Below are 115,343 nucleotides of genomic sequence, written 5' to 3' on the forward strand. Positions count from 1 at the left end.
TTACTTATCAACTTATAGCCGTTGGAGTTAATCCACAAACTGCAGAAGTTGATGCAGTATATAGACTATATGCCAAGAAAGATTGCAAAACAAAATGACACATATTTTGAGGAAGAGGAAAACAGCCTGCTTGCCTGTATGCAGAAAGGAGAGAAGCATGGATAATAAACTGAAATTCCAACAACTGGAATGTTATAAGCTGGCTACCGATGAGCAAAAGGAAAAGCTGAATAAGGAACAATATTTTGATCTGGATAAACTGCCGGGAAACCAGCTTCAGACAGAATTTGTCGAATACATTTACTACCGTGGAACGCAGGTATCCATCCTGACCATAAAAAGGGAAAGGCATTATTTTAACAGCTTATGTGAATTTTTTCAGAAGTCATCCCATCAGGAGAACAGCCTGCTTGACAGAGAAAAAGACTTCTGGATAAAGCAGTTGAAAATGTGGATGATACAAAACGGTAGGGCTTTGACGAAGCATAAAGTGACGAACATTCAGACTGAATCGGTGGAAAAAGCTGCCCTGATCCGGTATTTTGAAAGCCTTCTGGAATTTACACTGGATCGATCAGAAACCAATGAGCTGGCAAAGGATATCTGGCATCTGGAAAGGCTTCCGCTTATCCTGCGGACAAATCCGATTGTCAACCATAAGACACTAAATTTCAGAGGAATCCGGCAACCAGATATTCGGGAAGAAGTAAAAAAAGCAATTTACCATCATCTGAAAACCGAAGCCCTTGGCAGTATAAAACGTGAACTGTCCGCAATGAATAAATTTTCAAAGTATTTGGATGAAAAGCATTCCAAGATCAGCACCTGCGAAGAGATTGACCGGGAGATCATAGAACAATTTTTAATCAACATCAAGGTAGAATCAAACGGAGGGAATGGCATCCGGGATGACCTGCTAAAGCTTCGAAATGTGCTGGAAACAATCGGAAAAATTTATGATTTTCCACATCTTACAAAACTGTTTTTAAAATCTGATTTTCCGCCAGAACGGAAAGCAGAATTCAAATCTTATTCGGACAGTGAGCTGAAAAGACTGAATGCCCAGATTGTAAAAATGGAAGAGCAGATAGCAAGGGCAATGATCATCCACCAGATGCTTGGAACCAGAATTTCCGACACGCTGACCTTGCGGAAAGACTGCCTTTATAAACATGACCGTCAGGATATGATTATCATATACCAGCCGAAAACAAGAAGATATGAAAAACCGATCAGCCGGGAGCTGGCACAGCTGATTGGAAAGGCAGTCAGTTATGCAAATGAGCATTATCCTGAAAGCATTTATATCTTTGCGGACGAGAACAAACCGGAGAGACCAATCAGTTACCAAACCTTGCAGGATAAAGTGCTTCGAATGATCTATGAAAAAGATATCCGGGATGACAGCGGAAACTTATTCGGATTTGGAACGCATATGTTCCGGCACTGCTATGGGGTAAAATTAACGGAACTCCATGTGGATGACTGGACGATAGCGAAGCTCCTGGGACATAAGGGAGTACGAAGTGTCCAATATTACCGAAAAATGAGCAATCAGCGGATGGCAGATGAAACAAGAGAAGTTAGAAATTTTATGTCACAGATTATACTGGCAAGTCTGGACGGATGGGGAGAAGAATATGAGCAAATACGACAAGATGCTGGAATTGAATAAAAGAAAGAGCGAAGAAAAAGTGGAACGGGCAGTCCTGACAATACGGACAATGGTGTTGGAGAGAGAAAAGGTGTCCGTACCAGCACTGATGCAAAAGACTGGTTTATCTAGAGGATTCTTTTACAAGAATCCGATTGTAAGAGGTGAGATTGATGCAGCAATGGAACAGCAGGCTGGTATGGTGGATCCAAGGAGAAACATTATCAGTCAGGCGATGGAAGCGGAAATGAATCTGCTCCGGCAACAGCTACAGAAACTGAAAAGCGAAAATGAGAATCTAATAAAGGAAAACCAGAAGTTAAAAAAAGCACTATCCAAGAAAGAGTTGAATCTTATCAAACAGATTTAAGCTATATCATAATGCAAAGTAGGTCTGCCAGAATACAGCAGATCTGTTTTGCATTGTGATATAGAAACAGATTATGCTTAAAAGGCATTAAGCAACCCATGATAATGGGTATTGGACATAGAAAGTAATATGGGTGTATGATGGAGCCGATAAGAAATAGAGCGTACCTGAAAAGCAAACTGCCACAGGAAAATTATGAACTTTATGTAAAAAGCTGCAAAGTCTATTGACCTGGAGTTTACTTCAGGTTGTACCATAAAAGAAAAAGAGCAAGGAGGAATTTTTTATGGATATTGAACAGATGAAAAAAGACTTAGGTGGAGGTAACGTATTTCCAATCGGTGAAGAAAATGTAGTATTTGCAAAATATTTTACAGGTGAGTGCTATCTGAATATGCTTACAACAGAGAGAGTACCAGTTGGTCTCGTTACTTTCGCTCCTGGAACCATCAATGCATATCACATCCATCATAAAGGTGGACAGATCCTTATGGTTACTGGTGGAAGAGGATGGTACCAGGAAGAAGGAAAGCCGGCTCGTGAGCTGAAAGCCGGAGATGTAGTAAATATTCCACCAGAAGTAAAACATTGGCATGGAGCAGCGAAAGACAGCTGGTTCCAGCATCTGGCTGTTGAAGTTCCGGCAGAGGGTGCTTCCAATGAATGGCTTGAGTTTTTACCGGAAGAAGAGTATAACAAATTACCATAAAGCAAGAAAGACGGAGGTTTAGTATCATGGCAAAGATCACACAGACAGCGGGAAGAAATGCTCTGGGAACATTTGCCCCGGAGTTTGCACATTTTAACGATGACGTTCTGTTCGGAGAGAACTGGAATAACGAAGATATTGATTTAAAAACAAGAAGTATCATCACAGTCGTAGCACTGATGGCACAGGGAATCACAGATTCCTCTTTGAAATTCCATTTACAGAATGCCAAGGATCATGGGGTAACGCAGAAAGAAATCGCAGCGATTATCACCCACGTAGCATTCTATGCAGGCTGGCCAAAAGGCTGGGCAGTGTTCAACCTTGCAAAAGAGGTTTGGAACGAGGACGAAACAGAGGAATAACCTGGCAAAACTGCTCGTCACGAAAAGTTCGCACAAAGCACAGACGTGTATGCCGTTAAAGCCAGTAACTACAAGGGATTGCGAATAGGGAGTCCAGTTTATTGCAGGAATAACTGGCATATTCATCATGCAAAAAGCGGAGGCGGACAGATTCTTATCTGCATTGCAGGACGTGGATACTATCAGGAAGAAGGAAAAGAAGCAGTAGAAATGAAACCTGGAGATTGTGTCAATATTCCGGCAGAAGTAAAACACTGGCATGGAGCAGCACCAGATGAATGGTTTTCACATCTGGCAATTGAAGTACCGGGAGAAAAAACATCATCCGAATGGTGTGAAACAGTAACGGATGAGATATATGGAAAATAAACTTGATGCAGTCCAGTACTATCAGGATCACAAAGATCTCGGAGTACGTGGATGTGCAGAAAATCTTGGCATCGGATACAGCACATTAACAAAATGGCTGAAAGACTTCCGGGAATCAGGTGATATTCCTGTTCGTGGTTCTGGTAATTATGCATCTGATGAGCAGAAGGAAATTGCCCGTCTCAGACGTGAATTACGTGATGCCCAAGATGCACTTGATGTGTTAAAAAAAGCAATCAACATTCTGGGAAAATGACGGAAGTCATTTATCTTGAAGTGTCTGAGAAGACGGAAGCTGCCAAAAAGGCTGGACGCCGGGTTTCCGTCTCCGGGATGTTGAAATTTTTAGGTGTCTCTCGCTCAGGATTACATGTAAGTATAGATGATGTTTGGGATGCAACATGATAGAAGAGCTGTAAGATTTTGAAAAGAAAATCTTATGGCTTTTTTTGCAAACAAATAGAAGAGGAAAATAGCGCTAAAATGTAAAAAAATATTTTACAATAATAAAAAAGAAAAATGCTGATGAGGTATCAATTACGATTTAATCTGAGCTAATATCATGGTATTACCCTGAAACAAAGACACTGACTATATATTCTCAAGAGGGTAATACATTGTACAAGATTCCAATATACTAAAAAAGTTATTGACATACACCACAAATATAGTTATAATTCCAAATGTTTGAATTATAACTATTTATATGATAAAAGAAGGAGCTAAATAATAAATGGATGATTCATTTCACTACCTGTCTATGATAAACCATATGACTGTCCAGAAAAAACTAATGGAACAGCTGGCAGACACAGGCCTTACCTTGGGACAGCCCAAAGTATTGGATTACCTGAAAGATCGCGATGGTGCCAGCCAGAAAGAGATTGCGGCAGGATGCCTCATCGAGGCAGGATCTTTAACGTCCATTTTGAACCGTATGGAAGAAAAAGGTCTGATCGAAAGAAAAATGCTCAATGGAAACCGTCGTACTTTTCATATTTTTATGACAGAATCCGGAAAGAAAAATCAGAAGCTTGTGGAGGAGGCTTTTAAGAAAATAGAAAAAACTGCATTAAATGGTATTTCCGAAGAAGAGCAGAAGTTGTTTATGGATATTTTTTGCCGGATCTATCGAAATCTTGCAGATATGAAATGAGGAGGAAATAAAAAATGGAGAAACTAAAACGATATTTAATATTTCTGGTGGGATTGTTTGTAAACTCCCTGGGAGTCAGTCTGATCACAAAGGCAAACCTAGGAACATCCCCGATTTCATCAATTCCTTACGTATTAAGTCTTAATTTTCCATTTACACTTGGAAATTTTACCATCTTTTTCAGTATCTTTCTGATCGTACTGCAGTTGATCATCCTGAGAAAGAACTTTAAATTGGAGCACATCCTTCAGATTCCGGTATCCATCATATTTGGATATTTTATTGATCTTACCATGATTCTTTTTTCCTGGGTCAATCCGGAAGCGTACATCATGAAGATTGTATATCTTCTCATCGGATGTCTGATTCTTGGCGTAGGTGTATATATGGAGGTCTTGGCAGACGTTGTCATGCTTCCGGGAGAATCTTTTGTCCGTGCTATTGTTCTTACATGGAAAACAAATTTCGGAACAACCAAGATCTGTTTTGATGTATCCATGTCAGTGATCGCTGCTGTACTTTCTTTCGTATTTGCAGGAAGACTGGCTGGTGTAAGAGAAGGTACCGTTATTGCTGCCCTTCTGGTAGGCTTTATCGCCAGACTCATCGGTAAGAAACTTGTATTCCTGAAAGATATGATTTTCCCGGAAAGCGTATCTGCAGAAAACGAGAACGAAGCAAAAGAACAGACAGCAGGAACCTATGGAAAAAATGTTATCGCCATTGGAAGACAGTTTGGAAGTGGCGGCCACGATATTGGCAAGATTCTTGCAGAAAAGTTGGGATATGATTTTTATGATGCGGAGATTATCCAGATGACAGCAGGAACCACCGGATACACACCGGAATTCATCAAGAAAAACGAAGAGATCATGACAAACAGTCTCATCTATGATCTGGTTAATCAGATGTATCTGAATGCGGATATGCAGGATGAAGCACCGAAGGATAAGATTTTCGAGGCAGAATGTCAGGTTGTCCGTGATCTTGCGAAAAAAGGCAACTGCGTGATAGTAGGCCGTTGTGCAGATTACGTTCTCAGAAATTCCGGAAACTGTCTGAAAGTATTTTTTTCAGCGCCTCTTGTGAGCAGAATTAGAAGAGTGGCACAGAGACAGAATATCTCGGAGGGAGAAGCCAAAGCTACGGTTCAGAAAAATGAAAAACTCCGTGCAGATAACTACCGTTATTACACCCGCCGCATGTGGGGTGCAGCCGGAAACTTTGATCTCAGCCTGAATACAGATTTGGGAGAAGAATATATTGAGAACTGCATCCGCAGTGCTATGAAACTGTAAAAATATATAAAGCCTTATAATATTTGTCGTAAATGATATAGCCCCTTAAGGAACAGTCAATCTAAAAATCATATTTGAGGGACATATCATTTGCAGTAATATTATAAGGCTTTTTCTTTTCTACTGTATACAGATAAGACACATATAGGACTTATAAAGTATTTCGGTATTCCGCTGGTGTCATATGGAACTTTTTCTCAAAAATTTTATAAAAATGCGTAATGTTGGAATAACCGATCTCTTCCATGACAGTAGTAATAGAACGATCAGGCTGCTTTAATATTTCCGCCGCTCTGGACAGACGGATATTCTGGATAAGAGAAGAAAAAGTCTGTCCCATATAATTTTTTAGGATAAAAAGCAGGAATCCTCGGCAATTCAATTACCGAGATGAAAGCGTAAACTGTGCATGTCTACACTCATAATAAATGAAAAGATTGCAGAAAAGTACAACACAACACCAGAAGAGGTACGCAGAGAAATGCAGATAGCCATAGATGCAGGATTTGATAATCCTGATCCGGCTGTGCAGGAAGTATTTATGGGAAACCTGAATCCGGTCATAAAGAAGGTGAACCGGATGTAGTAGGAATATTTTCCGTAAATCGGGATGAAAATTTAACCGTGATGGCTAACCGGGGAGATATTGAGGATTGATGTTCGCTGATAATAGGTATCTATGATATCCTGTAAAGTAATCATATTCATTTTTTCTTCAGCAGTTTTTTGGATTTCATTATAGAATTCCTGTAAAGATAACTGAATATTAATGCCAACGCCGCAATCAGGGTTGGTATGAGTATCTAAATGGAGCAGCGGCTTCTCACCTTCAACTGCTTTATAAATATCCAGCAATGTAATCTGATCTGCTGGTTTTGAAAGAGAAGGACGGGCATGTCCGGCTACACTGGTCATAAGTCCGGCTTTTTTTAGTTTTAACATAAGCTGGCGTACAAAGCCGGGATTTGTATGGACACTTTCTGCAATTGAGGCACTGGAGAGAGATTTTTCCTGGTTGATAGCAATCAGAACCATCACATGAACAGTATCGCTTAATTTTGTTGAATATTTCATGATAAGAAACTCCTTATAGTATGATATAATAATTTTTTCACATTTTTGAGACAAAAATATTTCTGGTTTGTCTAAAACATTTCAAGTTCTCAACAGTTCTTTTCAATGTGTTGAGAAACTGTGCATATTTATTATTTTGATGATTGTAAATAATATAATTACAACTATAATGAAATTTAAAGGAAAAGTCAACACAGTAATGAAACTTACGGCAAAGGAGAGCTTATGGAATACAAAAATCAAACAGAAAATCGTGCATTTCAGGAAATGTTGCAGGCAGCAGTAAAACGGTTGCAAAATCGTTCCGGAGAGGATCTTGCTGCAAAAAGTGGGGCTGTTTTTCATAGCAGTCGAAATGTGCTTGAAGTACTGAGTTTTTATGAAACGATTGAAATTCAACTCCCTGAGTTTCGTATTAACTCAAACATGGACGAATGGCATTATCTGACATTGCTGCATTATCTGGATATGGCCGATGGCACAGAAGGCTCACAGAAGCTCATTACTTTTGGTAACCTGAAAGATGGATTGATACGTGGAACCAAGTTTGACCGGACAGCAGAGCAGAAACTGGAAAAACTCTTACAGGGCAAAGATCCTGAAAAAATTAAAAAAGCATGTAAAAGCCTGGGTGCAGAATTCACAGAGACAACGGCGGATCTGTGTGCTGTTTTTCCAGTTCTGCCAAGATATCCGGTAACTTTAAAGATATGGTTTGCAGATGAAGAATTTCCTGCATCTGGCAAAATATTTCTTCAGGATCATGCCGATCATTATCTGAGTGTAGAAGATGCGGTAACAGTTGGAGAAATTTTGCTGCAAAAATTATCGGAAGCATTTTCTTCCCTCTGATCATGGATCAGAAAACTTTCCAGTCCGGCTTTGATAAATTTGTCAATTGTTGTCTGAATCTGTTTCCAGTCATTACAGTGATTGCGTAGCATCAGTCTGTTGATGGAAAGGCAGCCATTCATTTGAAAATAAAAAACCGATTCTGCCTGCTCAAAGGTCAGGAGGCTGTGTGACATAAGCCAGGTCACATAGCCTTCTTTTGTATTTTCTGCTAATTTTTCCAGAAGAATGGGGGCAATTGCATCATCCAGAAACAGTGCCCTGTATTGTGATTCCATCTGTATTTTCTGACAGAACGGATAGGAACAGCTTTTTTGATTTAGACAGAATAAATGATCTACAGTTGTTAACATATCCTGAGTCATATCATTAAAAATATCTGATAATACATCATGGATATCGTAGTAATGAAGATAAAAAGTGCCACGGTTGATTTCAGCATTTTTGCAGATCTCTGTAACTGTAATTTTCGTAAAACTCTTCTGCTTTAACAATTCTAAGAACGTATCTTTTATGGTTTGCCTGGTATAGCGGGTACGGCGATCTTGTTTTCTCGTTTTTTCTGACATTATATACTCCTGTATTATTTGGTATCATATGATTCCTCAACAATTTTTCTGATGTGTTGAGTAGCCATACAAATCTCACAGATTGATTATTGTAATTTATATAGTAACAACTATAATGAGATTTAAAGAAAAAGTCAACAGATTGTTCAGAATTTTAGGAGGAAAAACATGGGACATGTAATTGCCGTATCAGGAAAAGGCGGTGTAGGGAAAACAACCCTTTGTGGATTGTTGATTCAATATTTATGTGAAAATGGAAAACATCCGGTTTTAGCTGTAGATGCAGATGCAAATGCGAATTTGAATGAAGTGCTCGGTGTTGAACCGGAGATTACACTCGGAGAACTGAGAGAAGAGATTGAACGTGCAGGAGTTGATCCACGGTATCAGATTCCGACAGGAATAACAAAACAGGCTTATCTGGAAATGCGTCTCTCCGATGCAATTGCAGAAGAAGATGATTATGATTTGATGGTAATGGGGCGAACCCAGGGACAGGGCTGCTATTGTTTTGTAAATGGTCTTGTGCAGACCCAGGTTCAGAAACTGCAAAGCCATTATCCATATATTGTGGTTGATAACGAAGCAGGTATGGAACATATCAGCAGAGGAATCCTGCCAATGATGGAAGTTGCGATTCTTGTAAGTGACTGTTCCAGAAGAGGTGTTCAGGCGGCCGGACGTATTGCAAAGCTGATGAAGGAGTTAAACTTTAAACCACAGAAAACCGGATTGATCGTGAATCGTGTTCCAGATGGAAAACTGGATGCCGGAACTCTGGAAGAAATCCGAAATCAGGGACTGGAACTGTTAGGGGTTGTACCACATGATGACCAGGTATATCAGTATGACTGTGATGGAAAGCCGATCATACGGCTTCCGAAAGATTCTCCTGTAAGAAGTGCACTGGGAGAAATTGTAAAGAAGTTAGGATTGTGAGCTGGAGGATTGAAAGTTTGAAGATTGAGTAAACAGAAATATTATCTGATTTGGTATAACCAATTGCAAAGAAAGGAAAATCCTCATGAGAAATCATTGGACAGAAATAGAAAAATATTTAGAAGACCAGAAGATAGCGCAGGAACTGATTGGAGAACTGAGAGATTTTCACATGCGTTATGAGGTAAAGGATCAGATAAAGGAACGGGTAGAAAAACCGGATATCCTATTTTATGGGAAAAAGATTCTGGAAATGTCAATAGCAGCGCTTCTTCAGGGAGATAACCTGTTACTTTCCGGTGCGAAAGCTACAGGAAAAAATGTACTATGCGAGACACTGGCATGGATATTCGGAAGACCGGAATACGACATCTCTTTTCATGTAAATACAGACAGTGCCGATCTGATCGGAACGGATACCTTTATAAATAATGAGGTTCGCCTTCGGAAAGGCCCCATCTACCAATGCGCGGAATTTGGAGGATTTGGAATCCTGGACGAAATCAATATGGCAAAAAATGATGCGGTTTCTGTATTGCATGCCACACTGGATCATCGGCGCAGAATCGATATTCCAGGATATAACAGAATTTTACTTCATCCGGCAACACGATTTATCGGCACGATGAATTATGGTTACGTAGGTACCAGAGAGCTAAATGAAGCATTGGTTTCAAGGTTTATGGTAATTGATATGCCTGAAATGGATGAGGATAGTGTCCTTTTTGTATTAAGACAACATTTTCCAGATGGGAAAAAAAGTGCACTGAAAGCATTTGCAGGACTGTTTCTGGATTTGCAGATCAAAGCTTATCATGGAGAAATCTCAACAAAATCTCTTGACCTGAGAGGATTGGTTTCTGCTGTAAAAGCAACAAGAAGCGGACTTTCTCCAATTGATGCAATCCAGATGGGGATTATAAATAAAAGTTTTGATGTATTTGAAAAAGAGATCGTAGAAGATGTGGTTTCTACCAGAATCCCATCTTCCTGGACCGGAAAAGATATATGGGGGTAAGCTTGTATGGAGGATGTCAGATGGCCGGCGGAACAACTGGAAGAACATCGTCTGGAGATCAGTAATCGTATCAGAAATCTTTTTTGGACAGTCAGTGGTGATTATGATATGGAATTTGAACCGGATACAGAAAAATATGTTTATTCAAAACAAACGGTTCTGTATGAGGCAGTGAAGCAGGGTGCCTTTGCACGATATTTTGATCAGAAGAAACTTGGCATGTATTTGATGAAAAAATTACATTTTTCTGCTGGAGAAGATATGCTTTTGCCTCTTGCCGGATTATGCATGGATGCTGCAGTGAATCGTTTTATCATTCGAGAACGTTTGGGAACAAAGGAAATCAGAGAACAGGCGTTCAGAGAATTGGAAAAGGCCGAGGAAGAGCAGGTATCAGACAAAGCTGGAACAGACCTGATTCACAGGATTAGGCTTCTGTATATAAGGCATGTTCTGGAGAACACAAACGATGAGGGAATGGATCCACAGGCAGAGATTGCATTGTACAAGATTCTTTCTTTGAAGGATGCGGAAAATACGGAAGAGGTCATAAACGTGATAGATGAGATTTATAATCATGTTCTGGATCCCTCTTTTGAAAAAAGGAATGGAAATCTGGAGAAGATTCTGAATTTACCGGATATGGCATTGGCCAATGACGCGTGGCAGGAATGCATGACGGATGAACAGATGGAAGACATCATTCAAAAATATCTTTCTAATCTCAAAAAAAAGATGATGAGTCTGGATATCAGAAACAAAAAGAAAAAAAGATTTTATTTCTCGCCGGAAAATGAAGAAGTTCCGGAAAGCTCGGAGAATATAAATCCACAGGCAGTGCGACGGATACGGGAATATGTGGAACTGAATTACGGAAAATCGTATCTAAGTGAATCGGAGCAGGCCAGAGTCAACCGTAAATTTTGTACAGGAATCCACAAAAACTGTATCCTGTATCTTACAGATGGAATTTTACAGAACCCTGTGATAAAAAATAATCAATACCGTTTTTCACAGCTGCAGTTTGAAAAAAATAAAGCCTATTATGGAAATAATCACTGGATCATCAAAAGAAATATTTCTGAGTTGGCAGAGTCACTGAAACGGGCATTTATAATCCGAAAGGATGATTTTGTCAGCAGATCTGATGCAGGGCAGCTTGTTCCTGAAAGGTTATGGAAAATTGGAAGAACAGATGATGACAAGTTATTTAATAGAAAAAAGAGAGCAGAAGATTCTGAGTTTGTAATAGATGTCTTGATTGATTCCAGTGGTTCCCAAGCTGGCAGACAGGCTCAGGTAGCGGCGCAGGGATATATTATCAGTGAAGCATTAAGCCAGGCAGGAATTCCTCATCGGGTGACAGGATACTGTGCTTTCTGGGGATATACAGTACTTCAGAGATTTCGGGATTATGAAGATCCAAGGGAAACAAATGAAAGAATCTTTCAATTTCGGGCATATGCCAATAACAGAGATGGGCTTGCCCTGAAAACCGTTTGTTCCTCTCTCATGGAGCGACCGGAAAAAAATAAGATTTTAATCGTATTAAGTGATGGAAAACCCTGTGATATGAGCATACAACGACCAGGAACCCGCCAGCCCAAGATCTATGACGGAGAAGGAGCTGTGAAAGATACTGCATATGAGGTGCGTCGTGCCAGAAATCAGGGAATTTTCGTAATTGGTATTTTTGTAGGGAATGAAGAAGAGCTCTCCGTGGAAAAGAGAATCTATGGAAAAGACTTTGCCTATATTCGTAATATCAGCAATTTTTCCCGTATGGTAGGAACTTTTTTGCGAAGACAAATTGATATGGAATGAAAATGGAGGAATCACTATGGGTAAAATTGGATTTTCCAATTGCCAGGATGTAAGAAATCAGAAAAAGATACGGGAATTAGATTGTCCACGCTGTCATGAACCGGGAGGCATTGAAGCCTTTGTGAAAGACGGGATACTTGCAGAGGATGGAGTATGTGATAACTGCGGATATATTCTTCCAGAAGGAACAGAACTGGAGGAAGTGGAGTAAGAAGCATTTGAGGAGATAACAGATGAAAATTGCTGTAACTGGAAAAGGCGGAGTAGGGAAAACCACGATATCTGCAGTATTAGCACGGCTGTATGCAGAAGAAGGGAAAAAAGTATTTGCTGTAGAGGTGGATCCAGATGCAAATCTTGGACTTGCACTGGGTTTTTCAGAGGAAGAACTGGAGAGTATTACGCCTATCAGTAAAATGAGAAGGTTGATTGAGGAGAGAACAGGTGCAGATAAAAGTAATACTTTTTATAAAGTCAATCCAAAAGTGGATGATATTCCTGAAATTTACGGAAAAGAAAATAATGGTGTTCGACTTCTGGTTCTGGGAACTGGTCCTATGTCAAGATTTAGTACAAGTTAAAAAAACAAAATATCTGCTGTTGGAGCAAACTCATTATACATCAGAAAGCCCTGTACGATATTTTTTTATGAAAAAGTTGTAAAGTGGTGTAAAGATTAATGATCTTTGTATTGGCACCGAAAATATATTTATTTCTCCGCGGCTTTTCTTCCAGGATGTGAGAGTGCCGCGGAGAATTTTTTGCGAAGAAAGAATTGCTATAGCTTTTGTAATTCCGGGAAAACCTTTATCTAAGAAAAAAATACAATATTAACATGAATATCATGAATATAATATTGGAGGCTGTGAATATTCCCAAATACTTCCCTCTCAGATTCCTGTTTTCTTTTGCAATATATTTGAAACTTATCAGGCTTGCCATGGATGCAATCAGAGTGCCGAGACCTCCAATATTGGTTCCGACAATTAAAGCCCGGTAATTATCTGTAAAGCCGGATAAAAGAAGCGCAGCGGGAACATTGCTCATAATCTGACTGGCAAGAACAGCAGTAAGTGTTTCCCTTCCTGCCATGATTCTTTCCAGAAAACTGCTGAATTGCGGAATCCTTCCAAGATTGCCGATAAAAATAAATAATGCGATAAAGGTGGCAAGCAGGGAGTAATCCACCCTGCTTATATTTTCCCTGTTTCTTAGCAGCATATATATAAGAACCAATACAAGAGGAATCTGGTATGGAATGATACGTGCAACAGTGAGCAGGCAGATTGTAAATAAGATCAGGTAAGCGGCCAGGTATTCCATGTTAAGTTCTTTTCTGTCAGAGAATCCCAAAAGAGTTTTATCTTTTTCGGAACCGCATACGTGAGGTGCTTTGGCAGCGGCTACCTGTATCCATATCAGAAGAAGGATAAGTGCTGTGGCGGAATAGGGAAGCATCAGGGTTATTAATTCTGCCGCGGACATCCCTGCTCTGGCATATAGATAAAGGTTCTGCGGATTTCCGATTGGTGTGAGCATGCTTCCGAGATTAGCAGCGATTGTCTGCATGGCTACTATTTTAAGAAGCCAGTAATTGCCCAGTTCCTTTGGCAGTTTATGCACAATGATCAGTGCAAGAGGAACAAAAGTAATCAATGCCACATCATTGGTGATCACCATTGACAGGAAGAAACATAAGAGTACCAACAGCCTGATCACACCCACAGTTCCCGATGTTCCCATAAGCAATTTTTTGGCAAGTATATCAAAAACACCAACAGCCTTCAAACCAGCTACAATTGCCATCAAACAGAATAGGAGCCCGAGAGTCCTGAAATCGATATAAGTAAAATAAGCCTTATCCGGTCTGACCCAGAACATAGAAAGAAGCGCCAGGATCACTGCAATTGACAAAACGGTTTCTTTCCTGAAAAAAACATATAATTTTTGTAACATAATATTTCCTTTCCGGTCTGATACGATCGCGTATAAGTATATCACAGAAACATCCAGAAAAAAAGAATATCATTTTGTATTGTGGATTGTGTTTGCGATTACCGCCTCATTCCTGTATAATAAAAATGTTATCAATGGCGACATCATTTCAAAAGTTCAGAATATGAAAGGAAAACGTTTTGGAAGAACTATACAGAAAATATCAGGGAAAAACAATAAAAGATGACTATGGGAAAAAATTCCAAGGAATTTATAGATTTTGCAAATGACATGAAAAAGAGCATGAAAATTAATGCCGCAAAATATGGATTAAGGCTTATTACTTTTGAGACGGGGCATTACGATATGTGCGGATATTTTAAGGACAACGAAACAAAAAAAGTATGCATATTTTTCATTCCATGAATGCAGGAACCACCCCATAGATTTCGACATGATGAACTCTAAGGGATTTCTCGTCCGTTCTGCAAAAGGATTGAACGATTGCACTGGAGGATACAACAACTTGTTGCGTATCTGCGTCATCAGAATCTTTATGCGATAAAAGAAAAGTGCCAGTACGGATCCATTCAGGTTCCATACAGTTACTATGACTGCGGTATACCGGATTATTTTACGAGTGTACCGCTGCACTGGCACAGTGAAATGGAATTAAATTACATAAAATCTGGAAATGGTTTTTTCAAATACGAGGATCAGACCATCTCTGCCAAACCAGGAGACATCGTTCTGATCCAGCCCAACGTCCTTCATGCTATCATGTCGGATGAGCACAGCTCTTTTTTTTATGATACCATTGTTTTTCATCAGAATACGCTGGTGGGAAGTTACGATGACCGTTGTTATACAGATATTCTGCTGCCGATCTTTTCTTCCAGACGAAGAGTTCTGGTCCCTGTATCTCAGGCCCCCCCGGGGTATCATGAACTCCATGATTCGGTCCGGACTATTATGCAGTGTGCGCACAAAAATCTTGCAACGTCTGATCTGTTACTGAAAAGCGAATTGCTTCGCTTATTTTATCTGCTGGCATCGACACCGGGACTCTGCACCGAACACACGGTTTCGACAGAATCTCGGATGACCGAAACACTTCGGCCTGTTCTCACTTGTATACAGAAACATCATTCTGAATCTGTCACCATAGAGCAGCTGGCAAAGATCGCTCATATGAGCAGCAGTTACTTTATGAGCTGTTTCAAACAGAATTTCGGTCTCGGAGCCATTGAATATCTGAATCAGGTACGTATCCGATCAGCATGCGACCTTCTGCGCAATACGGATCGCAGTATCTCCGACATTGCTTTCGATACCGGATTTCATAACCTTTCAAATTTCAATCGACAGTTTCGCACCAAGGTAGGATGTTCTCCTCAGACTTACCGAAAAGAATCCGTTCTTTCCTGATAGATCCAGTAAGTGATCATCAACATGATCCAGGCGCCGATCCAGGCAGATACTTCTGCCAGAGCAACACCACGAAAAGCCAGATATGGAGTCAGCAGCTTTACCATGACCACTCGAAGAGACACTTCCAGGACTCCTGAAAGCATCGGAACAAACGTATGTCCCATGCCCTGACACCCGTTGCGGAACACAAACAGCCATCCCAGAGGAAACAGACAGATGCCTGTAACCGCCAGAAAATCTCTTGTGTAAGAAATAATCGACGCATCATTCAACATGAAAGAAGTCAGAAACTCAGGAATACACAGCAACATCAAAGCCAGTGGAATATTTATCAGGATCGTCAGGATAACTCCTTCCCGGATACCGGTACGTATCCGCTCCTTTTTTCCGGCACCATAATTCTGTCCCACAAAAGTAAGAAGTGCCAGGCCCACTGTATTTGCCGGCTGTTCAAAAAGACTGAGGATCTTGGTGCATGCCGCATAGGCAGCCACATAGCTTGTTCCCATATTGTTGACAAATGTCTGCAATACCATTCCACCCACTGCAGTGACAGAATTCATAACGGCAACAGGCAGACCTTTCAATGTCAGTCTTTTGATGATTACACTCTGTGGTTTCCAGTCCGTTTTTTTCGGGATCAGATTTTTTTCCCTTCCTATGTAGTAACAGCAGTAAAGCGCAGACAGAACCTGTGCCAGAACAGTGGCTAACGCTGCGCCAAAAACACCCATATGCAGCGGAAAAACGAATAACAGATCCATCAGAACATTAGCAATGGCGGAAATTATCATTGCAACCAGAGGCACCCGGCTGTTTCCGACGGAACGCAGAAGTGTCATGGCAAAATTATTAAAAATTGTAATGGTGGTTCCCGCAAGAATTGTTCCGAAATATTGCAGTGTTTCCGTCATCAGATCTTCCGGTGTATGGAGAAATGTAAATAATTGCCGCATGAAGGCCAGACTTACCACTGTGATCAAAATCCCAATAGCCAGACAGATCCAGACAGACATTGCCAGCTCCTTACGAAGTTTTTCATAATTGCCACTTCCAAAAGACTGAGAAATACAGATTCCCAATCCTCCTGTCAGCCCAATTGCGAAACCAATGATCAGAAAATGTACGGAACCGGTATTTCCGACTGCTGCAAGTGCCGTATCGCCAATTCCTTTTCCCACCACCATAGAGTCTGCAAAGCTGTATAACTGCTGAAACAGATTTCCTGCCAGGATCGGCAGAAAAAACTGTACCAGTAAACGCATGCAGTTTCCCTGCGTCATATCATTTGTCGTGTTCTTACCCATTATGTTACCTCCTGATGTCTAAACGGTACTCTCCAAATACTGTCTGCTTTTAGCCAGTATTTTACTACTGAAATGATACTTTTTCTATGACATTACTATGCTGAAATATTAGCAGAAAGTTTCTTGTTTAAATTTTTTATGATGTTTTCAGAGTTATCTTTTGAATAATATCTCATTTTTGCTGCCGATAAATAGTCCATAATAATACCTCCTCTTCAAAATTAATTCTATCATAAAATGACATATAAATCTAATAAAGATATGCTTAAAAGACAAGAGTTCATAATGATTAGTGAACATCATAATATTTTTAGAGTAGCATCCAAATATCACAAACCGATTTGATGAGGAGAAAATACCAGAGCAAGATCCACCCGTGTATTACAGTATTGTCATTTTGACAATTTTGTATTACTTACGAGTAGCAGACTTGATGGGGATTACGTCCCCATACCCACGTGAAAATATAATTGCTGGCAATTATATTTTAGCAGATACGCGAGCATATCTGAGTAAGCGTCACAGACAACAAAATAAGGAAATTTTGATAAGGCATTCACCTGGAATAGGTGAGTGTTTTTTTGTTTTTAAGTATTCAATTAACCGAAAAAATAAAAAAATTTCATCAGGGGGCTGTAAAGATGCCTCTCAGCGTTTCGTTTTATGTAAGGGTGTTTTTGACAGGAAAAAATAAAAATTTTTTCATCAAGAGGCTGTATTTATGCCCTTCATCTTTTGTATAAGTGTAAGAACATTTTTTAGCCGGCATAAAAATGATTTTTACAACAATTAGAAACAGAAATGAGGCGAGAAAAGAATGAAATATGAATACATGAAGGAGTCAGAGCAGATGCTTCAGTACTTCCAGTTTCCGAAGTTTTTGCTCAAACTGCGCATTTCCCAAACTGCAAAATTTCTTTATATGATTTTGTATGACCGGGCACGGATATCGAGAATGAATGAAAGAGCTAATCCCCCAGCTATGCTGGGGCGAATAGTGTAGTAGTGACGTTGTAGAATGTATAATAAAGCCTCCTATGATACAATAGTAAAGGTGTCTCAAGCCAATACTAAAGAGAATAGGAGGCGGTCCAACGTGGACAGTAGTAGTTTATCACATACGAGGTATAAATGCCAGTATCATATAGTGTTTATACCAAAGTATAGAAAACGAATTATGTACGGAAGATTAAAAGCAGATGTAAGAGAAATAATAAAAAAACTGTGCGATTACCGGAACATAGAAATAGTAGAAGGTGCAGTATGCGCAGATCATGTACATTTGTGTTTAAGCATTCCGCCAAGCGAAAAAGTGTCAGATGTGGTAGGGTACATAAAAGGAAAAAGTGCATTAATGATACACGATAAATATCCGGAAAGTGTAAATGGATGGTCAAAAGCTTTTTGGGCAGAGGATATTATGTCGCAACAGTAGGCAATATCACAGAAGATGCGGTAAAGGAATACATTCAGCAACAAAAAGAAGAATCGAAAAGAGAAGATACTAGAAGATAGCCTCTTTTAGAGGCCGGCCGGTATAAGTGCTTGAGGCATCCGCCTTTCAGGCGTTGCAGGCATAGGCCCCTTATAGGGGCATAATCAAACCACCAGTTGAACTGGTGGTTCATGACTTAGTTGGATAGACAAGTATGGAAATGTTTATCTGATTTTTCCGATAGAGGAATTGTCTGCTCAAATCGGCAAATGTAAATCTTCTGTAAAAACAGCATTGAAGGAATTAGATGATGTGGGACTATTGGTTCGCAGATCTGGTGGTTTTTCAAAACCCAATCATTTATATGTAAAAAATCCATCTGATGAGATAGGTTTACAGCCGGTTGACGATAAGGCGGTTGAAAAGATGGTTGCAACAGAGTCGGAAAAGCAACCTTCATCTGGTCGTAAAAATGGCTGTGCAGGAGTCGGAAATGTGGCACCTAGTAAAGTAACTGAGAAATATAAAAGTAATAAATATCATGAAGTAAATTATTGCTATGGGGAAGAAGAGAGTTTGTGATGAGAGAAGAAGATACCGTATGTGTAGGCAGTGATGGTTTGCAATACTGCAAAGTCTGTGGGGAAGCGAAAGAAGCTTTTTTCCCCGAGGGTGGCTTTATGGGGATGAAGAAACATTCCAGGCAATGTGCCTGTGACAGAAAAGCATATGAAGAAGAACAAAAATATTTTAAAGAGAAAGAACACCGGGAATTAGTCAGTAGAAATATGAGCATCTGTTTTGACGAGAGCAGGATGGAAGAGTGGACATTTGAGAATGCAGATATGTCAGATGCAGTAATGCATAAGGCAAAAAGCTATGTTGATAACTGGGAGGAAATGAAAAGAAATCATATAGGCTGTTTGTTCTGGGGACCGGTTGGCACTGGGAAAAGTTATATTGCCGGGTGTATTGCCAATGAACTTCTTAAGCGGGAAGTAACGGTAAAGATGACCAACTTCAATACCATTATCGATGATATATTTCCGTTGGCAGACAAAACGGAATATATCAATGCATTGGCTTCTTACCAGCTTTTGATTATTGATGATCTTGGAGTGGAACGAAATTCAGAATATGCGTTAGGAATTATTTTTAGTGTCATAGATCGCAGGATCCGTTCGGGACGACCTTTGATCATCACAACGAATCTTCCGCTGAAAGAAATAAAAAGCGAGACCATGTTGGATAAAAGGCGTATCTATGACCGTATTTTAGAAATGTGTACGCCTATGTATGTTGGAGGCACAAGCAAACGAGAAGTGATTGCAAGTATGAAAATGGAGAAAGCGAAAACGCTGTTGAACACAAACAGAGGGAAGGAGGAATGCGAATGAATCATACAGAAAAAACAATACCTGTTTGGAAGAAATATTCTTTAAATGTTTCCGAAGCAGCAGAATATTACGGAATTGGAGAAAAGAGATTGAGACAAATCGCAGGTGAAAATGAAGGAGCAGATTTTATTTTGGAAGTTGGTTCGCATATCCGGTTCAAAAGAAAATTATTTGAAGATTATCTGGACACAGCCAGTACAGTTTAAGTGACAGAATAGAAGAAATAGTAATGAAAATAATGTTCATTTTATCTTAGCGAAGAGAAGGTCTTGTGGTATAATGAATAAACCGAGACGGTCTTCCAAGTTAAATGAGCATTTAATGAAGGAGACGAAATATTATGAGTGAAAAAAGGAGAGATCATAGAGGACGTATATTACACAATGGAGAAATACAGTTATCTGATGGCAGATATCGATTTAAGTATGTCGATGAGATGGGAAAGGAGCGCTGCGTATATAGCTGGCGCTTAGACCATAACGATGCAACTCCGAAAGGAAAGCACCGTACTTTGTCGCTTCGAGAGATGGAGAAGAAAATTCAGGCGGATCATTTCGAGCAGATTGCAACAAATGGCGGAAATATGACAGTGCTGGAACTGGTTGAAAAATATATATCAACCAAAACCGGTGTCAGACCTACTACAGTTGCAGGATACGGAATAGTTATCAATATATTGAAGAAAGATCCATTTGGAAAAAGAAGGATTGATACGGTTCGGATTTCGGATGCAAAATGTTGGCTGATACATCTTCAGCAGGTAGAAAAGAAAAGCTATAGTTCCATCCATTCGATCCGAGGAGTCCTTCGTCCGGCATTTCAGTTGGCGGTGGACGATGACCTGATCAGGAAAAAACCATTTCAGTTTCAGCTAATGGAAGTGGTCGTGAATGACAGTGTGACAAGAGAGGCAATCAGCAGAGCGGAGGAGCGTAAGTTTTTACAATTTGTGAAGGAGGATCCTCATTTTTGCAGGTATTATGAGGGAATCTACATATTATTTAAAACCGGCCTTCGAATCTCGGAATTTTGTGGTTTAACGATTTCTGATATTGATTTTAAGGAGCATACGATCAACATCGATCATCAATTGCAGAAAAAATCAAAAATCGGATATTATATTCAAGAGACTAAAACAACCAGCGGAACGAGAAAGATACCTATGACTGCGGATGTAGAGGAATGCTTTCAGAAAATAATAGAAAAACGAAACCCGCCCAAAGCAGAGCCTATGGTAGATGGAAAAAGTGGATTTTTATACTTTGATAAAAATGAAAGTATCTGTTATTCCCTGCACTGGGAGCATTATTTTCAACACATCATTCAGAAGTATAATAATACTTATAAAGTACAGATGCCTGTCATTACACCGCATGTATGTCGGCATACCTATTGCTCAAATATGGCAAAAGCGGGAATGAATCCAAAGACATTACAGTACCTCATGGGGCATTCGGATATATCGGTCACAATGAATGTGTACACACATATCGGATTCGATGATGCAGAGGAAGAACTGAAACGAATGGAAGAGTTTAGGAAAGCGCAGGCGGAGATTGAACAGAAGAAAAAGAAACCAATGTCGCAGAAGATGTTCAAGGCAATTTAATATGGAAGATGGGTAACGCTCTGGCTTAGGGCGGAGCGTTATTTTGGTGGAAAAATGAGATGTTCTGAGATATAATTATTGTGTTAAGTATATTTATGAAACATTGTATAACACACATAAGATTTAATGCTGAGAAATTACAAATTTGTCATTGTTGAAAATAGATTTTCACATTAACGAGAAAGGGTGACGAAATGGAAAAAATACAAGTAGTGCTAGCTTCTCCATCGGATTTGGCTGATGAACGTCAAATGATTAAAGACTTAGTGAATTCATTAAATCCATTATATATGAAAAATGGAATATGTATTGATTTAAGAATGTGGGAAAACAGTACACCTGGAATGAATGCTGATGGACCGCAAGGTTTAATTGATATGGATTTAGAAATTACCAATGCAGATTTATTTATTTGTATGTATTGGAAAAAAATAGGTACAAAGTTAGCTAACGAAGATGTTGCAGGTACAGAGCATGAACTTAATTTGGCATTGGATAGTTATCATAAACGTAGAAAACCTGATATTAAAACTTTTTTTAAGGTGATTGATGAATCTGAAAAAAATGATGATACAAGGAAAATTTCTGCAATATCAAAGAAACTACAACCTTTAGGTTTATATACACCATTCAAAGATATAAGTGAACTAAAAGATAATGTAAGTAAAATCTTACAAGCTGAAGTAATGAATTTGATTCGTAAGCAAGGGCAAGTTATGCCTGAAATACATAAATATATTGAAATTTCAGACACAAATGAATTTATCAGTAATTTTTCATCTAATAATAAATTAGTTTTAAATAAAGGTTATTATGATATGTTGGATTTTGAAAGGGAAAATACAGATAATATTTTTAAAGAAGAAGTATTTGACGGAAATCAACTTGTGGTATCCAACATATCAAATGTTACTGTTGTGGGGGATAATTCGACATTGCTTGTTAATCCGAGATATGCAAATGTGATTTGTTTTCGTAAGTGCTCTAATATAAAATTGATTGGATTAACACTAGGCCATACGCCTCGAAAGGGAAGTTGTATGGGATCTGTCTTGCGGTTTGAGAATTGCAACAACATACAATTAGATTCGTTAGAATTATTTGGATGTGGAACATACGGAATTGAATTAGAAAACTGCACTAATATTCGAACCAATGGGATTAAAATTTTTGAGTGCTCTTATGGAGCATTAAGTATAATAAATTCAAATTTAGAATTTTCAAATAGCATGATATATGATTGCAATAAAACTGTAGGTTGTATTATTGAAGCTACAAATAGTCAATTAGATTTTAATAATGTATCGATTTTTAATAATTATATAGATAACTATCTGATTTCTTTGGAATCTTCTAGTTTGTTTTGCAGTGGTGTTTGTGTGTATTCTAATTCATTTGCTGGCTTATGTAATCAAGCGATTCCATTTGGATTATTTGAAGAAAATAATGTAATTCAAAGAGGGGAAGAGTTTAATATCACAATTTCTTCTTCAAAAAAAACTACAAGAGATGTATATGAAGAAATTAAAGAATTTGTTTGTATATATGGGAAAATAGAAGAATCTGTTTTTGATGATGGACAAATCTATATAAATGTTATAACGTCTAGATTTGAGAATATTTCCCAAATAGAAAGCTTTATAGAGGGGTATGATAATCTGGCAACGGCATGCGGTTAATTACGATTCCTTAGTAGTAACCCATTCCCTTTTACTACTAATTTTACTACTAACAAATAGTAACAACATGCTCAATTCTGCTCTGTTTTGCCACAATCTGTAATTTCAGAGCATTTTACCATACCCCCCATAACTCCTTGCAAAACAGGGCATTCCGGGGCAAAAGAAGGAGAAATAAAACTATGATTAAAGTGCTTTTCATCTGCCACGGCAATATCTGCAGATCAACCATGGCCGAGAGTGTTTTTACGCACAAGGTAAAAATGCTCGGCCTTTCAGATCAGTTTTTGATCGACAGTTTTGCAACAAGTACAGAGGAGATTGGGAATCCACCTCACAGAGGAACAGTGAACAAGCTGCGAGAAGTGGGAATACCACTGGTTCCGCACAGAGCGAAGCAGATTACGTGGGCGGATTATGAAAAATCCGATTATATTATTGGTATGGATTCTGCTAATATGCGTAATCTTAACAGGATGCTGAAGAATGACCCGGAAGAGAAGCTTTATAAGTTTCTGACTTTTGCCGGATCAGGACGGGATATTGCGGATCCTTGGTATACAGGAAATTTTGACAAAACTTATGAGGATATACAGGAAGGTTGTGAGGGATTTCTGGATTATCTGGAGAAACATGGAGAAATCCATTACTGATATTTCGGAATGAGACACAAATCTGAAACAATACAAAAGGTATGACAGCAAAAGGCAGCGGAAGCTGCTTTTTCTGTCGATGAAAACTTCTTTACAAATCTGAAAACTTCTATTATACTTGTCCATACAGCAGGCAACTCAAATTCAGCAGAGAAATCTGCTCTCTGCAATTCTACAGTGGAAGTTCTTTCCACAGAAATATCTAATCATGTTATCAGATCAGAATCATTTTGTGCGTCGTTGTGAGAGCGCACAGGATTTTGTCAGGACATTCGTCCGCTTTGTTTCACAGAAAGGAAATTAAATATGGAAAAAAGTTATGAAACTTTTGTCACGGACCTGAGAAAGCTTCTTCTTGCGGCTATGGACCTGAAGGAAGAAGAAATTTATTTTTCAAACGATGGAGAAAAATATGGCTGTTTGGGAGATAGGCTATTTGTAGAGAGTGGTCATATGGAAAAGGCAAAAACAGTCTGCGGGTTGCATACAGAAGAACTTTATAAAAGGTACTGTCAGGAACATTCTTTTGAAAATATCGTTCATGATTGTGTTAGGGAGATAAAAAAAGTCAGTGAAAATTGTGTGCTATGTGATTTGGACGATCTGAAAGATTATGAGAAGATAAAAAGCAGACTTTTTATTCGACTTCTGAATGCAGATAAAAACAGGACTATACTGAAGGAGTTGGTTCATCACAAAATCGGAGATATTGCTTTAGTGGTTTATTATCTTGCAGGAGAAAAAGAGGGATATGTTCTGAGTGCAAAGATCAAGAAAAGCTTTGTGGAGAAATGGGGAAAAGATGCGGATACTGTTTTCGAAGCTGCTCTAATAAATACATATTTTATCAGTCCACCAAGAATCTATCATTGGGAAAAAATGCTGTTTGATAAGACATATGAAGGAGATAATTTCATGGATATCCTTGGAACATACCATCCAAATAAAGGGATTGCCGGGAATTGCCTGAGTACAGAAAAGCGTACTAATGGAGCGGCAGCAATCTTTTTGCCCGGGGTAGCCAGACGTCTTTCTGAACTTCTGGGGACAGACCTGTATCTGGTTTTTACCAGTGTTCATGAAGTAATGGTCCATAATGCGGATGTGGTTTATCCGGAAGATTTGAAAGAAGTTCTAAGTGATACGCTCGAGAAAGCAACTCCGGAAGAGGATTATCTGACATCTTCCATTTATCGATACAGCAGAAGGAGTGGTGAATTCTCTGTGGAATTGAAATGAGCTAAAGAGAGGTGACATATGGAAGTGCTTTGAGTTTATCGTTATTTGGGCATTAGAACAGAAATTAAGGCCGGAATCCATCATAAAGAATGAAATTCCGGCCAGGTTCTTTCCATGTGTTATGCTGTTTGTCTAACTATTATAAGAGTTCTTTTTTTGTGGTTTAGCTGAGAAGTGCGGAATCGTTGGAAAATTCTTCACCGCTGGCTTCTTCGAATTTGTCCAGGAGATCTTTGACTGTAAGCTTTTTCTTTTCTTCGCCCTGGATATCCAGAATGATCTTTCCCTCCCACATCATGATCAGACGATTGCCGTGAGTGATTGCATCACGCATGTTATGGGTGATCATCATGGTTGTCAGATGATCGCGGTTTACGATCATGTCTGTGATCTCGAGAACCTTGGCTGCAGTCTTCGGATCAAGAGCAGCAGTGTGCTCATCCAGAAGAAGAAGCTGAGGCTTCTTTAAAGTTGCCATCAGAAGTGTCAATGCCTGACGCTGGCCACCGGAGAGGAGTCCGACTTTGGAAGTGAGCCGGTCCTCAAGACCAAGACCGAGAATCTTCAGGAGTTCGTGGTATTCTTCCCGTTCCTGGCGGGTAATGCCCGGACGGAGAAGGCGGGATTTTCCGCGGCGTTTGGCAAGAGCGAGATTTTCTTCAATTCCCATAGTTGCAGCAGTTCCGGTCATAGGATCCTGGAATACACGGCCAAGATACGCGGCTCTTTTATATTCGGAAAGTTTTGTGACATCGGTTTCACCGATAATGATCTTTCCGGAATCTACAGGCCAGGCACCTGCAACTGCATTCAGCATAGTGGATTTTCCGGCGCCGTTTCCTCCGATGACTGTAACAAAATCACCTTCGTTCAGATGAAGATCCACGCCGTTTAAAGCAACCTTTTCATTGATAGTGCCCGGATTAAATGTTTTATGTATATCGATCAGTTTCAGCATGATCATTTACCTCCCTGTTTGGCTTTTGTAAAGTATTTGCCCTTCCAGTATGGGAAAGCAAGGAACAATGCAACGACGAGTGCGGAAAGCATTTTCAGAAGGTCTGTATCAATTCCCATCCAGATAACAATCTGAAGTACCAGATAATAAAGAATAGAACCAAATACAACGCTTAACAGCTTCAGTGCAAAGTTGCGGAAAATACGGCTGAAGATCGCTTCACCGATAATTACTGCAGCAAGACCGATAACGATAGAACCACGTCCCATGTTGATATCTGCAAATCCCTGGTACTGTGTGAGAAGAGCGCCGGAAAGAGCAACAAGTCCGTTGGAAAGCATCAGTCCCAGAACCTTATTGCGGTCTGTGTTGATACCCTGTGCACGGGACATGCTTGGATTACATCCGGTCGCACGCAAGGAACATCCGAGTTCAGTTCCGAAGAACCAGTAAAGGACTGCAATCAGAATGATGATCATAATTGCTACGATAAAAAGCGTATTCTGTGTCAGAGCAACACCTTTGACACGTCGAAGGGATACCAGAAGATTAAATTTATCAACATTGATCGCCTGGTTTGCTTTTCCCATGATCTTCAGGTTGATAGAATAAAGGGAAAGCTGTGTCAGGATTCCGGCAAGGATAGCCGGGATGCCCATAAAGGTATGAAAAATACCGGTGGCAAGACCGGCCAGAAGTCCGGCTCCTGTTGCAACCAGCATGGACACCCATACATTGTGTCCGCTGAGCATCATCATGATACAAACAGCGCCGCCTGTACATAAAGTTCCGTCAACGGTAAGATCCGCAATATCAAGAATGCGGAATGTAATGTACACACCGATCGCCATGATTCCCCAGATAAGCCCCTGTGCGGCAGCTCCTGGAAGTGCGGTTATTAAACTCATAATCTGCATGTTAAATTATCCTCCTCTTTTTTATGCACGAACAGCGAGAAGGGGAACTCCCTTCTCGCTGTATCAGTGTATAATAGGTTTTTTACCGATTATTCAGCTGTTTTATCTGTTTCGATTGCTTCATATCCATCCGGAATTTTAATACCAAGCTCGTCACAGATGTCTTTGTTGTATTCTTTTGTGAATTTTGGTGCATATTCAATCGGCATTTTGGAGATATCTTTACCATCCTGAAGGATGCTGACTGCCATTTCGCCGGTTTTGTATCCAAGATCATAGTAGCTGATGGAAAGTGTTGCAACACCACATGCCTGGCAGATACCTTCTTCACCAGCGATTACCGGAACCTTTGCCGGAAGACAGATGTTGTTGATGATCTCAGTATTGGATGCTACAGTATTATCTGTAGGTGCATAGATCACATCACTGTCATTGGCAGCTGTGGTAACAACGGATGAAAGATCGTTGGAATCAGAGAATGCATAATCTTCACAGGTATAACCAAGCTTCTCAAGAGCATCTTTTACTGTATCTACCTGATACTGGGAGTTTGGCTCTGCTGAGCAGTAGAGAAGTCCGACATTTTTTGCATCCGGGAAAAGCTCATGGAGCATATCGGCCTGCTCATCAAGAGGAGCAAGATCAGAAGTACCGGAAATGTTCCCGCCTACTGTTCCGTCAAAGTCATCGATTCCGAGAGCGACACCATATTCGGTAACGGCTGTTCCAAGGATCGGGATATCGGAAGTTCCGGCAGCTGCAGCCTGAAGAGATGCGGTTGCGTTTGCAAGGATCAGGTCTGCCCCTTCTGAAACAAAGCTGTTGATAATGGTAGAACAGGTATTAGAATCACCCTGTGCATTTTGCTCGTCAAATTTTACGGAATCACCCATCTTTTCAGTGATGGCATCCTCAAAACCCTTAGTTGCGGCATCCAGTGCGTCATGCTGGACCAGCTGGCAGATACCTATTGTGTAAGTCTTTTCTTCTTTGGCGCTTACTGTGGCAGCACAGGTTCCTGTTACAAGAGCTGCTGCGAGTACAGCTGTTAAAATACGCTTTTTCATATTGTTTTCCTCCTCACGATGTTGCTGCATTTTTGGATTATTTAAAAATACAACACTGATTGTGTTAATATAACACTTTAACGCTTAAAAGTCAAGAAGAATTAACGTGAAAATATGTTGAGTAAACAGATCCGGAAAACAAAATAAAGCATGAAATGAAATGCAGGCACAGGAAAAAACATACAGTCATATCATATTGTGAATGAAATTCTCAAGGAGAAAGAACATGGCATATAAAATCGTTCTGGATGCCGGACATGGTGGAGAAGATCCGGGTGCTGTTTATAAAGATCGCAAGGAAAAGGATGACAATCTGAAACTGACCCTTGCAGTAGGAAAGATCCTGGAAGAGAATGGCGTGGATGTGGTTTATACCAGGACTACAGATATTTATCAGACTCCTTTTGAAAAAGCGAAAGCTGCAAATGAAGCTGGAGCAGATTTTTTTATTTCTTTTCATCGCAACAGCAGTTCCAAGCCGGAACAATACAATGGAGTTGAAGTACTGATCTATGATAAGAAAGGCATTAAATATCAGATGGCACAGAATATCCTGGGAGCATTGGGAGAACTGGGGTTTCGGGAACTGGGCGTAAAAGAACGTCCGGGGCTGGTAGTGCTCCGGCGCACAAAAATGCCGGCACTTTTGATCGAGACCGGATTTATAAACTCGGAAAAGGATAATCAGCTTTTTGAAAAAAAATTCGAAGAGATTGCCAGAAGCATCGCAGATGCCATTCTGGGAACATTGAATGAGGAAACGGTGGAAGAGCCATTGTATTATCGGGTACAGACAGGAGCATTTCGAAATCGGGAAAATGCAGACAGGATGTTGTATCAGCTGACAGATCAGGGATTTCCGGCGTTTATCCTGAGAGAGAATGATCTTTACAAAGTTCAGGTAGGAGCATATATGCAGCTTGGAAATGCGGTCAATATGGAACAAAGGCTGAGGGACAGTGGATATAGCACAGTGATCGTTACAAAATAGAAAACAGATGATCTGTTAGTGCATCTGCCACGAAAGAGTGATATGATTAGGCAATACAGAAAGCTGGATAAGGGATACCTGTCAGATAAATATCTTTTGATCCGGGATTTAGCTGCAGATGGTAAAGAAAGGACATAGAAAATAATGTACGAAGAGTTTCTGAAACAGATAGAAGATTTCATGTTTATAGAAGATAAGCCGGAAAAAGCGGATGTGATCTTTGTTCCGGGAAACGGATATCCTCAAATGGCGGAAAAAGCAGCGGAGCTTTACAGGAATGGGTTTGCACCAAAGATCCTGCCCAGTGGAAGATACAGTATCACAGCAGGGAGATTTACAGGAGTTCTTGACAAGAAAGAATGTTATTGTGGGACATACAAAACGGAATGGGATTTTTTGAAAGATGTTCTGATGCAGAATGGTGTACCGGAAGAAGCAATTCTGAAAGAAGATCAGGCAACCTACACTTATGAGAACGCAATTTATTCCCGGCAGGTAACAGACAGAGAATACCTGGATATCAAAAAGGCGATTCTCTGCTGTAAAACCTGTCATGCAAGACGTGCGTTGATGTATTACAAGTTGCTTTATCCGGATACGGAATTCTTTGTGAGTTCCTGTTGTGTGGATTCTATAGATAAAAATACGTGGATTATGACAAATGATGGAATTGATGAGGTAATGGGGGAAATAACTAGAATAATTAAACAATTTTCATTGATGCTCAAAAAAAATTAATTTAGGGGTGTCGTAAAAAAAAGAATTGTGTTATAATGCATTTGACGAAAAAAAGAAATATCTGTTACGAAAGATTAACAAGATATTAATTTTTGGAGAAATATTGGTTCGAGCGCATGTTACATGCGTTCGATATTTTATATAACTGAATTTTTTGACAAAAGGCAAATATGAATCTTAGATTTTGAATATAGAGGTGCAGATTATTATGAAAAAGAACACAAAGATTACATTTAGCAGAAGCTTTTCAATACTGGCAGCAGCGGCATTGTCCATGACACTGATCGGAGGACAGACCTTTCCGGCATATGCGGAGAACTCTTCAGGTATAGAATCCGGTGCTGTGATCCCGGATAATATAACTATTGACAGCCCTACAGCTCTTGCTAACATTGCGCTCCCATCTAATGTGTATGGAACTCTTTCCTGGGCAGATAGTTCTTATGTTCCGGACAAACGTGTGCAATCCTGTGGGGTAGTGTTCAAACCTGCTGCAGGTGCTGACCTTTCAGGCCTTCCGGGGTGGGACAGTAATTCAGGAACACTTACAGGTTCCGTGACAGTTGTGGTCAGCAGCATTGACAGTACAGAGGAAAATTCCGGAAGTGAGGAAAGCTCCGATTCTTCTGATTCAGATTCAGGAGAATCCTATGGAACCGATGATAAAGAGGAAAATGGAACCGACGTCAATGAGAATGATGCAGATACTTCTGTAAAAGAAACAGAGGACAGCACTGCAGAGAATGAGGAGAAGAACGAAGGTCTGCAGGATGACAGTGCTCAGGAAAATAAAGAAGATCCGGAGACAACAGGAAAAACGGAGCAGTCTTCTTCAGATTCTTCAGATACAACAGATGCAGCAGATGCCAGTGGAGAGGAAAAAAGGGATCCGGAGATAACAGAAGCTCCGGAGGTAACAGCTGCACCATCTGAGGATAATAAAACTCAGGATGGGGAAGAAGCAGAAGCTGTGGAAACTCCTGCTGTAACGATAACTCCGGCGGCAGAAGATGGTATGGATCTTGATGCAGCATCTGAGAATAGAGACGATGAGAATCATGAAAAAAATAACGATGCTGAAATTACCGCGATCCCGGAAATTACGGAGACTCCTGATACTGAAGAAAACAAGGATAATATTTTTGACAGGAAAGATGATACAGAGGATAAACGCCCTCAGAATGCAGCTACCGATCTGACAGAAACAGAAAAAGAGGAAATTGCGTCTCAAAATCATACTTGTGATGGAATAACTGTATCAGGAATCGATCTTCCGTGGTATGTACAGTTTCGTGTTTCTGGTGGTGAGGACTATCAGTTTACCAATGAAGAAGATGCAACAATCTTTAAATCCTATGAGTTTGAACTCTGGGATACACAGAATAATACAGAGTATAAAATTCCGGATGGGGAGTATATCAGTGTGACTGTACCTGTAAAGGCCGGCTATACATATTCGATTGAACACCTTCTTGATAATGGCGCAATGGAGACCATCATTCCAAGCATGGATGGTGATACAATGACTTTCAGTACACATTCATTCAGCCCATTTGGCATCGCTGGAAGTAAATCTCTGGTAGGGCCAGATGCTGAAAGCAATACAGGTGCAACGGTTACACCTGCAGCTGATGCTTCATCTTCGGATACTGCATCTTCAGGTACTGCAGATTCTGCAGAAACAGACAGTACAGACACCAATACGGCAGAGACATCTCAGAATCTGACTTCAGATAGCACAGATCAGGAACAGTCTTCTTCTCAGAACAGTGATACGGCGGAGAATGAGGCTGAAGAACAGTCTTCTGCAACAACATCTAAGAAACAGGTAAATACCGGAGATAACACTCAGATCCTTCCGTTTGTGATCTTGTTTGTGGCAGCGGCAGTTGTAGCTGGTGTAGCAGTGTTTTTTAAGAAAAGAAAGAAGTAATGAATACGAATAAGAGAAAAAGCTCTCCCATATAATGACTGTGGGAGGGCTTTTTTATGAAGGGAAAAGCAATATTACGATCATTGCTGCTAGCCTATGGAGTGACAGGACTTTTTCTTCTGATACTGGCGTTTCTGCTCTTTCAGTTTGAATTTGGAGGAGGAACGGCGGCGGTGGGGATCATTATTATTTATGTAGTATCCTGCCTGGTCGGAGGTTTTATGGCGGGAAAGATCATACGGAAAGACCGATATATATGGGGGATCGTTACCGGGCTTTCCTATTATGTTCTGCTGCTTCTGGTATCTTTTCTGGCACAGGGGAAATGGGATATGACCTTTGCCCATGCGTTGACTACTTTTTTCATGTGTCTTGGTGGCGGAGCCATTGGTGGGATGCTGTCGTAAAAGCTTACAAAAAAATGCTTTGAAAATCGATGATTTTATGCTATACTAGGCGAAGAATAGAATACATAAAGGAGGATATATCATGGAACATATCAAGACATTAAATACAAAGAACCTTCAGAACACGGTTAAGAAGGGTGGATGTGGCGAATGTCAGACATCCTGTCAGTCTGCTTGCAAGACTTCCTGTACAGTAGGAAACCAGAGCTGCGAGCATAAATAAGAAGCAGCCGTTGAATGAGTGGAAAGCAGCGGGAGATCCGCTGCTTCACTTGTTTTATCTGAAAGTAACAGGTATCCAGCAAAACGCGCCGGAGGGCGCGTTTTGTCGGGTTATAAAAGAATTTTAGAAAGGATTGCGGGAAGATGAGTCTGATTCACCGTTATCAAAGTAATGGATATAATATTGTGCTGGATATCAACAGCGGCTGTATCCACCTAGTAGATGAAGTAACCTATGAGGTGCTGCCGTATCTTGAAGAAGGCATGGAAACGGCTGCCATTGCTGAGAAGCTTAGCGACCGTTTTAAGAAAGAGGATGTGGAAACCTCTGTAACTGAATGTAAGAAGCTTCAGGAACAGGGAATGCTTTTTACAAAAGATATTTATGAGAATATCATTGATGAATTTACCAAAAACCGCCAGACCGTTGTAAAGGCTCTTTGCCTTCATATTGCTCATGACTGTAATCTGGCATGCAGATATTGTTTTGCAGAAGAAGGAGAGTATCACGGAAGACGTGCGCTGATGTCTTTTGAGGTAGGAAAAAAAGCGTTGGATTTCCTGATCGCTAATTCCGGCTCCAGAAAGAATCTGGAAGTGGATTTCTTTGGCGGCGAGCCTCTTATGAACTGGCAGGTTGTAAAGGATCTTGTGAAATATGGAAGAGAACAGGAGAAACTTCATAACAAAAAATTCCGCTTCACACTGACAACCAACGGCGTTCTTTTAAATGATGAGGTGATGGAATTCTGCAATAAGGAAATGGGAAATGTTGTCTTAAGCGTGGACGGTAGAAAAGAAGTTCATGACTACATGCGCCCGTTCCGTAAGGGTGCAGGAAGCTATGATCTGATCATGCCGAAATTTGAGAAATTTGCGGAATCCAGAAATCAGGACAAGTATTATGTAAGAGGAACCTTTACTCATCATAATCTTGATTTCTCTCAGGATGTTCTGCATCTGGCAGATCTTGGCTTCAAGCAGATTTCTGTTGAGCCGGTCGTGGCAGCAGATACAGAAGAGTATGCGATCCGTGAGGAGGATATCCCACAGATCCTGGAACAGTATGATATTCTTGCAAAAGAAATGATCAAAAGAGAAAAAGAGGGAAAAGGATTCAACTTCTTCCACTTTATGATAGACCTTACCGGTGGTCCGTGTGTATACAAACGACTTTCCGGATGCGGCTCAGGAACCGAGTACCTGGCTGTTACTCCGTGGGGAGATTTTTATCCATGTCACCAGTTTGTGGGTGAGGAACAGTACCTTATGGGTAATGTAGACGAGGGAATCACAAAGCCTGAAATCGTAAAAGACTTTGGAAGATGTAACGTCTATACGAAACCGGACTGTAAAGACTGTTTTGCCAGATTCTACTGCAGCGGCGGCTGTGCGGCAAATGGTTACCATTTCGGCGGGGATATCCGGGGGAATTATAAGATCGGATGCGAACTCCAGAGGAAGCGTGTGGAGTGCGCTATCATGATAAAAGCCGCTTTGGCGGAATAAGAGAGGAAAAAGAAAATGAAGAAAAGTAGAGGAATTGCAGTGCTGCTTCTGACAGCAATTGTCACAGTATTCTTCTGCTATGTGGCTGCGGTAGGCATTGGTCCTACAGGAACAGGTTCGGCTAAGAATATCAACACCGGACTTGATCTTGCCGGCGGTGTCAGCATCACATACCAGGCTAAGGACAGCAATCCGAGCAAGGAAGACATGTCCGATACTGTTTACAAGATGCAGCAGCGTGTTTCTCAGTACAGTACTGAGGCACAGGCATATCAGGAAGGTTCCAACCGTATCACCATTGAGATTCCAGGAGTATCAGATGCAAATGCGATCCTAGAAGAACTTGGAAAGCCAGGTTCTCTGTATTTTATCGATCAGACAGATGCAGATGGAAACCAGAATTTTACAACAGGAAACAGTGAGAGTGGATATGTTCTTGCAAGAAGTATTGAGGATATCCAGAAAGCCGGATCTGTTGTACTGGAAGGTACAGACGTTGCAGATGCTGAGGGAGGTGCTTATCAGGATTCATCCACAAGCTCCCAGAAATATGCAGTCAGTCTGACTCTTACAAAGAATGGAAAAACCAAATTTGCGGAAGCTACCAAGGCAAATGTTGGAAAGCAGATCGCAATCGTATATGACAATCAGGTTTTAAGCGCTCCGAATGTAAATGAGGAGATTTCCGGCGGAAAAGCTCAGATCACCGGAATGGCAAGTACAGAAGAGGCACAGAATCTTGCTTCTTACATAAGAATCGGTTCCTTAAGTCTTGAGCTTACCGAGCTTCGTTCCAGCGTAGTTGCTGCACAGCTTGGTGAAGAAGCCATCGCAACAAGTGTAAAAGCCGGAGCGATCGGTCTTGTGATCGTTATGCTGATCATGATCATCGCATACCGTATCCCAGGTCTGGTTGCATCTGTTGCACTGGTTCTTTATACAACCTTAATGCTGATCACACTGAATGCCTTTGATATCACCCTTACGCTTCCGGGTATTGCAGGTATCATCCTGGGCATTGGTATGGCAGTGGATGCCAATGTTATCATCTACGCCAGAATCCGTGAGGAGATCGCGGCAGGCCTTTCTGTCCATGCAGCGATCAAAAGTGGATTCGGCAAAGCGTTTTCCGCTATTTTTGATGGAAACATCACAACACTGATCGCGGCTTGTGTGCTGATGTGGCTTGGCTCCGGTTCTGTTAAGGGGTTTGCCTACACGCTGGCAATGGGTATCGTGATCTCCATGTTTACAGCACTGGTTATATCCAGGCTTGTTATTAATGCGGTATACGCAATTGGTGTTCGTGACCCGAAATTCTATGGCATTGCCAAGGAACGTAAGGTTGTGGATTTCGTTGGAAAGAGAAAAATCTTCTTTGCTGTTTCCATTATCCTGATCCTTTGCGGACCTGTAGGAATGCTGGTCCACAGTAATGTGATCGGTGACAAAGCCATGAATTACAGTCTGGAGTTTTCCGGCGGTACTTCTACTAATGTAACCTTCAATAAAGAGATGGATATCAAGGAGATCGATTCCGAGGTAACACCGGTTGTTGAGGCAGTGACAGGTGATAAGAATGTACAGCCGACCAAGGTGCAGGGAACCAATCAGGTAGTGATCAAAACACGTTCTCTGGATCTTAAGGAACGAGAAGCACTGAATAAGGCATTAGAGGAAAATTTTGATGTAGATACAAGTCTGATCACATCGGAGAATATTTCCGCTACTGTCAGCAATGAGATGAGAAGAGACGCTATCGTAGCGGTTATCGTAGCTGCGATCTTCATGCTTCTTTACATCTGGTTCCGTTTCAAGGATATCCGCTTTGCAAGCAGTGCAGTACTTGCACTTCTTCATGATGTCCTGGTCGTACTTGCGTTTTATGTTATTTCCAGAACATCTGTGGGAAATACATTTATTGCGTGTATGCTGACGATCGTAGGTTATTCCATCAATGCTACTATTGTCATCTTCGACCGTATCCGTGAGAATATGAGAGGCAGAAAGAAAGTTGAGGATGAGAAACTGAAAGAGATCGTAAATACCAGTGTTACAGAAACTCTGACACGAAGCATTTACACATCCCTGACAACATTTGTAATGGTTGCAATTCTTTATGTAATGGGTGTTTCCTCAATTAAAGAATTTGCAGCACCGCTGATGGTAGGTATCATCGGTGGAGCATATTCTTCTGTATGCATCACTGGTGCTCTGTGGTACACCATGAAAACATTCAGAAAAAATCGTGTTGCAGCACCGGCAGCTGCAGCAGCTTCCGCAAAGATTTCTTCCGAGAAATCTGAGAAAAAGGTAAAACAGCCATCCGGACAGCAGACAGCTCAGCAGCAGCCGAAGAAGAAAAACCGTAAAAGAGTTGCCGAGCGCCTTGCAGCGCAGGAGGCAGCAACGCAGCAGAATGATGAGGAGAAATCTGAATAAAATTGCTGAATAACAGAAACGTTCCGTACCGGGAAAGAATATTTCCTGGCGGAACGTTTTTTTTGTGTGGCATAAAAAACTTGCAGCTATGCAGGAGTATGAGTTACAATACGGTTATTGTGTTGCTTTGAAGAAAGAAAGCGGCAAAGCATCAAGGAGGAAACAACATGGAACGATGGGTTGTTGCTGCAAAACGGGCGGACTTTGCGGCAATTGGAAAAGAGTTCGGAATTGATCCGGTGATCGCCAGACTGATCCGAAACCGGGATGTACAGGACAGGGATGAAATTCGCAGATATCTTTATGGAAAGGTGGACGAACTGGCTTCTCCACATTTGATGAAAGATGTGGATAAGGCAGTGGAGATCCTGCGGAATAAAATAAAGGAAAAAAAACGCATCCGTATTATAGGCGATTATGACATTGATGGGGTAGTATCGACCTTCATTCTGATCAAAGGACTGAAGCGTGCAGGAGCTCTGGCAGATACATATATTCCGGACCGTGTGGCGGACGGATATGGAATCCATGAGCACCTGATCGAAAGAGCAGTGAATGATGGGATTGACGTAATTGTTACCTGTGATAATGGAATTGCGGCGTACAATGAAATCACTATGGCTAAAGAGAAGGGAATGACGGTGATAATAACCGATCATCATGAAATTCCCTATAAAGAAACGGAAGATGGAAGAGAACTGATCCTTCCGCCGGCTGATGCCATTGTAAATCCAAAACAGCCGGACTGTAATTATCCGGAGAAAAGATTGTGCGGAGCAGTTGTTGCGTTGAAACTGGTGACAGCTCTCTATGAGGCATGCGGGATTCCGGAAAAAGAGCTGGAAGATTTTCTGGAATTAGGAGCCATTGCCACGGTGGGAGACGTGATGGATCTTCAGGGTGAAAACCGCATCCTTGTAAAGGAAGGCCTGAAACGACTTTCCCACACTTCTAACAAAGGTCTCCGTGAACTGATCCGTGCCAATGGCCTGGAGGATGGGCCGATCACTGCCTATCATGTAGGGTTTGTGCTGGGACCATGTATCAATGCCAGTGGAAGACTGGATACCGCTGCACGTTCCCTGAAACTGCTCTGTGCGGAGACGGAAGATGAAGCAGCAAAACTTGCCGGTGATCTGACTGCGTTGAATCAAAGCAGAAAAGCTCTCACAGAAGAGGGAAAGGAAGCAGCGATCCGTATTGTGGAAGAGACAGAAATCGGACAGGACAGGGTTCTTGTGATCTATTTACCGGACTGTCACGAAAGCCTGGCCGGAATTATTGCGGGACGCATCCGGGAAAAGTACAATAAACCGGTCTTTGTACTGACAAAAGGTGAAACAATGGTGAAAGGTAGCGGACGTTCCATAGAAAGCTATTCCATGTTTGAGGAACTGGTAAAATGCGGAGATCTGATGGAACAGTATGGTGGTCATCCCATGGCGGCAGGATTATCCATTAAAGAAGAAAATGTGGAAGAGTTCCGCAGACGGTTAAACGAAAACTGTACTCTGACAGAAAAGGATCTGGCTCCAAAGATCCTGATCGATGTGCCAATGCCGGTTTCCTATATAAATAAGGAACTTGTGGAAGAGATATCCCTGCTGGAGCCTTTTGGAAAGGGAAATACCAAACCGATTTTTGCACAGAAGGGACTTCGGGTTTTAAGCAGCCGTATTCTTGGCAAAAATAGGAATGTGGCAAAGCTTCAGCTGTCAGACAGTACCGGCTGTGTAGTGGAAGCAGTATATTTTGGAGAAGCAGATGAATTTGTTGATAGAATAAAAAACTGTGGAAGTATTGCGGTCACATATTATCCTGAGATCAACCGTTATCAGGGAAGAGAGACCTTACAGATCGTAATCCGAAATTATATTACAGAATAACAGGAGAAGGTATCACTAAAATGCAGATCCTGACAGCGAGTAATTGACTGTAAAACAGGAAAGAAGGCTCTATACTGGGCAATATGCAGTCCAGGGCCTGTCGTAATTCCGCGAGTTCTGTCGGGTTGCACATTGATTCCCTACAGAAAAAGTGCTATACTATCTAACATCTGATTGACAAATTAAACCATTGGAGGTTATTATGAAAAAAATAGAAGAATATGTAAGAAGTATCCCGGACTTTCCAGAGCCAGGGATTATTTTCCGTGACGTTACCAGCGTCCTTCAGGATGCGGATGGATTACAGCTTGCCATTGATTCTATGCAGGATTGTCTGGAGGGTGAGGAGTTCGATGTGATCACAGGTCTTGAATCCAGAGGCTTTATCTTTGGTATGCCGATCGCATATAATCTTCACAAACCCTTTGTTCTGGTCCGCAAAGCAGGAAAACTTCCATGTGAGACCGTTTCCAGAACCTATGATCTGGAGTATGGAAGTGCAACTATCGAGATGCATAAGGATTCCATCAAGCCGGGACAGAAGGTTGTTATTGTGGATGACCTGATCGCTACGGGCGGAAGTGTGGAAGCAGCCATCAAGCTTGTGGAGGAGCTTGGCGGCGAGGTTGTCAAGGTGGTTTTCCTTATGGAGCTTGCAGGTCTGAAGGGACGTGAGCGTCTCAAAGGTTATAATGTGGCATCTGTGATCTGTTACGACGGAAAATAATTTTTTGTCGGTGGAAGGGGATGTGAACTGTTGTAGTCATACGGCAGTATGAAATTGTGCACAGGCAGGTGGGATTTAATGGCAGAGACAAAAAATACGGAAAAACAAAACATTGAGATACAGAAGGAAGAAGAAAAAAGAGAGTCTGTCCGGAAGGCAGATGCGGCGGTGAAATCCATGCATGATTTTACAAGCCCTGAGGTTCTTTATCAGGAGCTGATAAAAAGTGTGAAGAAATATCATCCGTCTACAGATATTTCCATGATCGAAAAGGCCTATAAAGTGGCCAGTGAGGCACATAAGGATCAGAAACGTAAATCCGGTGAACCTTATATCATTCATCCTCTCTGTGTTGCGATCATCCTTGCGGATCTTGAGCTGGATAAGGAAACCATAGTGGCAGGCCTTCTTCATGATGCGGTAGAAGATACTTGGATGACGTATGAAGAAGTAGAAAAGGAATTTGGTTCTGAAGTAGCGCTTCTGGTAGATGGTGTTACCAAGCTGGGACAGCTGTCCTATTCCAAGGACAAGGTAGAGGTTCAGGCTGAGAATTTAAGAAAGATGTTCCTTGCAATGGCTAAGGATATCCGCGTCATCCTGATCAAGCTTGCGGACCGTCTTCATAATATGCGTACCCTGCAGTATATGAGACCGGAGAAACAGCAGGAGAAAGCAAGAGAAACCATGGATATCTATGCTCCCATCGCGATGCGGCTTGGTATTTCCAAGATCAAGGTGGAACTGGATGATCTTTCTCTTAAGTATCTGAAGCCGGATGTTTACTATGATCTGGTAGAAAAGGTTGCTCTTCGCAAAAGCGCCCGTGAGGAATTTGTTAATTCTATCGTGAAACAGGTAAAGCAGCATATGGAGGATGCCAATATCAGGGCACAGGTGGATGGCCGCGTGAAGCATTTCTTCAGCATCTATAAGAAGATGGTCAATCAGGATAAAACCATTGATCAGATTTATGACCTGTTTGCCGTACGTATCATTGTAGATACTGTGAAGGACTGTTATGCAGCTCTTGGTGTTATCCATGAGATGTATAAGCCGATCCCCGGCAGATTTAAAGATTATATCGCAATGCCGAAGGCCAATATGTATCAGTCTCTGCATACAACGCTTATTGGTCCTAACGGACAGCCTTTCGAAATCCAGATCCGTACATTTGAAATGCATAAAACCGCAGAATACGGTATTGCAGCTCATTGGAAATATAAGGAAACTTCCGATGGTAAGAAACCTGGAAAGAGTGAGGAAGAGAAGCTGAACTGGCTGCGCCAGATCCTGGAGTGGCAGCGCGACATGTCCGATAACCGGGAGTTCATGAGTCTTCTGAAAAATGATCTGGATCTTTTTGCGGACAGTGTTTACTGTTTCACTCCCCAGGGAGATGTAAAAACACTTCCCAATGGTTCTACACCTATTGATTTTGCATACAGCGTGCACAGTGCAGTAGGAAACAAGATGGTAGGTGCCAGGGTCAATGGCAAACTTGTTCCTATTGAATATAAGATCAAAAACGGTGATCGTATTGAGATCATAACATCCCAGAATTCTCAGGGCCCCAGCCGTGACTGGCTGAAGATCGTAAAGAGCACACAGGCTAAGAATAAGATCAACCAGTGGTTTAAGAAAGAACTGAAGGAAGATAATATCCTGAAGGGTAAGGACATGCTGAATCAGTATGCCAAGACCAAGGGCTTTAAACCAGGCATATATACCAAGCCACAGTATATGGAATCGGTAATGCATAAATATGGTTTCCGAGACTGGGATTCTGTGTTGGCAGCGATCGGACATGGCGGCCTGAAAGAAGGTCAGGTGTTTAACAAGCTGGTAGAAGCCTATGAGAGGGAGCATAAGAAGAATCTTACAGATGAACAGGTCCTGGAGGCAGCTTCCGAATCACAGGAGAAGCTTCACATTGCCAAGAGTAAGAGTGGCATTGTAGTAAAAGGCATTCATGATGTGGCAGTTCGTTTTTCCAAATGCTGTAGTCCGATCCCGGGAGATGAGATCGTAGGCTTTGTAACAAGAGGAAGAGGGATCACCATTCATCGTACAGACTGTGTGAATGTGCTCAACATGCCTGAGATTGACCGGAAACGTCTCATTGAAGCAGAGTGGCAGATGCCGGACAGAGCGGATTCCGAGAAATACGAAGCGGAGATCCAGGTTTATGCAAATAACCGTACCGGACTTCTGGTGGATATTTCCAAGATCTTTACAGAGAGGAAGATCGATCTTCGTTCCATTAACAGCCGTACCAACAAGCAGGAACGCGCCACGATTTCCATGTCCTTTAATGTATGCAGCAAACAGGAACTGAATTCTCTGATCGAAAAGATCCGTCAGGTTGAAAGTGTTCTTGATGTAGAGCGAACGACGGGATGACCCGATAAACGGAGGAATTTTTATGAGTAAACTTGAAATGCAGCAGTGTGTGCTGGGCCAGGTGTTTACCAACTGCTATTTTCTGAAAAATAAAGAAACCGGAGAACTGCTGATCGTAGACCCGGGAGACTATGCAGAAAAAGTTTTTCAGAAAGTATCTCTTATGCAGGGAAAACCGGTGGGGATCCTTCTGACACATGGTCATTTTGATCACATCATGGCTGTAAAGGAAGTGAAGGAAAAATATCAGATCCCGGTTTATGCATGCATGCAGGAAGAAGTGATGCTGGCAGAGCCCACGATAAATATGACTGCTGTTTATGGAAGTGCCTGTTCAATTAAGCCGGATGTTCTTCTGGATGACGGGCAGATTTTCGAAGCGGCAGGATTTTCCATCCAGATGTTCCACACACCGGGACATACCAAAGGAAGCTGCTGCTATTATATCAAAGACGAAGGTGTGCTTTTCAGCGGAGATACATTGTTTTGCGGCTCTGTGGGAAGAACCGATTTTCCTGGAGGAAGTTCTGCTGAGATCGTAAGAAGTCTTCACAAGCTTGTGGATACTTTGCCGGAGGATACAGAAGTATTTCCGGGGCATGACGCATCCACAACCATTGGTTATGAAAAGAGGTATAATCCATTTGTATAAGATTGGTATTTTGTTTCAGAACACAGATTTTGAGCATGATGTGTATGAACTGATCAAAGCGTTTTATCCCGGAAATGAGATCGTTTCTCTTTATGAAGAGGATGATGCGGATTATGATATCCGCTTCCGGGTCTCACGTGATGAAGAAGGTTATACCATCAGTTACAACAACGGAATAGAGAAAAAAACAGCTCATGGGGCTGTGATAGAAGGGCAATCCAGTGGAGAAGCTTCGGATGCCCTTATTTCTTGCAATGATGCCCATGATATCCGCAGAAAAAATAAAGACGCGATCAAATACGCTCTGTATCAGATGCTTTCCAAAGCTACAGGAAAGACACTTCCCTGGGGAAATCTTACAGGCATCCGTCCTGTGAAAATGGCTATGGGAATGCTGGAGTCCGGAATGAAAAATACGGAGATTGCCAGATATATGAGAGATCAGTATCTGGTAAGTCCGGAGAAAACAGCTCTTGCAGTTACCATCGCAAATCGTGAGCGGGATATCCTGAAAAACATTGATTATGAAAACGGTTACAGCCTTTATGTTGGCATTCCTTTCTGTCCGAGTATCTGTCTGTACTGTTCATTCAGTTCCTATCCGCTGGAGAGATGGCGTAAATATGTGGAGGCGTATCTGGATGCGCTGGTAAAGGAGATCCGGGCTGTTTCCGGGATGATGAAAAAACGAAAGCTGGATACGGTTTATATCGGTGGGGGAACACCTACCACACTGGAGCCGGATCAGCTTCGGAGACTTCTTGGCGCGATCACGGAATATTTTCCCTGTGAGGAGCTGGAAGAATTTACGGTTGAGGCAGGAAGACCGGACAGTATAACCTTGGAAAAGCTTCAGGCGATCCGGGAGTTTCCGGTTACCAGGATTTCTGTAAATCCACAGACCATGAATCAGGAAACCCTGGATATCATTGGCAGACGTCATACAGTAGAACAGACAAAGAATGCGTTTCATCTGGCAAGAAAAGCCGGATTCGACAATATCAATATGGATCTGATCGTGGGTCTTCCCGGCGAAGATATCACAAAAGTGCAGCATACACTGGACGAGGTAAAAGCTCTCGGGCCGGACAGCCTGACCGTACATTCTCTTGCTGTAAAGCGTGCGGCAAGACTGAATATTTTCCGTGATAAATACCAGGAGATGACCTTTGAAAACAATCAGGAGATCATGGATCTGACTATGAAAACGGCCTACGAGATGGGAATGGGCCCTTATTATCTGTACAGACAGAAGAATATGAAGGGGAATTTTGAGAACGTCGGGTATTCTGAGGTTGACAAAGCAGGGATTTACAATATACTGATTATGGAGGAAAAGCAGCCGATCATCGCACTGGGTACAGGTGGTTCCTCCAAGCTTGTGTTTGATCACGGACAGCGCATTGAGCGTGTGGAGAATGTGAAGGATGTTGTCAATTATATCACACGTATCGATGAAATGATCGAGAGAAAACGCAAGGGCATTGCAAAATGGCTGTAGACGGAAAGGAGAGACGGATCCTTGAAAAGCGTACAGAAGATAAGTGAAACTACGCAGGACCGGATCCTGGAAATGGATCTTTCCGCAGAGCTGAAACATGGGGTTGTTGTCAGTAACCTTGCCTATGATGTGGCAAAGGAGCTTGGTCTTGGTGAGAAAGAATGTTATCAGCTGGCTATTGCCGGAATGCTCCATGATATAGGCAAGCTGAAACTGGAAGGATACATTAATGGCCAAGAGCAGAATCCGATGGTCATTGAAGAACTGAAATATGTTCGCATGCACTCCACATTAGGTTATGAGATCCTAAAAGACCAGGGATATTCCGATTATGTTCTGGAAAGTATTCTTTATCATCATGAGAATTTTGACGGCAGCGGTTATCCCAGCAACAGAAGCGGAAAGGATATCCCTATGGGTGCAAGGATCCTGAGAGTATGTGATGTATATGCGGCTTTGAGTATGGACAGACCATATCGGAAAGCTCTGGAAAATGATGAAGTTTTAAGACTGATGATCGATGAGATTAAAAACTTTGACATGCAGGTGTTTCTTGCATTTCAGAGGGTGATTCATAAAGGAGGAAACTATGGCATTAAAAAAGAAACCAGTTACAGGAATGAAGGACATTTTACCGAAGGAAATGGCAATCCGTAACTATGTGATGAATATGATCAGAGAGACGTACGGAACCTTTGGTTTTTCCGCAATTGAAACTCCCTGTGTAGAACATATTGAGAATCTCTGCAGCAAGCAGGGCGGTGAAAATGAAAAGCTGATCTTCAAGATCATGAAGAGAGGCGAGAAACTGAAACTGGATACTGCAAAAACAGAGAATGATCTGACAGATTCCGGACTTCGCTATGACCTGACCGTACCGCTTTCCAGATATTACTCCAATAATGCAAACGAGCTTCCGGCTCCGTTTAAGGCACTTCAGATGGGAAATGTATGGAGAGCTGACCGTCCGCAGAGAGGTCGTTTCCGTCAGTTTATGCAGTGTGATATCGATATCCTGGGTGAGCCGACCTATCTTGCTGAGATCGAGCTTGTACTTGCAACTACAACACTTCTTGGAAAACTGGATTTCCAGAACTTTACGATCCGTATCAATGACAGAAGGATCCTGAAGGCAATGGCTCAGTACAGCGGATTCCCGGCAGAGAGCTTTGATACTGTCTTTATCATTCTTGACAAGATGGATAAGATCGGCATCGAGGGAGTTGCAGAGGAGCTTGAGAAAGAGGGCTTTGAGAAAGAGAGCATTGACACTTATCTTGGACTTTTCCGTGAGATCACCAACGATGTTGAGGGTGTCCGTTATATTAAAGAAAAACTTTCTGATGTTCTGGAAGCAGGTATTGCAGAGGATCTTGAAACAATCATCAACACTGTAGAATCTGTAAAAACAGCAGACTTCAAAATGTCCTTTGACCCTACACTGGTACGTGGAATGTCCTATTACACAGGTCCGATCTTTGAGATTTCCATGGATGAGTTCGGCGGAAGCGTCGGTGGAGGCGGACGTTACGATGAGATGATCGGTAAATTTACAGGAAATAATACCTGTGCTTGTGGTTTCTCCATTGGATTTGAGAGAATCGTTATGCTGCTTCTTGAGAGAGGCTATGAGATTCCAACCAAGAATGGCAAGAAAGCATATCTGATCGAGAAGAACATGCCGGCAGACAAGCTTCTGAACATCCTGAAACAGGCAACTGAGGAAAGAAGTGCAGGTACACAGATCAATATCTCTATCATGAAAAAGAACAAAAAATTCCAGAAAGACCAGCTGGCAGCAGATGGTTATACAGAGTATGTAGAATTTTTCAACAGAGACTGAAACTGCCCGTCTGAAAACGGAGATAGCAGAGTAAATTAAAATGACTATGAAAAAAATAGTCAGAGGAGGATAAAGAGATGGCTGAAAGCATGCAGGGACTGCACAGAACTTGCCGATGTGCAGAAGTGACCACAGAGATGGTCGGAAAAGAAGTAACATTAATGGGATGGGTGGCAAAAGCCAGAAATAAAGGAGGTCTTGTATTTGTGGATCTTCGTGACCGTTCCGGGATCATGCAGCTGATTTTTGAGAATGGCAGCATTGACGAGGAAGGCTTTACAAAAGCAGGTAAACTGCGTAGTGAGTTTGTTATTGCTGTAACCGGTACCGTAGAGAAACGTGGAGGAGCAGTAAACGAGAATCTTGCAACTGGCGAGATCGAGCTTCGTGTAAAATCCCTCCGTGTTCTTGCTGAGGCAGATGTTCCTCCATTCCCGATCGAGGAGAATAGCAAGACAAAAGATGAGATCCGACTTAAATATCGTTATCTTGATTTAAGAAGACCGGATCTTCAGAGAAATATCATGATGAAGAGCAAGGTTGCCCAGCTTACAAGACAGTTCTTTACAGAAGAGGGATTTCTTGAGATTGAGACACCGATGCTTGGAAAGAGTACTCCTGAGGGAGCCAGAGACTATCTGGTACCATCACGTGTTCATCCGGGAAGCTTCTATGGCCTTCCACAGTCTCCGCAGCTGTACAAGCAGCTTCTGATGTGCTCCGGATTTGATCGTTATATCCAGATCGCAAGATGCTTCCGTGATGAGGATCTTCGTGCTGACCGTCAGCCGGAGTTCACACAGATCGATATGGAGCTTTCCTTTGTTGATGTAGACGATGTTATCGATGTTAACGAGAGATATCTTGCATTCCTGTTCAAAGAAGTTCTGGATATCGATGTAAAACTCCCGATCCAGAGAATTACCTGGCAGGAAGCTATGGATCGTTTTGGTTCCGACAAGCCGGATATGCGTTTCGGTATGGAACTTCATGATGTCAGTGATATCGTAAAAGACTGCGGATTTGGTGTGTTCACAGGTGCGCTTGAGAACGGCGGAAGTGTTCGTGGTATCAATGCAGAAGGTCAGGGCGCAATGCCGAGAAAGAAGATCGATAAGCTTGTTGAGTTCGTAAAAGGTTATGGTGCAAAAGGTCTTGCATACATTGCCATTGCAGAGGACGGAACCAGAAAGTCTTCTTTCGCCAAGTTTATGACAGATGAAGAGATGGATGCTCTTGTAAAAGCTATGGACGGCAAGCCGGGAGATCTTCTTCTTTTTGCAGCAGATAAGACAAAATTGGTATACGATGTACTGGGAGCACTCCGTCTTGAGCTTGCAAAACAGATGGATCTTTTAGATAAAAATGAGTATCGTTTCGTATGGGTAACAGAGTTCCCGCTTCTTGAGTGGAGCGAGGAGGAGAACCGTTTTACAGCAATGCACCATCCGTTCACCATGCTTATGGAAGAGGATCTTCCGCTTCTTGACACAGATCCGGGAAAGGTTCGTGCAAAAGCATACGACATCGTTCTTAACGGAAATGAGATTGGCGGCGGCAGCGTGCGTATCCATCAGGATGATATTCAGGAAAGAATGTTTGAGGCACTTGGCTTCACAAAAGAAGCTGCACATGAGCAGTTCGGATTCCTTCTGGATGCCTTCAAATATGGAGTTCCGCCACACGCAGGACTTGCATATGGCCTTGACAGACTTGTTATGCTTATGGCAAAGGCAGATACGATCCGTGATGTTATTGCATTCCCGAAGGTCAAGGATGCCTCCTGTCTGATGACTCAGTCCCCTAGCCAGGTAAGTGAGGCACAGCTTCATGAGCTGGGACTTGACCTTGAGCCGCAGAAAGAAGAGGAAGAATAAAAGATCATGCAACCGACAATCTATACATTTCTGATCGTTTGTCCACTTGTATTTCTTGCCGGATTTGTAGATGCTGTAGCAGGCGGGGGAGGACTGATCTCCCTGCCTGCTTATCTTTTGGCCGGAGTTCCTGTACATAATGCTGTTGCCACCAACAAGCTGTCATCAGCAACAGGAACATTGATCTCAACTGTCCGTCTGTGTAAAAATAAATTTGTGGACTGGATCCTGGTGCTTCCATGTATTCCAATGGCGCTTCTGGGATCTTCCATAGGAGCTCACCTTGCTCTTATAGCCAGTGATAAGCTCCTGCGTTATATGCTGATCCCGGTTCTTCCGGTGGTTGCTTTTTATGTGCTGCGCAAGAAAAATATGGATGAGAAGGGTGGCGAGATCGCCAGAAAAAAACAGATCCTGCTCTGTGCCGTATGCTCTCTTGCTGTAGGATGCTATGATGGCTTTTATGGACCAGGAACAGGAACTTTTCTCTTGCTTTTGTTTACAGGATTGGGAAAAATGAGTGTGGCAAAAGCTTCCGGTACCATGAAGGTTACCAATCTCTCTTCCAATGTAGCGGCTCTTGTTGTATTTCTGCTCAGCGGAAAGATTGTGATCATGCTTGGAATTGCAGCGTCAGTGTTCTCGATCGCAGGACATTATACCGGTGCAGGTATGGTTATGAAAAACGGAAGCCGGATCATACGGCCTATTATTCTTATAGTCCTTGCATTGCTTTTTATAAAGATCATATCCGGAATATAAAAAAGAAGAATATAAAAAACCCGTGAAGATCACGCTTTCCTGTCAGAGAAAGCAGATATTCACGGGTTTTCTAGCTTTTATTCTTTATTCGTTATCTTCGGTAGAATCTTCAGGAACCGGTGAAGCGGTAAGAGTTCCGAAGATGGCATTGCCCAGTTCGGTACCTGCATTCTCAAGCTTCCAGGATGCACCATCGTTTGTGAGATGGAAGGTAGCAGTGGCAGTTATGGTTGCCTGATTATTCCTGATACTGTCCAGAAGCAGTTCATGTGATTTGTTGTAACGCTTCTGGGAACCGTCGATCACTGCATCAGCAGAAGCCAGATAAGTATTCAATTCTTTTTCGTACTGTGTAAGAATGGAATTACTGTCAAATGTGGTAAGCTCTGCGTCCACCTCAGCAAGATATCCGGAAACAGAGGTGCTTGATATTTTGTAGTTAAAACAGGAGTGAAACTGTTCCATAAGGGCAGAGGCAATGGCGTTTTTTGCCGAATCTGAAGTATTCAGAATGGAATCCAGCCCTAAATAATTAGCCATCTGCTTTACATCCATTTCCTGAAGCGTTTTCAGATAGACGGTAAGCGTTTCGGCAGGCGGCACAAGATCAGGATCGGACAGATAGGTGATAAGGCCACCGACCAGATCATTTTCGAGAGAGGAACTGTGCGTAATCTCCCAGTCAGGTTCTGAAGAAGATCCAAGATTGTTTAGTTGGATGGAAGTATTGCGTTCTGCAGAACTGTACGTGTTATTCTTGAGAAGCTTGTACAGGAGCAGATAACGCTGCTCCAGGGAATTTCCGTTATCATTTTCTTTACCGGAGGCGGTTTCCAGTATTTCTTCCTGAAGGCTTGCAGAAACAAAATCACTGGCAAGAGCCTCAGCATCCAGAGTAGTAAGCTTAAGCTGCGCAGAAGCATTTTTTTCGTCGCTATCAACGGATATACCTAGGATTTTGTAATCGAAATTCTGAAAGAAGAGAGAAAATACTTCTTTTATGTCAGCAGAAAGCTTTGTGCTGTCATCAGAATCCGGAAACAGTTCCTGATAGGATATGTACTGCATGGTTGTTTCAGAGTCCAGATTTTTAAGAAGATCCAGATCTTTTTTGATCGCCTTCTCCGCCTGAGCTTTGGCCGACTGGGAGCAGCTACATAAAAAAACTGAGAGAAGAATGATCATTAAGAAAGCCAGCAGATGTTTCACTGTCTTCATATTGTTCTTTCCTTTCAAAAAAGTTATATTATAATATTCTAGCAGATAAAGCACTGAAAGTCAAAATATCGCAAAAAAGGAGAAATTAAGAAAAATGCAATATAATTACAAATATGTTACACAGGTTGAAATCGGATTATTATGGTGCTATAATAAAACCCGTTTTTGCGGAACTTTTTTATCCGCTTGATTCAAAGCAGAGCTTATAACGAATGAAATATAGGAGGGGACAGGATGTCAAAGAAAACAGCAGTAGTGCTTAGTTGTGTGATATTTGTGCTTCTGATAGTGTTGATGATCTGTGAAGTAATGAATCCTGCAGGCGGACCAGCACTTTTAAGGAAGATTTTCTGATAAGAAGATACATCCTGCTGAACATAAAGTATTAAAAAACTGGAGTGAGATTTATGTCCCAATACAGAAAAAAACAGGACAAAAAAAGATTGTACAAAGGTATAGCGATCGCAGCGGTGGTTCTCGCAGCAGGAACTGTTTTTGTCAATATTATACTGGGAATGGCAGATCATCATACTGTAGATCAGAACAGCAGTATTGAGGCAGAGGAAACAGTTACATATAAAGATCAGATATATGTTCCGAAGGGAAATCTGGAAACATATCTGATAGCCGGAATTGATGATCCTGGTAAAGTACAGGAAGTAACTGAATATGACGGTACCGGCCAGTGTGATGTTCTGGTTGTTATTGTGAGAGACAGAAGTACAGACACATGCAAGCTTCTTTCTGTTGACCGGAATACTGTCACACCTGTCAGAAGCCTTGCTGATGACGGAACCTATCTGGCAACAACAGATATCCAGCTGTCCCTTGCGCATTCCATGGGGCTTGATCAGAATATGAGGGCTGAAAACACGGTGGATGCAGTGTCCACTCTTCTGAAAGGACAAAAGATCGATGGCTATGCAATGATCAACATGAGCGCGATCCAGGTAGTGAATGATATGGTCGGAGGTGTGACTGTTACCATCGAGGATGATTTTTCGGAGAGAGATCCTTCTCTAAAAAAAGGTGAAACAGTTAAGCTGATGGGAGCGCATGCTGAAAATTATGTTAGAGGCAGAATGGATGTTGCGGATGGCACTAACCAGAACCGCATGCAGCGTCAGAATGATTATGAAGAGGCATTTAAACCTGCTTTCAGATCCAAATGTGATTCGGACAGTAAATTTCCACTGCAGGTATATCATGCACTTGAGGACTATATGACTACCAATATCGGCGCAAAGAAGTTCTGCCGTCTGGCACTTCTTCTGTCAGATGACAAAAAAGATGACAGAGTTTCCATAAGTGGAACTTACGGTTCGGACGAGGAAGGCTGGCAGACATTTACGCCTGATGAGGACAGTCTGCAGCAGGTTGTCCTGGAGCTGTTTTATAAAAAAAAGGATTAAAAGAAAAATCCAGGTGCAGGCCACCTGCGGAAATATAAAACAAGGAGAAAAGCTATGAATCAGAAAGATATGAATGACGAGATGGAAATAGATCTTTTGGATCTTGCGTATATGCTTATGGATCACTGGCACCATTTGCTTCTCTGTCTTCTTGCCGGGGCACTGGCTTTGAATGCATTTGCATTCTTTTTCATTGAGCCAACCTATGAATCAACGGCAAAACTTTATGTGGTTTCAACCTCTGATGATTCAGTTGTCAATCTGAATGATTTGAATCTGGGAACTTCGCTGACATCCGATTATGAAGAGCTGATGTTCAGTTACCCGGTGCTGAACCGTGTAATCGAGAAACTGAAACTCGATATGGATTACGAAGATCTTGCGAAGCTGTATACACTGAACAATCCGTCTGATACGCGTGTGCTCCAGATCACAGCAACAACAACAGATCCTCAGCTATCTATGGACCTTGCAGAGACAATGGCAGAGGAAGCTGTTTCCTATCTGCCGGATACAATGAGTACCAAGGCCCCGAATATTGCACAGCATGCAAAACTACCTGAACACAAGGCTGCACCAAGCTATTTCAAGTTTACGGTGATAGGAGGACTTCTGGGGCTTCTCATCTGCGCAGGTATCCTGAGCGTCAGATATCTGATGGATGATACGATCCATACGGCAGAAGAAATGGAAAAATATTTTGGCCTTGTGCCGCTGACTACGATTCCTGAAAGCAGTAAGGTGAAAAGCTATGACGGAGAGGAAGAGTATAGCAGCAGAAAAAGGAGAAAGAGAAATGAATAAACTGAAAGTAGTGTTTCCGGATCTTCCCTATGCAGTAGAAGAGGCAATGAACCGTCTCAGGATCAATGTTAAATTCTGTGGCAAAAACACAAAAAAGATCCTTCTTACAAGCTGCATGCCAAATGAAGGTAAAAGTACTGTTTCCTCATATCTCTGGAAGATGCTTGCAGAAGCAGGTTTTTCTACTGTTATGGTGGATGTGGATCTGCGTAAATCTGTTCAGATGCAGAGAATGCAGGTGGAAAATGCGTCAGAAACAAAGGGCTTGAACCATTATCTCTCCGGCATGGCAGAATATGAAGATGTAGTCTATAAAACAAATATTGAAAATGCATACATAGTTCCGTGTACACAGCTTCTTGAGAATCCGTCCCCTCTTCTTGAGGATGCCAGATTCAGAGAACTGCTTGACAGACTTGCCGGAGAATATCGTTTTGTGATCGTAGATACACCTCCCCTTGGAAACGTGTCAGACGGAGCACTGATCGCTTCCATGTGTGATGGCGCGATATTGGTGGTCAGAGCCGGTCAAACACCGAAGGCAATGATAAAACAGTCTTTATATGAGATCGAACAGTCCGGATGTAAGCTTCTTGGCACAGTGCTGAACCGCGCGGAAGTTTCTACCAGAGGCTATGGTAAATATGGAAAATACGGAAACTATGGATATGGATACGGTTATGAGCCGGATACGAAACATAAGAAGCACTCAGAGAAATGATTGTTATCTTTTTATATCGTTATAAAGGATCAGACGTGGCGGGATCGTTTATAAATAAATCAAAAACAACAGGCGTATACCTGTGATAATTTAAGGGAGAGGTGAATCAAAATGAAGTCTATCAAAAAACTTGCAGTTATTATGCTTTCAGCTATGGTTCTGTTCGGAACAATGACCGTTCCGACAATGGCAGCTGCAAAATCACCAACAAAGCAGACTTTCAACACTGTGTCACTGAAAAAGAAAACTACAACTTACAATGGAAAAACCCAGCATCCGGTATTAACTGTAAAAGCTGGTAAAAAAACTCTGAAAAATGGTAAAGATTATGTTATAACATACAAGTATGGACAGAGTATGAAAACCGCCGGTAAAAAAATAGTTTATATCAACGGTATCGGCCGTTATGCAGGTTTCTATAAAACTGTAGCATATACGATCAACCCTGCTGTTCAGAAAAATGTAAAAGTTTCCAGGAGCAGTGTTGCAGTTAAAAGAGGAAAAGCTACAACCATCAAGCTTACAAAGGCAAAAGCTGCAAAAGCAACATGGACTTCCAGCAACTCCAAAGCTGTAAAAGTAAGTAAAACAGGTAAGATCATAGTAGCAAAAAATGCTAAAAAAGGCAAATATACTGTAAAAGTTACTGTTAAGCTGGCTAATCACAAGACTGTAACAAGGACAGTTAAAGTAACAGTTAAATAATCATTATTACATAAAAAATCTCCTGGCCACGAAGGGGATTTTTTTTTATGAAAAATCTGTGAAATCTGCATCGTTTTCTTCAGGGACTTTTCTTTTTAGAGTGAATCTGCTATGATGTTTGAAGCAACAGATAGTTTTAGTACGATGCTGAGAAAAGGGGACAGATATGAAAAAACGTATTTTGATCGCACTTGGAGTCCTTGTACTTGCAGCCGGTATCGGAGCCGGTGGATGGTATTATTATACACATCATGCAGGGTCCGCAGGAGGTAGCGATATTGTATATGTAACAAAGATAGGCAAGCTTTCGGAAATGGATTCCGGAGTGGAAAACCGATATGCAGGTGTTGTGGAACCGCAGGAAACGGTTCAGGTAAAGATCGAAAGCGGCCGAAAGGTAAAAGAAGTTCAGGTAAAGACCGGTCAGGAAGTCAAGAAAGGGCAGCTTCTTTTTCAGTATGATCTTGGAAGTATCCAGCAAAGTCTTCAGGAAGCACAGCTGGCCTTGGACCGCCTGAAAAACGAACAGTTAAGTATATCTGATCAGATCACTACACTGGAAGCTGAGAAAAAGAAAGCTACAGCAGATAATCAGCTTTCCTATACAATAGAGATCGAAACACAGAAAATGAATCTCAAGAAGAATGAATATGATCAGAAAAGCAAACAGGCAGAGATCGATAAGCTTTCCCAGGCAACGCAGAATACCGAGGTGCGCAGTGAGATCGATGGAGTGATTCAGAAGATCGATACCTCCAAGATGGGCGGTGATGATTCTGAGGGCGTGGAGGATACGCTGACAGAAGGCACGACGGATTCCACAGATTCCAGTTCCGGAAACAGCTCCGGCAATGCATTTATCACGATCCTGAGTACAGGTGCTTATCGTGTAAAGGGAACGGTAAATGAAATAAACCGTGATTCGATCATAGAGGGAACTCCTGTGATCATTCGTTCCAGGGTGGATTCTTCAAAAACCTGGAAGGGCACCATGGGCTCTGTTGACCTGGATAATTCTACCAGCAACAGCAGTTCGGATATGGCAATGTTCGGAATGTCCAGTGCCAGTGATGATCAGACATCATCCAGTACCTATCCGTTTTATGTGAATCTGGATTCATCTGAGGGTCTGATGCTGGGGCAGCATGTGTATATTGAACCGGACGAAGGACAGGATGAGAAAAAGTCCGGTATCTGGCTGAACGATTATTTTATCGTGGATGCGGATACAGACAGCCCATATGTCTGGATCGCAAACGGTCAGAACAAGCTGGAGAAGAGAGATGTCATATTAGGACAGTATGATGAAGATCTTGGGGAATATGAGATCGCAGACGGACTTACCGAAAAAGATAAGATCGCATTTCCGACAGATGAGCTGAAGGAAGGTATGTCTGTCGCAGAAGGTACTGCAGATCAGACTACAGCGGCTATGTGGGATGATTCTGAGGATGATGAAAGCTCTGATGATTCTGCATACACGGAAAGTGATGGCTCAGAGCCCGAAATGATCGAAGATGGAGCTGTAGACAGTGATATGATGGATGCGACAGACGACATTTCTTCGGGAGATGACCTTGTTCCGATGGAAGGAGCGCCGACAGAATGATTTTGGATTTAAAAGGAATATATAAGGATTATCAGCAGGGGAAAATGACAGTACCTGTATTAAAAGATGTAGATTTTTCCATGGAGGAGGGAGAATATGTGGCGATCATGGGACCTTCCGGTTCCGGAAAGACTACACTGATGAATATTATCGGATGCCTGGACAAACCTACCAAGGGAACTTTTCTCCTGAATGGAGAAGATATTGCCAAATGTACAGAGAATGAGATGTCAGATATCCGTTTGAAAACGATCGGATTTGTATTTCAGAGCTTTCATCTCCTTCCAAGGCAGAGCGCGCTGACAAATGTGGAACTGCCGCTGAATTATGCAAGGGTTCCCAAAAAGGAGCGCCGGGAACGTGCACGAAAAGCTCTGGAGCGTGTAGGCCTTGCCGACAGGGTGGATTTTAAGCCCAACCAGCTTTCCGGAGGACAGATGCAGAGAGTGGCTATTGCAAGAGCGATCGTAAACAATCCCAAGCTTTTGCTGGCAGATGAGCCTACAGGGGCACTGGATACGAAATCGGGAGCACAGGTTATGGAACTGTTTCAGAAGCTGAACGATGAGGGAGTTTCTGTGCTGATGATCACACATGACCCGGAGATTGCGGCACATGCCAAACGGGTTGTTATGATCCGTGACGGTGAGCTGCAGGAAAAGAGGTGATAGAATGAAAGTGGTGAAGAGAGTGATCGTTGGTGTACTGGTTGCGGCATTGGCAGCCGGAGGAATCTACACAGGGCTTATGCATGTGAAAGAATCCAAGGTAACAGAGGTGCCGGTAACCAGCGTCAGCAATCTTCAGACGGACTGGTATTCGGAGACAACACTGGATGGAACCATCACCACGAATGTTTCTCAGAATGTAAATATGGATAAAGATATGATCATCGAGAAAATATATGTATCCCAGGGTGATGATGTAAAAAAAGGCGATAATCTGATCTCCTTTGATATGACACTTGTAGAGATGGAGCTGAATATTGCAAAGCTGAAACAGCAGAAGCAGGAGCAGGATCTGACCAAAGCACAGAACCGTCTGACAAGTCTTCAGAATGGAGGTCCCATCGAAGACAGTACAGACAGTACTGATGATACGGACCTGAATCCTACAGGTGGTGATAAAGGAAATGATGGAGAAATGACAAATACGGATACACCTTCCGGAAGTGACGGAGACGAGGATATGCAGTCAACTACCGGTTCCGCGGCTACTGCAGATGGCAGCTATCTTGCAGTGGTTTCCTCCAGGCCATTACTTCTCAGTGCCCTTACAGATACAGAAGGAGATCTTGAAGATTCTGCAGAGAAAGTTACCGAAGAAATGCCGTCCGGAGAAACGACGGACAGTGAAACAGAGCAGATGACCGGAGATGATACAGCGGATATGGAAGAGGATACAACTGCATCCGATGAGGATCTGATCATGGATCCGACCTACCAGGATCCTACTGCCAATGATATTACAGACGGAGAGACTACGGACTGGGGTTCCGGAGAAGATGACACCCCAACGGTATCTCCGACACCGACTCCCACACTGGGACCCAATGAGCTTCCTGATCCCAATATAACAGAACCGGAAATTCCGGGGATCACAGATGGTGAACCGGAATTTTATCAGAAGCTGGATTATACTTCTCAGCCGTTTACAGGAACCGGTACGGAAGAAGATCCCTATGTTTTTCTTGTAAGCAGTGCCAAAGGCAAAGTTACGGTGATGGGATCCTTCTTTAACAGAATGGCGGGATACAGTGAGGATGGAACCAAAGTGGTCCAGAAAGGCGGCAGCTGGTTCCAGCTGGAGTTTCATGAGAATGATACCATTGCTGATTTTCAGGACAGAACACTTTCCTGTACAGGATATTATCTGATCGATGGAAGTCTTCTTGAAAATCCGGTATATATGTATGCGGAAACAGAATTTACACTGGACGAGGCTTCCAAATATGACAAAAATGATAATGAGATACCGGATGACAGCGGTGATGGAGATGACGGTACTGATGGCACAACCATGTCAAGAGAGGATGCGATCAAGATCCAGAAAAACAAGATCGCAAGTTTGAAACTGGATATTGAGGAAAATAATCTGAAAATCACTAAGCTGGAGAACAAAATAAAAAACAAGCTGATAACAAGCAAACTGGATGGAACGGTTGCTTACATCGGAGATGAAGTCACAGGTTCTTATAATGGAGATGCTTTTCTGAAAGTAAAAAGCAAAGATGGTTTTTATGTTACCGGAACGGTCAGCGAACTGATGCTGGATCAGATGAAGGAGGGAACACTTCTTCAGTGTACCAGTTATAATTCCGGCAGCTTTGAGGCGAAGGTACTGAATGTATCCGATTACCCGGTGGATTCTTCAAATGCTTATTATGGTGGAGATTCTAATCCCAATGTATCGTATTACACCTTTAATGCAGAGATCACAGATCGTTCATTGCAGTTTACCGACCAGGATTATGTGACGGTATCTCTGAAGTCAAATAAACTTGCCGAAGGCAGTATGGTTGTGATGAAGGCATTTATCCGTACGGAAAATGGAACCAGCTATGTATACAAAGACGTGAAGGGAACACTGAAAAAGCAGCAGATCACAGTGGGAAGCATTGTGAACAGCGGATATTATGCAGTTGTAACTTCAGGCCTGAAATCCGATGATCTTCTTGCTTTCCCATATGGTGATGCCGTGAAGGAGGGAGCCAAGACAAAAGAAGTGACTTTGGATGATATGTACAATGAATAAATAACAGGAAGGAGAAATTTCATGTTTGAAAATATACGCCTGGCTTTTCAGGGAATATGGTCACATAAGATGAGATCCTTTCTGACCATGCTGGGTATTATTATTGGTATTGCATCTATTATTGCAATTGTATCTACGATCAAAGGTACCAGTGAGCAGATCAAGGAAGATCTGATCGGGTCCGGAAACAATACCGTACAGGTTATGCTCTATGACGGAGACAGTACATACGATATGGATTATGGTTCTTACGGAAGCTCGGCCACACCGCCGGTTATTTCTGATTCCCAGAAAACGGCGATCGGAGACTTGGATCATGTGATCAGTTCTACATTTTATTACAGCAGCCAGTCTGCCAGTGTTTATTATAAAAACACAAGCTTTCAGGGCGGAACCGTGTACGGGATCGACAGCAATTATCTGAAAACGAGGGGATACCTGGTCCAGTCCGGGCGGGGATTTGTACAAAAAGATTATGACAGCTACCGAAAGGTTGCTCTTGTGGATTCCAATGCTGCACAGAATATTTTCGGAAGTGAGAGCCCGGTAGGGAAAACCATTGAGGTGGGATCAGAACCGTATATCATTGTAGGTGTGATTACTCAGAGTGAGGACAGCATGCCGAAGATCAATACGATTTCTGAGTATGAGGAATATTCGCAGACGATCATGGGAAGCGTGATGATCCCGGATACTACCTGGCCTGTTGCATTTAAATTTGATCAGCCGCAAAATGTGACAGTCCGTGCAGACAGCACAGATAATATGAGTTCTGTAGGAAAAGCAGCAGAGGATATTCTGAATACAGGAATCCAGAATGAAAAAAACAAATCGAACTTTAAATATAAAGCGGAAGACATTATGGAGAAGGTCAAGAATCTCCAGAAGCTCAGCGAAAGTACCAATCAGCAGCTGATCTGGATCGCAAGTATCTCCCTGCTTGTTGGTGGTATCGGTGTTATGAATATCATGCTTGTATCTGTCACAGAACGTACCAGCGAGATCGGACTGAAAAAAGCTATCGGAGCAAGAAAAAAAGTGATCCTGGGACAGTTTCTGACGGAAGCTTCGGTGCTGACCAGTATCGGAGGAATCATTGGTGTGGTCCTTGGGATCATCCTGTCAAAAATGGTGTCTCAGGTGTCAGGAGCACCAACAGCTATCAGCGTTCCGGCAATTATCGGTTCTGTGGTATTTTCCATGCTGATCGGTCTGATCTTCGGACTTCTCCCATCTGTAAAGGCAGCTAATCTTAATCCGATCGATGCCCTTCGCAGTGAATAAAAAGATATACATACATATAGCATCTGCAATTGCCGGAAGGATTCCGGCGGCAGATGCTTATTTTTATATCTGAAAGTATTGTTCAGGTTTTATGAAGCTCTGCGGTCTTTATTTTGTCACTTTTGCTGTATATATGACAAAAAAAGAAAGCATAAATAGAGTTTTTACAGGTTTTTTAGAGATCATAAAAAAATCGTGGCAGAATCTTTGGATAGTGTGATATAATACATCATAAGTGGGCAAATATAAAAACAGAAGGAGATAATTTCATGAAGGTTTTGGAAGGTAAATCTGTATTTTCCGGTATTGCGATCGGTAAGATCTCAATCCTCCAGAAAGTTGACGCCAGTGTTAAACGTGTTCACGTGGAGGATCCGGAAGAAGAGGTAAAGCGTGTGGAGGCAGCCAGAGAGCAGGCTGTGGCACAGCTTCAGAAGCTTTATGACAAGGCTCTTCAGGAAGTTGGAGAGTCCGGAGCGGCAATCTTTGAGGTTCATCAGATGATGCTGGATGATGATGACTATCTGGATTCCATCCACAACATTATCCGTACAGAGTCTGTAAATGCAGAATATGCGGTTGCAACAACTGGTGATAACTTCTCATCAATGTTCGCACAGATGGACGACGATTATATGAAAGCAAGAGCAGCTGATGTAAAGGATATCTCAGACCGTCTGGTACGTGTGCTTTCCGGCCATGGAGATGGAGAGCTTGAAGCATCCGAGCCGGTGATCGTAGTTGCAGAGGATCTTGCACCAAGTGAGACTGTACAGATGGATAAGAGCAAGGTTCTTGCTTTTGTCACAAGAAAAGGTTCTTCTAACTCACATACTGCGATTCTTGCGAGAACCATGAATATTCCGGCGCTGATCAATATTGAATACGATGAGTCCATGGACGGTAAGATGGCAGTCGTAGACGGAAAGAGCGGAAATCTGATCGTTGAGCCGGATGCAGAGACCCTTAAAAAATATGAGGATATGCGTGCCGATGAACTTGCACAGCGTGCAATGCTCAAAGAACTGAAAGGTAAAGAAACTGTTACCAAGAGCGGTCGTAAGCTCCACCTTTATGCCAACATCGGAAGTACAGGTGATGTTGCGAATGTACTTGCCAATGATGCGGAAGGCATCGGACTTTTCCGAAGTGAGTTCGTATACCTGGAAAAAGAAGACTATCCTACAGAGGAAGAGCAGTTCCAGGTTTACAAGACCGTAGCTCAGAATATGGCCGGTAAAAAAGTTATCATTCGTACTCTGGATATCGGAGCGGACAAGCAGATCGATTATTTCAATATGGCGCATGAGGAAAACCCTGCAATGGGATATCGTGCGATCCGTATCTGTCTGGACCGTCCGGAAGTATTTAAGACACAGCTGAGAGCACTTTTCCGCGCAAGCATGTTCGGAAATATTTCCATCATGTATCCGATGATCATCTCTGTAACAGAGGTGAAGCAGATCAAGGCCATTGTAGCAGAAGTAAAAGCAGAGCTTAAGGAACAGGGGATCCCGTTCCGTGATGACGTGGAGCAGGGTATCATGATCGAGACTCCGGCAGCTGTTATGATCAGTGATCTTCTTGCAAAAGAGGTTGATTTCTTCAGTATCGGAACCAATGATCTGACCCAGTATACACTGGCTATTGACCGTCAGAATGCAAAGCTTGACAACATTTATGATTCCCATCATGAGGCAGTTCTCCGTATGATCCAGATGGTTGTGGATAATGCACACAAAGAAGGTATCTGGGCCGGAATCTGTGGTGAGCTTGGTGCGGACACTACACTTACTGAGAGATTTGTAGAGATGGGACTGGATGAGTTGTCCGTATCTCCGACATTTGTTCTTCCGGTTCGAAAGATCGTAAGAGAAATGAAATAAAACACAGATCATAAATAGATAAGGATATTTTTGATAAATAGTGTGACAGCTGCTGTGCATAAATATTTGTATGGCAGCTGTTTTTTTAGTTACTGTTCACTGGTAATATTCCGCGAGGTATTTTTTGTGAGCGAAGGTCACAGAAAATTTCCAATTGTGATATAGAAAAAAATATGATACACTAACATCATGGCTTTCTACAGCAGTTCAAAGAATTAGTTCATCAGGGGCTGATGCATTAATTCTTTGAACTGTGAGATAACAGACCAGGAGGAGAGAAAAGAATGGGCAAAATTGCCATTGTAACAGACAGCAACAGCGGTATCACACAGGCCCAGGCCGAAGAGCTTGGCGTTTATGTGATACCGATGCCGTTTTATATTAATGAAAAAATGTATCTTGAAGGTGTAACTCTCACACAGGAAGAGTTTTATGAGAAGCTTAAGAAGGATGAAACTATCTCCACATCTCAGCCAAGTCCGGCTGATCTCTGTGATCTGTGGGACAAGCTTCTGAGAGATTATGAGGAAATCGTTCATATTCCGATGTCAAGCGGACTGAGTGCATCCTGTTCTACTGCAATGGGACTTGCTATTGATTATAATGGTCGTGTTCAGGTAGTGGACAATCAGCGGATTTCCGTAACACAGAGACAGTCTGTAATGGATGCTAAGATGCTTGCCGAGGCAGGAAAAAGTGCTGCAGAGATCAAGAAGATCCTTACAGATCAGAAACTCGATTCCAGTATTTATATCACACTTGACACCCTGAAATATCTGAAAAAAGGTGGCAGGATCACACCGGCAGCAGCAGCCATCGGAACGGTTCTGAACCTGAAGCCTGTACTTCAGATCCAGGGAGAGAAGCTGGATGCCTACGCCAAGGTCCGTGGCAAGAAGCAGGCCAAACGTGCCATGCTGAAGGCAATGAAGAATGATTGGGAAACACGTTTTAAGGAATACGTATCTGACGGTGAGATGTGTCTTCAGGCTGCTTATACAGGAAATCTGGAAGAAGCAGAAGAATTTAAAAGAGAGATCCAGGAGGTATTTCCGGGAATGGAGATACATATGGATCCCCTTTCTTTAAGTGTTGCCTGCCATATCGGTTATGGTGCCCTTGCAGTCGCATGTTCAAGAAAAGTGACGTTATAAGCATAAAATACAGAAACAAAGATATGAGGAGTTTGAAACATGAAGAAGATTATGGAACAGATGGCGGAAGAACTTTCCGCAGCATTTGAAAAAGCAGGTTATGATCCGTCCTACGGAAAAGTTACTGTTTCCAACAGACCGGACTTATGTGAGTATCAGTGTAACGGTGCTATGGCAGGAGCCAAAGCATATCACAAGGCACCGTTTATGATCGCTGATGATGTGGTAGCACAGCTGTCAGACAGCCGGATCTTTTCCAGAGCAGAAGTTGTAAAGCCTGGATTTATCAACCTGGATGTGAAACCGGAATTTGTTGCAGAATACATGAATAAGATGGCAGAGGACGAGAGGCTTTCTGTTGAGACTGCCAAGAATCCGAAGACGATCATTATCGACTATGGCGGACCAAACGTTGCCAAGCCGCTTCACGTAGGACATCTCCGTTCTGCGATCATCGGTGAGAGCATCAAGCGTATCGGACGTTTTGTAGGACATAAGGTGATCGGTGATGTACATCTTGGAGACTGGGGCCTTCAGATGGGACTGATCATCACCGAGCTGAAACACCGGAAACCGGAGCTGGTATATTTTGATGACAGCTTTACCGGTGAATATCCGGCAGAAGCACCGTTTACCATCAGCGAGCTGGAAGAGATCTATCCATGTGCCAGTGGGAAGTCAAAAGAGGATGAGGCTTACCGTAATCAGGCACTGGAGGCAACCCACCTTCTTCAGCAGGGTAAACCCGGATACATGGCTCTCTGGAACCACATCATGAATGTATCTGTAACAGACCTTAAGAGAAACTACGCGAATCTGAACGTAGACTTTGACCTCTGGAAAAAAGAATCCGATGCACAGCCATACATTCCGGATATGGTAGAGGATATGAAGAAGCGAGGATTTGCCTATGAGGACCAGGGTGCTCTTGTTGTAGATGTAAAAGAAGAGAGTGATACCAAGGAGATCCCTCCATGTATGCTTCTGAAATCAGACGGAGCTTCTCTCTATACGACCACAGACCTTGCTACTATCGTAGAGCGTATGAAACTCTTTCAGCCGGATGAGATCCTTTATGTTGTTGACAAGCGTCAGGAGCTGCATTTTATCCAGGTATTCCGCTGCGCAAGAAAAACCGGTCTTGTAAATCCGGAGACCAAGCTTTCCTTCCTTGGTTTCGGTACCATGAATGGAAAAGACGGTAAACCGTTTAAGACAAGAGAAGGCGGTGTTATGCGTCTGGAGAACCTGATCGCAGATATTGATGAGGAAATGTATCGTAAGATCGTGGAGAATCGCAGTGTAAAAGATAAAGATGCAAAGGATACTGCCAAGATTGTAGGACTTTCCGCAATCAAATACGGAGATCTTTCCAACCAGGCGACCAAGGATTACATCTTTGATGTTGACCGCTTTACATCCTTTGAGGGAAATACAGGTCCGTATATCCTTTATACTATCGTTCGTATTAAGTCGATCCTGAACCGTTATGTACAGGAGGGAGGAGATTTAAGTACAGGTAAGATCCTTCCGGCAGTCAATGCCAGTGAGAAGAACCTGATGCTTCAGCTTTCCGGCTTTGCGGCAATGGTTGAGAACGCTTTTGAAGAAAAAGCACCACATAAGATCTGTGCATATATCTATGAGGTATCCAATGCATTTAACAGCTTTTACCATGAGACCAAGATCTTAAGCGAAGAGGATCAGGCACAGAAGGAATCCTTCCTTCAGCTGCTCCAGCTTACAAGAAGAGTGCTTGAGACAAGCATCGATCTTCTTGGATTCTCTGCACCGGATCGTATGTAAGGTATAGCTTTGCAGATACAAACACTATGAATAATGACAGACCGCCGGATAAAGAGACATTTTTGTCTGCTATATTCGGCGGACTTTTTTATATAGAAAGTTCTTTGCAAAAAGAACAGGACGTGCTATAATAGGACTTATCCTAAACGAGGGCAGATCACGAATTTCTGCCTGACTATAAGTTATCTGTTTTTTTTCAAACCGGAATTCACCGGATTATCCCAAATCAATAAGAAACGTAATTATAAATATTGTCTGACAGAAATGAGAGGAAGGTGATCTGTCTGATCGGAAATGTTCTGAAAGAACGTTATTGCATTGTAGAACAAATTGGACATGGCGGAGGTGGAAGCCTTTATCTGGCAAAAGATATGGAGCTTGGTATCTGCCGTGCAGTGAAAGAGATACCGATCGCAAAGAAAAAAGAAGCCAGACTCATGCAGCATCTGGAATATCCTGCAATACCGAAGATTATCGATTATGTGGAAACAGGGGAGTATTGTTATCTGATCATGGAATATATCAAGGGTCAGTCGCTGGGAGAACTTCTCCGTTCAGGAAAACGGTTTTCTTTACGGGAAATCCTTGCTCTGGGAAAGGAGATTGCCAGAGTATTGGAATATCTTCACAGTCGGAAGCCACCGGTCTGTTACGGGGACCTGAAACCGGATAATCTTATGTTTTCTGAAACCGGGCATCTGTATCTGATAGATCTTGGAAGTGCCATGTTCGATCATGGAAAAAGAAAACAGATCTGTGAAGGAACGAAAGGCTATGCGGCGCCGGAGCAGTATCAGGGCTACTTAAGACCGGGAAGTGATATTTATGCTCTGGGGAAGACCCTGGAAAAGCTTTGCGGAAAAAAGAAATGGCAGTGGTTTTTATATCCGGATTTTTTCTGGCTTCTGTTCCGATGTACCAGAAAACAGGAAAAATACAGATATTCGGATATGTCAGTGGTTCAGAAGAAAATCCAAAAGCTGGAAAACAGATATCGGATGATCACTTGGAGAAAACGATTTCTGGAAGCGGCAGCTGCAGGGATTCTGATAGGAACACTGATCTTGATAGCAGGATTGCTGAAAACGGAAGAATTTTCTGTGGCGATCTCAGAAGTAACAGATTTGTATTACGAAGCCAGACAGTATCCGGAAGACTCAAAAAATCGGGAAAAGTGCTGTATGGCAGCGGAAAAGAGACTCCAGAGGTTAAGTAGAAATTATGGGGAAAAAGAACAGCAGCGTCGTATTGAGCTATTGCTGGCATGGAATGCGGAGCTTTTGTGTGAACCGGAAAAAGCGGCTTTATATTATGAAAATCTTCTTCTGTATGATGCAGAATATCCTGTGGCCTACGGGGAATATGGGATGTTTCTTATTCGGACCGGTCAGAAAGAGGCCAGCAGAAAGCTGTGGGAAGATTATAAAGAGAAAGAAAAAGCGGAATTACTGGATGACAGTGAAAGCAGAAATCTGCAGCTTTGGGAGGAGATCAATGAGAAAAAGAAGAGAAAGTGATCAGAAAAAACCAAAAGAAATGAAAATTCCTAGTAGGAAAACCTGTTTTATTGTTTTGTTTCTGCTGGTCTTATGCAGCTGGATGATCCCTTCCATTGCTGTCTATGGATTTGATGTGTCAGGAATGGATAGTTCTGATACCGGTGGATTTGATATGAATGTGGGAGAAGGAACCGGACAGCTGCCGGAAGACTGGGAAGAAAGCTATGCAGGAGAAGGAAGTGATGATAGTAATTGGAACAGAGAAGAAGGAAATACTGAGGAGTATTCCGCTGCCTGGGCAGAATCGGAGAATGATCAGGAGGAGTCTGCACAATGGAATTTAGATTTTCAGACAGATGAGGTACGTTCTCAGGAAGAAAGCTTTATGGAAAATGGAGAAGATCCGGGGGTCGGGGGAGAAGGCTATGAAGTTCAGGAACCGGATATCAGACAAGATGAAAATCCGGGGATAACTATTCCGGAAGAAGCAGAGATAGCTGATACGCTTGCGGAAAAACTGACGGAAACGCCGATACCAACAAAACTGCCAATACTGACTGAACAACCAATCCCCATACAGACAGTGACAGCAAGTCCATCTGTAACGTTGACTCAAAAACCAGTTCGAAAGTCAGTGACAGATGCATCAAAGAGGGAGAAAAAGCAAAATCCGGCATTATCTTACTATCGGACAGAACCAACAGGAACGTCGGATAGGAAAAAAGAAAAAGAGCAAAAACCGGTGATCCGAATGAAAACAGACGGTAACAGGATCCGGATAGAGATCAGTCCGGATATTCCGTTCCAGATCCTTTCATTTCGGATCAATGGAAAAGAATGTGATTTTTACTGGCAAGGAAAAAAGCTTCTGGCGGAATTACCGAAAAAAAGCAGAAATCCCTGGAAAGCAGAACTCATGGGTTTTGTGAAATCCGGGAAGCTGTACTATGAAACCATGGACTTACCAGAAAAACAGTGATACAATAGGCATACTTACTGATTATTTTATACAACAGGAGGAATTTATGTATAAGGCAATCTTTTTTGATCTGGACGGAACACTGACAGAATCCGGAGAGGGGATTACGAAATCTGTACAGTATGCATTGGAGAAACTTGGAGTTTCGGCACCGGAGCTGGAGCCATTGAAGGTTTTTGTGGGTCCGCCGCTTCTGGAACAGTTTATGAAATATGCGGGATTTGATAAAGAGACAGCACAGAAGGGAATTGAATATTACAGAGAGCGGTATTCAGAAAAAGGAATGTATGAGAACACCGTTTATCCCGGTGTGGAAAACACTCTGGCAGAACTGAAACGTCGTGGTTACAGACTGGCTGTGGCGTCTGCGAAACCGACCTTTTACGTAACACAGATCATGGACCATTTTAATCTGAGCCGGTACTTTGAGGTGATCGCCGGGACGGACCTCAATGGACCGAAAGTAACCAAATCTCAGGTGATCGAGGAAGCTCTGGAAAGAATGAGCCTTTCTGACCATCGTGACCAGGTGATCATGGTGGGTGACAGAGAACATGACATTCTCGGAGCCAGACGATGCGGGATCCAGTGTGTGGCTGTATCTTACGGATATGGAAGCAGAGAAGAACTGGAAAAGGCACAGCCTCTTCAGATCGTAGCTTCCGCAGATGAACTTCTGAATTTTTTCGTCTGACCCCTCTGCACAGACAGAATATTTTTCAAATAGTGTGGAGGGAGCTTTATCCGGCAGGAATCCATTATCTTATCGGACAGATCCTCGGAAGCGCCGTGCTTCTCTGGCTGACAGGGCATGTCGGCAACGCACAGGAAAGGTACTATAGTTATACGCTGGTGATCACCGGACTTACCGGAGTGTTGGTTATGTTTCCGGCAGTATATTTTTACCGGAAGGATCGTATAGGAAGGCTGATCGGCGGTTTGACTTCCGTTGAGGAACAAAGGCTATCTATTCCTGAAATGCTGCTTCTTCTTGCTGCTGGAGCCGGATTTGCCCAGTATGCCAATGTGCTGGTGGCGATCCTGCAGAACTGGATCTCATCTAGCTATGGAGAGACGATGACGAAGATTACCTCAGGAAAGAGTTTGTTTATGATGATCTTCTGGATGGGTATCATAGCGCCTGTTGCGGAAGAAATGATCTTTCGCTGGCTGATCTATCTGCGATTTCGGGATCACTTTTCAGTGCTGGTTTCCGCTGTGATCTCTGCGGCGTTTTTCGGAATTTATCACGGAAATGTCCTGCAGGCTGTGTATGCGTTTGTTCTGGGAGGGATTTTTGCGTGGTTTCTGGAGATGGGAGGTAATAAGTGGACCAGTGTGCTGATGCACATCGGAGCCAATACCTGGATACTTATTTTCAGTGAATACGCCCAGACTCTGGTGGAAAAAGTCGGAGCAGGAAGCCTTCTGATGATCTATGGTGTTTTTGCGGCAGCGATGATCGGAGGATATCAGTATTTTGCACGCCGGGGAGAAAAACGTGGCTACCGGGCTGTTTGATCCAATGTGGATCACGAATATCTGCCTGCTACTGGATCAGGCAGAGTGATAGATGAATATTTGCTTTACAGAGAATCTGTAGTGGAATCATAGTATAAGGATGCCATTACAGATTTTTTTTATAAAAATATGCCGGAATCTTTTGCTGCCGGTAAATTTATATAGATTTTATATTTATTTAAGAGACCATTTCTTGCGTACCTTTGTATCATGTGCTATCATAAGTGTATTAAAAGAATTAATACACTTAATACACAGATTACAGAGAAAGGAGCGTCGTATGATATTCTTGGACTATCAGGACAGCCGTCCCATTTACGAGCAGATCGTAGAGAAATTCCGGATGCTGATCCTGTCAGGAGCTGTGGAGCCATCTTCCAAGATGCCGTCTGTGCGGCAGCTGGCCGTGGAATTATCCATCAATCCCAATACCATCCAGCGGGCATATATGGAACTGGAGCAGCAGGGGCTGATCTGTCCGGTGAAGGGAAAAGGCAGTTTTGTCACAGACAGCAGCAGGATCAGGCAGATCGGTATGGAAGAAACCTTAAGTGAGCTGAAAAAGATCACAGAAAAGGGAATGGCTCTGGGAGTAGGGGAGGAAGAAATGATCGGTGTGATCCGCTTATGCTATAAGGAGGGAAACAATGATTGAGATAAAAAACTGCAGCAAAGCTTTCGGTAAGATACAGGCAGTAAATAAGGTCACCATGGATATCGGGGAACGGGAGGTTTTTGGACTGATCGGCTCCAACGGTGCGGGAAAAAGTACTCTGCTCCGTATCATGGCCGGGATCATCCGTCAGGACAGAGGAGAGGTGCTGATGGATGAAGAACCGGTTTTTGAAAATGAAAGGGTCAAAGAGCATTTTTTCTACATCCCGGACGATGCATATATTCCGGCAAATTACAATGCTCTGGACATGGCAGAATTTTACCGTTGTATTTATCCGGGATTTCAGCAGGCGCGTTTTGAGACAATGATGAAGCAGTTTCATCTGGATGGAAAACGAAAAATCAGTACTTTTTCCAAGGGAATGAAGAAACAGCTTCTGGTGATCCTGGGAATCAGTACAGGAACGAAATATCTGTTTTGTGATGAAACCTTTGATGGCCTGGACCCGGTAATGCGCCAGGCAGTAAAAAGTATTTTTGCATCGGAGATCATGAGTCGTGAATTTACGCCGGTGATCGCTTCCCACAATCTTCGTGAGCTGGAAGATATCTGCGATCACATCGGGCTTCTTCATCAGGGAGGAATTCTCCTTTCCAGAGATCTGGAGGATATGAAATTCCACATCCATAAGATCCAGTGTGTACTTACTGACAAAAAGAAAGAAGAAGAATTAAAGAAAGAGCTGGAGGTTTTGAAAACAGAGCATCAGGGTTCCCTACTGCTTATTACTGCAAGGGGAACAAGAAGAGAGATCATGGAGAAGATACAGGCAAAAAATCCTCTTTTTTGCGAAGTGCTCCCACTGACTCTGGAAGAAATATTTATCAGCGAAACGGAGGTGGCAGGCTATGAAGTCAAAAATTTATTCCAGTGAGTATATGAAATCTTCTTCTAAAGGACAAAGATGGATCCCGGCATTTGCCATGATTGCATTTCTCCTTGCATTTCCGGTAGCGGAACTTATTTTGATGGGAAAATGGAATGAGCGCAGTTATACTCAGAGTCAGCTTTCCTATCTGTATTCCAGCCTGTGGAACAGTGACTTTCTTACAATGGGAGCAGCTGTGGCTGCGGTAACCGCATTTTTTGCAGCAGTAAGCGGCTTCTGGTATCTGTATTCCCCGAGAAAAGTGGATTTCTATCACAGCCTTCCGGTAAAGCGAAGTGCACTGTTTCTGCACAGAGTATTGTTGGCTGTTCTTTATTATCTAGTGCCATATGTGATCATGGAATTTGCTGCGGTATGCATCGGGGCAGCCAGAGGATATTACAGCCTTTCCATTATGAAAAAGGCACTGATCCTGCTGGTGCTCCATCTCCTGATGTATCTTCTGGTGTATTTTTCCACAGTGCTGGTGATCGCCTGCACCGGTACCATGTTGATGGGAGCACTTGCATGGGCAGGGCTGTTTACCTACAGTATCGTTCTGGCAGTGATGCTGCAGTTAAGCGGACATTTATTTTTTGATACCTGGTACGAAGGCAGTTACGGGATCCTGGCAGCAGTGCGGGACCTGGGCTCTCCCCTTATGGTGATCGTAAGCTTTATGGATAAATACAGCAGCGGGAACTATGGAAAACAGTTATTGATACTGATCTTTGTGCTGCTGCTTATGGCAGTATTATCCTGGATGGCATTTTGCAGGCGAAAATCAGAGAATACCGGAAAAGCACTGGTATATACCTGGATGGAACCGGTCTTAAGTGCTCTGATCACAATACCATCCGGACTGGGGATTGGTCTGATCTTTTATATGATCCCGGAAGATTCATCCAAAACAGCATGGTGGATCTTCGGAATGATACTGGGAACGATCCTGGTCCATGGAGTTCTGGAAGTGATCTACGAAATGGATTTTCGCAGATTTTTCCGCAGAAAAGTGCAGCTTATGATCTTTGGAGGTGTTGTGGCGATCTGTGCGCTGACCATGAAAATAGATCTTCTGGGATATGACAGATATTTTCCGGCTTATGACAATCTTCAGGGAGTTGTGGTAAATGTATGCAATCTCTCATATACTGAGCAGCTTTGCAATGTGGAAAAAAAAGAAAATGGAATCTATAAGATCCGGTATACTGCTACCTCAGACAATAGTTCCGGTCTGCTGGATCAGCCGGTGATGAAAAGTAAAGCATTGTATAACAGTCTGAAGGATATCAGGCTTCAGAATGAAAAAGGAAAAAAATCAGGAAGGCGCATGTATGTGCGTTACATAAATAAACAAGGATTCAGTGTATGCAGAAGCTATAGTGTATCTTCTGCACAGGCGCAGAATCTTATGGAAGCCTTGTATGACGAGCAGACATGGAAAGAAGACAGATATTCATTTTTCCAGCTGGACAAACAGTATCTGAAAGAGGTCACCGGTATTTTCTGTGACGGAGATATTCATTCCTTATTTGAGAAAAATGCAGAGAAGCGTCAGGCACTGGCAGAGGCGCTGAGAAAGGACATTTTGGAAAACGGCGGTCAGACAGTAAAAGACCAGCCATGTGCAATGCTGATGTTCGATTATGCGGGAATTCCGTCAGAAGGATACATGGATGAATGGGGAATGAATGTACCGGCTGTTCAGGAAGGAGAGAGGGTGTCTACCTCCGTTCTGGTGTATCCGGCATATAAGAGAACACTTGCAATTTTGGAAGAAACAGGATATCCTCTTTCCATGGATGAGCTGTCTGTTGAGTATATTGATGTTTATTACTTCAGCTCCGAAGCTGCCGGCGAAGATGATGAAGCTTTTTCCGACATTGAGCCTGTTTCGGATCTTGAAGAAACAGAGAACGGTTATAAAGTCCGTTACGATAAAAAGGAACAGCTGGAAGCTCTGAAAAAATGTATCCGTCCATCACAGCTGGTAAACGGATGGACTATCTGGAATGCAGATGTCACAATGGAAGTGGTTCTGGAAGGACAGGAGAGCACCGGCGGGGATTCCGGACTTTATATGACATTTGCCGGTGAGATCCCGGATTTTATCAGAGCAGATGCAAAGGCAGCCCATGTAACAGAATGGGAGGTAAATGATTAATGGAAAAACCAGTCCGGCTGGATAAATTTCTGGCAGATGCCGGCGCAGGTACAAGAAGCGAGGTAAAAAAATACATACAGAAGGGTCAGGTGCAGGTCAATGGAAAAACTGCGAAAAAACCGGAGCTGAAAGTATGGGAAGAAGATCAGGTGGTTATGAACGGGCAGGAGATCCATGCTGCACCGGAATATGTATACTATCTTTTTAACAAGCCGGCAGGCTGTGTCAGCGCAACGGAGGACTCCAGAGATAAAACGGTTCTCGACTATATTGAAGAAAAAGACAGAAGAAAGGGACTTTTTCCGGTAGGGCGTCTGGATAAAGATACAGAAGGATTCCTTCTGATCACAGACGACGGTCCTCTTGCACATGAGCTTCTTTCTCCGAAAAAGCATGTGGATAAGATCTACTATGCAAAAGTATCCGGGAAAGTGACAGAAGAAGATGTCGTGAAGCTGGCAGAAGGCGTGGATATCGGGGAAAAAGATCTTACACGACCGGCAAGGCTGGAGATCCTTTCTACCTGGGAGTCCGGTACAGAATCTGCAGAAGCCGGTAAGAACTGGGAATCTGAGATCCGACTTACCATCCACGAGGGAAAATTCCATCAGGTAAAACGGATGATGGAGGCACTGGGAAAAAAAGTAACTTATTTGAAAAGACTATCCATGGGGCCGCTGGCGCTTCCTTCAGATCTTCCGACAGGAAAATATCGTTCGCTCACCGAAAAAGAGCTGGAGCTTCTGAAGTCTGCCGGAAACCGCTGAAAAACAGAAAAAAATTGGAAAAATCCCCTTTACATAAGGGGATTTTCTATGCTATAATTCAGAAGTTGCAAAAATAAGCACGCACGGCGATTCTATAAGGATGGTGCCCTACGGTGTGAGGATGGGTCCAGAGAGAAGGCGACCTGTGCGGAAGAATTTAACCAAAAAGGAGAAAAGACATGAGCGTTATTTCAATGAAGCAGCTTTTAGAGGCAGGTGTTCATTTCGGACATCAGACAAGAAGATGGAACCCTAAAATGGCTCCGTACATCTACACAGAGAGAAATGGTATCTATATCATCGATCTTCAGCAGTCTGTAGGAATGGTTGACGATGCTTACAATGCAGTAGCAGATATCGTTGCCAACGGTGGACACATCCTTTTCGTAGGAACTAAGAAACAGGCTCAGGATGCTATCCGTACAGAGGCAGAGCGTTGTGGAGAGTTCTTCGTAAATGAGAGATGGCTTGGTGGTATGCTTACAAACTTCAAGACAATCCAGAGCCGTATCGCAAGACTGAAAGAGATCGAGACAATGGAAGCTGACGGAACATTCGACGTACTTCCTAAAAAAGAAGTTATCGAGCTTCGCAAAGAGCTTGTTAAGCTTCAGAAGAACCTTGGCGGAATCAAAGAGATGAAGAGAATCCCGGATGCTATCTTTATCGTAGATCCTAAGAAAGAGAGAATCTGCGTACAGGAGGCTCATACACTTGGAATCCCGCTTATCGGTATCTGCGATACTAACTGTGATCCGGAAGAGCTTGACTATGTGATCCCGGGAAATGACGATGCTATCCGTGCAGTAAAACTCATCGTTTCCAAGATGGCTGACGCTGTTATCGAGGCTAAGCAGGGAACTGCTGAGGCAGATGGCGAGATCGAGGCTGAGTCTGAGGAGTTTGCAGCTACAGAGGAATAATTCGTATAAACAGAATATTTCAGGAGGAAACGAACAATGGCTATTACAGCAGCACAGGTAAAAGAGTTAAGAGAGATGACCGGCGCCGGAATGATGGATTGTAAGAAAGCTCTTACATCTACAGATGGTGATATGGATAAAGCAGTTGAGTTCCTGCGTGAGAAGGGTCTTGCTACAGCACAGAAGAAAGCAAGCCGTATCGCAGCAGAGGGTCTTTGCAAAACTCTGGTAACAGAGGATGGAAAGAAAGCAGTCGTTGTTGAGGTTAATGCTGAGACAGACTTCGTTGCAAAGAACGAGAAATTCCAGAGCTATGTTGCAGATGTTGCAGCACAGGCACTTAACACAACAGCAGCTGATATCGATGCTTTCCTTGCTGAGGCATGGGCACTTGATACAACTAAGACTGTAAAAGAGGCTCTTGCAGCTCAGATCGCAGTAATCGGCGAGAACATGAACATCCGTAGATTTGCTCAGGTTGAGGAGCAGAACGGATTCATCGCTTCCTACACTCATATGGGTGGAAAGATCGGCGTTCTTGTAGACGTTGAGACAGATGTTGTTAACGATGCTGTTAAAGAGATGGCTAAGAACGTAGCTATGCAGATCGCAGCTCTGAAACCGCAGTACACAAGCGACAAGGAAGTAAGCGCTGACTATATCGAGCATGAGAAAGAGATCCTTATGGCTCAGATTCAGAACGACCCGAAGGAGTCCCAGAAACCGGCTAAGGTTATCGAGGGAATGATCACAGGACGTATCAAGAAAGAGCTCAAAGAGATCTGCCTTCTTGACCAGACATACGTAAAAGCAGAGGACGGAAAACAGTCCGTTGCTAAATACGTAGAGCAGGTAGCAAAAGAGAACGGTGCTAAGATCCAGATCAAAGGCTTCGTTCGCTACGAGACAGGCGATGGTCTTGAGAAGAAAGAAGAGAACTTCGCTGAGGAAGTTGCAAAGCAGATGGGTAAGTAATCCATTAGCTTAAGTTTTCATTATATTATTTTAATAAGTCTAAATTTAAGTATTTAAAGGCCCTGAAAGTCTTATAAACACTACGTTTCACAGTGATTATAAGGTTTTCGGGGCTTTTTTCTATATTTTTCTAAAAAAGTCCTAAATACCGCCAAGCATCGCTGGAAATCACCAAGAATCTTCTAAAATTGAGTATTGAGTAAGGAAAAACTGAGTAAAAGCAAAGGCTTGCAATCTTCAGCGAAGTTACTCAAATTATCAGCGGTTTCATCAGATCACCATAATTTTCAAAAAACAAATTATAAACTTAAAAACCAATTTTATAAGGAGGAGATCAGTATGGCAAGTACAGCGATAGGCGCAGCTGGCGAGGATGCTCGCACAATAACTTTTATGAACAAAGAACATAAGGAGTTCTATTTGGAATATCTGCCAAAATGCAGATGGAAAGATGTATATCACAAAGCATTGGTATATTGTCTTGGAATCGACAGAGATACACGAAAACACGTTAACAGAATTTATGATTTTAAAAATGGCAGTGTGAAGCCAGAATGTCTGCAGGAAGGATGGCAGACAAGTGGTAGTGTCAGAGTTGTACGCATGGCATTTAATCTCTACTGCAACGGTACACCCAGTGTCTATGACTATGAAGATGCGGAAAAGCAGTTATCGGAGTGCAGCTGTTATACAGTAGAAGATCTGTTTTGCTGTGGGTATGCAAAATTCTTTTGGGAGGCAATAAAGATACGTTATCCGGAGTATTGCTCCTAAAAATGATTGGAGGTCAAAAATGCTGAAAATCAGATTACAGGGAACAACAAATGAACTGAAATGGTTTCGAAAAATATTGGAAAAGAATAGTAACTTTGAAATTTTAAGTATATCAGAGCCTTATGCAAATAAGGGGACAAACAAATATTTTCGTGTGTATGTAGACGTCGAAAGAATCAGACATTAGGAGGAAAAGTTATGTGCAGAGTAATCGCAATCGCAAATCAGAAAGGTGGAGTGGCAAAGACCACTACCACTATCAATCTTGGAGTAGGACTGGCCAAGGAAGGAAAGAAAGTTGTACTGGTTGACGCAGATCCACAGGGGCATTTGACAATGGGGCTTGGATTTCCAAAGAATTTGAGAGTGACACTGAAAACAATGATGGAAAATATTATCATGGGATTAGAGTTTGATCCCAAGGAGGCCGTTTTACATCATGCGGAAGGAATAGATGTGATTCCATCTAACAAACTACTTTCGGGAATGGATATGTCATTGTTCACAGTAGAGGACAGAGAAAAAGTTTTAAAGGAGTATTTGGAACTTCTGGAACAGGAGTATGACTATATTTTAATTGACTGTATGCCCTCATTGGGAATGTTGACAATCAATGCCCTTACTGCAGCTGACAGTGTATTGATTCCGGTACAGCCACAATATTATGCGGCAGATGGACTTATGGAATTGCTGAAAGTTGTGAAAGGAATTCATCAGAGATTCAATCCAGCTTTACAGATTGAGGGAATTTTGTTTACTATGGACAGTTGTCATTATAACAACTCAAAGAGAAACAAGCAGGCAGTGCGAGATGCTTATGGAGCAGAGATTAAAATTTTCAATCAAACGATTCCAAGAACAGAAGCTCTTGCCGAAACTGCATCAGAAGGTGTCAGTATTTTTTCTTACGATGCAAAAGGAAAAGGTGCGTACAGTTATCAGGCACTTGTCCAGGAGGTGCTGAATCATGCGTAAACCTAAGAAAGAAATTCAGCTTACTTCTTATGATGAATTGCTTGGAATCAATGAAGCAGAACAAAATAGCTTCAATCAGGTTTTTGAAGTGCCGCTAAACGAGTTATATCCGTTTAAAAATCATCCATTTCATGTAAATGATGATGAAAAAATGGCTGAAACAGTAGAAAGTATCAAGAATTATGGCATCTTAAATCCTGCATTGGTACGTCCTCGCGCAGAGGGAGGATATGAACTGATTGCTGGTCACAGGAGAAAACGTGGTTGCGAACTGGCTGGAAAAAGTAAAATGCCAGTACTCATACGAAACTATACCGATGATGAAGCCGTAATCGTTATGGTGGATTCTAATATACAGAGAGAAAATTTGCTTCCAAGCGAAAAGGCATATGCTTATAAGATGAAGATGGATGCAGTAAAACATCAAGGCATAAAAGACGAAAACGCAGTTTCTGTTGACAGTGCAGATCTGGTTGGACAGGCTGCAGGTGACAGTGGAAGAACCGTTCAGCGTTACATACGCTTGACCTGTCTTATTCCGGAATTGCTGAAATTGTTGGATGAAGGAAAGATTAATTTTACAGTAGGTGTTTCATTAACCTATTTATCAGAAACGGAGCAGATTTGGGTGAAAGACTGCATAGTGTCTGGAGCAAGCTCTGTTACAGGTTCAATGGCAACAAAACTGAAGCAATACAGCGGTGAAGGTAAACTGACAGAATTAGCGGTACAGCTTATTCTGAATGAAAAGAAAACAGAGACAGGAAAAGTTACTTTAACTGAAAAGAAAATACGAAAGTATTTCCCAAAGGAATATAACAGAGAACAGATTGAACAGGTTATCTATGAACTGCTTGATAACTGGAAGAAAAGCCAATAACGAGGGAAGGAGGGAAAGCAAAATGGCAAAATCCGAAAGCACAAAAATAGAGTTTGGTTATTTTCACGATTATGAATCGGAACAGTTTGCTTTTTACCGTATTCCCAAAGTATTATTCACAGATGAATATTTCCGTAATCTGTCCAGCGATGCAAAGGTTCTTTATGGGCTGATGCTGGACAGAATGGCTTTGTCTATCAGAAATAATTGGGTGGACAATGAGGGGAAAGTTTATATCATATTTACATTGGAACAAGTGATGGAATATATGAACTGCGGAAAAGACAAAGGTGTGAAAATTCTTGCAGAATTAGATACTGATAAAGGAATTGGTTTGATTGAAAGAGTAAAGAGAGGATTGGGAAAACCAACAATTATTTATGTAAAGAGCTTTGTATATAGAAAAGAAAAAGTATTAGATTCGGCAGAGAATGATAACAGAAGTCAAGAAGTCGGAAAAGCCGAAGTCAAGAGTTCGGAAAAACCGAAGTCTGGAGTTCTGGAAAGTCGAAGTCAAGAGTTCGGAAAAACCGAAGTCTGGAAGTCGGAAAAATCGAAGTCAAGAGTTCGGAAAAACCGAAGTACAGAAGTCGGAAAAACCGACCCTAATAATACTAATTATAATTATACTGATATTAGTAATACTGACAGAAGTAATACTGATCTTATCAATCTTTCAGATTCTTCCGAACAGCAGTCAATGGATTTGATGGAAGAGATGGGGTTATTCCAGATGAATACTGCACTTGTAAAAAGAAATATTGAATATGACTGTCTTGTACAACGATGTAGACTAGGGGAACAGCAACAGTTGGATGAAATTGTGGCACTAATTGTGGAAACAATCAGCATAGAACGGGAGAATATTACAATCAGTGGAGTGAAATACCCATATCAGTTCGTAAAAAGCAGATTATTGTTGCTGGAAGAAAGCCACATAGAGTATGTACTTGACTGTCTGCATGAGAATACCAGGGAAGTAAAGAACATAAAAGCGTATTTGCTTACCTGTCTTATGAATTCAATAACGACAAGTTTCAAAGAGGTGTGTGTATTTGCTTGGATATCAGGGGAATAATCTTTTATGTTCTGATTGGGATAGATCTGATATGGAAGGGTTAGATTATAATGGTTTATATGAATATTTATATCGAATGAAATACGGGGAGAGATATGAGTTTTCAGGTAACTCAAGTGGAATTCCGGCAGAAGAGTTTGAAAATCTGATAATGGAGTTTTTGCCGATAACAGCAGATCAAATTAAAAAATGGGCAGTATTTGATTCGGAACATCAAACTTATGACTGGGAACGATTAGGCTGTTTAAATTATAGCCCTACTCATTTTGGAACATCTTTACCGGAGGTCGTTGAAATAAGAGATAGCGGAGAGGGAAACAGTGTGTTGGTTGTTGATGCTGTATGTGATACATTTATATGTAATGATGCCGTTATTACAAGTGAGCTGACTGTTAAGTTCAACGATGATAAGAGTTTTAAATATATGGGGAATAAAATTCTGAATAATGGTACGAAAGAAGTTCCCAAATATCAATATAGAATAAAAAGAAAGAACTGATAACAACTATCAGCCCTTTCATATTTGTTAATTCCATATATGTAATTTTTTTAAGATATCAGAAGTGATTTCAAATGCTTTTTTGCCAGTTGCATTAGAATCACTTTGGATATTGGTTGCAAAATAATAGCTGTTATCGGAAGTTTCTACATATCCGATAAACCAGCCGTTGATATCCTGTCCGTTGACACGACCGGTTCCAGTTTTTCCGTAGAAATTACCATTAGGTGTACTGGCAATTTTTATAGCATTTTTAACAGAAAATACATTTTGGAAATTTAGATGGAATTCATTTGTGTTAAATTTTTTTAATAATGTTACTTGCTCTAAAGGCGAGATTTTTAATGAAAAATCGGACCAGTATAAATCCAGATTTGAACTGGTTGTTTGGTTTCCATATTCTATTTTATTCAAAAATTCCTGGACTCTGTTAATTCCGAGCTGCGAATCAATTGCCTGGAAATACCAGTTAACGGAATTTTGCATAGCAGAGTTTAAATCCTGATCAGCTTCCCAGGATGGAAAAGGAAAGGCATCACCATTCCATGTCATGGAAGAGTGTTCTGGTGTGATGATTCCGGATTCCAACCCTAATAATGCATCGTATATTTTGTAGGTAGACTCTGGCGGAATACGTTTGGTGGCTTCTTCAAGATCGTATATTTTCCAGGAATCCAAATTATTGTCATACAAAACAAATGATCCATCATATGTTCCAAATGTTTCGGATATATCTAACAGGGAGATATTTTTGTCTGTATCACTAAAATGATATACGTTTTGAGTAGAGGCATCAATGGATAAAATGGGTGTACATCCAATAAAAACAGCACTAATGACCAGATAAATTATCAATGCTCTCATTTTTTGATAAAGAGTTTCTTTCCTAAAAACGGCGATGTTGAGAATACGTCGTTTCATCTGCCTGAAATTTCCGGACATTCCAACTGCCAGTGGAGAGGAAAAAGAGGATATTTTTTCTGCAAAATTAATCAGTGTAGTTCCATAAGCTTGGTATTCATCAGCAGAAATCATCTGCAATACAGCAGAATCACAGGCTATTTCACGGTCACAGAGAATTTCTTTTAAAGTGTACCAAACAAAAGGGTTAAACCAGTAGAGTATATTACTTATGACCATGAGGAAGCCAATAAATGTATCTTTGTGACGGTAATGCTGTAATTCGTGTAGCAGCATAAAACGCATATCATCAGGATTCAGTTCGGAAATTAAATGGATGGGAATGTAAATTCTGGGATGTATTATTCCGATTAAAACTGGTGATTTTAAAAATGCAGTACTGTAGACTGATACTGGGTGAGAGATTTTAAGTTCCTTTAAACAATTGTAATAAATAGTTTTTACCTGCTGATTTTGAAGCGGGAGAGCAGATCTTTTTATGGAACGTACATAGTTTAATGAATGAAGGGTGAGGACTGACATAATCATAACACCCGTTATCCATATTAGAAAGAGTATGGTATTCAAGCCTCCAGAAAATTGACTACTGATGGAAACTGAAAAATCATTCACCTGGTTTAACAAAATATTTTGTGTATTACTGGTAAGTTCGGATAGCGTGTCGGTACCAGAGTTAAGTCCTGAGTCAGTTTGAAAAAAATGTAACCATGAAAAAAGTTGTGAGCCATGAATCTGTACAGGAAAAAATGGCACGGCAAGTAATAAAAATAAAAGAAAACAGAGATGGTACTGTGTAGTCGCAGATAAATATTTTTTCAGAAGTTTTTTTGTTCCGATTATTACAAGTGTAAAAATACATATGAAGATATTACTGATTAAAAAGTGGATGATCCAGTTGCTCATTCAAAACCTCCTATTTCTGATGTTTTGATAATAAATGGCGTAAGTTATCAATTTCTGTTGAAGAGAGCTTATCGTCTTCAAGGTAAGAAGCCAGCATAGAAGAAAGATTTCCATTATAATATCGCTTTAAAAAAGAATTGCTTTCCTGGCGTATATATTCATCTTCTTGGACTAATGGAGTATAGACAAATACCCGGCTTTGTTTTTCGCAGGAAAGAGCTTTTTTGGAAACAAGTCTCTTGATAAGAGTTTGAATTGTTTTTGGACTCCAGCTGGTAGTTAGAGTAAGTTTTTCTGTAATTTCATTTGTATTGATGGGAGCATATTTCCATACAATTTTCATAACTTCAAATTCGGCTTCTGAAATCTGGGGTAGTGACATAATAAAATCCTCCTGCTAAATCCTACATATGTAATAAATATATTATATTACTTGTAGAAGAAAAAAGTCAAATGGCAGATGATATATAGAATATAAAATTAATAATGTAGAGGCAATAAAGGTGAAAAAGATAGAAATTATTGAGAGAATCACAGATGCTAATGGAAGCATAAGTGAAAACATATTGACTAGCTGGGAACATAAAAACCAATTCATACCGGAAATTATAAGGTTTGGAGAATTAAAAATATATCTACAGGAACGAATTGTTAAAAAGAATGATAGTGATGTTCATCTTTCAAAATATGAATATGATATTTTACTTTTTTTAGCGAAAAGTCCAGGTAGAATATTTGGAAAAGAAATGGTTTATGATCTGGTATGGAATGAACCTTATTCCGGTGATTATAATGTGGTTATGCGACATATCTGCAATATCAGAGAAAAAATAGAAGATGATCCTGGACAACCATTATATATACAAACAGTACGAGGTGTAGGATATCGGTTTAATGGGAATTTAGGCAGCGAGTGAAATCGCTGCCTATTATTATGGTTTTACAAAGAAGGGAGTTGGTTATGAGAAGATCTTTGTATTTCAGGAGCATCCTGTTTGAGATATTTGGACAGGTTTTGATGTATCAATTCCAACTCTTTTATTTCTTGCTTAAAAGAAACGTATTGAGTATTTAGAGATTCTTTTCTGGAAATAAGATCTGCAATTTGCTCTTGCAACTTATTGGAATTAAGATGTTTCAGGTTTATACCATTTTCCTGTAAAATATGTTCAGCACCCGCGAAAAGAATAATTTGAGATTCATATTTACGGAAATAACGATCTGGATCTTTGGAGCTTTTATAATGGTCGTCGTAAATTTTATTTTTCTGATATTGTTCGGCATATTTTAGCATTTCTCGAAGATGGCGTATCTGAGACTCGAGAGAAACAACAGAGGTATTTACCTCTTTTTGCTGCATATGTAACAAGGCTATGCGGTCTTCAAGTTCTGAAAAATTATGTAGATTATGTGTGAACATCTTGTTATATTCAGCAGAGACAATTTTTAAATTTTCCTTATTTGCCCATTTCTGAAGTCCAATGTTTCCTGCTATATTGGGAGCATTGGTATCTATTAATTTGTTATGAACAGAAGGAAAAATAGCTTTCTGACGTTTATTTTCAATGCGTTCTTTGATACGTTCTTTAGTAAAATTTTTTCCTAAAGATTTAGCACTTCCACGCACTGGACGGGACATATCGGGAGAACGAAAGGTAATGTATTTTCTGCTGCTTTCGCCAAATTCTGCGTTTTTTATTTCATATCCTTTAGCTTTCATAAATGCAAGAAATTCTGAGTAAGTGGAAACAATTCGGATTGTCTGGTTGATATCTTTTCGCAGCTGCGCTTTTTTACTGGATTCAGATTTATTTGCAGCCCATTCATTGTATTTCATTCCTTTTTTACCATCTGGCATAATTGTGGACAGGTTATGTTCCTGGCATAAAGTGTCGCTGAGATTTCGTATTTTCCAGTAATTCTTTTTACAGTCATGGTAATGAGAAAAAGTGATGTTATCTGCAGAACAGAAAATTAAATGGTTATGTACATGACCTTTATCAGTGTGTGTTGTCAGAACATAGGAGTATTTTCCCTCCAGTAAGCGATCCGCAAGTTCTTTGCCAATTTGATGGGCTTCTTCATAGGAAACTTCACCAGGGGAAAATGCCTGAATCAGATGAAATGCCTTATTTGTATTGTGCGGATCTCTGCAGTCATGTGTATGATCCAAAGTGTATTTAAAGTCAAGAACGGCTGTTTCGGGAGAGCAGGCAAAGGAAGAAATATATAGATTCTGGTCAGTTTTATCTGGATTGCAGATGTATTCTATTGCTTTATTAACGGTTGTTTTGATACCATGGATTTTTGTAACTGCCATATTTTTTCCATTAACTCCTTTATATCGTCCAGGTCCTTTGGGTAAACTGTATTGGTACTGTTTATACGATGGGTGATCTGATTCAAATTGCTGCTGATATTGCCCAACAGGGTATTCATTTTTCGGATATGAGAGTAGTCTACTTCATATACAAATCCATATAAGATCATTTTCCGTAGAAAGGCAGATTTGCTTTTCATCCTGGAAAGACGATATTTTTCTTCTAAAATGTATTGTTCGTCATCATTCAAATAAAATTGTACGGGATGAATTCTGGTACGTTTGCTCATTGAAATCCTCCAATTCGTTTTTTTCTATAAAAAAGAGTACAAAAAAACTGTCTAACCAGTTCGGTTATGACAGTTATATTACTTGACTGTATGATGTTTTGGATAGATGTGTCTACAGTTTATTTTAACAGGAGTAGGCGGAAGCGTCAAATTAAGAAATTATAAAATATGAGAGGGCCAGGGATACTCCCTGATACATTTTGGTAGAATGAACCGGAAAGGGAATTTGACAAAATGAGCCAGGTGTCATGACACTGGCAGTGCTTGCTTCTTTTGGGGTGTAGCCTGCAAAGCAGGCTATGCAAAAGCTATAAAACATAAATAGAACTGTGAGAAGTGGTTGAGAATACAATCCTGATAGCGTATAATCAGAGAAAGAAATCGTAAGTGAGGGATAAATTTGAAACGTGAAGAAATTTTTCAATATGTAAAAGAGCAATATGGAACTGAACCGGAATATTTATGGAAAAAAGATCCTGATTCTGCGGTGCTTCGACATAAAAATGGAAAATGGTATGCTATAATTATGGTAGTGGAAAAGAAAATACTGGGATTAGAAGAAGATGGAAACATTGACATCCTGGATGTAAAATGTGATCCTGATCTGGTTGGGATGATTATTCAAACGTATGGATTTTTACCGGGGTATCATATGAATAAGCAACACTGGATTACGATTCTTTTGGATGATTCTGTCAGTGAAGCTAAGACGCTGGATTTTCTGGATATGAGTTATGATTTAATTGACAGTGGGAAGTAATAAAAAAGGAAGCCTTTCAGAAAAATCTCTGATTGGCTCCCAGGTATTCATTCTGGATATGTATAAGTTGATCTTTGCAACAGGATATTTTCCCAATCTCGTTCATGGCGCAACACTCGGAGAATATGAATCTCTTTTGTTTCTTCCATTATAATATAAAAAATAATAGATGGCGGAAAAGATCTTTTATGTATGGAATATCCTCTGTACAGAATTTGAGTTCGGGGAAAGGCAGTACTGAACTGGCCTAAATTCTGCATTTGTTCTTTCAGATCAGATTGAAAACGGTCAGCACGTTGCTGGCCGAATTCTTCTTCAATATAATCTGCAATGTCTGTGACATCGTAAATTGCTTCCCAGGTTAAAATAATTTTATATTCTTGCATTTCTTCGTGCATCCCTTAATTCTGTGATTTTGCGAAAAGCATCTTCCAGTGGCAATTCACGACCAGCTTCCATATCATCAATTCCCCGGTCTAACATGCGGAGAAGATGATTGTTTTCCTGGTTTTTATCGGTTGTAGGGACTTTTTTTGTTAATTCCATGAAATCACTCCAATCATACGGTTTATAAATAGTGTATGTTGTTCAGAAGTATCTATCCATAGTTTAGCATAGAATGGGCAGCAATACAATTGAATTATTTTGCAGGAGCGTCCGTCAGACCAAGAAGATATTCGCAGGAAACATTAAATACTTCGGCCAGTGCGACAACTTCGTAGTCGGGAACGAAACGTGTGCCTTGTTCAATTCGCAGGATTGCCAGATCATTAAAATCATATCCTGCAAGTTGTAATTTGGCAGCGAGTGTTTTCTGAGTAAGATTATGAGCCTTTCGTAATTCTTTTACCCGTTGTCCTATTCTGTTTTTACTGTTCGTTTTTTTATCCCAATAAATAATCATTCTGATCCTCAAAAGTTTCTAAAGATGAAGTATTATTATTGATTTTAAGGAAAAATATTGTTACTATACTTCTAAAGATGAAGTTTTGGGAAAGTTTATTTGATTTTTGAAATAAGAAAATGATAATGCTGCCTGTAATGAGAAATAATTCTAATGAGAGGTGGAAAGAAGATGAATGAATTTTATGAAGCAGTATCGAATTTATTTGAGGAATTGCGCTGTGACTCCGGAGAAAGAGAATATACAGTACAGCTGGAAGAATGGAAAGAGGCAGAGAAGAATTTGAAACAAATACAAAAGAAGCTGCCACTACATCTGGAAAAAATCCCAGAGCGTGAGCAGAATTTCTGGAATAAATATCTGGATCAGTTAGAACATTTCCATTATGAAGAGGAGCAGCGGGCTTATTACCAGGGAATGATGGATGTAGTTGAGTTTCTTATTAATATAGGGGCAATAAAGAAATCCACGAATGTTAAGAGAATGATAGAAAAATATGCACGTTAAGAGTGGCGGTATGGGAAACCATACCGCTTCTTCAGAATAATTCAGATAGAATTCAAATGAATTTCAGGGATCTTGTTTATCGTGGTCTGTAGGAATTTTGTATGTGCGCAGGTATGCTTCTACGATGGCAAGGATAGCGGTAATTTGCTCATCGTTGCATTTTGACAGGTACATGAGCAGGCGTTGATAATCAAGATTATCTGTATGATTGTTTGGATAAAACAATGGTTCAGGAGGAACATTTAAAGCGCGTACCAGTTTTCTGATTTTATGAAAACTCGGAACTCGGCCCCCATTTTCAATTTCCTTTAAATATCGGCTGGACATTTCTGCTTTTTCAGCTAATTCTTCATAAGTCAATTTTTGCTCGTGTCGGGCGTTCTTAAAAAACAATCCCAGTTCTTTATCTGTTTGTTTTGGCATATGATACACCTCCATGTTTAGTGTATAGTTCCCTTTCTTGAAAGAAAATGAACTAATATTTCACTAAAAAAGAGGGTGATATTTCACTTTTTAAAAGACATATAAAATTCTGAATTTCCGTAAAACAGATCCGGAGGTATAGGAAAGATTAAGAATTTTATTGTCTGGTATCATATCCGTCATTACGTGACGGATGAAATAGATAAATAGTTCAAAAAAGCAAATAAATTTCTTTACCTCAAAAAGTGAATTATATGCCACAAAAAATGATGGCAAAATATTATCTTTTGATATAAATAGCGTCCGATGGGCTAAAAACTACCCATTAGGACGTTTTTTATATATCTCAAAATACAGGAAAAACAATTTTCTCGTATTTATTAAGAAATTTTTTAAAAATTTCTTCCCACACCCCGACAAATGCACTCATCCGTTTGGGATATGTGTGAAGGGGAAGCAAGAACTTTGCTTATTGCCTACCGGCGGGGAAGGAGGTGAACTCTTATGGAGCAATCCTCTTTTCAAGATGAGCAGACAGTCAGACATCAGTTTGATTCTCTGTGCAAGCTGGCATTGAAAAGTGAAGTTATTAATTATGAAAAGCATATGGCATATCGCCAGAAGTATGAAGTGATGTTGTCAGAATTATCAGAAAAGGAGTTGAGCAGACTTTTTATAATGGATGAGCATGAAATGGAAACACATCGTTTTCAGGTCCTGGGTTACGACATAGAAGTCAAAGATGCATTGATTGCTGAAGCACTGCAGACACTTACTGAAAAGAAAAGGAATGTTGTGTTATTATCATATTTTATGGATATGAGTGATGCAGACATTGCCAGAGAAATGAATCTTGTACGCAGCACAATTAATGAGCATCGTAGACGATCACTGGAACTGATGAGAAAAAATATGGAGGAATCTGCAAATGAAAAAAAGTAAAAAACAGAAATGCGCATTTGATTTGCTGCCATTCCATGTTATTGAGGCAGCATCAACTGGTGATACTGAGGCAATCCAGGCAGTGTTGAAGCATTATGAAGGGTACATAACAGTTTTGGCTACCAGAAAAATGTTTGACGAATTTGGACAGGTGCATTACTGTGTAGATGAAACTCTGCGTCAACGCCTGGAAGCAAAACTGATTACTAAGACCTTGGGATTTGATACGAAATCATATGTAAGGAAAAGTAATCAGTAAAGGGAGTATTTATATAAAAAAACTGCTAAAGATTTCTGATCCCCTTTAGAAATCCGTGGGTAGTGTAACTGTACCTTGAAAATTAAATATAGTTAACTTGCAGGAACGTGTGAAATAGTGGAGCTATGTAGCAAATACGCGGAGACTATCTGCTTTTTAACTTCCCGACAAATTGTCGAGAAGTACAGAAGTGAAAACTGAGGAAGTGCTGATTTTGGCATTGAAGGAAAGGTACGAGCGAGAAATATATTGCTACCAACAGAGCTTAGGAACTTTGTAGCGAGGAAACTGTTTTTGATAATGATACTTCCGATAAAGATTCGGTCTGAAAAGATGGTGCAAATCCAATGAGGTCATACCTGGTGGCTGCCTGCAGGTTTTTGATAAAGTGCCTGTTGATAAAAGAACATTTTAACTATGAAGTGTTTTTTTATCAGCGGGCATAAAAAGAGGGGGTGACAATTTGGAACTTGAAAAGACTTTGTTGTCTGTAGAGGAATTCTGTACATATATGGGAATTGGAAAAACGAAAGCGAGAGAACTGCTTTCTAATCCTAGTTGTAAGTATGTAGTTCGAGTCGGACGACGAGTGTTGATTCATAAGGAGCTTTTAGATGCTGAATTGAAGAAAAGTGCTAAGTTTCAACTGAAAATGTAATGTTCAACAAAAGTAAAAAAGGCGGTAATAGACACTTGATGTTGATGCACAATTATGCTACAATATGGAAGAAAGGAGATGAAAAGATGCCCAGAATAATTCCTATTAGAGAACTAAGAGATACGAATAGAATGTCAGAAATGTGCCATGAGTCAGAAGAACCAGTTTTTATAACGAAGAATGGCTATGGAGACATGGTAATCATGAGTTTGGAAACTTTTGAAAAAAACTCTGGTATGAGTGACTTTTATGGAAATGTGAAATTTAAAAAAGGCAAGTATTCTGATAGGGCAGAAGAAAAAGAGCATCCCATTTCCGAGTGATCTGATAGACCGCCGATAGTTTTTACTTTTGAAATTGCAAGCAACAATTATGAAGGTGAAAATTATGGGAAAAGACTTAAAAGGAAAAGAACTTGGCAGAGGTTTAACACAGAGACCTGATGGACGCTATATGGCGAGAGCGCAGGTTGCAGGAAAAAGCGTTTTATTATATGGTTGGAAATTGAGGACTCTTAAAAAAGAATTTGCTGAAGCAGTGGAAGAAGCCAGAAAAGGTTCAATATGGTTAGGCTATGAAACTGATACTCTTACATTAAATGAATGGTTTGAGGAATGGTACGAAAAATATAAGGCTCCGACATTGAAAAATGGAGGATCAGCTCAGTATAGGCGTAAATTTGTAAACTATTATGGTGTGAGAATTGGATCAAAAAATCTGAAAGATATTCGCCAATTACATGTTCAGACAGCGATTGCTGATATGCTCGAAGCTGGGAGATCATCGAAGTCGGTCAGAGAAGCGACTGGTATTTTACAGAACTGTATTGAGGCAGCTATGGCGAATGGTTTAACTTCTATTAATCCGACTATAGGAGTTGTTATTCCAAAGTGTGATAAAGTTGAAAGAAGAGTACTGACAGTAGAAGAGCAGGAAATTTTTATAGAACATTTGGAAAGAACAAAAAGCTGGTATGAAGAAATGTATAAGCTGATGTTGCTTACAGGAATGCGTATCGGGGAGGTTGGTGGACTTCAGTGGAGAGATATTGATTTTACGAATCGATTTATCAGTATAAAAAGATCTCTGTCATATCAATATGAGGATGGCGTGAAAACTATGTTTTTTACATCACCCAAGACAGAAAATTCTGTCAGAAAAATTCCTTTTTTTGGAGAGACAAAAGATATACTAATGAGGCAGTTTGAAAAACAGAAAGCCAAGCGAGCTGACATGGGAAAGAAATGGAAACAGCCCAAAGATATGGACGATCTGATATTCACTACATCATTAGGAACTCCAATAGGTCGTTATACGATTGAAAATGATATGAGAAACATTACAAAACAGATAAATGAGACGCTTCGAATAGAAGCGGAATATTCGGGAACAATTCCGAAGAAATTTGAAAGAGTCCATCCACATGCTTTGAGACATACTTTTGCAACAAGATGTTTTGAAAAAGGAATGACCCCTCGGACAGTACAGGAGATTATGGGACACTCAAATTATAATACAACGGTGTCATATACACATGTATTGGACGATATAAAACTAAAAGAAGCAGAACGTTTGGGGGACTTTCTGGATAATACGAAAGCAGCACAAAGAGTTGTGCAGGACGAGCTTCTTGGTATTATGTAGGCAATAGAATTACTCAATTAGTTACGTAATGAGGTTGTTGAAACGTTTTTAGATTGATTGTTAAAGTAATATAAAACAGAAAGATCCGCATAGCGGAAAATGCTGATTTTAACTGGATTATTCGCATAGCAGGCAGGAATGTAAGACTTAAAACTTTGCATAGCAGGTTGGAATGTAAGTCGAAAATATCGCATCGCAGATGAACGCATAATCTTACAGTTCGCATAAGAATTTGAACCGTAATTTTATCATGTAAATCAATGAAAAACCTTGAATTTCCTATGAAAATGGGATGATTCAAGGTTTTTTTGCGTATTGGGGAATAAATTCGAGACTGTGAGAAAAAGTCTGTAAATAAGATTCTTCTATGATATGCAAGGGTGGCAAGCCTGAAAATCAGGCTTCTCACCTTGTTTTATATATAACAGTGGTAGGGCGGTGGAATTTAAATAAAAAAATTCCACTTTACAAATAACAGATAAAGTATTAAAATAAACAAAAAGATATCTTCAGGGCAGGGTGTGATTCCCTACCGGCGGTAGAGCCCGCGAGCCGAAAGGCATGATCCGGTGAGATTCCGGGGCCGACAGTACAGTCTGGATGGAAGAAGATGATAGTACAGTTGATTTTTGTATGAATGAATGTAGTATCAGAGCTCTGAGATGGTGATCCATTTCAGAGCTTTTTATGTAGGAAATAATCAGACATTTATTTATCGATCATATGTAACAGATCAATTCCACCCTGCAGATATTTCTGCAGGCTTTTTTTGTATTTGGCACATCGTTTTCGAAATAAATATACCACTCACTTGTCTGTGAATCCGATTGCACAGGTCTAAAAGCCTCGGCGTACCAGACAAAGAACAGGAATAAGAAAGAAGGAATAAAAATGACGGATCAGGAATATATGCTTCGGGCGATTCAGCTGGCCCAAAAAGGAGAAGGCTGGACGAATCCCAATCCGATGGTAGGGGCAGTGATCGTAAAAGACGGAAGGATCATTGGGGAAGGCTATCATAAAAAGTATGGAGAACTTCATGCGGAACGTAATGCAATTGCTTCCCTCACAGAATCAGCAGAAGGTGCGGTGATTTATGTTACGCTGGAGCCTTGCTGTCATCATGGAAAAACACCTCCATGTACGGAAGCGATCATTGAACAGAAGATCAGAAAAGTGGTGATCGGTTCCCGGGATCCGAATCCGAAAGTGGCAGGAAAAGGTGTACAGATGTTAAGGGAAGCCGGTGTAACAGTAGTTGAAGATTTTATGAGAGAAGAATGTGATCAGCTGAATCCGGTGTTTTTCCATTATATTACTACGAAGACTCCTTATGTGGTGATGAAGTATGCCATGACACTGGATGGGAAGATCGCAACGAAGACAGGAGCATCAAAATGGATCACCGGAGAAGCGGCAAGAAAAGAAGTACAGCATATGCGGCATCAGTACATGGGGATCATGGCAGGTATTGGAACTGTGCTTGCAGATGATCCGATGTTAAACGTCCGGGTAGAAGGCTGGAAAAGTCCTGTCAGGATTGTGTGCGACAGTAAGCTCAGGATCCCGCCGGACAGTCAGATCGTAAAAAGTGCGGAAAAGTACCGGACGATCGTGGCTTATGCAGATCAGAAAAATACAGAAGAAAAAATAAAAATATTACATACTATGGGAGTTGAGACCATTTACTGTCCGGATGAAAAGGATCAGATAGACCTTAAAAAGCTGATGACAGATCTTGGAAACAGGGGTATTGACAGCATCCTCCTGGAGGGAGGCGGTACGTTAAATGACAGTGCCCTGCGAGCCGGAATTGTAAAGGAAGTACAGGCTTTTGTGGCACCAAAGCTGTTTGGTGGTGTGGCCGGGAAGACACCGGTAGAAGGTATCGGAGTTGAATTCCCGTCTGAAGCAGTAGAACTGAAATATATAGATATCTGCCAGATCGGTGAGGACATCCGGATAAGATGTCAGGTGTGTGAGAAAAAACAGGAGGAATCATGTTTACAGGAATCGTAGAAGAGAAAGGAAAAGTCCGTTATATACAGCTGACAGGAGAATCAGGGATCCTGGCAGTGAAAGCCCGGAAAGTCCTGGAAGGGACAAGAATCGGTGACAGTATTGCTGTGAATGGTGTGTGTCTGACAGTTACGTCGATCCAACCGGACGGATTTACTGCCGATGTGATGGCAGAGACGATCAGAAGAAGCAGTCTTGGCAGTTGCAAAGCCGGAAGCCAGGTAAACCTGGAACGTGCAATGGCTGCAGATGGCAGGTTCGGGGGACACATAGTAAGCGGCCATATTGATGGGACTGGAGTGATACGTTCCATGCTCCGGGAAGAAAATGCCATCTGGGTATCAATTGAGACATCGCCACAGATTTTGCATCTGATCGTGGAAAAAGGATCCGTTTGCATTGATGGGATCAGCCTGACAGTTGCAAGGGTTGATGAAGCTGGTTTTCAGGTGTCGGTCATTCCACATACAGGAGAAGAAACCACCCTTTTGGAAAAGGTGCCGGGGGATCTGGTTAATCTGGAAAATGATGTGATCGGAAAATATGTAGAAAAACTGCTTGGCATCAGAAAAAATGAAGAAGAGAAAAAAGAATCCGGAATTACGATGAAGTTTCTTGAAGAATTCGGGTTTTAGAACAGGAGGATATACACTATGTCACAAAATTATCAGTACAACACAATTGAAGAGGCACTTAGGGATCTTAAGGAAGGAAAAATAGTTCTGGTCACAGATGATCCGGACAGAGAAAATGAGGGAGATCTGATATGTGCGGCAGAGTTTGCAACCCGGGAAAATATTAATTTCATGGCGACTTATGCAAAGGGTCTTATCTGTACACCGATGAGTGCAGAAATTGCGGCGAGATTGAATTTTCCGCCGATGGTTGCTGAGAACACGGACAATCACAGTACAGCATTTACCGTGGCAGTGGATCACGCAGATACAACCACCGGTATCTCTGCGGCAGAACGCTCCTATACCATTATGAAGTGTGTGGATGATCAGTCAAAACCGGAGGATTTCAGAAGACCGGGACATGTATTTCCGCTTATTTCCAGAAAAGGCGGGGTTCTGGTACGAAATGGCCATACGGAGGCAACAACAGATCTTATGAGACTTGCCGGACTGAAAGAATGCGGCGTGTGCTGTGAAGTTATGAAAGAAGATGGCACTATGATGCGTACATCACAGCTATGGGAAATGGCAAAAGAGCATAACCTTACATTTATTACGATTCGTGATCTGCAGGATTATATAAGAATACATGAAAAGCATGTAAAGGAGGAAGCAGCTGCAAACCTCCCAACGCAGTACGGTGATTTTAAAATGTATGGCTATATCAATGACATTACAGGAGAGCATCATCTGGCACTGGTAAAAGGTGATCTAGGAGATGGTGAGGATGTGCTTTGCCGTGTACATTCGGAGTGCCTGACAGGAGATGCATTCGGATCGCTCAGATGTGACTGCGGCCTGCAGCTGCAGACAGCGATGCGCCAGGTAGAGGCGGAAGGCAGAGGGATCATTCTGTATATGAGACAGGAAGGCAGAGGGATCGGACTGATCAATAAGATCAAAGCCTATGCGCTTCAGGAACAGGGATATGATACCGTGGAGGCTAATGTGAAGTTAGGGTTTGCACCGGATCTCAGAGAGTACTGGGTTGGGGCACAGATACTGTCAGACCTTGGTGTGAAATCATTAAGATTACTGACCAATAACCCGGATAAAGTCTATGGGCTTGGTGAATTCGGGCTGAAGATCAATGAGAGAGTACCTCTGGAGATTCCGGTACAAAAATATGACCGGAAGTATATGAAGACGAAGCAGGAAAAGATGGGTCATATTTTTAAGGAAATAAATTTATAAAAAACAGCAAATAGCAGGAGGAAGAAAAAATGAGACAGATCAATTTAGTAGAAGGAAAAGTAGTAGCACCGGAGGGAATGAAGGTTGGTATCGTGGCAGCGAGATTCAATGAGATCATTGTGAATAAATTATTGGGAGGGGCAGTCGACGGACTGGTAAGACATGGAGTAGAAGAAGAGAATATTACTGCAGCATGGGTGCCGGGAGCATTTGAGATTCCGCTTACAGCACAGAAAATGGCACAGTCAGGAAAATATGATGCAGTTATCTGCGTGGGAGCTGTCATCCGTGGAGATACTTCACATTATGATCTGGTGTGCAATGAATCTGCCAAGGGGATCGCACAGGTTGAACTTGCAACAGGGATCCCGGTCTTATTCGGAGTGATCACGACTGAGAATATCGAGCAGGCTATTGCGCGTGCAGGAAGCAAAGCGGGAAATAAAGGCTATGACTGTGCGTTATCTGCGATCGAGATGGTCAATCTGATGAAGCAGCTCTAATAGATAGGGAAATAAATGATGACAAAAACGATCATATTCGATTATGATGGAACGATCCATCATACCCTTGGAATCTATGAACCGGCATTTCGTGAAACCTATCAGTGGCTGACAGAACAGAAGGCCGCAGAAGAACGGGAGATAGGCTCGGCGGAAATTGCCGGCTGGCTGGGATTTAACAGTAAGGAGATGTGGAATACATTTTTGCCGGAGCTGGATCAGAGCTATAAAGAGCAGGCGAGCAGGATGGTAGGAGAACTGATGGTCAGACAGATCAGGAAGCATAAGGCAGTGTGGTATCCGGGAGCAGAGGAGATGCTTACAGCCTTGAAGAACCGGGGATATCATCTTGTGATCTTAAGTAACTGTAAAGCTTCCTATCGTGAGGCGCACTGGAAGGAATTTGGGATGGAACGATGGTTCGATCATTTTTATGACTGCGAATCGTATGGATTCCGTCCAAAGACAGAAATTGTGCAGGAAATCATCCGGGAATATACAGGCCCTTATCTGGTGGTCGGAGACAGGAGGCAGGATCTGGAATGTGCCAGAGCCTGCAAAAGCCCATTTATAGGATGCCTGTATGGATATGGTGAGAGCGGGGAGCTGAACGGAGCAGATCGTCTTGCAGAACATATAGAGGATATACCACAGTTGGTGATATGAGGATGAGTTCAGCTTTATCCGAAAGTAGAAGCTGTACACTGACAGAAGGCATAGGACTGACGGGAACGGCATAAATATTATAAAAATCCGAAGGATCCTGAAATATGATTTCCCTCAGTCTATGTATGATCGTAAAAAATGAAGAAGCAGTTCTTGATAGGATCTTGAAGCCGGTTTCTCAGGTGATGGATGCGATCCTGATCGCAGATACCGGTTCTTCAGACAGAACAAAAGAGATCGCGGAGCAGTATACGTCGCAGGTGTTTGATTTTCCTTGGTGTGATGATTTTTCTGCTCCGCGTAATTTTCTTCTGGAAAAAGTCCGCACCGATTACTGGATGTGGCTGGATGCGGATGATGTCCTGGATGAAGAAAATCTGGAAAAACTGAAGAGTCTTAAAGAAACTCTGGATCCCGGAACAGATGTTGTAATGATGGAATATGCGGCAGGGTTTGACCAGAGCGGGAGAACAACATTTTCATATTTTCGGGAGCGGATAATGAAAACATCCAGAAATTTCAGATGGAATGGGGCAGTTCATGAAACTGTGATTCCGGAGGGAAATATCATTTATTCAGATGTGGTGATCCGGCACCGGAAATGTGGAAAAGGTGATCCGGACCGTAATCTTCGCATTTATGAAAAAATGCTGGCAGGAGGAGAAACGCTGGAACCCAGACATCAGCTTTATTATGGGAGAGAACTGTATTATCATCAGCGTTATCCGGAGACAGAGGCTGTGTTGGTGGAGTTCCTGAAAAATCCATCCGGATGGCTGGAAAATAAGATCGATGCCTGTTTTGTACTTGGACAGTGCTACCGGAAAATGGGAGAAAAAAAGTACGCACTGGAAGCTTTTCTGTACAGTCTGACTATGGATGTGCCGAGGGCGGAAATCTGTTGTGAGGTCGGAAAGATTTTTCTGGAAAGAGAGCTTCCCAGACAGGCTGGCTATTGGTATGGGCAGGCGCTTACTGTGCCGTCAGATAAGAAAAAATGTGGATTTTTTATGGCTGAGTGTCATGGATTTGTGCCATATATGCAGCTTTGCGTTTGTTATGATAAGATGGGATGTCCGGAGCAGGCATTCTTTTTTCATAAGAAAGCGAAGGGACTGAAGCCGGAAGATCCGGGAGTATTGTATGACCAGAAATATTTCTGGGAAAAATATGGTCTGGTATAAAAGAAAAGATATCTTTATTATATTTTTCCTGGCAGGGTACAAGCTTGCGGGGATCCTATGCACAGGTAAAAGCTGTTGTCATATACTGTAGGGAAAGTTATTTTCCTATGAGGTGATCGAAGAATGCTGTTCAGGCATCGAAAACGTAAGGAAATGGAAATGCAGCAGGACAGTCATGAGGATTTGTCCTGTATGTCCTGTTATGGAAATCATAGTTCCTGTGGATGTGACAGATGTGGAACAAGAGGCTGCCCAGGCCCTGTGGGACCTACAGGACCAACCGGTCCCAGAGGCTGTCCGGGAGTTCCGGGTCCTATGGGTCCTCAGGGACCGCAGGGGGAACCGGGAATACAGGGATATACGGGAGCCACGGGCCCGGCTGGAGCAACGGGTCCAGCGGGAGTCATCGGTCCGACGGGAGCAACAGGAGCCACCGGTCCTGCAGGAGTAACAGGTCCGACGGGAGCAACGGGAGCGACAGGAGCAACAGGAGCCACGGGTCCAGCGGGAACGACGGGGGTAACAGGTCCGGCTGGTGCGATCGGAGCCACGGGTCCAGCAGGTCCAACAGGAGCAACAGGAGCCACCGGCCCTGCCGGAACAGTAACCCCGGCAGCTGCTGTTGGAAATGCAACAACGGTAGATGATATTGTGGAGGATTTTAATGCACTTCTTGCAAACCTTCGTGATGCAGGACTCCTGGAAAGATAGTGAAATGATAAACACACGTTACTGTGCGGCTGCGTATTTTATGCAGCCGCTGCATATTCTCCATAAAAATATTTCATTGTAGCTTTCCGATGAAAGGTGCTATAATATTCTTATGTAAGTATGAACATGGGGGATGAAATCGTGAAAAAAAACAAGTATGAGATCGATATGTGTAATGGATCGATCATGGACAAGCTGATTTCGTTTTCACTGCCGCTGATGCTGTCCGGTATCCTGCAGCTGATGTTCAATGCAGTGGATATCGTGGTAGTGGGACGTTTCAGCGGAAGTGAGGCGCTGGCGGCAGTAGGCTCCACTACCGCACTGATCAATGTGTTTACCAACCTTTTTATCGGGATTTCTCTTGGTGCCAATGTGCTGGCAGCCAGATTTTATGCTGCCGGTAAGGATGAAGAAATGTCAGAAACAGTACATACATCGATCCTGCTGGCTCTGATCAGCGGGATCATCATGGCAGTTCTGGGAGTGATCTTTGCCAGAATCTGCCTGGAACTGATGGATACACCGGACGATGTGATCGATCTTTCTACTCTTTATATGCGTATTTATTTCCTGGGAATGCCGTTTTTTATGCTGTATAACTATGGTGCGGCGATCCTGCGTGCTGTGGGAGATACCAAGCGGCCGCTGGTCTTTCTGATCATTTCCGGCTGTGCCAATGCGCTTTTGAATCTGTTTTTCGTGATCGTGTGTCATTTAAGCGTGGCCGGTGTGGGAATCGGAACGGTGATCTCTCAGCTGATCTCCTGCATTCTTGTCCTTCGGTGTCTGTATCAGACAGAGGGAAGCTATCAGCTGCGTTTTTCAAAACTGTCCATAAAGGGAGAGTACCTGAAGCAGATCTTCCAGGTGGGACTGCCTGCCGGGATCCAGAGTACAGTGATCAATTTTTCCAATGTACTTCTTCAGTCTTCTGTAAACTCCTTTGGTTCCATTGCTATGGCAGGATATACAGCAGCCAATAATATTTTTGGATTTCTGTATGTGTCCGTGAATTCGGTTACCCAGGCCTGCATGAGCTTTACCAGTCAGAATTATGGTGTGCGAAAACCGAAACGTATGGACCGGGTGCTTGTTGACTGTATGATCCTGTCCTTTGTCGTATCCTTTGCCATGGGCTGTGGTGCATACTTTTTCGGTCCGCAGCTTCTGAAGATCTATACGGAAGACCCTAAGGTTATCCAATGCGGAATGGAGATTCTTGTCTATACCACAGTTACCTATTTCCTTTGCGGACAGATGGATCTGTTTCCGGGAGCACTGCGCGGAATGGGACGCTCTGGTGTGCCGATGATCCTGTCTATTATCGGAACGGTCGGCCTTCGAATTGTGTGGATTTTCGGAATTTTCCCGGCTCACAGATCACTGAAAGTACTGTTTATTTCTTATCCGGCATCCTGGATCCTTACGATCATCATGCAGGTGACCTGTTTCTGGTTTGTAAGGCGGAAAGTTCACAGGCAGCTTCTGGGAGAGACTGCAGAATAAAAACGAATACACAGAATATCAGAAAAAGCGGATAGAATTCCGCTTTTCTGTGTTTACGGGGAAAATAAAACAGGTCAACTCATGTCCATTTTGCAAACAGGAGACATTGGAGCTGGAAAATAAAGAATATGGAGGAAACATGGAATTATTAAAACCTGATTATTACGACGAATTTACCTGTATTGCAGACAAATGCACCATCAGCTGCTGCAGGGAATGGAAGATCAACATAGATGATGAAACCTACAGAAACTGGAAAACCATCCAGCCGCCGTCAGAGGTGCCCGGACACAGAAGCTGCCTGCAGGCCTATACCATGAAAAAGGACGGCAGCCGGATCATGAAGATGACGGAAGAGCACGACTGTCCTTTTCTTGCAAAGAACAGACTGTGCTATCTGGTAAGTGCTTATGGGGATTCGATGCTTTCAGAGACCTGCCAGATTTTTCCAAGGGAGATCCATGAATTTCAGGATCATAAGGAAGCGACCATGATGCCCTGTTGCCCGGCTGTCCTGGACATCTGGAAGGAGAAGAAAAGAATCGCTTTTCCGGAAACTCCAAAAGAAAAGGAACAGCCGCTTTTTCTTGTGCGCCGGAAGGTTATGGATCTTATAATGGATCCTGAAAAAACACCGGAGGAAATCCTTCTTGAAAGTTTTTATGTTCTGAAGGAACTTCACTGGAACATGCCGCTTACCACAGAGCTTGTGGAAGATTATTTTTCAGAGAAAACGATTCGCCAACTGGAACATGCTATTAATGAAATAGAGCTGCCTGTTCTGGATACCATGGACGAATGCAATGAACTTTTGCAGGACCTGGCTGTAAATTACCGGAAAGAGGGACTTTACCGGAAATATCTGGAGCCGGTGATGGAACTTGCGGAGGAATTGTCCGAAGAATATGAGGAAGAGGAACTGGTGGAAGCCCGGGAGGATTTTTATCGGAAATTTCGTGTATATGAAGACCTTCTCCGGAGCTTTCTTGCCAACGAAGTATATTCAGATCTTCTGACACCGGAGGGAGATTTGGAAGATGCCCTGGTCCATATGCAGTGGATCGGTATGGAATATGCCACCATCCGCCAGGCTGTTTTTCTTCGGTGGCAGAAAGATGGACGGGGATCTCTTCCCTACGAAACACTCCGGGATTATATGGTAGTGATCTCCAGAATGACCGGATATGAGGAAGACGATATCCGGGAATATCTTGAGAACAGTTTTGAAGAACTTCTGTGGGAGTGGGGATATTTTGCGCTGATCACAGGAAAATGACTTTATAACTTGAAGTTATATTAAGTATTAAAAATATACATTTTAATTATATGACGTTTTGTGTTAGAATATAGGACGAAAAGGGTAACAGAGGAATGTTAACCCGGAAATGGATAACAATCAGAAAGGAACTTGTTTTATGGATAAGGGAACAATTTTTAAATTTCATAATGACCTCGATACCGATCAGATCATTGCATCCCAGTACCTGCTTCTGCCGAATCTGGATGAGATGAAGAGTCACACATTTGAGTCACTGGATCCGGATTTTTCCAAGAAGGTGAAACCGGGAGATTTTGTAGTGGGAGGAGAGAACTTCGGATGCGGATCTTCCAGAGAACAGGCACCGGGCGTTCTTAAGGCACTTGGAGTAAAGGCAGTTATTGCGAAATCTTTTGCTCGTATTTTTTTCCGTAATGCCATTAATATCGGACTTCCGGCAATTGTCTGTAAGGATCTCCCGGATGCTGTGAAGACAGGAGATACCCTGGAGCTTCATATGTCCGAGGGAACTGCTGTTGCCAATGGTAAGACTTATTCCTGCACAAAACTGCCGGAATACATGCAGAATATACTGAATCAGGGCGGCCTTATCGCTTCTCTGAACCGTGAGGAGGAATAAGAGATGGGAATGACGATCGCAGAAAAAATCATCGCGGCAGCGGCTGGAGTGGACAGTGTAAAACCCGGAGATATCTATACGGTTTCACTGGATCATCTGATGAGCAATGACGGAACCACACATCTGACTGTTGATATGTACAACAATAAATTAAAAAATCCTCATATTGCAGATACAAAGAAGCTGGTATTAATCGTAGACCATAACGTACCGTCTGACAGCCCGAAAACAGCGGCATCCCAGAAAAAGATGAGAGATTTTGCAAGAGAAAATAATATTGATTTCTGGGAAGGAAAGGGTGTCTGCCACCAGATCATGATCGAGAATTATGTCCGTCCGGGACAGCTGATCTTCGGTGCTGACAGCCATACCTGTTCCTACGGAGCACTTGGTGCTTTCGGTACCGGTGTAGGATGCACAGATTTCCTTTACGGAATGGTGACCGGAACATCCTGGGTCATGGTTCCGGAAACCGTAAAATTTAACCTGACAGGGAAGCTTCCTGAGGGTGTTTACGCAAGAGATCTGATCCTTACCATTATCGGTGAGATCGGGGCAAACGGCTGCAACTATCAGGCAATGGAGTTTACCGGTGAGGGCGCCAGAACCTTAAGCATCAGCGACCGTATGGCACTTTGCAACATGGCTGTTGAGGCTGGTGCGAAGACAGGAATCTTTGAGGCTGATGATAAAGCTCTGGAATATCTGAAAGAGCATGGACGTGAGCCAAAAGCGGTATATCATAGCGATCCGGATGCTGTTTACGCAAGAGAGTATACCTTTGATCTTTCAAAAGTCCGTCCGGTTGTAGCGAAGCCAGACTTTGTTGACAATGTGGTTCCGGCTGAGGAAACCTGCGGCATCAAGATCAACGAAGCGTTCCTTGGCTCCTGCAATAACGGCCGTATTGAAGACCTCCGTGTAGGCGCAGAGGTGATCAAAGGCAAAAAAGTTGCAGAGGGAGTTCGTTTCCTGGTTGTTCCTGCAAGCCAGACCATTTATCGTCAGGCATTAAAGGAGGGGCTTATCGATATCTTCATGGAAGCAGGGGCTATTGTTATGAACCCGAACTGCAGTGTATGCTGGGGAAGCTGCCAGGGTGTTATCGGCGAGAATGAGGTTCTGATCAGCACAGGAACCCGTAATTTCAAGGGACGTGCAGGGCATCCGAGCTCCAAGGTTTACCTGGGATCTGCGGCAACAGTTACTGCATCTGCCGTTGCAGGTGAGATCGCAACTGCTGACAGAGTATAAGAGTTTCAGAAAAGATTTAAATAATATATTCAGAAATTATCAGAGGATGATCCGTTTCGGCGTGGGTTCTTATAACAGAGCAGACAGAAAACATTTGCCTGATGATACGGAACGGAATAAACAGGAGATATACATATGGAAGCATTTACAGGAAAAGTGTGGGTACTTGGTGATGATATTGATACGGATATCATTATCCCGACGGAGTACCTTGCACTGAAAACCATTGACGATATGAAACAGTACGGATTCAGCCCCCTTCGTCCGGAGCTGGCCGGACAGATCCAAAAGGGCGACATTATTGTAGCAGGAAAGAACTTCGGATGCGGATCCTCCAGAGAGCAGGCACCGGAGATCATCAAGGCACTGGGTGTGCAGTGTGTCATTGCGAAATCTTTTGCCCGGATCTTTTTCCGCAACTCCATTAACAACGGCCTTCTTCTTATTGAGCAGCCGGATCTTCATGACAATGTAAAAGAGGGAGATCAGGTTACGGTAGTAATGAATGAGCATGTAGAGCACAATGGAAAACAGTACCCGATCGCTTCTCTTCCGGAGAATCTGATGGATATCATCCAGGCTGGCGGACTGGTAAAAGCCATGCGTAAGCTGAACGGCCTGGACTAAAAAACGGAGAGGAGAGAAATAATGGGCGAGACGATCATTGAAAAAATTATCAGACATAATACAGGCAAGGCAGTAAAACCTGGTGATATCGTGACGGTCAATGTGGACAGAGTGATGATCCATGATATCTTTATTCCGTTTGTAGCGGAAAAATTTGAGGAGATGGGCTTTCAGAAGCTGTGGGATCCGGACAAGGTTGTTCTGATCTATGACCATCTTGTACCGGCAAGTCAGCAGGATGATACCAGACATTTCCATGTGGGAGATGCTTTTGCAGCTAAATATGGCATGAAAAACGTACACAGAAGTGACGGTATCTGTCATCAGCTTATGACTGAGGCAGGTTATGTTAAACCCGGTAATATTGTATTTGGTACAGACAGCCATACCACGACTTATGGATGTGTCGGTGCGTTTTCTTCCGGCATCGGTTACACAGAGATGGCCAGCATCCTGGGAACAGGAACCATGTGGATCAAGGTTCCGGAAACCATAAAGGTTGTGATCGACGGAGAACTTCCGGAGAATGTCATGTCCAAGGATATTATCCTCCGCCTGATCGGTGACCTTCGTGCAGATGGAGCTACTTACCGTGCTTTGGAATTTTCCGGAAGCACCATTGAAAATATGTCTGTGGCAAGCCGTATGACTATGGCGAATATGGCAATTGAGGCCGGTGCGAAATGTGCACTTTTCACACCGGATGAGAAGACAGCTGCTTACTGCAACGTAGAGCTTGATGATTATCAGAAGAGTCTTGTGGGAGATGAGGATGCTGTCTACATGAAGACCATAACTTATAAAGCAGAGGATTTTGTGCCGGTAATGGCATGTCCGTCTCAGGTGGACAAGATCCGTGATGTCAGTGAGCTTCAGGGTGAGACCATCGACCAGGTATTCATCGGTTCCTGTACCAACGGACGTCTGGAGGATCTTATGGCGGCAGCAGAGGTGCTGAAGGGCAAAAAGGTTGCAGACTTTGTAAAGCTGATCGTGACTCCTGCCAGCCGCAAAATTTACCGCCAAGCTATTGAGCTTGGCATTCTGGATACTCTTGCGGAAGCAGGGGCTATCATTACGCATCCGGGCTGCGGACTTTGCTGCGGAAGAACCGGCGGAATCCTGACAGACGGTGAGAAGGTTGTGGCAACCAACAATCGTAATTTTCTGGGACGTATGGGAACTTCCAAGGTTCAGATCTATCTGGCATCTCCGAAAACAGCAGCAGCCTGTGCCGTTGCAGGCAAGATCGTAATGCCGGAATAAGAAGCAGAAGATTCTGAGAGAAATACTGCTGCCAGAAACAGATAAAGAAACGTATGAGAAAGACAGATTTTCGCAGAGGCGTCAGTCTGTCTTTTTTACCGGATCAGAAGGATCCGGGATAAGTCATTTTTACAGAAAATGGGATTTATTGTATTATAATAACGGCCAGTGTGACAACATAACATATATTACATAAGACTCGAGGGATAAGGGTATGGAGAAAAGATCAACCATCAGTAAAAAGACACTGAAGATCATACTTGGGATCTGCATTGGCGTAACGATCCTGGCAGTGGCAGGGTTATTTGTCTATACATACTTGGCAGATCATAATACGCTGGGACGGAAGATTTCCATATGGGGAGTGAATGTTTCCGGACTGGATGCAAAGCAGGCAGAAGAAAAGATCACTGCGGAATTTGCAGATCGTCCGGTATCCTTTCAGGAAAATGATCAGGAAGTTTACAGTACAACTTTGAAAGAGCTGGGCTACAGTCTCAATGAAGAAGCCCTTCTGAGTAAGCTTACAGAAATTCAGAAACAGCGGGAAGAGAGCCGGAAGCTTTTTCCAAAGGAAGAAAATATAGAACCGGAATGTCAGATCGAGGAAGATGAGGAGCAGGAAAAGCAGGCTCTCGATCTTTCAAATTTCGGTACGGAAGAAAGAAAAGCTTCTGTTGATGCAGCCATTCAGTACGATAAGGAGAAAAAAGAATTCACCCTTGTGAAACAGGTACAGGGGACGGAGATCGATCCGGATAAGCTGGAGACTACCGTGGACACAAATCTGAACGCAGCATTTGATACGGCTCTGCTTGGGGATACCATCACAGTACCGATCAACAAGCATGTGTATGTAAGCCCGACGGTCACTGTAACAGAGGATATGAAAAATAAGATTACAGACCTGAACAGCCAGCTGAAGAAATACCGCAGCAGTACAGTAACTTATACATTCGGAAGTGAAACGGCTGTTCTGGATTCCGATACGATCACATCCTGGCTGAAGGCTGAGGGGGAGACGCTGACTTTAGATGAAGAAGCCATTAAAGCCTACATCAGTGAGCTTGCCAACAAATACAATACCATTTATGTTCCCCGCACCTTTCATACATCTGCGGGAACGGATGTGACCATTGAGGGAAATGAGTACGGATACCGGATCGATCAGGACGGAGAATATGCGCAGCTTTTGGAAGACCTGAAAAGTGGTACTGCTGTAACAAGAGAGCCTGTTTACAGCAAAAAAGGATACCAGAGAAACGGAACAGACGATCTGGCAGGCAGTTACATAGAGGTCAGTCTGGATGCACAGCATTTGTGGCTGTACAAGGACGGATGCCTTGTGACGGAAACAGATATTGTCAGCGGTAAGCCGGTGAAGGGGCGTGAAACATATCGTGGTGCATGGCCGATCGCCTACAAGGCGAGTCCCTTTAACCTTACCAGCAATGAATATGGTTACGATGTAAAGGTTAATTACTGGATGCCTTTTGTCTACGGACAGGGACTTCATGATGCGTCCTGGCAGTCATCCTTTGGCGGGAACCGTTATAAAACCAACGGAAGCCACGGCTGCATCAATCTGCCTAAGGATCAGGCAGCACTGATCTATAACACCATTGATGCAGGTTATCCGATCATTATTTACTGATAGGAGCAAAAAAGCTTCGGAGAGATCCGGAGCTTTTTTTATGCCCGAAAATGAAAATTATCATGGAAGCAGGATCGTAAATGATAAGGCTTTTCAAAAGTACGTTAAAAAAAACACAAAAAAATATCGAAAAAGCCTTGTCGAAACAGAAATAACGTGATATGATGATTTCGGAAATCGAGCTAATACACTTCTTAATTGCGGAGGAAGAGTGTTTTTCTCTTTTATTTGGGTGCAAATTGATAAAAAACTCAAATAAGTGTTAGTTGAGATTTCATTTTTTTATTCATGTATCGTTAAAAAAAAGACAATATATGAACAAGAATATCTACTATAAACGTCAGATTTTAGACTAAGAAAGGATAATGAAAGGTATGAAGTACAGTTATTATCCGGGTTGCACCCTGAGAACAAAGGCCAAAGATCTGGATGAGTATGCCAGAGCCAGTGCCGCAGCCCTTGGGTTTGAGCTTGAGGAGATCGAGGACTGGCAGTGTTGTGGTGGTGTTTATCCGCTTGGCACAGACGAGATCGCCACAAAGCTTTCTTCCGTCCGTGCGTTAAACCAGGCAAAAGAAAAAGGCCAGGATCTGGTGACGATCTGTTCAGCCTGTCATCATGTGATCAAGCGTGTCAATGATGATATGAAAAATGTGGAAGATATCCGGACCAGAGCCAACAATTATATGCAGTTGGAAGCTCCCTATGAAGGAGAGACAACCGTTCTCCATTATCTGGAGGTTCTCCGGGACAGAGTCGGTTTTGATAAACTGAAAGAAAAAGTAGTAAATCCTTTTACCGGAAAGAAGATCGGAGCCTATTACGGATGTCTGCTTCTGAGACCTGGAAAGATCATGGCATTTGATGATCCGGAAAATCCAAGGATCATGGAGGATTTTATCCGTGCCCTTGGCGCTGAGCCTGTGATCTATCCTTACAGAAATGAATGCTGTGGAGGATATATATCCCTGAAAGAAAAAGAAATGTCACAGAATATGTGTGAAAAGATTGAAGAAAGCGCAGCAGGCTTTGGCGCAGATATGCTGATCACTGCCTGTCCGCTCTGCAAATACAATCTGAATAAAAATTCCGGAAATAAAATGCCGGTTTACTATTTTACAGAGCTTCTGGCAGAAGCCCTTGGCGTCAAAGAGGAGGTGGCAAAATGAGAGATAACCATTCTGCTGCGGAAAAAATAAAGGAGATCAGCGGGACCAATCCTCTGAAATGTATGAAGTGTGGCAAATGCTCTGCTACCTGCCCATCCTTTGACGAGATGGATATCAAGCCTCATCAGTTTGTGTCCTACGTGATCAATGAAAATATCGAAGCACTTGTAAATTCAGCATCCCTGTGGAAATGTCTTTCCTGTTTTGCCTGTGTGGAGCGCTGTCCGCGAGACGTAAAACCCGGAAAGATCATTGACGGGGCAAGACAGCTGGTTGTTCGGGAAAAAGGCGGAGACTATCTTTCACCAAATGAAATTCCGGAGCTTCTTGATCCGGAGCTTCCTCAGCAGCTGCTTGTAAGTGCGTTCAGAAGATACAGGAGGTGAGAAAGTGCAGAGAATCGGTGTATTTGTCTGTCATTGCGGAAGTAATATTGCCGCTACGGTAGACGTGAAAAAGGTTGTGGAGATCATTGCAAAAGAGCCAGGAGTTGTCCATGCAGAAGATTATCAGTATATGTGTTCCGAAGCAGGACAGTCCAGGATCCAGGAAGCCATCCGTGAAAAAAATCTCACAGGAGTGGTTGTCTGTTCCTGTTCTCCGCGTATGCATGAGGCAACTTTCCGTAAAGCAGCGGAAAAGGCCGGCCTGAATCCATATATGGTGGAGATCGCAAATATCCGTGAGCACTGTTCCTGGATCCACAAGGATATGCAGGAGGCTACGGAGAAGGCCGTGATCCTTGCAAGAGCAGCAGTAGCAAAAGTCAATTTAAATGCTCCTCTTCAGCCGGGAGAAAGCCGGGTTACAAAGAGAGCCCTGATCATCGGAGGCGGTATCGCCGGAATCCAGACGGCTCTTGATATTGCCGATGCAGGCTATGAAGTTGATATTGTGGAAAAAACACCAAGTATCGGCGGAAGAATGTCACAGCTTGACAAAACCTTCCCTACTCTGGATTGCTCCGCATGTATCCTTACTCCAAAAATGGTGGAGGCTGCAGCTCACGAAAAGATCAATATCTATACATACAGTGAAGTAGAAAAAGTTGCAGGTTTTGTAGGAGATTTTACTGTTGATATCCGCAAAAAAGCGCGAAGTGTCAACATGGACAAATGTACAGGCTGTGGAGTCTGCCAGGAAAAATGTCCTTCCAAAAAGATTCCAAATGAGTTCAACAGAGGGCTGAACAACCGGTCAGCTATTTATACTCCGTTTGCACAGGCGATTCCAAATGTTCCTGTGATCGACAGAGAGCATTGCCTGAAATTTAAGACAGGCAAATGTGGTGTCTGCTCCAAAGTATGTCAGGCAGGAGCCATTGATTACGATCAGCAGGATGAGATCGTAACACAGAAATACGGAGCGATCGTGGTGGCAACCGGATTTGATACCATCAAGCTTGACAAATACGATGAATACGCATACAGCCAGAGCAAGGATGTGATCACATCTCTGGAGCTGGAGCGTATCATGAATGCTGCAGGACCTACAAAAGGACATCTTGAGCGCCTTTCCGATGGAAAAGCACCGAAGGAGATCGTATTTATCCAGTGTGTTGGAAGCCGTTGCTCCGATGACCGTGGAAAGCCATACTGTTCCAAGATCTGCTGTATGTACACAGCTAAGCATGCCATGCTGATCCGTGATAAATATCCGGATACCAATGTGACGGTATTTTATATTGATGTCCGTACACCTGGTAAAAACTTCGATGAGTTTTACAGAAGAGCAGTTGAGCAGTATAACGTAAACTACATCAAAGGTCAGGTAGGAAAAGTAATTCCGCAGCCGGATGGAACACTTCTTGTTCAGGGCTCGGATCTTCTTGATAATAAGCAGATCTTCAAGAAAGCAGATATGGTAGTTCTTGCAACAGCCATTGAGCCAAATCCGGATGTACGTAAGATCGCTACCATGCTTACTGCAAGTATTGACACCAACAATTTCCTTACAGAAGCCCATGCAAAGCTTCGTCCTGTAGAATCACCGACAGCAGGAATTTTCCTTTCCGGTGTATGCCAGGGACCAAAGGATATCCCGGAGACAGTTGCCCAGGCAGGAGCTGCGGCTGTAAAGGCCATAGGACTTCTTGCAAAGGACAAGTTGACAACCAATCCATGTACGGCAAGATCCGACGAGCTTCTCTGTAACGGATGCTCTACCTGTGCAAATGTATGTCCTTACGGAGCGATTTCCTATGAGGAGAAACAGGTCAACGATCACGGTATCCGTGAGACAAGAAGAGTTGCGGTTGTCAATACAGCACTTTGCCAGGGCTGCGGTGCCTGCACAGTAGCCTGCCCGTCAGGAGCCATGGACCTTCAGGGCTTCTCCAACAGACAGATTATCGCGGAGGTGGATGCAATATGTCGATAGAAACAAAGGAAGAATTCAGACCAAAGATCGTGGCATTCTGCTGTAACTGGTGCAGCTACGCCGGAGCAGACCTTGCCGGAAGCAGCCGTTTGAGCTATCCGGCGGATGTAAAGATCATCCGTGTTCCATGTTCCTGCCGTGTCAATCCCATGTTCATCCTCCGTGCCTTTGAAAAAGGAGCCGATGGTGTGATCATGTGCGGATGTCATCCGGGAGACTGCCATTACAGTACCGGAAACTATTATGCAAGAAGACGTATGACACTTCTGTTTTCAATGCTGGATTATATTGGGGTGGAAAACGGAAGAACACGTGTGGAATGGGTATCTGCCGCAGAAGGCGTGAAATTTTCACAGACTATGAATGAGTTTGTTGAGAAGATCCATTCACTTGGTAAAAACGTGAGATTGGAGGATATAAGATGCAGGAGCTGATAAAACGTGCAAAAGAACTGCTTGCAGATGGCACGGTAGTCCGGGTTCTTGGGTGGAAAGCCGGAGATCTTGCCTTTAATCCGGAACCAGCCTATTTTGAAACACCGGAATCTCTGGAGGATTTTGTCTATGATGGATTCTGCGGTGCCAATTTAAGCAAATATATGATCGAAGCTTCCAAGCTGGAAGGAAAAACCATGGTCTGTCTGAAGCCCTGCGATACATATAGCTTTAACCAGCTTTTGAAAGAGCATCGTGTAGACAGAGAAAAAGCCTATATCGTAGGTGTTGGCTGTAAAGGAAAGCTGGATATTGAAAAGATCCGCAAAATGGGGATCAAGGGTATCCGGGGAATTTCCGGAGCAGAGATTACCGGAGATGCAGAGACATTGACTGTGGATACTGTTTACGGAGAAAAAACCTGTGCATACAAAGATGCCATGCTGGAACGCTGCCATGTATGTAAAGGAAAAGAGCATAAAATTTACGATGAACTGATCGGTGAGTCAAAGGAGACAAAGGACGCTGACCGTTTCGCAGAAGTTGAGCGGATCGAGGCAATGAGTCCGGAAGAAAAATTTGCATTCTGGCAGAGCGAGCTGAGTAAATGTATCCGCTGTAATGCCTGCCGTAATGTATGTCCGGCCTGCAGCTGCCGCAAATGCGTTTTTGACAGCAACAAGTTCGACAGCGCCCAGAAGGCAAATGTGGATTCCTTTGAGGAAAAGATGTTCCATGTGATCCGTGCCTTCCATGTAGCCGGAAGATGTACGGACTGTGGCGAGTGCAGCAGAGTCTGCCCGCAGGGAATTCCCCTTCATCTGTTTAACCGTAAGTTTATCAAGGATATTGATGCGTTTTACGGTGAGTATCAGGCAGGCGAGGATGCGGAGTCAAAGGGTCCGCTTACCAGCTTTACCTTTGATGATGTAGAGCCAGGGATCGTGGCAGAAAGGGGATAATGTATGTATAAGATCGCAGTAGAAAATCTGCCGGCATTATTCCGGAAAATTGCCGCAGACCAGGAATTATATTTACCGGTAAAGGTAAGTGAACAGGTGAACTTCAAGGCATGGAGCGAGGATGCAGAAGTTTCCCTTGAAACACTGAAAACCGTGAAATCACCGAAGGATGCTTTCTTTCCGCAGAGTGAAAATCTCTATACCTGTAAAAAAGACGGAAAAAATATCAGCATTGAGCCTCAGGCACTGAAAGACCAGAATTTTGTTGTATTCGGAATGAGAGCCTGTGATGTACAGGGCGTGAAAGTTCTCGACAAGGTGTTCCTTGGGGATCCGGTGGATACTTTTTACCAGGCAAGAAGAGAACATGGAACTATTGTAGCGCTTGCCTGTCATGAACCGGAGGAAAGCTGCTTCTGTAAAGTATTTGGCATTGATGCTGCAGATCCGGAAGCAGATGTTGCAGCCTGGATCATCGAGGGAGAGCTTTTCTGGAAGCCTCTCACAGAAAAGGGAAATGCTCTGACAGAAGCTGTGAAGGAGCTTTTGGCAGATGCTGATGAGACAAAGGTAGAAGAGGAGAAGAAGGCAATCCGTGGTATTATCGAGCTTCTTCCATATACACATCTTTCACTGGAAGGATGGGCGCAGGAAGAATACATGGACCGTTTCAATTCTCCTGTATGGGAGAAACTGTACAAGCCTTGTCTTGCCTGCGGAACCTGTACCTTCGTATGTCCGACCTGTCAGTGCTATGACATTAAGGACTACGACACAGGGCACGGTGTTCACCGTTACCGCTGCTGGGATTCCTGCATGTACTCTGATTTTACCATGATGGCTCACGGAAACAACCGTACCAGCCAGATGCAGAGATTCCGTCAGAGATTTATGCATAAGCTTGTTTATTATCCGTTAAATAATGACGGCATGTTCTCCTGTGTTGGCTGCGGCCGCTGCGTGGAGAAATGTCCGGAATCTTTAAATATCGTAAAAGTCATCAAGGCCTTTGAAAAACAGGGAGGTGAAAAGAATGAGTGAATGTACCTGTCATAAAAATTATACACTGGATACGCTGATCCCCAAGGTTGGCGTGATCACAGATATCCGTCAGGAGACACCGGATGTAAAAACCTTCCGTGTGGAAGCTCCGGAGGGTGGAAAGCTTTTCGAGCATATGCCAGGACAGTGTGCCATGGTCTGTGCACCAGGCGTCAGTGAAGGTATGTTTTCCATTACTTCTTCTCCGACTGTAAAGGATTATCAGGAATTCAGTATCAAAAAATGCGGATCCCTTACCGATCATCTCCATAGCCTTCAGGTTGGAGATGAGATCGCAGTCCGCGGACCATACGGAAATCATTTTCCGGTGGAAGATAAGTTAAAGGGAAAAAATCTCCTGTTCATCGCAGGTGGAATCGGTCTGGCACCTCTTCGTTCCGTGATCAATTATGTGCTGGATAACCGTGAGGATTACGGAACAGTAGATATTCTCTATGGTTCCCGTTCCGCAGATGATCTGGTGCAGCTTAAGGAAATCCAGGAAGTATGGATGAAAACAGAAGGTGTAAATGTATATCTTACCATTGACCGCGAGCAGGAAGGCTGGGACGGTCATGTAGGATTTGTTCCGAATTATCTGAAGGAGATTGGTTTTGATACCAATAAGACCGCTCTGGTCTGCGGCCCGCCGATCATGATCAAATTCGTTCTGGCAGGACTGGAAGAGCTGGGCTTCTCCAGAGATCAGGTATATACCACACTGGAGCTTCGTATGAAATGCGGTGTCGGAAAATGCGGCCGCTGCAACATCGGAGACAAATACGTCTGCAAAGACGGCCCGGTATTCCGATGTGATGAGGTTGATGAATTACCTAATGAGTACTAAGTTATAGATTGCACCTTAAGAAACTTTCAAATATATGCGCTGGTTATAGCCAGTACACAGCCATGTGGAACAGCCATCTCGCTAAGATGCCCATTTTAGGAGCGGTTTTAGCGGCGCTGAAATCCAGTACTTACGAAGACTTAGGAGTGAAGGCTCTCCTGAACTCCTTAGTCACAGTTAGTACTTAGTTCAGCAGAGCGTTGCGACGGGCACGTGTGAGATGGCTGTTCCACATGGCGTACGATTTGGATAAAAGAAAGGACACCAACATGGAAAATAATATGGTAAACGTATATTTTTTCGGTAAAAAATACAGCGTTCCCGGTGATCTGACCATTATGACAGCTATGGAATATGCCGGTTATACATTAAAAAGAGGATGCGGCTGCAGACACGGATTCTGCGGTGCCTGCGCGACCATCTACAGGATCAAGGGACAGAATGAGCTGAAAACCTGTCTCGCCTGTCAGACACAGGTGCAGGAGGGAATGTATGTGGCAAGTATCCCGTTCTTCCCTACAGACAAGAGACTTTATAATATAGAAGATCTTAAGCCGAACCAGCAGGTAATGATGGAGCTTTATCCGGAGATCTACAGCTGCATCGGATGCAATGCCTGCACAAAGGCCTGTACACAGGACTTAAATGTCATGCAGTATATTGCATATGCTCAGAGAGGCGAGCTTGAAAAATGTGCAGAGGAATCCTTTGACTGTGTAAGCTGCGGCTGCTGTTCCGTAAGATGTCCGGCAGGAATTTCCCATCCGATGGTAGGTCTTCTGGCAAGACGTCTCACCGGAAAATATATTGCGCCGAAAAGCGAGCATCTGGAGAAACGTGTGGAAGAGATCCACGAGGGCAAATTTGACGATATGATCGAGAAGATCATGCAGAAGCCGATCACAGAGATGCAGGAACTTTACAACAGCAGAGAAATCGAGAAGTAGGAGGGCGTAAAACATGTATGCACCATATCCAGAAAATATGATGGAATCCATCAAAAAGGTAGAGGCTACAAGAGCGGAGCGTATGGCAACAGAGCCAAGACGTCTGAGTGCAGATGAGAAAGATGCTCTTCTCAAAAAATTCCATCCGGACTATAACCCGGATGCATTTGCAGAGATCAAGGTAGGACCGAACAAGGGACAGAAAGCACCACTGGAACTGACAAAAATGCTCCATTCAGAAAGCCGTCTGCTCAACGAAAAAATCGATCTTACAAAAATCGATTATGATGTAGATGTACTGATCATCGGCGGTGGCGGAGCAGGCTCTTCCTGTGCCATCGAGGCCCACAACGCAGGTGCCAACGTTATGATCGTTACAAAGCTCCGTATCGGTGATGCCAACACCATGATGGCAGAAGGCGGGATCCAGGCAGCAGATAAAGAAAATGATTCCCCGGTACAGCATTATCTGGACTGCTTTGGAGGCGGACATTTTGCCGCAAAACCGGAGCTTGTAAAAAGACTGGTAATGGAAGCACCGGATGCGATCAAATGGCTCAACGACCTTGGTGTTGAGTTTGATAAAGCAGAAGACGGAACCATGGTCACTACACATGGCGGCGGTACCTCCAGAAAGAGAATGCATGCTGCAAAGGATTATTCCGGATCAGAGATCATGCGTACTATCCGTGATGAGGTCTTAAATCTTAAGATCCCGGTAGTGGAATTTACCTCCGCTGTAGAACTTCTGAAGGATGAAAAAGGTCAGACTGCCGGTGCAGTTCTTCTCAACATGGAAACCGGAGACTATTCCGTTGCAAGAGCAAAAACAGTTGTAATTGCAACCGGTGGTGCAGGAAGAATGCATTATCAGGGATTCCCGACCTCCAATCACTACGGAGCAACTGCTGACGGACTCGTGCTTGGATACAGAGCAGGCGCTTCCCTTCTTTACCAGGATTCTATCCAGTATCATCCAACAGGTGCGATCTATCCGTCACAGATCCTTGGTGCCCTGGTAACAGAGAAGGTTCGTTCCGTTGGTGCACAGCTTGTAAATGCAAACGGAGAAGCTTATATCCATCCGCTGGAAACCCGTGACGTAAATGCTTCCGGTGTTATCCGCGAGTGTGAGGAAGGCCGTGGCGTGGAAGTTCCAGGTGGACGAAAAGGTGTATGGCTGGATACTCCGATGATCGAGATCCTGGGCGGTGAGGGAACTATCGAAAAGAGGATCCCTGCCATGTTCCGTATGTACATGAATTACGGCATTGATATGAGAAAAGTCCCGATCGTGATCTACCCGACCCTTCATTATCAGAACGGCGGACTTGAGATCAACGGAGACGGCTTTACAAAAGAAATCCCGAACCTTCTGGTTGCAGGAGAGGCAGCAGGCGGAATCCACGGAAGAAACCGACTGATGGGAAATTCTCTTCTTGACGTAATTGTATTCGGACGAAATGCAGGTAAAAAAGCAGCTGCCAAATGCAAAGAGGTAGAGCTTGGCACCATGAATCTGGATCATATCAGAAAATATGAAGAGGAACTGAAAAATGCAGGAGTTGATACAGGAGACGTATCTCCTATGCTTCTGCCGAAATATGCCCGCCACGAACGTTAACAATATGTTATGATAATAAAAACATATGAGATAAGCGAAAGGAGTCTATTATGAGAGAAATCGAAGTAACCAGACTTACAGAGGTTATCGAAAAACTCTGTATCGAAGCCAATGAACATCTCCCGGAAGATGTGAAGGATGCTATCAAAACCTGCCGTGCCTGCGAGGACGGTGAGATCGCAAAAGGTGTCCTTGATAACATTATCGAGAATTTTGATATCGCAGACAGTGAGAATGTTCCGATCTGTCAGGATACCGGAATGGCATGCGTATTCCTTGAAATTGGTCAGGATGTCCACTTTACAGGCGGAGATTTAGATGATGCCATCAATGAAGGTGTACGCCGCGGATACGATAAAGGTTACCTGAGAAAATCCGTTGTCAAGGATCCGGTACGCCGTGGAAACACAGGTGACAATACACCGGCTATGATCTATACAGAGATCGTTCCTGGAGATCAGGTGAAAGTAACTGTAGGACCCAAAGGCTTCGGAAGCGAGAATATGAGCCAGATCCGTATGTTCAAGCCATCTGCAGGCCTTCAGGGAATCAAGGATTTCATTCTTGAGGCTGTAGAAACTGCAGGTCCGAACCCATGTCCGCCTATGGTAGTTGGTGTTGGTATCGGAGGAACTTTTGACAAATGTGCACTTCTTGCAAAGAAAGCGCTGATGCGTCCTCTGAATACAGAGAACCCGGATCCTTACTATGCAGATCTTGAGAAAGAAATGCTGGAGAAGATCAACAAGCTTGGTATCGGTCCCCAGGGCTTTGGTGGAAAGACCACAGCTATCGGTCTGAACATTGAGACTATGCCTACTCATATCGCAGGTATGCCATGTGCAGTTAACATCAACTGCCATGTGACACGTCATAAAACGGAGGTGCTTTAATATGGAAAGAAGAAAGATCACACTGCCTCTGACAAGAGAGCTGGCAAGAACTCTCCATGCAGGCGACCAGGTTTTACTGACAGGAACCATCTATACATCCCGTGACGCAGGTCACAAGAGAATGTGTGAGGCACTTGCAAAAGGAGAAAAGATTCCTTTTGACCCTACAGATGCTACCATTTACTATGTAGGCCCGACTCCTGCAAAACCAGGTGAAGTCATCGGCTCCGCAGGCCCTACAACCAGCGGCCGTATGGATGCCTACGCACCGACTATGATGTCCGTAGGCGCCAGAGGAATGATCGGAAAAGGTGCCCGCCTTCCGGAAGTCGTAGATGCAATGAAAAAATATGACGGCGTATATTTCGGAGCCATCGGCGGAGCAGGTGCACTTCTTGCAAAATGCATCAAAAAAGCAGAGCTTATCGCTTACGAAGACCTGGGCGCAGAAGCACTCCGCAAGCTTTATGTGGAAGACATGCCGCTTGTAGTCATCATTGACAGCGAGGGAAATAACCTCTACGAAGAGGGACGTGCAGAGTACCTGAAAGAGCACGCAGAATAATCTTTTGCTCTACAATATGATATTGTGATATATTTCAAAAAGGAATAAAAGGATAAAAGTCCGACAGTAAATGCTGAAGATCCGTGCAGAAGCATTTATTGTTGGACTTTTTAATTTTATTATTTCACTTTCAATTTAATCATTCTTACGAAAATGATAAAATTAAAGTTGACAATGATAAAATTGATTTATATACTTGAAGTAAATAAAATCGAAAAAAGAGTGATAAAGAAGGTGATGGAAAATATATGAGACGGTTTGATTATCAGGAAAAGTGGAAAAATCTGTTGACTCCTGAAATTGTATCTTATCTGACACAGATACATGAATTTAAGGGAGAACAAACTCTTTTTATTGAGGCCAAAGCAGATACTCTTACACAATTAGTTGAAATCGCTAAAATTCAAAGTACGGAAAGTTCCAACAAAATAGAAGGTATTTATACATCAGACAGCAGATTGCGGGAATTGGTAAAAGACAAAACAAGGCCAAGAACAAGAAATGAACAGGAAATTGCCGGATACAGAGATGTATTGAATACAATTCATGAAAGTCATGACCATATCCCGCCAAAGTCTGCGATTATTTTACAGCTTCACAGAGATTTGTATAAATTTGAAAGCTACAATATTGGAGGGAAATATAAAATTGCAGATAATGTCATTGAGGAAGAAGATTCTCAGGGAATAAAAAAAATACGGTTTAAACCAGTACCGGCCTGGGAAACACCGGAAGCAATGGAAGAACTATGCAGAGCATTTGAAGAGGCAATGGCAACAGGAGAAATAGATCCGCTTCTTTTGATTCCAATGTTTATTCTGGATTTCCTATGCATACATCCGTTTAATGACGGCAATGGAAGAATGAGCCGTTTACTTACACTGTTACTTTTGTACAGATCCGGCTATATTGTGGGAAAATATATCAGTATCGAGAGAATGATAGAAAATTCAAAGGAATTATACTATGAATGTTTAAGGGAAAGTTCTGAGAACTGGTATGAGAATAAGAATGATTATATACCATTTGTAAAATATATGCTTGGCGTTATCGTAGGAGCATACAGAGAGTTTTCTTCAAGGATAAGATTGCTGATAACGCAGAATATATCAAAACCGGAGCGAATAGAAGAGATTATAAA

At 42.4% G+C, this 115,343-nt stretch carries 115 protein-coding genes, 4 pseudogenes and 1 riboswitch (1 of these 120 running past the window's edge); of the genes and pseudogenes, 102 read left to right on the forward strand and 17 right to left on the reverse strand.

Annotated features, from left to right (window positions below; genetic code table 11):
- Positions 1 to 157: 157 nt before the first annotated feature.
- From NE638_RS07765 to NE638_RS07795, 8 genes and pseudogenes are all read left to right on the forward strand, one after another.
- Positions 158 to 1,675, forward strand: a complete 1,518-nt coding sequence (locus NE638_RS07765) for a tyrosine-type recombinase/integrase (RefSeq protein ID WP_006428321.1) — start codon at positions 158 to 160, stop codon at positions 1,673 to 1,675.
- Positions 1,641 to 2,024: a DUF6262 family protein gene (locus tag NE638_RS07770; RefSeq protein WP_015533403.1), complete on the forward strand. Its 384-nt coding sequence runs from the start codon at positions 1,641 to 1,643 to the stop codon at positions 2,022 to 2,024. The genes NE638_RS07765 and NE638_RS07770 overlap by 35 nt, the downstream gene beginning before the upstream one ends.
- Before the next feature lie 286 nt (positions 2,025 to 2,310).
- Positions 2,311 to 2,733 carry a cupin domain-containing protein gene (locus tag NE638_RS07775; RefSeq protein WP_006428324.1) on the forward strand — a complete coding sequence of 141 codons (423 nt, stop codon included), beginning with the start codon at positions 2,311 to 2,313 and terminating at the stop codon, positions 2,731 to 2,733.
- Positions 2,734 to 2,759: 26 nt separating this feature from the next.
- Positions 2,760 to 3,074, forward strand: a pseudogene (locus tag NE638_RS18410) (carboxymuconolactone decarboxylase family protein); the annotation flags it as partial.
- A 123-nt stretch (positions 3,075 to 3,197) separates the two neighbouring features.
- A pseudogene (locus tag NE638_RS18415) lies at positions 3,198 to 3,467 on the forward strand (cupin domain-containing protein); the annotation flags it as partial.
- On the forward strand, positions 3,457 to 3,723 hold the full coding sequence (locus NE638_RS07785) for a helix-turn-helix domain-containing protein (protein ID WP_244094811.1): 267 nt from the start codon (positions 3,457 to 3,459) through the stop codon (positions 3,721 to 3,723). The pseudogene NE638_RS18415 and the gene NE638_RS07785, both read left to right, overlap by 11 nt.
- 477 nt (positions 3,724 to 4,200) lie before the next feature.
- Positions 4,201 to 4,623 (forward strand): MarR family winged helix-turn-helix transcriptional regulator, encoded by a 423-nt coding sequence (locus NE638_RS07790; protein ID WP_110102401.1) that lies wholly within the window; start codon positions 4,201 to 4,203, stop codon positions 4,621 to 4,623.
- Between the two features lie 14 nt (positions 4,624 to 4,637).
- Complete coding sequence (locus tag NE638_RS07795; protein WP_173745987.1) at positions 4,638 to 5,921, forward strand: cytidylate kinase family protein; 1,284 nt, start codon at positions 4,638 to 4,640, stop codon at positions 5,919 to 5,921.
- Between the two features lie 151 nt (positions 5,922 to 6,072).
- On the opposite strand, the gene NE638_RS18420 is transcribed toward NE638_RS07795, so the two are convergent.
- Together NE638_RS18420 and NE638_RS07805 are read right to left on the reverse strand one after the other, a co-directional pair.
- Positions 6,073 to 6,303, reverse strand: coding sequence for a helix-turn-helix transcriptional regulator (locus tag NE638_RS18420; RefSeq protein ID WP_420314204.1), 231 nt, complete (start codon positions 6,301 to 6,303; stop codon positions 6,073 to 6,075).
- Positions 6,304 to 6,539: 236 nt separating this feature from the next.
- A complete protein-coding gene (locus tag NE638_RS07805) occupies positions 6,540 to 6,995 on the reverse strand; it encodes an Rrf2 family transcriptional regulator (RefSeq protein ID WP_110102406.1) in 456 nt (151 codons plus the stop codon).
- A gap of 225 nt (positions 6,996 to 7,220) precedes the next feature.
- Between NE638_RS07805 and NE638_RS07810 the strand changes: the two genes are divergently transcribed.
- On the forward strand, positions 7,221 to 7,847 hold the full coding sequence (locus tag NE638_RS07810; RefSeq protein ID WP_173745989.1) for a DUF3786 domain-containing protein: 627 nt from the start codon (positions 7,221 to 7,223) through the stop codon (positions 7,845 to 7,847).
- Here NE638_RS07810 and NE638_RS07815 read toward each other — a convergent pair.
- Positions 7,769 to 8,416 carry a TetR/AcrR family transcriptional regulator gene (locus NE638_RS07815; protein ID WP_059085498.1) on the reverse strand — a complete coding sequence of 216 codons (648 nt, stop codon included), beginning with the start codon at positions 8,414 to 8,416 and terminating at the stop codon, positions 7,769 to 7,771. The two genes, NE638_RS07810 and NE638_RS07815, sit on opposite strands and share 79 nt — an antisense overlap.
- Before the next feature lie 168 nt (positions 8,417 to 8,584).
- On the opposite strand from NE638_RS07815, the gene NE638_RS07820 reads away from it, so the two are divergent.
- The 5 genes from NE638_RS07820 to NE638_RS07840 all read left to right on the forward strand — a co-directional run bounded on the left by NE638_RS07820 (position 8,585) and on the right by NE638_RS07840 (position 12,778).
- The gene (locus NE638_RS07820) at positions 8,585 to 9,355 is read left to right on the forward strand and encodes an ATP-binding protein (protein WP_015524503.1); all 771 of its coding nucleotides are present in this window, start codon (positions 8,585 to 8,587) and stop codon (positions 9,353 to 9,355) included.
- Between the two features lie 85 nt (positions 9,356 to 9,440).
- Complete coding sequence (locus NE638_RS07825) at positions 9,441 to 10,373, forward strand: AAA family ATPase (protein WP_173745990.1); 933 nt, start codon at positions 9,441 to 9,443, stop codon at positions 10,371 to 10,373.
- Positions 10,374 to 10,379: 6 nt separating this feature from the next.
- Entirely contained in the window at positions 10,380 to 12,197 is a 1,818-nt protein-coding gene (locus NE638_RS07830; RefSeq protein WP_118608485.1) for a cobaltochelatase CobT-related protein, read from the forward strand.
- Between the two features lie 16 nt (positions 12,198 to 12,213).
- Positions 12,214 to 12,408: a hypothetical protein gene (locus NE638_RS07835; protein ID WP_118608486.1), complete on the forward strand. Its 195-nt coding sequence runs from the start codon at positions 12,214 to 12,216 to the stop codon at positions 12,406 to 12,408.
- A 22-nt stretch (positions 12,409 to 12,430) separates the two neighbouring features.
- Positions 12,431 to 12,778 (forward strand): nucleotide-binding protein, encoded by a 348-nt coding sequence (locus tag NE638_RS07840; RefSeq protein WP_118608487.1) that lies wholly within the window; start codon positions 12,431 to 12,433, stop codon positions 12,776 to 12,778.
- 226 nt (positions 12,779 to 13,004) lie between these two features.
- Here the strand turns inward: NE638_RS07840 and NE638_RS07845 are convergent, their stop codons facing one another.
- A complete protein-coding gene (locus tag NE638_RS07845; protein WP_118254229.1) occupies positions 13,005 to 14,153 on the reverse strand; it encodes an SLC13 family permease in 1,149 nt (382 codons plus the stop codon).
- Between the two features lie 222 nt (positions 14,154 to 14,375).
- On the opposite strand from NE638_RS07845, the gene NE638_RS07850 reads away from it, so the two are divergent.
- Positions 14,376 to 14,558: a hypothetical protein gene (locus tag NE638_RS07850; RefSeq protein ID WP_092070323.1), complete on the forward strand. Its 183-nt coding sequence runs from the start codon at positions 14,376 to 14,378 to the stop codon at positions 14,556 to 14,558.
- A 78-nt stretch (positions 14,559 to 14,636) separates the two neighbouring features.
- On the forward strand, positions 14,637 to 15,560 hold the full coding sequence (locus NE638_RS07855) for a helix-turn-helix domain-containing protein (RefSeq protein WP_173745991.1): 924 nt from the start codon (positions 14,637 to 14,639) through the stop codon (positions 15,558 to 15,560).
- Here NE638_RS07855 and NE638_RS07860 read toward each other — a convergent pair.
- Positions 15,533 to 16,870, reverse strand: a complete 1,338-nt coding sequence (locus NE638_RS07860; RefSeq protein ID WP_118608490.1) for an MATE family efflux transporter — start codon at positions 16,868 to 16,870, stop codon at positions 15,533 to 15,535. The two genes, NE638_RS07855 and NE638_RS07860, sit on opposite strands and share 28 nt — an antisense overlap.
- Before the next feature lie 817 nt (positions 16,871 to 17,687).
- Here NE638_RS07860 and NE638_RS18215 point away from each other — a divergent pair.
- The 9 genes and pseudogenes from NE638_RS18215 to NE638_RS07905 form a co-directional block, all read left to right on the forward strand.
- Positions 17,688 to 17,831: pseudogene (locus tag NE638_RS18215) on the forward strand (replication initiator protein A); the annotation flags it as partial.
- Between the two features lie 57 nt (positions 17,832 to 17,888).
- A pseudogene (tnpA, locus tag NE638_RS07870) lies at positions 17,889 to 18,385 on the forward strand (IS200/IS605 family transposase).
- A gap of 169 nt (positions 18,386 to 18,554) precedes the next feature.
- Positions 18,555 to 18,887 (forward strand): hypothetical protein, encoded by a 333-nt coding sequence (locus NE638_RS07875; RefSeq protein WP_244094812.1) that lies wholly within the window; start codon positions 18,555 to 18,557, stop codon positions 18,885 to 18,887.
- Complete coding sequence (locus NE638_RS07880) at positions 18,887 to 19,702, forward strand: ATP-binding protein (RefSeq protein ID WP_118608491.1); 816 nt, start codon at positions 18,887 to 18,889, stop codon at positions 19,700 to 19,702. Before NE638_RS07875 ends, NE638_RS07880 begins: the two co-directional genes overlap by 1 nt.
- Complete coding sequence (locus tag NE638_RS07885) at positions 19,699 to 19,908, forward strand: MerR family transcriptional regulator (protein WP_004844954.1); 210 nt, start codon at positions 19,699 to 19,701, stop codon at positions 19,906 to 19,908. Before NE638_RS07880 ends, NE638_RS07885 begins: the two co-directional genes overlap by 4 nt.
- 134 nt (positions 19,909 to 20,042) lie before the next feature.
- Positions 20,043 to 21,311, forward strand: coding sequence for a site-specific integrase (locus NE638_RS07890; RefSeq protein WP_118608492.1), 1,269 nt, complete (start codon positions 20,043 to 20,045; stop codon positions 21,309 to 21,311).
- Positions 21,312 to 21,505: 194 nt separating this feature from the next.
- Entirely contained in the window at positions 21,506 to 22,990 is a 1,485-nt protein-coding gene (locus NE638_RS07895) for a right-handed parallel beta-helix repeat-containing protein (protein WP_118608493.1), read from the forward strand.
- Positions 22,991 to 23,172: 182 nt separating this feature from the next.
- Complete coding sequence (locus tag NE638_RS07900) at positions 23,173 to 23,643, forward strand: low molecular weight protein-tyrosine-phosphatase (protein ID WP_118608494.1); 471 nt, start codon at positions 23,173 to 23,175, stop codon at positions 23,641 to 23,643.
- 306 nt (positions 23,644 to 23,949) lie between these two features.
- Positions 23,950 to 24,882 (forward strand): DUF5688 family protein, encoded by a 933-nt coding sequence (locus tag NE638_RS07905; protein WP_118608495.1) that lies wholly within the window; start codon positions 23,950 to 23,952, stop codon positions 24,880 to 24,882.
- Positions 24,883 to 25,045: 163 nt separating this feature from the next.
- On the opposite strand, the gene NE638_RS07910 is transcribed toward NE638_RS07905, so the two are convergent.
- The 3 genes from NE638_RS07910 to NE638_RS07920 all read right to left on the reverse strand — a co-directional run bounded on the left by NE638_RS07910 (position 25,046) and on the right by NE638_RS07920 (position 27,824).
- Entirely contained in the window at positions 25,046 to 25,840 is a 795-nt protein-coding gene (locus NE638_RS07910) for an ABC transporter ATP-binding protein (RefSeq protein WP_118608496.1), read from the reverse strand.
- Between the two features lie 2 nt (positions 25,841 to 25,842).
- Entirely contained in the window at positions 25,843 to 26,757 is a 915-nt protein-coding gene (locus NE638_RS07915; RefSeq protein WP_022427133.1) for an ABC transporter permease, read from the reverse strand.
- An 89-nt stretch (positions 26,758 to 26,846) separates the two neighbouring features.
- A complete protein-coding gene (locus tag NE638_RS07920; protein ID WP_044960660.1) occupies positions 26,847 to 27,824 on the reverse strand; it encodes an ABC transporter substrate-binding protein in 978 nt (325 codons plus the stop codon).
- A gap of 226 nt (positions 27,825 to 28,050) precedes the next feature.
- Between NE638_RS07920 and NE638_RS07925 the strand changes: the two genes are divergently transcribed.
- The 16 genes from NE638_RS07925 to NE638_RS08000 all read left to right on the forward strand — a co-directional run bounded on the left by NE638_RS07925 (position 28,051) and on the right by NE638_RS08000 (position 47,717).
- Positions 28,051 to 28,815, forward strand: a complete 765-nt coding sequence (locus NE638_RS07925) for an N-acetylmuramoyl-L-alanine amidase (protein ID WP_044960663.1) — start codon at positions 28,051 to 28,053, stop codon at positions 28,813 to 28,815.
- A gap of 144 nt (positions 28,816 to 28,959) precedes the next feature.
- Positions 28,960 to 29,553 carry a YdcF family protein gene (locus tag NE638_RS07930; protein WP_021650371.1) on the forward strand — a complete coding sequence of 198 codons (594 nt, stop codon included), beginning with the start codon at positions 28,960 to 28,962 and terminating at the stop codon, positions 29,551 to 29,553.
- Between the two features lie 208 nt (positions 29,554 to 29,761).
- Positions 29,762 to 31,486, forward strand: coding sequence for a hypothetical protein (locus NE638_RS07935; protein WP_173745992.1), 1,725 nt, complete (start codon positions 29,762 to 29,764; stop codon positions 31,484 to 31,486).
- Positions 31,487 to 31,542: 56 nt separating this feature from the next.
- The gene (locus NE638_RS07940) at positions 31,543 to 31,893 is read left to right on the forward strand and encodes a TIGR04086 family membrane protein (protein WP_021650373.1); all 351 of its coding nucleotides are present in this window, start codon (positions 31,543 to 31,545) and stop codon (positions 31,891 to 31,893) included.
- An 82-nt stretch (positions 31,894 to 31,975) separates the two neighbouring features.
- The gene (gene scfA, locus NE638_RS07945) at positions 31,976 to 32,116 is read left to right on the forward strand and encodes a six-cysteine ranthipeptide SCIFF (protein WP_015524633.1); all 141 of its coding nucleotides are present in this window, start codon (positions 31,976 to 31,978) and stop codon (positions 32,114 to 32,116) included.
- 143 nt (positions 32,117 to 32,259) lie between these two features.
- Positions 32,260 to 33,624 carry a thioether cross-link-forming SCIFF peptide maturase gene (gene scfB, locus NE638_RS07950; protein ID WP_173745993.1) on the forward strand — a complete coding sequence of 455 codons (1,365 nt, stop codon included), beginning with the start codon at positions 32,260 to 32,262 and terminating at the stop codon, positions 33,622 to 33,624.
- A 15-nt stretch (positions 33,625 to 33,639) separates the two neighbouring features.
- Positions 33,640 to 36,066 (forward strand): protein translocase subunit SecD, encoded by a 2,427-nt coding sequence (gene secD / locus NE638_RS07955; RefSeq protein ID WP_173745994.1) that lies wholly within the window; start codon positions 33,640 to 33,642, stop codon positions 36,064 to 36,066.
- 167 nt (positions 36,067 to 36,233) lie between these two features.
- Positions 36,234 to 37,952, forward strand: coding sequence for a single-stranded-DNA-specific exonuclease RecJ (recJ, locus tag NE638_RS07960; protein ID WP_147603081.1), 1,719 nt, complete (start codon positions 36,234 to 36,236; stop codon positions 37,950 to 37,952).
- Positions 37,953 to 38,154: 202 nt separating this feature from the next.
- A complete protein-coding gene (locus NE638_RS07965; RefSeq protein ID WP_092068853.1) occupies positions 38,155 to 38,679 on the forward strand; it encodes an adenine phosphoribosyltransferase in 525 nt (174 codons plus the stop codon).
- A 78-nt stretch (positions 38,680 to 38,757) separates the two neighbouring features.
- Positions 38,758 to 41,082 (forward strand): RelA/SpoT family protein, encoded by a 2,325-nt coding sequence (locus NE638_RS07970; RefSeq protein ID WP_015524639.1) that lies wholly within the window; start codon positions 38,758 to 38,760, stop codon positions 41,080 to 41,082.
- 22 nt (positions 41,083 to 41,104) lie between these two features.
- A complete protein-coding gene (locus NE638_RS07975; protein ID WP_021650380.1) occupies positions 41,105 to 41,734 on the forward strand; it encodes an MBL fold metallo-hydrolase in 630 nt (209 codons plus the stop codon).
- Complete coding sequence (gene hemZ / locus NE638_RS07980; protein ID WP_173745995.1) at positions 41,706 to 43,235, forward strand: coproporphyrinogen dehydrogenase HemZ; 1,530 nt, start codon at positions 41,706 to 41,708, stop codon at positions 43,233 to 43,235. The genes NE638_RS07975 and hemZ overlap by 29 nt, the downstream gene beginning before the upstream one ends.
- A gap of 21 nt (positions 43,236 to 43,256) precedes the next feature.
- Positions 43,257 to 43,892: an HD-GYP domain-containing protein gene (locus NE638_RS07985; protein WP_227588522.1), complete on the forward strand. Its 636-nt coding sequence runs from the start codon at positions 43,257 to 43,259 to the stop codon at positions 43,890 to 43,892.
- Positions 43,825 to 45,078 carry a histidine--tRNA ligase gene (hisS, locus tag NE638_RS07990; RefSeq protein WP_173722384.1) on the forward strand — a complete coding sequence of 418 codons (1,254 nt, stop codon included), beginning with the start codon at positions 43,825 to 43,827 and terminating at the stop codon, positions 45,076 to 45,078. Before NE638_RS07985 ends, hisS begins: the two co-directional genes overlap by 68 nt.
- A 77-nt stretch (positions 45,079 to 45,155) precedes the next feature.
- Positions 45,156 to 46,955 carry an aspartate--tRNA ligase gene (aspS, locus tag NE638_RS07995; protein WP_015524642.1) on the forward strand — a complete coding sequence of 600 codons (1,800 nt, stop codon included), beginning with the start codon at positions 45,156 to 45,158 and terminating at the stop codon, positions 46,953 to 46,955.
- 6 nt (positions 46,956 to 46,961) lie between these two features.
- Complete coding sequence (locus NE638_RS08000; protein WP_021650384.1) at positions 46,962 to 47,717, forward strand: sulfite exporter TauE/SafE family protein; 756 nt, start codon at positions 46,962 to 46,964, stop codon at positions 47,715 to 47,717.
- A gap of 84 nt (positions 47,718 to 47,801) precedes the next feature.
- Here NE638_RS08000 and NE638_RS08005 read toward each other — a convergent pair whose 3' ends face one another.
- On the reverse strand, positions 47,802 to 48,935 hold the full coding sequence (locus tag NE638_RS08005; RefSeq protein ID WP_173745996.1) for a hypothetical protein: 1,134 nt from the start codon (positions 48,933 to 48,935) through the stop codon (positions 47,802 to 47,804).
- 443 nt (positions 48,936 to 49,378) lie between these two features.
- On the opposite strand from NE638_RS08005, the gene NE638_RS08010 reads away from it, so the two are divergent.
- From NE638_RS08010 to NE638_RS08140, 27 genes are all read left to right on the forward strand, one after another.
- Positions 49,379 to 50,347: an LCP family protein gene (locus NE638_RS08010; RefSeq protein ID WP_173745997.1), complete on the forward strand. Its 969-nt coding sequence runs from the start codon at positions 49,379 to 49,381 to the stop codon at positions 50,345 to 50,347.
- Between the two features lie 54 nt (positions 50,348 to 50,401).
- The gene (locus tag NE638_RS08015) at positions 50,402 to 51,151 is read left to right on the forward strand and encodes a YveK family protein (protein ID WP_114002601.1); all 750 of its coding nucleotides are present in this window, start codon (positions 50,402 to 50,404) and stop codon (positions 51,149 to 51,151) included.
- Positions 51,144 to 51,872 (forward strand): CpsD/CapB family tyrosine-protein kinase, encoded by a 729-nt coding sequence (locus NE638_RS08020; protein WP_173745998.1) that lies wholly within the window; start codon positions 51,144 to 51,146, stop codon positions 51,870 to 51,872. Before NE638_RS08015 ends, NE638_RS08020 begins: the two co-directional genes overlap by 8 nt.
- Positions 51,873 to 51,983: 111 nt before the next feature.
- Entirely contained in the window at positions 51,984 to 52,577 is a 594-nt protein-coding gene (locus tag NE638_RS08025; RefSeq protein ID WP_015524651.1) for a hypothetical protein, read from the forward strand.
- A gap of 166 nt (positions 52,578 to 52,743) precedes the next feature.
- On the forward strand, positions 52,744 to 54,186 hold the full coding sequence (locus NE638_RS08030) for an efflux RND transporter periplasmic adaptor subunit (protein ID WP_118608507.1): 1,443 nt from the start codon (positions 52,744 to 52,746) through the stop codon (positions 54,184 to 54,186).
- Positions 54,183 to 54,854, forward strand: coding sequence for an ABC transporter ATP-binding protein (locus NE638_RS08035; protein ID WP_015524653.1), 672 nt, complete (start codon positions 54,183 to 54,185; stop codon positions 54,852 to 54,854). Before NE638_RS08030 ends, NE638_RS08035 begins: the two co-directional genes overlap by 4 nt.
- Positions 54,855 to 54,858: 4 nt before the next feature.
- Complete coding sequence (locus NE638_RS08040) at positions 54,859 to 56,940, forward strand: hypothetical protein (RefSeq protein WP_118608508.1); 2,082 nt, start codon at positions 54,859 to 54,861, stop codon at positions 56,938 to 56,940.
- 21 nt (positions 56,941 to 56,961) lie between these two features.
- The gene (locus NE638_RS08045; protein ID WP_118608509.1) at positions 56,962 to 58,224 is read left to right on the forward strand and encodes an ABC transporter permease; all 1,263 of its coding nucleotides are present in this window, start codon (positions 56,962 to 56,964) and stop codon (positions 58,222 to 58,224) included.
- A gap of 269 nt (positions 58,225 to 58,493) precedes the next feature.
- Positions 58,494 to 60,110, forward strand: a complete 1,617-nt coding sequence (gene ptsP / locus NE638_RS08050) for a phosphoenolpyruvate--protein phosphotransferase (RefSeq protein WP_015524657.1) — start codon at positions 58,494 to 58,496, stop codon at positions 60,108 to 60,110.
- Positions 60,111 to 60,394: 284 nt separating this feature from the next.
- Positions 60,395 to 61,264 (forward strand): DegV family protein, encoded by an 870-nt coding sequence (locus NE638_RS08055; protein WP_022427121.1) that lies wholly within the window; start codon positions 60,395 to 60,397, stop codon positions 61,262 to 61,264.
- Positions 61,265 to 61,303: 39 nt separating this feature from the next.
- Entirely contained in the window at positions 61,304 to 63,070 is a 1,767-nt protein-coding gene (gene argS, locus NE638_RS08060) for an arginine--tRNA ligase (RefSeq protein WP_173745999.1), read from the forward strand.
- A gap of 251 nt (positions 63,071 to 63,321) precedes the next feature.
- A complete protein-coding gene (locus NE638_RS08065; RefSeq protein ID WP_173746000.1) occupies positions 63,322 to 64,587 on the forward strand; it encodes a serine/threonine protein kinase in 1,266 nt (421 codons plus the stop codon).
- Complete coding sequence (locus NE638_RS08070; protein ID WP_173746001.1) at positions 64,565 to 65,548, forward strand: hypothetical protein; 984 nt, start codon at positions 64,565 to 64,567, stop codon at positions 65,546 to 65,548. The genes NE638_RS08065 and NE638_RS08070 overlap by 23 nt, the downstream gene beginning before the upstream one ends.
- 46 nt (positions 65,549 to 65,594) lie before the next feature.
- The gene (locus tag NE638_RS08075; protein ID WP_059085566.1) at positions 65,595 to 66,242 is read left to right on the forward strand and encodes an HAD family hydrolase; all 648 of its coding nucleotides are present in this window, start codon (positions 65,595 to 65,597) and stop codon (positions 66,240 to 66,242) included.
- Between the two features lie 32 nt (positions 66,243 to 66,274).
- Positions 66,275 to 67,069, forward strand: a complete 795-nt coding sequence (locus NE638_RS08080) for a CPBP family intramembrane glutamic endopeptidase (protein ID WP_256137139.1) — start codon at positions 66,275 to 66,277, stop codon at positions 67,067 to 67,069.
- 280 nt (positions 67,070 to 67,349) lie between these two features.
- The gene (locus NE638_RS08085; RefSeq protein WP_173746002.1) at positions 67,350 to 67,724 is read left to right on the forward strand and encodes a GntR family transcriptional regulator; all 375 of its coding nucleotides are present in this window, start codon (positions 67,350 to 67,352) and stop codon (positions 67,722 to 67,724) included.
- Complete coding sequence (locus NE638_RS08090) at positions 67,717 to 68,619, forward strand: ABC transporter ATP-binding protein (RefSeq protein ID WP_173746003.1); 903 nt, start codon at positions 67,717 to 67,719, stop codon at positions 68,617 to 68,619. The genes NE638_RS08085 and NE638_RS08090 overlap by 8 nt, the downstream gene beginning before the upstream one ends.
- Complete coding sequence (locus tag NE638_RS08095) at positions 68,594 to 70,777, forward strand: DUF6449 domain-containing protein (protein WP_173746004.1); 2,184 nt, start codon at positions 68,594 to 68,596, stop codon at positions 70,775 to 70,777. Before NE638_RS08090 ends, NE638_RS08095 begins: the two co-directional genes overlap by 26 nt.
- Positions 70,777 to 71,544, forward strand: a complete 768-nt coding sequence (locus NE638_RS08100) for a pseudouridine synthase (RefSeq protein WP_173746005.1) — start codon at positions 70,777 to 70,779, stop codon at positions 71,542 to 71,544. Before NE638_RS08095 ends, NE638_RS08100 begins: the two co-directional genes overlap by 1 nt.
- Positions 71,545 to 71,723: 179 nt before the next feature.
- Positions 71,724 to 72,467 (forward strand): 30S ribosomal protein S2, encoded by a 744-nt coding sequence (gene rpsB, locus NE638_RS08105; RefSeq protein WP_044960678.1) that lies wholly within the window; start codon positions 71,724 to 71,726, stop codon positions 72,465 to 72,467.
- A 36-nt stretch (positions 72,468 to 72,503) separates the two neighbouring features.
- Entirely contained in the window at positions 72,504 to 73,442 is a 939-nt protein-coding gene (gene tsf / locus NE638_RS08110) for a translation elongation factor Ts (RefSeq protein ID WP_110102467.1), read from the forward strand.
- Between the two features lie 339 nt (positions 73,443 to 73,781).
- Entirely contained in the window at positions 73,782 to 74,216 is a 435-nt protein-coding gene (locus NE638_RS08115; RefSeq protein ID WP_118608517.1) for a DUF6075 family protein, read from the forward strand.
- A 19-nt stretch (positions 74,217 to 74,235) separates the two neighbouring features.
- A complete protein-coding gene (locus NE638_RS08120) occupies positions 74,236 to 74,403 on the forward strand; it encodes a DUF3970 family protein (protein ID WP_118608518.1) in 168 nt (55 codons plus the stop codon).
- Positions 74,404 to 74,414: 11 nt separating this feature from the next.
- Entirely contained in the window at positions 74,415 to 75,191 is a 777-nt protein-coding gene (locus tag NE638_RS08125; RefSeq protein WP_173746006.1) for a ParA family protein, read from the forward strand.
- Positions 75,184 to 76,071 (forward strand): ParB/RepB/Spo0J family partition protein, encoded by an 888-nt coding sequence (locus NE638_RS08130; protein WP_118608520.1) that lies wholly within the window; start codon positions 75,184 to 75,186, stop codon positions 76,069 to 76,071. Before NE638_RS08125 ends, NE638_RS08130 begins: the two co-directional genes overlap by 8 nt.
- Before the next feature lie 22 nt (positions 76,072 to 76,093).
- Entirely contained in the window at positions 76,094 to 77,149 is a 1,056-nt protein-coding gene (locus NE638_RS08135) for a replication initiator protein A (RefSeq protein WP_173746007.1), read from the forward strand.
- On the forward strand, positions 77,127 to 77,648 hold the full coding sequence (locus NE638_RS08140; protein WP_330603405.1) for a DUF6070 family protein: 522 nt from the start codon (positions 77,127 to 77,129) through the stop codon (positions 77,646 to 77,648). The genes NE638_RS08135 and NE638_RS08140 overlap by 23 nt, the downstream gene beginning before the upstream one ends.
- A gap of 27 nt (positions 77,649 to 77,675) precedes the next feature.
- Here NE638_RS08140 and NE638_RS08145 read toward each other — a convergent pair whose 3' ends face one another.
- Together NE638_RS08145 and NE638_RS08150 are read right to left on the reverse strand one after the other, a co-directional pair.
- Positions 77,676 to 79,472 carry a BlaR1 family beta-lactam sensor/signal transducer gene (locus NE638_RS08145; RefSeq protein ID WP_015541271.1) on the reverse strand — a complete coding sequence of 599 codons (1,797 nt, stop codon included), beginning with the start codon at positions 79,470 to 79,472 and terminating at the stop codon, positions 77,676 to 77,678.
- 10 nt (positions 79,473 to 79,482) lie between these two features.
- Complete coding sequence (locus tag NE638_RS08150; RefSeq protein ID WP_026077000.1) at positions 79,483 to 79,857, reverse strand: BlaI/MecI/CopY family transcriptional regulator; 375 nt, start codon at positions 79,855 to 79,857, stop codon at positions 79,483 to 79,485.
- A gap of 118 nt (positions 79,858 to 79,975) precedes the next feature.
- On the opposite strand from NE638_RS08150, the gene NE638_RS08155 reads away from it, so the two are divergent.
- Positions 79,976 to 80,389: a winged helix-turn-helix domain-containing protein gene (locus tag NE638_RS08155; RefSeq protein WP_019162151.1), complete on the forward strand. Its 414-nt coding sequence runs from the start codon at positions 79,976 to 79,978 to the stop codon at positions 80,387 to 80,389.
- Positions 80,390 to 80,412: 23 nt separating this feature from the next.
- On the opposite strand, the gene NE638_RS08160 is transcribed toward NE638_RS08155, so the two are convergent.
- On the reverse strand, positions 80,413 to 81,792 hold the full coding sequence (locus tag NE638_RS08160) for a relaxase/mobilization nuclease domain-containing protein (protein ID WP_173746008.1): 1,380 nt from the start codon (positions 81,790 to 81,792) through the stop codon (positions 80,413 to 80,415).
- Entirely contained in the window at positions 81,741 to 82,082 is a 342-nt protein-coding gene (locus tag NE638_RS08165; RefSeq protein WP_005426517.1) for a plasmid mobilization protein, read from the reverse strand. The genes NE638_RS08160 and NE638_RS08165 overlap by 52 nt, the downstream gene beginning before the upstream one ends.
- 400 nt (positions 82,083 to 82,482) lie before the next feature.
- On the opposite strand from NE638_RS08165, the gene NE638_RS08170 reads away from it, so the two are divergent.
- Complete coding sequence (locus NE638_RS08170) at positions 82,483 to 82,842, forward strand: MmcQ/YjbR family DNA-binding protein (RefSeq protein WP_019162150.1); 360 nt, start codon at positions 82,483 to 82,485, stop codon at positions 82,840 to 82,842.
- Between the two features lie 47 nt (positions 82,843 to 82,889).
- Here the strand turns inward: NE638_RS08170 and NE638_RS08175 are convergent, their stop codons facing one another.
- The 3 genes from NE638_RS08175 to NE638_RS08185 all read right to left on the reverse strand — a co-directional run bounded on the left by NE638_RS08175 (position 82,890) and on the right by NE638_RS08185 (position 83,746).
- Positions 82,890 to 83,228: a type II toxin-antitoxin system RelE/ParE family toxin gene (locus NE638_RS08175; RefSeq protein ID WP_019162149.1), complete on the reverse strand. Its 339-nt coding sequence runs from the start codon at positions 83,226 to 83,228 to the stop codon at positions 82,890 to 82,892.
- The gene (locus tag NE638_RS08180) at positions 83,215 to 83,388 is read right to left on the reverse strand and encodes a hypothetical protein (RefSeq protein WP_005426514.1); all 174 of its coding nucleotides are present in this window, start codon (positions 83,386 to 83,388) and stop codon (positions 83,215 to 83,217) included. The genes NE638_RS08175 and NE638_RS08180 overlap by 14 nt, the downstream gene beginning before the upstream one ends.
- Before the next feature lie 94 nt (positions 83,389 to 83,482).
- Positions 83,483 to 83,746 (reverse strand): helix-turn-helix domain-containing protein, encoded by a 264-nt coding sequence (locus NE638_RS08185; RefSeq protein WP_015541275.1) that lies wholly within the window; start codon positions 83,744 to 83,746, stop codon positions 83,483 to 83,485.
- A gap of 171 nt (positions 83,747 to 83,917) precedes the next feature.
- Between NE638_RS08185 and NE638_RS08190 the strand changes: the two genes are divergently transcribed.
- Entirely contained in the window at positions 83,918 to 84,253 is a 336-nt protein-coding gene (locus NE638_RS08190) for a hypothetical protein (protein WP_244094813.1), read from the forward strand.
- A 63-nt stretch (positions 84,254 to 84,316) separates the two neighbouring features.
- Here the strand turns inward: NE638_RS08190 and NE638_RS08195 are convergent, their stop codons facing one another.
- Entirely contained in the window at positions 84,317 to 84,676 is a 360-nt protein-coding gene (locus NE638_RS08195) for a helix-turn-helix domain-containing protein (protein WP_015524620.1), read from the reverse strand.
- Positions 84,677 to 85,180: 504 nt separating this feature from the next.
- On the opposite strand from NE638_RS08195, the gene NE638_RS08200 reads away from it, so the two are divergent.
- The 31 genes from NE638_RS08200 to NE638_RS08350 form a co-directional block, all read left to right on the forward strand.
- A complete protein-coding gene (locus NE638_RS08200) occupies positions 85,181 to 85,618 on the forward strand; it encodes an RNA polymerase sigma factor (RefSeq protein WP_005426505.1) in 438 nt (145 codons plus the stop codon).
- Positions 85,605 to 85,877 carry a helix-turn-helix domain-containing protein gene (locus NE638_RS08205; RefSeq protein ID WP_015541278.1) on the forward strand — a complete coding sequence of 91 codons (273 nt, stop codon included), beginning with the start codon at positions 85,605 to 85,607 and terminating at the stop codon, positions 85,875 to 85,877. The genes NE638_RS08200 and NE638_RS08205 overlap by 14 nt, the downstream gene beginning before the upstream one ends.
- A 463-nt stretch (positions 85,878 to 86,340) precedes the next feature.
- Positions 86,341 to 86,535 carry an excisionase gene (locus tag NE638_RS08210; RefSeq protein WP_118608528.1) on the forward strand — a complete coding sequence of 65 codons (195 nt, stop codon included), beginning with the start codon at positions 86,341 to 86,343 and terminating at the stop codon, positions 86,533 to 86,535.
- Between the two features lie 86 nt (positions 86,536 to 86,621).
- Positions 86,622 to 86,858, forward strand: a complete 237-nt coding sequence (locus NE638_RS08215; protein ID WP_173746010.1) for a type II toxin-antitoxin system Phd/YefM family antitoxin — start codon at positions 86,622 to 86,624, stop codon at positions 86,856 to 86,858.
- Positions 86,859 to 86,922: 64 nt separating this feature from the next.
- The gene (locus NE638_RS08220; RefSeq protein ID WP_173746011.1) at positions 86,923 to 88,179 is read left to right on the forward strand and encodes a tyrosine-type recombinase/integrase; all 1,257 of its coding nucleotides are present in this window, start codon (positions 86,923 to 86,925) and stop codon (positions 88,177 to 88,179) included.
- 501 nt (positions 88,180 to 88,680) lie between these two features.
- Positions 88,681 to 88,795: riboswitch (FMN riboswitch) on the forward strand.
- Positions 88,796 to 89,070: 275 nt separating this feature from the next.
- Positions 89,071 to 90,198 carry a bifunctional diaminohydroxyphosphoribosylaminopyrimidine deaminase/5-amino-6-(5-phosphoribosylamino)uracil reductase RibD gene (gene ribD, locus NE638_RS08225; protein WP_173746012.1) on the forward strand — a complete coding sequence of 376 codons (1,128 nt, stop codon included), beginning with the start codon at positions 89,071 to 89,073 and terminating at the stop codon, positions 90,196 to 90,198.
- Entirely contained in the window at positions 90,180 to 90,833 is a 654-nt protein-coding gene (gene ribE, locus NE638_RS08230) for a riboflavin synthase (protein WP_118515667.1), read from the forward strand. The genes ribD and ribE overlap by 19 nt, the downstream gene beginning before the upstream one ends.
- 18 nt (positions 90,834 to 90,851) lie before the next feature.
- Complete coding sequence (locus NE638_RS08235) at positions 90,852 to 92,069, forward strand: bifunctional 3,4-dihydroxy-2-butanone-4-phosphate synthase/GTP cyclohydrolase II (protein WP_118515669.1); 1,218 nt, start codon at positions 90,852 to 90,854, stop codon at positions 92,067 to 92,069.
- Positions 92,070 to 92,098: 29 nt separating this feature from the next.
- Entirely contained in the window at positions 92,099 to 92,572 is a 474-nt protein-coding gene (ribH, locus tag NE638_RS08240) for a 6,7-dimethyl-8-ribityllumazine synthase (RefSeq protein ID WP_006427673.1), read from the forward strand.
- An 18-nt stretch (positions 92,573 to 92,590) separates the two neighbouring features.
- Complete coding sequence (locus NE638_RS08245) at positions 92,591 to 93,238, forward strand: HAD family hydrolase (RefSeq protein ID WP_015524673.1); 648 nt, start codon at positions 92,591 to 92,593, stop codon at positions 93,236 to 93,238.
- 104 nt (positions 93,239 to 93,342) lie between these two features.
- On the forward strand, positions 93,343 to 94,422 hold the full coding sequence (locus tag NE638_RS08250) for a tetratricopeptide repeat-containing glycosyltransferase family 2 protein (protein WP_129974984.1): 1,080 nt from the start codon (positions 93,343 to 93,345) through the stop codon (positions 94,420 to 94,422).
- Between the two features lie 123 nt (positions 94,423 to 94,545).
- Positions 94,546 to 95,133 carry a collagen-like protein gene (locus NE638_RS18425; protein WP_118608532.1) on the forward strand — a complete coding sequence of 196 codons (588 nt, stop codon included), beginning with the start codon at positions 94,546 to 94,548 and terminating at the stop codon, positions 95,131 to 95,133.
- Positions 95,134 to 95,259: 126 nt separating this feature from the next.
- The gene (locus NE638_RS08260) at positions 95,260 to 96,642 is read left to right on the forward strand and encodes an MATE family efflux transporter (protein ID WP_334295244.1); all 1,383 of its coding nucleotides are present in this window, start codon (positions 95,260 to 95,262) and stop codon (positions 96,640 to 96,642) included.
- Between the two features lie 139 nt (positions 96,643 to 96,781).
- The gene (gene fliB, locus NE638_RS08265; protein ID WP_059086870.1) at positions 96,782 to 97,918 is read left to right on the forward strand and encodes a flagellin lysine-N-methylase; all 1,137 of its coding nucleotides are present in this window, start codon (positions 96,782 to 96,784) and stop codon (positions 97,916 to 97,918) included.
- 139 nt (positions 97,919 to 98,057) lie between these two features.
- Complete coding sequence (locus NE638_RS08270; RefSeq protein WP_173746013.1) at positions 98,058 to 98,540, forward strand: LeuD/DmdB family oxidoreductase small subunit; 483 nt, start codon at positions 98,058 to 98,060, stop codon at positions 98,538 to 98,540.
- A 3-nt stretch (positions 98,541 to 98,543) separates the two neighbouring features.
- Entirely contained in the window at positions 98,544 to 99,794 is a 1,251-nt protein-coding gene (locus tag NE638_RS08275; RefSeq protein ID WP_114002618.1) for a 3-isopropylmalate dehydratase large subunit, read from the forward strand.
- Between the two features lie 135 nt (positions 99,795 to 99,929).
- Complete coding sequence (locus NE638_RS08280; protein WP_015524680.1) at positions 99,930 to 100,421, forward strand: LeuD/DmdB family oxidoreductase small subunit; 492 nt, start codon at positions 99,930 to 99,932, stop codon at positions 100,419 to 100,421.
- 21 nt (positions 100,422 to 100,442) lie between these two features.
- Positions 100,443 to 101,687, forward strand: coding sequence for a 3-isopropylmalate dehydratase large subunit (locus NE638_RS08285; protein WP_173746014.1), 1,245 nt, complete (start codon positions 100,443 to 100,445; stop codon positions 101,685 to 101,687).
- 214 nt (positions 101,688 to 101,901) lie between these two features.
- A complete protein-coding gene (locus NE638_RS08290) occupies positions 101,902 to 103,341 on the forward strand; it encodes a L,D-transpeptidase family protein (RefSeq protein WP_173746015.1) in 1,440 nt (479 codons plus the stop codon).
- 374 nt (positions 103,342 to 103,715) lie between these two features.
- Positions 103,716 to 104,510: a CoB--CoM heterodisulfide reductase iron-sulfur subunit B family protein gene (locus NE638_RS08295; RefSeq protein ID WP_021978211.1), complete on the forward strand. Its 795-nt coding sequence runs from the start codon at positions 103,716 to 103,718 to the stop codon at positions 104,508 to 104,510.
- Positions 104,507 to 104,896, forward strand: coding sequence for a 4Fe-4S dicluster domain-containing protein (locus NE638_RS08300; RefSeq protein WP_015524685.1), 390 nt, complete (start codon positions 104,507 to 104,509; stop codon positions 104,894 to 104,896). Before NE638_RS08295 ends, NE638_RS08300 begins: the two co-directional genes overlap by 4 nt.
- Positions 104,897 to 104,900: 4 nt before the next feature.
- Positions 104,901 to 106,889, forward strand: a complete 1,989-nt coding sequence (locus NE638_RS08305; protein ID WP_173746016.1) for a CoB--CoM heterodisulfide reductase iron-sulfur subunit A family protein — start codon at positions 104,901 to 104,903, stop codon at positions 106,887 to 106,889.
- Positions 106,880 to 107,323 (forward strand): hydrogenase iron-sulfur subunit, encoded by a 444-nt coding sequence (locus NE638_RS08310; protein WP_015524686.1) that lies wholly within the window; start codon positions 106,880 to 106,882, stop codon positions 107,321 to 107,323. The genes NE638_RS08305 and NE638_RS08310 overlap by 10 nt, the downstream gene beginning before the upstream one ends.
- A complete protein-coding gene (locus tag NE638_RS08315) occupies positions 107,311 to 108,285 on the forward strand; it encodes a 4Fe-4S dicluster domain-containing protein (RefSeq protein ID WP_118063564.1) in 975 nt (324 codons plus the stop codon). The genes NE638_RS08310 and NE638_RS08315 overlap by 13 nt, the downstream gene beginning before the upstream one ends.
- 3 nt (positions 108,286 to 108,288) lie before the next feature.
- A complete protein-coding gene (locus tag NE638_RS08320; RefSeq protein WP_059085576.1) occupies positions 108,289 to 109,326 on the forward strand; it encodes a 4Fe-4S dicluster domain-containing protein in 1,038 nt (345 codons plus the stop codon).
- Positions 109,319 to 110,173 (forward strand): FAD/NAD(P)-binding protein, encoded by an 855-nt coding sequence (locus tag NE638_RS08325; RefSeq protein ID WP_114002622.1) that lies wholly within the window; start codon positions 109,319 to 109,321, stop codon positions 110,171 to 110,173. Before NE638_RS08320 ends, NE638_RS08325 begins: the two co-directional genes overlap by 8 nt.
- Positions 110,174 to 110,406: 233 nt before the next feature.
- Positions 110,407 to 111,120 carry a 2Fe-2S iron-sulfur cluster-binding protein gene (locus tag NE638_RS08330; protein ID WP_330383239.1) on the forward strand — a complete coding sequence of 238 codons (714 nt, stop codon included), beginning with the start codon at positions 110,407 to 110,409 and terminating at the stop codon, positions 111,118 to 111,120.
- A 13-nt stretch (positions 111,121 to 111,133) separates the two neighbouring features.
- Positions 111,134 to 112,744: an FAD-dependent oxidoreductase gene (locus tag NE638_RS08335; RefSeq protein WP_022426050.1), complete on the forward strand. Its 1,611-nt coding sequence runs from the start codon at positions 111,134 to 111,136 to the stop codon at positions 112,742 to 112,744.
- 50 nt (positions 112,745 to 112,794) lie between these two features.
- Entirely contained in the window at positions 112,795 to 113,637 is an 843-nt protein-coding gene (locus tag NE638_RS08340; RefSeq protein WP_173746017.1) for a fumarate hydratase, read from the forward strand.
- A gap of 1 nt (position 113,638) precedes the next feature.
- Positions 113,639 to 114,202, forward strand: coding sequence for a Fe-S-containing hydro-lyase (locus NE638_RS08345; RefSeq protein ID WP_021652987.1), 564 nt, complete (start codon positions 113,639 to 113,641; stop codon positions 114,200 to 114,202).
- 248 nt (positions 114,203 to 114,450) lie between these two features.
- A protein-coding gene (locus tag NE638_RS08350) for a Fic family protein (RefSeq protein WP_173746018.1) crosses the window boundary here: on the forward strand, positions 114,451 to 115,343 show its 5' portion. 163 nt of this gene lie beyond the right edge of the window; the window shows 893 of its 1,056 coding nt (coding positions 1-893); its start codon is at positions 114,451 to 114,453; its stop codon lies off the right edge, out of view.

This window comes from Blautia sp. MSK.18.38 (assembly GCF_024460535.1).
Taxonomy (GTDB): domain Bacteria; phylum Bacillota; class Clostridia; order Lachnospirales; family Lachnospiraceae; genus Blautia_A; species Blautia_A fusiformis.

What these genes read in the sequence shown, in the direction of transcription:
- NE638_RS07765 (WP_006428321.1), top strand. Translation starts at nt 158, where the DNA reads ATGGATAATAAACTGAAATTCCAACAACTGGAATGTTATAAGCTGGCT.
- NE638_RS07770 (WP_015533403.1), top strand. Translation starts at nt 1,641, where the DNA reads ATGAGCAAATACGACAAGATGCTGGAATTGAATAAAAGAAAGAGCGAA.
- NE638_RS07775 (WP_006428324.1), top strand. Translation starts at nt 2,311, where the DNA reads ATGGATATTGAACAGATGAAAAAAGACTTAGGTGGAGGTAACGTATTT.
- NE638_RS07785 (WP_244094811.1), top strand. Translation starts at nt 3,457, where the DNA reads ATGGAAAATAAACTTGATGCAGTCCAGTACTATCAGGATCACAAAGAT.
- NE638_RS07790 (WP_110102401.1), top strand. Translation starts at nt 4,201, where the DNA reads ATGGATGATTCATTTCACTACCTGTCTATGATAAACCATATGACTGTC.
- NE638_RS07795 (WP_173745987.1), top strand. Translation starts at nt 4,638, where the DNA reads ATGGAGAAACTAAAACGATATTTAATATTTCTGGTGGGATTGTTTGTA.
- NE638_RS07805 (WP_110102406.1), bottom strand. Translation starts at nt 6,995, where the DNA reads ATGAAATATTCAACAAAATTAAGCGATACTGTTCATGTGATGGTTCTG.
- NE638_RS07810 (WP_173745989.1), top strand. Translation starts at nt 7,221, where the DNA reads ATGGAATACAAAAATCAAACAGAAAATCGTGCATTTCAGGAAATGTTG.
- NE638_RS07815 (WP_059085498.1), bottom strand. Translation starts at nt 8,416, where the DNA reads ATGTCAGAAAAAACGAGAAAACAAGATCGCCGTACCCGCTATACCAGG.
- NE638_RS07820 (WP_015524503.1), top strand. Translation starts at nt 8,585, where the DNA reads ATGGGACATGTAATTGCCGTATCAGGAAAAGGCGGTGTAGGGAAAACA.
- NE638_RS07825 (WP_173745990.1), top strand. Translation starts at nt 9,441, where the DNA reads ATGAGAAATCATTGGACAGAAATAGAAAAATATTTAGAAGACCAGAAG.
- NE638_RS07830 (WP_118608485.1), top strand. Translation starts at nt 10,380, where the DNA reads ATGGAGGATGTCAGATGGCCGGCGGAACAACTGGAAGAACATCGTCTG.
- NE638_RS07835 (WP_118608486.1), top strand. Translation starts at nt 12,214, where the DNA reads ATGGGTAAAATTGGATTTTCCAATTGCCAGGATGTAAGAAATCAGAAA.
- NE638_RS07840 (WP_118608487.1), top strand. Translation starts at nt 12,431, where the DNA reads ATGAAAATTGCTGTAACTGGAAAAGGCGGAGTAGGGAAAACCACGATA.
- NE638_RS07845 (WP_118254229.1), bottom strand. Translation starts at nt 14,153, where the DNA reads ATGTTACAAAAATTATATGTTTTTTTCAGGAAAGAAACCGTTTTGTCA.
- NE638_RS07850 (WP_092070323.1), top strand. Translation starts at nt 14,376, where the DNA reads ATGACTATGGGAAAAAATTCCAAGGAATTTATAGATTTTGCAAATGAC.
- NE638_RS07860 (WP_118608490.1), bottom strand. Translation starts at nt 16,870, where the DNA reads ATGGGTAAGAACACGACAAATGATATGACGCAGGGAAACTGCATGCGT.
- NE638_RS07880 (WP_118608491.1), top strand. Translation starts at nt 18,887, where the DNA reads ATGAGAGAAGAAGATACCGTATGTGTAGGCAGTGATGGTTTGCAATAC.
- NE638_RS07885 (WP_004844954.1), top strand. Translation starts at nt 19,699, where the DNA reads ATGAATCATACAGAAAAAACAATACCTGTTTGGAAGAAATATTCTTTA.
- NE638_RS07890 (WP_118608492.1), top strand. Translation starts at nt 20,043, where the DNA reads ATGAGTGAAAAAAGGAGAGATCATAGAGGACGTATATTACACAATGGA.
- NE638_RS07895 (WP_118608493.1), top strand. Translation starts at nt 21,506, where the DNA reads ATGGAAAAAATACAAGTAGTGCTAGCTTCTCCATCGGATTTGGCTGAT.
- NE638_RS07900 (WP_118608494.1), top strand. Translation starts at nt 23,173, where the DNA reads ATGATTAAAGTGCTTTTCATCTGCCACGGCAATATCTGCAGATCAACC.
- NE638_RS07905 (WP_118608495.1), top strand. Translation starts at nt 23,950, where the DNA reads ATGGAAAAAAGTTATGAAACTTTTGTCACGGACCTGAGAAAGCTTCTT.
- NE638_RS07910 (WP_118608496.1), bottom strand. Translation starts at nt 25,840, where the DNA reads ATGCTGAAACTGATCGATATACATAAAACATTTAATCCGGGCACTATC.
- NE638_RS07915 (WP_022427133.1), bottom strand. Translation starts at nt 26,757, where the DNA reads ATGCAGATTATGAGTTTAATAACCGCACTTCCAGGAGCTGCCGCACAG.
- NE638_RS07920 (WP_044960660.1), bottom strand. Translation starts at nt 27,824, where the DNA reads ATGAAAAAGCGTATTTTAACAGCTGTACTCGCAGCAGCTCTTGTAACA.
- NE638_RS07925 (WP_044960663.1), top strand. Translation starts at nt 28,051, where the DNA reads ATGGCATATAAAATCGTTCTGGATGCCGGACATGGTGGAGAAGATCCG.
- NE638_RS07930 (WP_021650371.1), top strand. Translation starts at nt 28,960, where the DNA reads ATGTACGAAGAGTTTCTGAAACAGATAGAAGATTTCATGTTTATAGAA.
- NE638_RS07935 (WP_173745992.1), top strand. Translation starts at nt 29,762, where the DNA reads ATGAAAAAGAACACAAAGATTACATTTAGCAGAAGCTTTTCAATACTG.
- NE638_RS07940 (WP_021650373.1), top strand. Translation starts at nt 31,543, where the DNA reads ATGAAGGGAAAAGCAATATTACGATCATTGCTGCTAGCCTATGGAGTG.
- scfA (WP_015524633.1), top strand. Translation starts at nt 31,976, where the DNA reads ATGGAACATATCAAGACATTAAATACAAAGAACCTTCAGAACACGGTT.
- scfB (WP_173745993.1), top strand. Translation starts at nt 32,260, where the DNA reads ATGAGTCTGATTCACCGTTATCAAAGTAATGGATATAATATTGTGCTG.
- secD (WP_173745994.1), top strand. Translation starts at nt 33,640, where the DNA reads ATGAAGAAAAGTAGAGGAATTGCAGTGCTGCTTCTGACAGCAATTGTC.
- recJ (WP_147603081.1), top strand. Translation starts at nt 36,234, where the DNA reads ATGGAACGATGGGTTGTTGCTGCAAAACGGGCGGACTTTGCGGCAATT.
- NE638_RS07965 (WP_092068853.1), top strand. Translation starts at nt 38,155, where the DNA reads ATGAAAAAAATAGAAGAATATGTAAGAAGTATCCCGGACTTTCCAGAG.
- NE638_RS07970 (WP_015524639.1), top strand. Translation starts at nt 38,758, where the DNA reads ATGGCAGAGACAAAAAATACGGAAAAACAAAACATTGAGATACAGAAG.
- NE638_RS07975 (WP_021650380.1), top strand. Translation starts at nt 41,105, where the DNA reads ATGAGTAAACTTGAAATGCAGCAGTGTGTGCTGGGCCAGGTGTTTACC.
- hemZ (WP_173745995.1), top strand. Translation starts at nt 41,706, where the DNA reads ATGAAAAGAGGTATAATCCATTTGTATAAGATTGGTATTTTGTTTCAG.
- hisS (WP_173722384.1), top strand. Translation starts at nt 43,825, where the DNA reads ATGGCATTAAAAAAGAAACCAGTTACAGGAATGAAGGACATTTTACCG.
- aspS (WP_015524642.1), top strand. Translation starts at nt 45,156, where the DNA reads ATGGCTGAAAGCATGCAGGGACTGCACAGAACTTGCCGATGTGCAGAA.
- NE638_RS08000 (WP_021650384.1), top strand. Translation starts at nt 46,962, where the DNA reads ATGCAACCGACAATCTATACATTTCTGATCGTTTGTCCACTTGTATTT.
- NE638_RS08005 (WP_173745996.1), bottom strand. Translation starts at nt 48,935, where the DNA reads ATGAAGACAGTGAAACATCTGCTGGCTTTCTTAATGATCATTCTTCTC.
- NE638_RS08015 (WP_114002601.1), top strand. Translation starts at nt 50,402, where the DNA reads ATGAATCAGAAAGATATGAATGACGAGATGGAAATAGATCTTTTGGAT.
- NE638_RS08020 (WP_173745998.1), top strand. Translation starts at nt 51,144, where the DNA reads ATGAATAAACTGAAAGTAGTGTTTCCGGATCTTCCCTATGCAGTAGAA.
- NE638_RS08025 (WP_015524651.1), top strand. Translation starts at nt 51,984, where the DNA reads ATGAAGTCTATCAAAAAACTTGCAGTTATTATGCTTTCAGCTATGGTT.
- NE638_RS08030 (WP_118608507.1), top strand. Translation starts at nt 52,744, where the DNA reads ATGAAAAAACGTATTTTGATCGCACTTGGAGTCCTTGTACTTGCAGCC.
- NE638_RS08035 (WP_015524653.1), top strand. Translation starts at nt 54,183, where the DNA reads ATGATTTTGGATTTAAAAGGAATATATAAGGATTATCAGCAGGGGAAA.
- NE638_RS08040 (WP_118608508.1), top strand. Translation starts at nt 54,859, where the DNA reads ATGAAAGTGGTGAAGAGAGTGATCGTTGGTGTACTGGTTGCGGCATTG.
- NE638_RS08045 (WP_118608509.1), top strand. Translation starts at nt 56,962, where the DNA reads ATGTTTGAAAATATACGCCTGGCTTTTCAGGGAATATGGTCACATAAG.
- ptsP (WP_015524657.1), top strand. Translation starts at nt 58,494, where the DNA reads ATGAAGGTTTTGGAAGGTAAATCTGTATTTTCCGGTATTGCGATCGGT.
- NE638_RS08055 (WP_022427121.1), top strand. Translation starts at nt 60,395, where the DNA reads ATGGGCAAAATTGCCATTGTAACAGACAGCAACAGCGGTATCACACAG.
- argS (WP_173745999.1), top strand. Translation starts at nt 61,304, where the DNA reads ATGAAGAAGATTATGGAACAGATGGCGGAAGAACTTTCCGCAGCATTT.
- NE638_RS08070 (WP_173746001.1), top strand. Translation starts at nt 64,565, where the DNA reads ATGAGAAAAAGAAGAGAAAGTGATCAGAAAAAACCAAAAGAAATGAAA.
- NE638_RS08075 (WP_059085566.1), top strand. Translation starts at nt 65,595, where the DNA reads ATGTATAAGGCAATCTTTTTTGATCTGGACGGAACACTGACAGAATCC.
- NE638_RS08085 (WP_173746002.1), top strand. Translation starts at nt 67,350, where the DNA reads ATGATATTCTTGGACTATCAGGACAGCCGTCCCATTTACGAGCAGATC.
- NE638_RS08090 (WP_173746003.1), top strand. Translation starts at nt 67,717, where the DNA reads ATGATTGAGATAAAAAACTGCAGCAAAGCTTTCGGTAAGATACAGGCA.
- NE638_RS08095 (WP_173746004.1), top strand. Translation starts at nt 68,594, where the DNA reads ATGAAGTCAAAAATTTATTCCAGTGAGTATATGAAATCTTCTTCTAAA.
- NE638_RS08100 (WP_173746005.1), top strand. Translation starts at nt 70,777, where the DNA reads ATGGAAAAACCAGTCCGGCTGGATAAATTTCTGGCAGATGCCGGCGCA.
- rpsB (WP_044960678.1), top strand. Translation starts at nt 71,724, where the DNA reads ATGAGCGTTATTTCAATGAAGCAGCTTTTAGAGGCAGGTGTTCATTTC.
- tsf (WP_110102467.1), top strand. Translation starts at nt 72,504, where the DNA reads ATGGCTATTACAGCAGCACAGGTAAAAGAGTTAAGAGAGATGACCGGC.
- NE638_RS08115 (WP_118608517.1), top strand. Translation starts at nt 73,782, where the DNA reads ATGGCAAGTACAGCGATAGGCGCAGCTGGCGAGGATGCTCGCACAATA.
- NE638_RS08120 (WP_118608518.1), top strand. Translation starts at nt 74,236, where the DNA reads ATGCTGAAAATCAGATTACAGGGAACAACAAATGAACTGAAATGGTTT.
- NE638_RS08125 (WP_173746006.1), top strand. Translation starts at nt 74,415, where the DNA reads ATGTGCAGAGTAATCGCAATCGCAAATCAGAAAGGTGGAGTGGCAAAG.
- NE638_RS08130 (WP_118608520.1), top strand. Translation starts at nt 75,184, where the DNA reads ATGCGTAAACCTAAGAAAGAAATTCAGCTTACTTCTTATGATGAATTG.
- NE638_RS08135 (WP_173746007.1), top strand. Translation starts at nt 76,094, where the DNA reads ATGGCAAAATCCGAAAGCACAAAAATAGAGTTTGGTTATTTTCACGAT.
- NE638_RS08145 (WP_015541271.1), bottom strand. Translation starts at nt 79,472, where the DNA reads ATGAGCAACTGGATCATCCACTTTTTAATCAGTAATATCTTCATATGT.
- NE638_RS08160 (WP_173746008.1), bottom strand. Translation starts at nt 81,792, where the DNA reads ATGGCAGTTACAAAAATCCATGGTATCAAAACAACCGTTAATAAAGCA.
- NE638_RS08165 (WP_005426517.1), bottom strand. Translation starts at nt 82,082, where the DNA reads ATGAGCAAACGTACCAGAATTCATCCCGTACAATTTTATTTGAATGAT.
- NE638_RS08175 (WP_019162149.1), bottom strand. Translation starts at nt 83,228, where the DNA reads ATGCAAGAATATAAAATTATTTTAACCTGGGAAGCAATTTACGATGTC.
- NE638_RS08180 (WP_005426514.1), bottom strand. Translation starts at nt 83,388, where the DNA reads ATGGAATTAACAAAAAAAGTCCCTACAACCGATAAAAACCAGGAAAAC.
- NE638_RS08185 (WP_015541275.1), bottom strand. Translation starts at nt 83,746, where the DNA reads ATGATTATTTATTGGGATAAAAAAACGAACAGTAAAAACAGAATAGGA.
- NE638_RS08190 (WP_244094813.1), top strand. Translation starts at nt 83,918, where the DNA reads ATGAATGAATTTTATGAAGCAGTATCGAATTTATTTGAGGAATTGCGC.
- NE638_RS08195 (WP_015524620.1), bottom strand. Translation starts at nt 84,676, where the DNA reads ATGCCAAAACAAACAGATAAAGAACTGGGATTGTTTTTTAAGAACGCC.
- NE638_RS08200 (WP_005426505.1), top strand. Translation starts at nt 85,181, where the DNA reads ATGGAGCAATCCTCTTTTCAAGATGAGCAGACAGTCAGACATCAGTTT.
- NE638_RS08205 (WP_015541278.1), top strand. Translation starts at nt 85,605, where the DNA reads ATGAAAAAAAGTAAAAAACAGAAATGCGCATTTGATTTGCTGCCATTC.
- NE638_RS08215 (WP_173746010.1), top strand. Translation starts at nt 86,622, where the DNA reads ATGCCCAGAATAATTCCTATTAGAGAACTAAGAGATACGAATAGAATG.
- NE638_RS08220 (WP_173746011.1), top strand. Translation starts at nt 86,923, where the DNA reads ATGGGAAAAGACTTAAAAGGAAAAGAACTTGGCAGAGGTTTAACACAG.
- ribD (WP_173746012.1), top strand. Translation starts at nt 89,071, where the DNA reads ATGACGGATCAGGAATATATGCTTCGGGCGATTCAGCTGGCCCAAAAA.
- ribE (WP_118515667.1), top strand. Translation starts at nt 90,180, where the DNA reads ATGTTTACAGGAATCGTAGAAGAGAAAGGAAAAGTCCGTTATATACAG.
- NE638_RS08235 (WP_118515669.1), top strand. Translation starts at nt 90,852, where the DNA reads ATGTCACAAAATTATCAGTACAACACAATTGAAGAGGCACTTAGGGAT.
- ribH (WP_006427673.1), top strand. Translation starts at nt 92,099, where the DNA reads ATGAGACAGATCAATTTAGTAGAAGGAAAAGTAGTAGCACCGGAGGGA.
- NE638_RS08245 (WP_015524673.1), top strand. Translation starts at nt 92,591, where the DNA reads ATGACAAAAACGATCATATTCGATTATGATGGAACGATCCATCATACC.
- NE638_RS08250 (WP_129974984.1), top strand. Translation starts at nt 93,343, where the DNA reads ATGATTTCCCTCAGTCTATGTATGATCGTAAAAAATGAAGAAGCAGTT.
- NE638_RS18425 (WP_118608532.1), top strand. Translation starts at nt 94,546, where the DNA reads ATGCTGTTCAGGCATCGAAAACGTAAGGAAATGGAAATGCAGCAGGAC.
- NE638_RS08260 (WP_334295244.1), top strand. Translation starts at nt 95,260, where the DNA reads ATGGGGGATGAAATCGTGAAAAAAAACAAGTATGAGATCGATATGTGT.
- fliB (WP_059086870.1), top strand. Translation starts at nt 96,782, where the DNA reads ATGGAATTATTAAAACCTGATTATTACGACGAATTTACCTGTATTGCA.
- NE638_RS08270 (WP_173746013.1), top strand. Translation starts at nt 98,058, where the DNA reads ATGGATAAGGGAACAATTTTTAAATTTCATAATGACCTCGATACCGAT.
- NE638_RS08275 (WP_114002618.1), top strand. Translation starts at nt 98,544, where the DNA reads ATGGGAATGACGATCGCAGAAAAAATCATCGCGGCAGCGGCTGGAGTG.
- NE638_RS08280 (WP_015524680.1), top strand. Translation starts at nt 99,930, where the DNA reads ATGGAAGCATTTACAGGAAAAGTGTGGGTACTTGGTGATGATATTGAT.
- NE638_RS08285 (WP_173746014.1), top strand. Translation starts at nt 100,443, where the DNA reads ATGGGCGAGACGATCATTGAAAAAATTATCAGACATAATACAGGCAAG.
- NE638_RS08290 (WP_173746015.1), top strand. Translation starts at nt 101,902, where the DNA reads ATGGAGAAAAGATCAACCATCAGTAAAAAGACACTGAAGATCATACTT.
- NE638_RS08295 (WP_021978211.1), top strand. Translation starts at nt 103,716, where the DNA reads ATGAAGTACAGTTATTATCCGGGTTGCACCCTGAGAACAAAGGCCAAA.
- NE638_RS08300 (WP_015524685.1), top strand. Translation starts at nt 104,507, where the DNA reads ATGAGAGATAACCATTCTGCTGCGGAAAAAATAAAGGAGATCAGCGGG.
- NE638_RS08310 (WP_015524686.1), top strand. Translation starts at nt 106,880, where the DNA reads ATGTCGATAGAAACAAAGGAAGAATTCAGACCAAAGATCGTGGCATTC.
- NE638_RS08315 (WP_118063564.1), top strand. Translation starts at nt 107,311, where the DNA reads ATGCAGGAGCTGATAAAACGTGCAAAAGAACTGCTTGCAGATGGCACG.
- NE638_RS08320 (WP_059085576.1), top strand. Translation starts at nt 108,289, where the DNA reads ATGTATAAGATCGCAGTAGAAAATCTGCCGGCATTATTCCGGAAAATT.
- NE638_RS08325 (WP_114002622.1), top strand. Translation starts at nt 109,319, where the DNA reads ATGAGTGAATGTACCTGTCATAAAAATTATACACTGGATACGCTGATC.
- NE638_RS08330 (WP_330383239.1), top strand. Translation starts at nt 110,407, where the DNA reads ATGGCGTACGATTTGGATAAAAGAAAGGACACCAACATGGAAAATAAT.
- NE638_RS08335 (WP_022426050.1), top strand. Translation starts at nt 111,134, where the DNA reads ATGTATGCACCATATCCAGAAAATATGATGGAATCCATCAAAAAGGTA.
- NE638_RS08340 (WP_173746017.1), top strand. Translation starts at nt 112,795, where the DNA reads ATGAGAGAAATCGAAGTAACCAGACTTACAGAGGTTATCGAAAAACTC.
- NE638_RS08345 (WP_021652987.1), top strand. Translation starts at nt 113,639, where the DNA reads ATGGAAAGAAGAAAGATCACACTGCCTCTGACAAGAGAGCTGGCAAGA.